The 115343-nt window shown below is 41.4% G+C and carries 115 protein-coding genes and 1 riboswitch (1 of these 116 running past the window's edge); of the genes, 96 read left to right on the plus strand and 19 right to left on the minus strand.

Annotated elements, in window-relative coordinates; translation table 11 throughout:
* The first annotated feature begins 143 nt into the window (after positions 1 to 143).
* Positions 144 to 719, plus strand: coding sequence for a TetR/AcrR family transcriptional regulator (locus tag V7D18_RS00885; RefSeq protein ID WP_426150531.1), 576 nt, complete (start codon positions 144 to 146; stop codon positions 717 to 719).
* 3 nt (positions 720 to 722) lie between these two features.
* On the opposite strand, the gene V7D18_RS00890 is transcribed toward V7D18_RS00885, so the two are convergent.
* A complete protein-coding gene (locus V7D18_RS00890; protein ID WP_426150532.1) occupies positions 723 to 2765 on the minus strand; it encodes a M56 family metallopeptidase in 2043 nt (680 codons plus the stop codon).
* A 2-nt stretch (positions 2766 to 2767) separates the two neighbouring features.
* Entirely contained in the window at positions 2768 to 3130 is a 363-nt protein-coding gene (locus tag V7D18_RS00895) for a BlaI/MecI/CopY family transcriptional regulator (RefSeq protein ID WP_426150534.1), read from the minus strand.
* Positions 3131 to 3695: 565 nt separating this feature from the next.
* Here V7D18_RS00895 and V7D18_RS00900 point away from each other — a divergent pair.
* From V7D18_RS00900 to V7D18_RS00930, 7 genes are all read left to right on the plus strand, one after another.
* Positions 3696 to 4715 (plus strand): PA2928 family protein, encoded by a 1020-nt coding sequence (locus tag V7D18_RS00900; RefSeq protein WP_426150764.1) that lies wholly within the window; start codon positions 3696 to 3698, stop codon positions 4713 to 4715.
* 230 nt (positions 4716 to 4945) lie between these two features.
* Positions 4946 to 5233 carry a zinc ribbon domain-containing protein gene (locus V7D18_RS00905; protein ID WP_426150536.1) on the plus strand — a complete coding sequence of 96 codons (288 nt, stop codon included), beginning with the start codon at positions 4946 to 4948 and terminating at the stop codon, positions 5231 to 5233.
* 14 nt (positions 5234 to 5247) lie between these two features.
* On the plus strand, positions 5248 to 5607 hold the full coding sequence (locus V7D18_RS00910) for a DUF2085 domain-containing protein (protein WP_426150539.1): 360 nt from the start codon (positions 5248 to 5250) through the stop codon (positions 5605 to 5607).
* A 373-nt stretch (positions 5608 to 5980) separates the two neighbouring features.
* Positions 5981 to 6919: a GNAT family N-acetyltransferase gene (locus tag V7D18_RS00915; protein ID WP_426150541.1), complete on the plus strand. Its 939-nt coding sequence runs from the start codon at positions 5981 to 5983 to the stop codon at positions 6917 to 6919.
* Positions 6920 to 6941: 22 nt separating this feature from the next.
* Positions 6942 to 8246 carry an MFS transporter gene (locus V7D18_RS00920; protein ID WP_426150543.1) on the plus strand — a complete coding sequence of 435 codons (1305 nt, stop codon included), beginning with the start codon at positions 6942 to 6944 and terminating at the stop codon, positions 8244 to 8246.
* A gap of 71 nt (positions 8247 to 8317) precedes the next feature.
* Positions 8318 to 9256 (plus strand): transglutaminase-like domain-containing protein, encoded by a 939-nt coding sequence (locus V7D18_RS00925; protein ID WP_426150546.1) that lies wholly within the window; start codon positions 8318 to 8320, stop codon positions 9254 to 9256.
* A gap of 55 nt (positions 9257 to 9311) precedes the next feature.
* A complete protein-coding gene (locus V7D18_RS00930) occupies positions 9312 to 10424 on the plus strand; it encodes a PQQ-dependent sugar dehydrogenase (protein WP_426150548.1) in 1113 nt (370 codons plus the stop codon).
* 13 nt (positions 10425 to 10437) lie between these two features.
* On the opposite strand, the gene V7D18_RS00935 is transcribed toward V7D18_RS00930, so the two are convergent.
* The 5 genes from V7D18_RS00935 to V7D18_RS00955 form a co-directional block, all read right to left on the minus strand.
* Positions 10438 to 10776 (minus strand): phage holin family protein, encoded by a 339-nt coding sequence (locus tag V7D18_RS00935; RefSeq protein ID WP_426150550.1) that lies wholly within the window; start codon positions 10774 to 10776, stop codon positions 10438 to 10440.
* Between the two features lie 21 nt (positions 10777 to 10797).
* Positions 10798 to 11109 (minus strand): hypothetical protein, encoded by a 312-nt coding sequence (locus V7D18_RS00940; protein WP_426150552.1) that lies wholly within the window; start codon positions 11107 to 11109, stop codon positions 10798 to 10800.
* A complete protein-coding gene (locus V7D18_RS00945) occupies positions 11099 to 11542 on the minus strand; it encodes an SHOCT-like domain-containing protein (RefSeq protein WP_426150554.1) in 444 nt (147 codons plus the stop codon). The genes V7D18_RS00940 and V7D18_RS00945 overlap by 11 nt, the downstream gene beginning before the upstream one ends.
* A gap of 60 nt (positions 11543 to 11602) precedes the next feature.
* Positions 11603 to 11992, minus strand: a complete 390-nt coding sequence (locus V7D18_RS00950) for a DUF2089 domain-containing protein (RefSeq protein WP_426150557.1) — start codon at positions 11990 to 11992, stop codon at positions 11603 to 11605.
* 343 nt (positions 11993 to 12335) lie between these two features.
* Positions 12336 to 13208 carry a substrate-binding domain-containing protein gene (locus tag V7D18_RS00955; protein ID WP_426150559.1) on the minus strand — a complete coding sequence of 291 codons (873 nt, stop codon included), beginning with the start codon at positions 13206 to 13208 and terminating at the stop codon, positions 12336 to 12338.
* A gap of 364 nt (positions 13209 to 13572) precedes the next feature.
* Between V7D18_RS00955 and V7D18_RS00960 the strand changes: the two genes are divergently transcribed.
* The 7 genes from V7D18_RS00960 to V7D18_RS00990 all read left to right on the plus strand — a co-directional run bounded on the left by V7D18_RS00960 (position 13573) and on the right by V7D18_RS00990 (position 20798).
* Positions 13573 to 14526, plus strand: coding sequence for a helix-turn-helix transcriptional regulator (locus tag V7D18_RS00960; RefSeq protein ID WP_426150560.1), 954 nt, complete (start codon positions 13573 to 13575; stop codon positions 14524 to 14526).
* A gap of 96 nt (positions 14527 to 14622) precedes the next feature.
* Complete coding sequence (locus V7D18_RS00965; RefSeq protein ID WP_426150562.1) at positions 14623 to 15282, plus strand: dihydrofolate reductase family protein; 660 nt, start codon at positions 14623 to 14625, stop codon at positions 15280 to 15282.
* 148 nt (positions 15283 to 15430) lie between these two features.
* The gene (locus V7D18_RS00970; protein ID WP_426150564.1) at positions 15431 to 16345 is read left to right on the plus strand and encodes an ABC transporter ATP-binding protein; all 915 of its coding nucleotides are present in this window, start codon (positions 15431 to 15433) and stop codon (positions 16343 to 16345) included.
* The gene (locus V7D18_RS00975; protein WP_426150566.1) at positions 16338 to 17087 is read left to right on the plus strand and encodes an ABC transporter permease; all 750 of its coding nucleotides are present in this window, start codon (positions 16338 to 16340) and stop codon (positions 17085 to 17087) included. The genes V7D18_RS00970 and V7D18_RS00975 overlap by 8 nt, the downstream gene beginning before the upstream one ends.
* 172 nt (positions 17088 to 17259) lie before the next feature.
* Entirely contained in the window at positions 17260 to 17421 is a 162-nt protein-coding gene (locus V7D18_RS00980; protein ID WP_170313601.1) for a hypothetical protein, read from the plus strand.
* A 41-nt stretch (positions 17422 to 17462) separates the two neighbouring features.
* A complete protein-coding gene (locus tag V7D18_RS00985) occupies positions 17463 to 18809 on the plus strand; it encodes a DEAD/DEAH box helicase (RefSeq protein ID WP_426150570.1) in 1347 nt (448 codons plus the stop codon).
* Positions 18810 to 18968: 159 nt separating this feature from the next.
* The gene (locus V7D18_RS00990; RefSeq protein ID WP_426150572.1) at positions 18969 to 20798 is read left to right on the plus strand and encodes a collagen-binding domain-containing protein; all 1830 of its coding nucleotides are present in this window, start codon (positions 18969 to 18971) and stop codon (positions 20796 to 20798) included.
* Between the two features lie 85 nt (positions 20799 to 20883).
* Here the strand turns inward: V7D18_RS00990 and rsmH are convergent, their stop codons facing one another.
* Positions 20884 to 21933 (minus strand): 16S rRNA (cytosine(1402)-N(4))-methyltransferase RsmH, encoded by a 1050-nt coding sequence (gene rsmH / locus V7D18_RS00995; RefSeq protein ID WP_426150574.1) that lies wholly within the window; start codon positions 21931 to 21933, stop codon positions 20884 to 20886.
* A gap of 201 nt (positions 21934 to 22134) precedes the next feature.
* Between rsmH and V7D18_RS01000 the strand changes: the two genes are divergently transcribed.
* The 5 genes from V7D18_RS01000 (at position 22135) to V7D18_RS01020 (ending at position 26112) form a co-directional block, all read left to right on the plus strand.
* On the plus strand, positions 22135 to 22662 hold the full coding sequence (locus V7D18_RS01000; protein WP_426150576.1) for a nitroreductase family protein: 528 nt from the start codon (positions 22135 to 22137) through the stop codon (positions 22660 to 22662).
* 134 nt (positions 22663 to 22796) lie between these two features.
* Positions 22797 to 23798: a cobalt transporter CbiM gene (gene cbiM / locus V7D18_RS01005; protein WP_426150578.1), complete on the plus strand. Its 1002-nt coding sequence runs from the start codon at positions 22797 to 22799 to the stop codon at positions 23796 to 23798.
* On the plus strand, positions 23791 to 24615 hold the full coding sequence (locus tag V7D18_RS01010) for an energy-coupling factor transporter transmembrane component T (protein WP_426150581.1): 825 nt from the start codon (positions 23791 to 23793) through the stop codon (positions 24613 to 24615). The genes cbiM and V7D18_RS01010 overlap by 8 nt, the downstream gene beginning before the upstream one ends.
* A gap of 1 nt (position 24616) precedes the next feature.
* Complete coding sequence (locus tag V7D18_RS01015) at positions 24617 to 25366, plus strand: energy-coupling factor ABC transporter ATP-binding protein (RefSeq protein ID WP_426150583.1); 750 nt, start codon at positions 24617 to 24619, stop codon at positions 25364 to 25366.
* Between the two features lie 86 nt (positions 25367 to 25452).
* Positions 25453 to 26112 carry a hypothetical protein gene (locus V7D18_RS01020; RefSeq protein WP_426150585.1) on the plus strand — a complete coding sequence of 220 codons (660 nt, stop codon included), beginning with the start codon at positions 25453 to 25455 and terminating at the stop codon, positions 26110 to 26112.
* An 84-nt stretch (positions 26113 to 26196) separates the two neighbouring features.
* Here V7D18_RS01020 and V7D18_RS01025 read toward each other — a convergent pair whose 3' ends face one another.
* Positions 26197 to 27078 (minus strand): N-acetylmuramidase domain-containing protein, encoded by an 882-nt coding sequence (locus tag V7D18_RS01025; RefSeq protein WP_426150587.1) that lies wholly within the window; start codon positions 27076 to 27078, stop codon positions 26197 to 26199.
* Between the two features lie 243 nt (positions 27079 to 27321).
* Between V7D18_RS01025 and V7D18_RS01030 the strand changes: the two genes are divergently transcribed.
* The 18 genes from V7D18_RS01030 to V7D18_RS01115 all read left to right on the plus strand — a co-directional run bounded on the left by V7D18_RS01030 (position 27322) and on the right by V7D18_RS01115 (position 47517).
* Positions 27322 to 28776: a glycoside hydrolase family 43 protein gene (locus V7D18_RS01030; protein WP_426150589.1), complete on the plus strand. Its 1455-nt coding sequence runs from the start codon at positions 27322 to 27324 to the stop codon at positions 28774 to 28776.
* A 26-nt stretch (positions 28777 to 28802) separates the two neighbouring features.
* Positions 28803 to 31625, plus strand: a complete 2823-nt coding sequence (locus V7D18_RS01035; RefSeq protein ID WP_426150591.1) for a family 43 glycosylhydrolase — start codon at positions 28803 to 28805, stop codon at positions 31623 to 31625.
* A 153-nt stretch (positions 31626 to 31778) separates the two neighbouring features.
* Positions 31779 to 32387: a hypothetical protein gene (locus V7D18_RS01040; RefSeq protein WP_426150593.1), complete on the plus strand. Its 609-nt coding sequence runs from the start codon at positions 31779 to 31781 to the stop codon at positions 32385 to 32387.
* A gap of 6 nt (positions 32388 to 32393) precedes the next feature.
* Positions 32394 to 33101, plus strand: coding sequence for a LytR/AlgR family response regulator transcription factor (locus tag V7D18_RS01045; RefSeq protein WP_426150595.1), 708 nt, complete (start codon positions 32394 to 32396; stop codon positions 33099 to 33101).
* A 12-nt stretch (positions 33102 to 33113) separates the two neighbouring features.
* Entirely contained in the window at positions 33114 to 34436 is a 1323-nt protein-coding gene (locus V7D18_RS01050) for a sensor histidine kinase (protein WP_426150597.1), read from the plus strand.
* Between the two features lie 85 nt (positions 34437 to 34521).
* Positions 34522 to 35493: a CPBP family intramembrane glutamic endopeptidase gene (locus V7D18_RS01055; RefSeq protein WP_426150599.1), complete on the plus strand. Its 972-nt coding sequence runs from the start codon at positions 34522 to 34524 to the stop codon at positions 35491 to 35493.
* 42 nt (positions 35494 to 35535) lie between these two features.
* Positions 35536 to 36501, plus strand: a complete 966-nt coding sequence (locus V7D18_RS01060; protein WP_426150601.1) for a hypothetical protein — start codon at positions 35536 to 35538, stop codon at positions 36499 to 36501.
* 88 nt (positions 36502 to 36589) lie between these two features.
* Positions 36590 to 37018: a MarR family winged helix-turn-helix transcriptional regulator gene (locus V7D18_RS01065; RefSeq protein ID WP_426150603.1), complete on the plus strand. Its 429-nt coding sequence runs from the start codon at positions 36590 to 36592 to the stop codon at positions 37016 to 37018.
* 88 nt (positions 37019 to 37106) lie between these two features.
* Positions 37107 to 38867 carry an ABC transporter ATP-binding protein gene (locus tag V7D18_RS01070; RefSeq protein WP_426150606.1) on the plus strand — a complete coding sequence of 587 codons (1761 nt, stop codon included), beginning with the start codon at positions 37107 to 37109 and terminating at the stop codon, positions 38865 to 38867.
* The gene (locus V7D18_RS01075; RefSeq protein WP_426150608.1) at positions 38864 to 40729 is read left to right on the plus strand and encodes an ABC transporter ATP-binding protein; all 1866 of its coding nucleotides are present in this window, start codon (positions 38864 to 38866) and stop codon (positions 40727 to 40729) included. Before V7D18_RS01070 ends, V7D18_RS01075 begins: the two co-directional genes overlap by 4 nt.
* 31 nt (positions 40730 to 40760) lie before the next feature.
* Positions 40761 to 41120, plus strand: a complete 360-nt coding sequence (locus tag V7D18_RS01080; protein ID WP_426150610.1) for a VOC family protein — start codon at positions 40761 to 40763, stop codon at positions 41118 to 41120.
* A 34-nt stretch (positions 41121 to 41154) separates the two neighbouring features.
* A complete protein-coding gene (locus V7D18_RS01085) occupies positions 41155 to 41904 on the plus strand; it encodes an SDR family oxidoreductase (RefSeq protein ID WP_426150612.1) in 750 nt (249 codons plus the stop codon).
* A gap of 76 nt (positions 41905 to 41980) precedes the next feature.
* On the plus strand, positions 41981 to 42544 hold the full coding sequence (locus V7D18_RS01090; protein ID WP_426150614.1) for a GNAT family N-acetyltransferase: 564 nt from the start codon (positions 41981 to 41983) through the stop codon (positions 42542 to 42544).
* Between the two features lie 82 nt (positions 42545 to 42626).
* On the plus strand, positions 42627 to 43265 hold the full coding sequence (locus V7D18_RS01095) for a DsbA family oxidoreductase (protein ID WP_426150616.1): 639 nt from the start codon (positions 42627 to 42629) through the stop codon (positions 43263 to 43265).
* Between the two features lie 329 nt (positions 43266 to 43594).
* The gene (locus V7D18_RS01100) at positions 43595 to 44659 is read left to right on the plus strand and encodes a siderophore ABC transporter substrate-binding protein (protein ID WP_426150619.1); all 1065 of its coding nucleotides are present in this window, start codon (positions 43595 to 43597) and stop codon (positions 44657 to 44659) included.
* Positions 44660 to 44675: 16 nt separating this feature from the next.
* Positions 44676 to 45686 (plus strand): ABC transporter permease, encoded by a 1011-nt coding sequence (locus V7D18_RS01105; protein WP_426150621.1) that lies wholly within the window; start codon positions 44676 to 44678, stop codon positions 45684 to 45686.
* Positions 45687 to 45703: 17 nt separating this feature from the next.
* On the plus strand, positions 45704 to 46768 hold the full coding sequence (locus tag V7D18_RS01110; protein ID WP_426150623.1) for an iron chelate uptake ABC transporter family permease subunit: 1065 nt from the start codon (positions 45704 to 45706) through the stop codon (positions 46766 to 46768).
* The gene (locus tag V7D18_RS01115) at positions 46765 to 47517 is read left to right on the plus strand and encodes an ABC transporter ATP-binding protein (protein ID WP_426150626.1); all 753 of its coding nucleotides are present in this window, start codon (positions 46765 to 46767) and stop codon (positions 47515 to 47517) included. Before V7D18_RS01110 ends, V7D18_RS01115 begins: the two co-directional genes overlap by 4 nt.
* A gap of 122 nt (positions 47518 to 47639) precedes the next feature.
* Here V7D18_RS01115 and V7D18_RS01120 read toward each other — a convergent pair whose 3' ends face one another.
* Positions 47640 to 48281: a helix-turn-helix transcriptional regulator gene (locus tag V7D18_RS01120; RefSeq protein WP_426150628.1), complete on the minus strand. Its 642-nt coding sequence runs from the start codon at positions 48279 to 48281 to the stop codon at positions 47640 to 47642.
* Positions 48282 to 48468: 187 nt separating this feature from the next.
* On the opposite strand from V7D18_RS01120, the gene V7D18_RS01125 reads away from it, so the two are divergent.
* The 4 genes from V7D18_RS01125 (at position 48469) to V7D18_RS01140 (ending at position 52140) form a co-directional block, all read left to right on the plus strand.
* Positions 48469 to 48849, plus strand: coding sequence for a RidA family protein (locus tag V7D18_RS01125; protein ID WP_426150630.1), 381 nt, complete (start codon positions 48469 to 48471; stop codon positions 48847 to 48849).
* A gap of 48 nt (positions 48850 to 48897) precedes the next feature.
* Complete coding sequence (locus V7D18_RS01130; RefSeq protein WP_426150633.1) at positions 48898 to 50271, plus strand: APC family permease; 1374 nt, start codon at positions 48898 to 48900, stop codon at positions 50269 to 50271.
* An 84-nt stretch (positions 50272 to 50355) separates the two neighbouring features.
* Positions 50356 to 51570 carry a MalY/PatB family protein gene (locus tag V7D18_RS01135; protein WP_426150635.1) on the plus strand — a complete coding sequence of 405 codons (1215 nt, stop codon included), beginning with the start codon at positions 50356 to 50358 and terminating at the stop codon, positions 51568 to 51570.
* Between the two features lie 27 nt (positions 51571 to 51597).
* Complete coding sequence (locus tag V7D18_RS01140) at positions 51598 to 52140, plus strand: peroxiredoxin-like family protein (protein WP_426150637.1); 543 nt, start codon at positions 51598 to 51600, stop codon at positions 52138 to 52140.
* A gap of 44 nt (positions 52141 to 52184) precedes the next feature.
* Here V7D18_RS01140 and V7D18_RS01145 read toward each other — a convergent pair whose 3' ends face one another.
* Complete coding sequence (locus V7D18_RS01145; RefSeq protein WP_426150639.1) at positions 52185 to 52889, minus strand: Crp/Fnr family transcriptional regulator; 705 nt, start codon at positions 52887 to 52889, stop codon at positions 52185 to 52187.
* Between the two features lie 85 nt (positions 52890 to 52974).
* On the opposite strand from V7D18_RS01145, the gene V7D18_RS01150 reads away from it, so the two are divergent.
* The 7 genes from V7D18_RS01150 (at position 52975) to V7D18_RS01180 (ending at position 58319) form a co-directional block, all read left to right on the plus strand.
* A complete protein-coding gene (locus V7D18_RS01150; protein WP_426150641.1) occupies positions 52975 to 53301 on the plus strand; it encodes a cupin domain-containing protein in 327 nt (108 codons plus the stop codon).
* Between the two features lies 1 nt (position 53302).
* The gene (locus V7D18_RS01155; RefSeq protein WP_426150644.1) at positions 53303 to 53785 is read left to right on the plus strand and encodes a permease; all 483 of its coding nucleotides are present in this window, start codon (positions 53303 to 53305) and stop codon (positions 53783 to 53785) included.
* Complete coding sequence (locus V7D18_RS01160) at positions 53782 to 54519, plus strand: permease (RefSeq protein WP_426150646.1); 738 nt, start codon at positions 53782 to 53784, stop codon at positions 54517 to 54519. Before V7D18_RS01155 ends, V7D18_RS01160 begins: the two co-directional genes overlap by 4 nt.
* Positions 54520 to 54681: 162 nt before the next feature.
* Positions 54682 to 55296 (plus strand): hypothetical protein, encoded by a 615-nt coding sequence (locus tag V7D18_RS01165; RefSeq protein ID WP_426150647.1) that lies wholly within the window; start codon positions 54682 to 54684, stop codon positions 55294 to 55296.
* A gap of 18 nt (positions 55297 to 55314) precedes the next feature.
* On the plus strand, positions 55315 to 55848 hold the full coding sequence (locus V7D18_RS01170; protein WP_426150649.1) for a biotin transporter BioY: 534 nt from the start codon (positions 55315 to 55317) through the stop codon (positions 55846 to 55848).
* Between the two features lie 19 nt (positions 55849 to 55867).
* On the plus strand, positions 55868 to 57025 hold the full coding sequence (locus tag V7D18_RS01175) for a thiolase family protein (protein WP_426150651.1): 1158 nt from the start codon (positions 55868 to 55870) through the stop codon (positions 57023 to 57025).
* Positions 57015 to 58319 carry an AMP-binding protein gene (locus V7D18_RS01180; protein ID WP_426150653.1) on the plus strand — a complete coding sequence of 435 codons (1305 nt, stop codon included), beginning with the start codon at positions 57015 to 57017 and terminating at the stop codon, positions 58317 to 58319. The genes V7D18_RS01175 and V7D18_RS01180 overlap by 11 nt, the downstream gene beginning before the upstream one ends.
* Here V7D18_RS01180 and V7D18_RS01185 read toward each other — a convergent pair.
* Entirely contained in the window at positions 58279 to 59211 is a 933-nt protein-coding gene (locus V7D18_RS01185; RefSeq protein ID WP_426150655.1) for a LysR family transcriptional regulator, read from the minus strand. The two genes, V7D18_RS01180 and V7D18_RS01185, sit on opposite strands and share 41 nt — an antisense overlap.
* Positions 59212 to 59339: 128 nt before the next feature.
* Here V7D18_RS01185 and V7D18_RS01190 point away from each other — a divergent pair, with 128 nt between their 5' ends.
* The 4 genes from V7D18_RS01190 (at position 59340) to V7D18_RS01205 (ending at position 62650) form a co-directional block, all read left to right on the plus strand.
* Positions 59340 to 60779 carry an aspartate ammonia-lyase gene (locus tag V7D18_RS01190; RefSeq protein WP_426150658.1) on the plus strand — a complete coding sequence of 480 codons (1440 nt, stop codon included), beginning with the start codon at positions 59340 to 59342 and terminating at the stop codon, positions 60777 to 60779.
* A 312-nt stretch (positions 60780 to 61091) separates the two neighbouring features.
* Positions 61092 to 61697 carry a DUF2087 domain-containing protein gene (locus tag V7D18_RS01195; RefSeq protein WP_426150660.1) on the plus strand — a complete coding sequence of 202 codons (606 nt, stop codon included), beginning with the start codon at positions 61092 to 61094 and terminating at the stop codon, positions 61695 to 61697.
* 42 nt (positions 61698 to 61739) lie between these two features.
* The gene (locus tag V7D18_RS01200) at positions 61740 to 62432 is read left to right on the plus strand and encodes an epoxyqueuosine reductase (RefSeq protein WP_426150662.1); all 693 of its coding nucleotides are present in this window, start codon (positions 61740 to 61742) and stop codon (positions 62430 to 62432) included.
* Positions 62429 to 62650 (plus strand): sulfurtransferase TusA family protein, encoded by a 222-nt coding sequence (locus V7D18_RS01205; protein WP_097003269.1) that lies wholly within the window; start codon positions 62429 to 62431, stop codon positions 62648 to 62650. Before V7D18_RS01200 ends, V7D18_RS01205 begins: the two co-directional genes overlap by 4 nt.
* On the opposite strand, the gene V7D18_RS01210 is transcribed toward V7D18_RS01205, so the two are convergent.
* The gene (locus V7D18_RS01210; RefSeq protein ID WP_426150665.1) at positions 62640 to 63539 is read right to left on the minus strand and encodes a LysR family transcriptional regulator; all 900 of its coding nucleotides are present in this window, start codon (positions 63537 to 63539) and stop codon (positions 62640 to 62642) included. The genes V7D18_RS01205 and V7D18_RS01210 overlap by 11 nt on opposite strands.
* A gap of 221 nt (positions 63540 to 63760) precedes the next feature.
* On the opposite strand from V7D18_RS01210, the gene V7D18_RS01215 reads away from it, so the two are divergent.
* The 9 genes from V7D18_RS01215 (at position 63761) to V7D18_RS01255 (ending at position 71616) form a co-directional block, all read left to right on the plus strand.
* Positions 63761 to 64453 (plus strand): YeeE/YedE thiosulfate transporter family protein, encoded by a 693-nt coding sequence (locus V7D18_RS01215; protein ID WP_426150666.1) that lies wholly within the window; start codon positions 63761 to 63763, stop codon positions 64451 to 64453.
* 27 nt (positions 64454 to 64480) lie between these two features.
* Positions 64481 to 64708 carry a sulfurtransferase TusA family protein gene (locus V7D18_RS01220; protein ID WP_104434092.1) on the plus strand — a complete coding sequence of 76 codons (228 nt, stop codon included), beginning with the start codon at positions 64481 to 64483 and terminating at the stop codon, positions 64706 to 64708.
* 18 nt (positions 64709 to 64726) lie between these two features.
* The gene (locus V7D18_RS01225; RefSeq protein ID WP_426150668.1) at positions 64727 to 65284 is read left to right on the plus strand and encodes a YeeE/YedE thiosulfate transporter family protein; all 558 of its coding nucleotides are present in this window, start codon (positions 64727 to 64729) and stop codon (positions 65282 to 65284) included.
* Between the two features lie 54 nt (positions 65285 to 65338).
* On the plus strand, positions 65339 to 66559 hold the full coding sequence (locus V7D18_RS01230) for an FAD-dependent oxidoreductase (RefSeq protein ID WP_426150671.1): 1221 nt from the start codon (positions 65339 to 65341) through the stop codon (positions 66557 to 66559).
* Between the two features lie 180 nt (positions 66560 to 66739).
* Positions 66740 to 67060, plus strand: coding sequence for a rhodanese-like domain-containing protein (locus V7D18_RS01235; protein ID WP_426150673.1), 321 nt, complete (start codon positions 66740 to 66742; stop codon positions 67058 to 67060).
* A 230-nt stretch (positions 67061 to 67290) separates the two neighbouring features.
* Positions 67291 to 68139, plus strand: a complete 849-nt coding sequence (locus V7D18_RS01240; protein WP_426150675.1) for a MurR/RpiR family transcriptional regulator — start codon at positions 67291 to 67293, stop codon at positions 68137 to 68139.
* A 3-nt stretch (positions 68140 to 68142) separates the two neighbouring features.
* Positions 68143 to 69036, plus strand: coding sequence for an N-acetylmuramic acid 6-phosphate etherase (gene murQ, locus V7D18_RS01245; protein WP_426150677.1), 894 nt, complete (start codon positions 68143 to 68145; stop codon positions 69034 to 69036).
* 70 nt (positions 69037 to 69106) lie between these two features.
* Positions 69107 to 70543, plus strand: coding sequence for a PTS transporter subunit EIIC (locus V7D18_RS01250; protein WP_426150679.1), 1437 nt, complete (start codon positions 69107 to 69109; stop codon positions 70541 to 70543).
* Positions 70543 to 71616, plus strand: a complete 1074-nt coding sequence (locus tag V7D18_RS01255; RefSeq protein WP_426150681.1) for a MupG family TIM beta-alpha barrel fold protein — start codon at positions 70543 to 70545, stop codon at positions 71614 to 71616. Before V7D18_RS01250 ends, V7D18_RS01255 begins: the two co-directional genes overlap by 1 nt.
* A 75-nt stretch (positions 71617 to 71691) precedes the next feature.
* Here the strand turns inward: V7D18_RS01255 and V7D18_RS01260 are convergent, their stop codons facing one another.
* Positions 71692 to 73080 carry a PLP-dependent aminotransferase family protein gene (locus V7D18_RS01260; RefSeq protein ID WP_426150683.1) on the minus strand — a complete coding sequence of 463 codons (1389 nt, stop codon included), beginning with the start codon at positions 73078 to 73080 and terminating at the stop codon, positions 71692 to 71694.
* 121 nt (positions 73081 to 73201) lie between these two features.
* Here V7D18_RS01260 and V7D18_RS01265 point away from each other — a divergent pair, with 121 nt between their 5' ends.
* The 8 genes from V7D18_RS01265 to V7D18_RS01300 all read left to right on the plus strand — a co-directional run bounded on the left by V7D18_RS01265 (position 73202) and on the right by V7D18_RS01300 (position 81452).
* Positions 73202 to 73888: a hypothetical protein gene (locus tag V7D18_RS01265; RefSeq protein ID WP_426150686.1), complete on the plus strand. Its 687-nt coding sequence runs from the start codon at positions 73202 to 73204 to the stop codon at positions 73886 to 73888.
* Positions 73889 to 73995: 107 nt separating this feature from the next.
* Positions 73996 to 74328 (plus strand): rubredoxin-like domain-containing protein, encoded by a 333-nt coding sequence (locus V7D18_RS01270; protein WP_117419922.1) that lies wholly within the window; start codon positions 73996 to 73998, stop codon positions 74326 to 74328.
* Between the two features lie 112 nt (positions 74329 to 74440).
* Positions 74441 to 74544, plus strand: a riboswitch (purine riboswitch).
* A 126-nt stretch (positions 74545 to 74670) separates the two neighbouring features.
* The gene (locus V7D18_RS01275; protein ID WP_426150689.1) at positions 74671 to 76131 is read left to right on the plus strand and encodes a xanthine dehydrogenase small subunit; all 1461 of its coding nucleotides are present in this window, start codon (positions 74671 to 74673) and stop codon (positions 76129 to 76131) included.
* Positions 76121 to 78448, plus strand: a complete 2328-nt coding sequence (gene xdhB, locus V7D18_RS01280) for a xanthine dehydrogenase molybdopterin binding subunit (RefSeq protein ID WP_426150691.1) — start codon at positions 76121 to 76123, stop codon at positions 78446 to 78448. Before V7D18_RS01275 ends, xdhB begins: the two co-directional genes overlap by 11 nt.
* Positions 78449 to 78549: 101 nt before the next feature.
* Positions 78550 to 79887: a PLP-dependent aminotransferase family protein gene (locus tag V7D18_RS01285; RefSeq protein WP_426150693.1), complete on the plus strand. Its 1338-nt coding sequence runs from the start codon at positions 78550 to 78552 to the stop codon at positions 79885 to 79887.
* 105 nt (positions 79888 to 79992) lie between these two features.
* On the plus strand, positions 79993 to 80421 hold the full coding sequence (locus V7D18_RS01290; RefSeq protein ID WP_426150765.1) for a LytTR family DNA-binding domain-containing protein: 429 nt from the start codon (positions 79993 to 79995) through the stop codon (positions 80419 to 80421).
* A gap of 1 nt (position 80422) precedes the next feature.
* Complete coding sequence (locus tag V7D18_RS01295; RefSeq protein ID WP_426150695.1) at positions 80423 to 80845, plus strand: hypothetical protein; 423 nt, start codon at positions 80423 to 80425, stop codon at positions 80843 to 80845.
* Positions 80838 to 81452 (plus strand): methyltransferase family protein, encoded by a 615-nt coding sequence (locus V7D18_RS01300; protein ID WP_426150697.1) that lies wholly within the window; start codon positions 80838 to 80840, stop codon positions 81450 to 81452. The genes V7D18_RS01295 and V7D18_RS01300 overlap by 8 nt, the downstream gene beginning before the upstream one ends.
* Here the strand turns inward: V7D18_RS01300 and V7D18_RS01305 are convergent.
* The gene (locus tag V7D18_RS01305) at positions 81440 to 82252 is read right to left on the minus strand and encodes a LysR family transcriptional regulator (protein WP_426150699.1); all 813 of its coding nucleotides are present in this window, start codon (positions 82250 to 82252) and stop codon (positions 81440 to 81442) included. The genes V7D18_RS01300 and V7D18_RS01305 overlap by 13 nt on opposite strands.
* A gap of 114 nt (positions 82253 to 82366) precedes the next feature.
* Between V7D18_RS01305 and V7D18_RS01310 the strand changes: the two genes are divergently transcribed.
* The 5 genes from V7D18_RS01310 to V7D18_RS01330 all read left to right on the plus strand — a co-directional run bounded on the left by V7D18_RS01310 (position 82367) and on the right by V7D18_RS01330 (position 87593).
* Positions 82367 to 82918 (plus strand): DUF4865 family protein, encoded by a 552-nt coding sequence (locus V7D18_RS01310; RefSeq protein WP_426150701.1) that lies wholly within the window; start codon positions 82367 to 82369, stop codon positions 82916 to 82918.
* Between the two features lie 137 nt (positions 82919 to 83055).
* Complete coding sequence (locus tag V7D18_RS01315) at positions 83056 to 84510, plus strand: histidine kinase N-terminal 7TM domain-containing diguanylate cyclase (RefSeq protein WP_426150703.1); 1455 nt, start codon at positions 83056 to 83058, stop codon at positions 84508 to 84510.
* A 96-nt stretch (positions 84511 to 84606) separates the two neighbouring features.
* Positions 84607 to 85521: an AraC family transcriptional regulator gene (locus tag V7D18_RS01320; protein ID WP_426150706.1), complete on the plus strand. Its 915-nt coding sequence runs from the start codon at positions 84607 to 84609 to the stop codon at positions 85519 to 85521.
* 75 nt (positions 85522 to 85596) lie between these two features.
* A complete protein-coding gene (locus tag V7D18_RS01325) occupies positions 85597 to 86739 on the plus strand; it encodes an aldo/keto reductase (RefSeq protein WP_426150708.1) in 1143 nt (380 codons plus the stop codon).
* Positions 86736 to 87593 carry a metallophosphoesterase family protein gene (locus V7D18_RS01330; RefSeq protein WP_426150710.1) on the plus strand — a complete coding sequence of 286 codons (858 nt, stop codon included), beginning with the start codon at positions 86736 to 86738 and terminating at the stop codon, positions 87591 to 87593. The genes V7D18_RS01325 and V7D18_RS01330 overlap by 4 nt, the downstream gene beginning before the upstream one ends.
* Positions 87594 to 87808: 215 nt before the next feature.
* On the opposite strand, the gene V7D18_RS01335 is transcribed toward V7D18_RS01330, so the two are convergent.
* Positions 87809 to 89947, minus strand: coding sequence for a glycoside hydrolase family 88/105 protein (locus tag V7D18_RS01335; protein ID WP_426150712.1), 2139 nt, complete (start codon positions 89945 to 89947; stop codon positions 87809 to 87811).
* A 302-nt stretch (positions 89948 to 90249) separates the two neighbouring features.
* Between V7D18_RS01335 and hydE the strand changes: the two genes are divergently transcribed.
* Positions 90250 to 91290: a [FeFe] hydrogenase H-cluster radical SAM maturase HydE gene (gene hydE, locus V7D18_RS01340; protein WP_426150714.1), complete on the plus strand. Its 1041-nt coding sequence runs from the start codon at positions 90250 to 90252 to the stop codon at positions 91288 to 91290.
* Between the two features lie 261 nt (positions 91291 to 91551).
* Positions 91552 to 92376: a YitT family protein gene (locus V7D18_RS01345; protein ID WP_426150715.1), complete on the plus strand. Its 825-nt coding sequence runs from the start codon at positions 91552 to 91554 to the stop codon at positions 92374 to 92376.
* 79 nt (positions 92377 to 92455) lie between these two features.
* On the opposite strand, the gene V7D18_RS01350 is transcribed toward V7D18_RS01345, so the two are convergent.
* The gene (locus V7D18_RS01350) at positions 92456 to 93058 is read right to left on the minus strand and encodes a hypothetical protein (RefSeq protein WP_426150717.1); all 603 of its coding nucleotides are present in this window, start codon (positions 93056 to 93058) and stop codon (positions 92456 to 92458) included.
* 277 nt (positions 93059 to 93335) lie between these two features.
* On the opposite strand from V7D18_RS01350, the gene V7D18_RS01355 reads away from it, so the two are divergent.
* The 5 genes from V7D18_RS01355 to V7D18_RS01375 all read left to right on the plus strand — a co-directional run bounded on the left by V7D18_RS01355 (position 93336) and on the right by V7D18_RS01375 (position 99775).
* On the plus strand, positions 93336 to 95243 hold the full coding sequence (locus tag V7D18_RS01355; RefSeq protein WP_426150719.1) for a BglG family transcription antiterminator: 1908 nt from the start codon (positions 93336 to 93338) through the stop codon (positions 95241 to 95243).
* A gap of 86 nt (positions 95244 to 95329) precedes the next feature.
* A complete protein-coding gene (locus tag V7D18_RS01360; protein ID WP_426150721.1) occupies positions 95330 to 96106 on the plus strand; it encodes a MurR/RpiR family transcriptional regulator in 777 nt (258 codons plus the stop codon).
* Between the two features lie 198 nt (positions 96107 to 96304).
* Positions 96305 to 97906, plus strand: a complete 1602-nt coding sequence (locus V7D18_RS01365) for a PTS transporter subunit EIIC (protein ID WP_426150723.1) — start codon at positions 96305 to 96307, stop codon at positions 97904 to 97906.
* A 29-nt stretch (positions 97907 to 97935) separates the two neighbouring features.
* Positions 97936 to 99261, plus strand: coding sequence for a 6-phospho-alpha-glucosidase (locus V7D18_RS01370; protein ID WP_426150725.1), 1326 nt, complete (start codon positions 97936 to 97938; stop codon positions 99259 to 99261).
* Between the two features lie 25 nt (positions 99262 to 99286).
* Complete coding sequence (locus tag V7D18_RS01375; RefSeq protein ID WP_426150727.1) at positions 99287 to 99775, plus strand: PTS sugar transporter subunit IIA; 489 nt, start codon at positions 99287 to 99289, stop codon at positions 99773 to 99775.
* A gap of 265 nt (positions 99776 to 100040) precedes the next feature.
* On the opposite strand, the gene ascB is transcribed toward V7D18_RS01375, so the two are convergent.
* Positions 100041 to 101528: a 6-phospho-beta-glucosidase gene (ascB, locus tag V7D18_RS01380; protein ID WP_426150729.1), complete on the minus strand. Its 1488-nt coding sequence runs from the start codon at positions 101526 to 101528 to the stop codon at positions 100041 to 100043.
* Positions 101529 to 101839: 311 nt separating this feature from the next.
* On the opposite strand from ascB, the gene V7D18_RS01385 reads away from it, so the two are divergent.
* From V7D18_RS01385 to V7D18_RS01450, 14 genes are all read left to right on the plus strand, one after another.
* Positions 101840 to 103150, plus strand: a complete 1311-nt coding sequence (locus V7D18_RS01385) for a PTS sugar transporter subunit IIC (RefSeq protein WP_426150731.1) — start codon at positions 101840 to 101842, stop codon at positions 103148 to 103150.
* Positions 103151 to 103208: 58 nt separating this feature from the next.
* Positions 103209 to 103415: a hypothetical protein gene (locus tag V7D18_RS01390; protein ID WP_426150733.1), complete on the plus strand. Its 207-nt coding sequence runs from the start codon at positions 103209 to 103211 to the stop codon at positions 103413 to 103415.
* Between the two features lie 20 nt (positions 103416 to 103435).
* The gene (locus V7D18_RS01395; protein ID WP_314464273.1) at positions 103436 to 103735 is read left to right on the plus strand and encodes a PTS lactose/cellobiose transporter subunit IIA; all 300 of its coding nucleotides are present in this window, start codon (positions 103436 to 103438) and stop codon (positions 103733 to 103735) included.
* Between the two features lie 32 nt (positions 103736 to 103767).
* Positions 103768 to 104070, plus strand: a complete 303-nt coding sequence (locus V7D18_RS01400; protein ID WP_426150735.1) for a PTS sugar transporter subunit IIB — start codon at positions 103768 to 103770, stop codon at positions 104068 to 104070.
* 27 nt (positions 104071 to 104097) lie between these two features.
* On the plus strand, positions 104098 to 105018 hold the full coding sequence (locus V7D18_RS01405) for an AEC family transporter (protein WP_426150737.1): 921 nt from the start codon (positions 104098 to 104100) through the stop codon (positions 105016 to 105018).
* A gap of 23 nt (positions 105019 to 105041) precedes the next feature.
* A complete protein-coding gene (locus V7D18_RS01410; protein ID WP_426150739.1) occupies positions 105042 to 105968 on the plus strand; it encodes an AEC family transporter in 927 nt (308 codons plus the stop codon).
* Positions 105969 to 105983: 15 nt separating this feature from the next.
* Positions 105984 to 106190: a hypothetical protein gene (locus V7D18_RS01415; protein WP_426150741.1), complete on the plus strand. Its 207-nt coding sequence runs from the start codon at positions 105984 to 105986 to the stop codon at positions 106188 to 106190.
* A 207-nt stretch (positions 106191 to 106397) separates the two neighbouring features.
* Positions 106398 to 107543: a GGDEF domain-containing protein gene (locus V7D18_RS01420; RefSeq protein WP_426150743.1), complete on the plus strand. Its 1146-nt coding sequence runs from the start codon at positions 106398 to 106400 to the stop codon at positions 107541 to 107543.
* 100 nt (positions 107544 to 107643) lie between these two features.
* Positions 107644 to 108219 (plus strand): ArsR/SmtB family transcription factor, encoded by a 576-nt coding sequence (locus tag V7D18_RS01425; protein WP_426150745.1) that lies wholly within the window; start codon positions 107644 to 107646, stop codon positions 108217 to 108219.
* Positions 108212 to 109438: an MFS transporter gene (locus V7D18_RS01430; protein ID WP_426150748.1), complete on the plus strand. Its 1227-nt coding sequence runs from the start codon at positions 108212 to 108214 to the stop codon at positions 109436 to 109438. Before V7D18_RS01425 ends, V7D18_RS01430 begins: the two co-directional genes overlap by 8 nt.
* Before the next feature lie 237 nt (positions 109439 to 109675).
* A complete protein-coding gene (locus tag V7D18_RS01435; RefSeq protein ID WP_426150750.1) occupies positions 109676 to 110851 on the plus strand; it encodes a tyrosine-type recombinase/integrase in 1176 nt (391 codons plus the stop codon).
* Positions 110852 to 111032: 181 nt separating this feature from the next.
* Positions 111033 to 113201: a methyl-accepting chemotaxis protein gene (locus V7D18_RS01440; RefSeq protein ID WP_426150752.1), complete on the plus strand. Its 2169-nt coding sequence runs from the start codon at positions 111033 to 111035 to the stop codon at positions 113199 to 113201.
* A gap of 113 nt (positions 113202 to 113314) precedes the next feature.
* Positions 113315 to 114220 carry a helix-turn-helix transcriptional regulator gene (locus V7D18_RS01445; RefSeq protein WP_426150754.1) on the plus strand — a complete coding sequence of 302 codons (906 nt, stop codon included), beginning with the start codon at positions 113315 to 113317 and terminating at the stop codon, positions 114218 to 114220.
* An 88-nt stretch (positions 114221 to 114308) separates the two neighbouring features.
* On the plus strand, positions 114309 to 114584 hold the full coding sequence (locus V7D18_RS01450; RefSeq protein WP_104434186.1) for a metal-sensing transcriptional repressor: 276 nt from the start codon (positions 114309 to 114311) through the stop codon (positions 114582 to 114584).
* Positions 114585 to 114627: 43 nt separating this feature from the next.
* Here the strand turns inward: V7D18_RS01450 and V7D18_RS01455 are convergent, their stop codons facing one another.
* Positions 114628 to 115343 carry the 3' portion of an effector binding domain-containing protein gene (locus tag V7D18_RS01455; protein ID WP_426150756.1) on the minus strand. The gene runs 160 nt beyond the window's last position, so 716 of the gene's 876 nt are visible here — the last part of the coding sequence; the start codon falls outside the window, past its right edge — the gene reads right to left on this strand; its stop codon occupies positions 114628 to 114630.

A 115343-nucleotide genomic window follows, 5' to 3' on the forward strand; every position in this document is an offset into this window, starting at 1 on the left:
AAATAATTAGATATACGTTGATTAAACACCTAATGTTTATTATAATGAGAGTTAAGGAACCATACAATAATCAATCCCCATGTTCCCTGTCAAGATATCAACACATTCGATACAAAATGCTTATTTACTAAGGAGGTTTTTTAGTGGATAGTACAAAAGAAGACAGACGAGTTAAAAAGACCAAAAAACAGCTTCTCTTAGGGTTAACCGAGTTAATGCAGAAAAAAAAGATCAGGGATATCACTGTTCGGGAATTAACTGATATAGTTGATATCAACCGGGGAACATTCTATCTTCATTATAAAGATATTTACGATATGGTAGATCAAATTGAAGACCAATTATTTACAGAGTTCAATAGTTTGATAAATAAACACACACCTGATGAATTAAAAAATACACCATTTCTTTTACTTAACGATATATTTACTTTTATTTCAAATAATGCAGATACAGTGATTGTTTTAACTGGAAATAATGGCAATATAACTTTTTTTAATAAGGTAAAGAATGCTGTAAGGACCCATAGTATTAATAATTTGACTGAAGTATATAGTATAGATAAAAAACAAATAATCGAGTATTATGCATCATTTCAAATTGCCGCATGCATCGCTTTAGTTGAGGATTGGCTAAAAAAAGGAATGAAGGAATCTCCGGAAGAAATGGCTTTTTTAGCAAAAAAAATGCTCAGGGATGGGATAAATGTACTTAAGTGAAGTTCAATAGCCCTGGTTAATAACCTTCCAATCAGCCTCTTTTGAGTCTCTTGCAACACTGACAGAGCGTTGAGGATTATGGTCTTTTTCATCCCTGCCGGTAAGCACCTTGTAGATAATGATATTGCCTGCCTCATAGTTTCCCTCGATGTCAGGATTTTTATATTGATCATCATCATCGGGCATAAGCTCTATGGACACTATGCCTTCATAATACGGTGCTTCAGTTGTAAAATAATTTCGGACTACCTCCTCGGTATGCCTTAGCTCCCCGGCGGTCAGACTCAGATTGTAATTTGTGTTTTTAACTGACAGTGAATCACCATCTGCATCGGGGGATATAACGTATTTTGTCAGAGTTTTATATAAATCATCGGAAAGAATGCTATACTGCCCAACTTCACCAGATTGCAACACCGCTGTACCGTCCTTTAGGCGATAAGCGTAAAAGTCATGGATCTCCTGGGTTTGGGGAAAGGTCTGGCGAATACGATAGCATTCCTCCAAGGTGGTTATATCAACACCCTCCCATGCCGCAGATTTCACTGCGGCATTCATAATAATTGCACGTGCAAGTGACTGGGTTTCTGAAGAATATTTGAAAAGCACTTCACCATTTTTCCCAAGTTTCATAATAGAATATTCTTCTTCAACTGTCTCTTCGGTTGTTCCTGAACCGATGAAATCAATCAGTTCCTGTAATTTTTCAGGGCTTCTGGCATAGTCACGTACATCTCCGTCTACAGTATGGTCTGCCCATTCCCGGCTATTGGTAAAATCAACTTTTCGGCCTCCATCTGTCAATGTGGCTTGAACTTCATCAGCATTCTCTATTAAAGCAAGTAAGAAAAGTGCATTTGCTCTGAAGGAATTGGCTGCGGATGAGTTTTCCCTATCGTATTCCGCAAGCAATTCTGTTGGAACAGAATATACAATTTCAACCTTATATGGCTGCGATGAAGTTTGTAATTCAAAATGATCATATTGTAAACCCATAGGAACAGGCAGCAATCCAATCAGGTTCCCAACCGCTGAATTATCACCCACATATTTCGTGCGGGCATTCCATAAATCTTCCACCGGGTATGCTGTGTCTGGCATTCCTTTTGGCACCTTCTTTGGACTTGTTGTCAAACCGATAACCACAAAAACAACGGTTATTATTGCCGCTAAAACCACCCAAAACGCAGGCTTTTTATAGTTCAGCACATTTTTAACTCTGCCTTTGGTGTCGCCTTCGCCAAAAGCAAGAGGTGTACCGCCAACAATTTTCCTGCCAGTTGCAAGTGTCAGCAGTGAGGCAGAATAATCCTTCTTCACATCATTACCCAGCCGTTTAATAACTGCTTCATCGCAGCACATCTCAATATCTTTTCCGCTAAGGTAAAATGCAATCCATACAAAAGGGTTAAACCAATGAATGCAAAGAATCAAAAAGCTCAGAAGCTTGACAATATGATCATTTCTTTTGATATGAGTCTGCTCATGAAGCAGGATATAGCTTTGTTCAGTCTTATTTAAATTGGAGGGAAGATAAATCTTTGGGCAAAAAATGCCCATGACAAAGGCCGTTTCTATTTTTGACGAAATAAAGATATTATCCTGACACAGCGTGGCATCCCGCAAGTATTTTTTCAGACGGAACAGCATAACAAGGCTATATACCAGCAACGCTGCAGCACCCAGTAACCAAAGCTGACTACCAATAAATATCAAAGTCTGTAATGGATTCACGCTGGCTTGCAAAGTTGCTGCAGGGAGAATCACATTAACAGAATTATTAATCGCTTCAATACCCGTATCTATTTTTGGTACTTGCATATAGATAATCTCTTGTGAGATTGGGTTTGCCTTTGTGGGTAACAGGCTAAACACGCTCTCAAAAGAAAATGGACAAATCAAACGAAACAGAACCACCGACCACAGCGCATAGGAGAATACCTTTGGCGCTTTTTGCAAAAGCATTCTTACAGCCAATACAAAAGCAATGACAATGCTTGCTGTGAAGCTCATATTTAATATCTGTAAAAATACCCTTTCAAGCATCACTATTCCTCCTTGTATTCATCAATCAGACGCTGTATTTCATCGATTTCTTTAGAATTCAGCTTTTTCCGGCGGGTGAATGCCGCCAAAAATTGTGGGAGTGAGCCAGCAAAAGCATCGGTTAAAAACTGCTCTCCCTGTGCAGCTCCAAACTCATTCCTGGACATCAGTGCAGTGACTGTGCCGTTATTATTTTCAAATATCTTACGCTCACACAGCCGCTTTAACATGGTGTAGGTTGTGGTGCGTTTCCAGGAAAACTCTTTTTCGCATATTTCTGTGAGAGCGCGGGAGGTGACAGGTTCTTTTGCCCAAATAATGTCGGCAAATTTCTGTTCCATCTCACCTAATTTATATTGTTCCATTGGTCAATCCTCCTGTTTAATAGCATTAGACTAAACTTAGTCTAACATGATTAGACAAAGGAGTCAATCTTTATTAAATTGAATGCGGTTTGTCTCATTAGATAATAGTATTACATTTATTTCATAAATTTGTGACTTATGTTATAATTGTAATTGAACATCAGTTTAATTTCCGTCTCAATATTTGATTCATGCAATATAATAGAAAATAATCATCTTTGAAGATATTGGAAATAATTAGATGTTCTAATATGAAATAAGGGAGAAATACAAATTGAATTATTTTTCATCATGGTTTTATAATGAGGATTTCACTCATAATATAGTCTTAACAGTGTTGTATGTCTGGGCTTTATATCAATTATGTTTGTTAACCTATAAGAGCATAAAGAATGCAGCACAAGAAAAAAAACTTTATTATTTTCGCAAATTGTTCCTGCTTTTGTTAATTTATTTTATATTAGGTGAAATTATTTTTTTATTACTTGGGAAACAGTTTTTTCTCAACTGGATTCCCAATGGCTGGTTTATGCAGGATATTACCCTGTATATTATTTACACGGTTATGATTGTCAGCTGTTTATTATTTCTAAGAAAACGTGTAAAGAAGATTTTAAAGAGAGAAAAGAATATAAAAGATACAATTTGGGGCGTTATTTCAATTCTTATCTCGGAATTTCTGATCGGTTCGTTTGTACTGATCACATTTAACGGTGGGTTAAGTAATGTCAGGGTAGAATTGGAATCCCCCACCATATTAGTGGGCGAAGGTAATAATATGTTAGCAATTAATAAGATGAGAATGGTGCTTCCAAACGGGGTAGAACATGGTATTACAACAAACATTGTCAAATTTACACTTGTTGCAGTAGACTTAAAGGATGGGAGTAAGTGCTGGACGCGTTTATCCGGCTGGCAGGAGTATATCATAGGGGAAAGCACCAATGGACTTCTTATTGTAAATAATAAAAAAAAGGTGCTAAACTTTATAAATCCAAAATCAGGTAAAGTAGACATTACAGAAAAAGAATGGGTAGAAAGATTTCCAGAGTTGAAAGACAATTTAAGTTATAATCAAAATGATTATTACCTTGTTTCAAAAGATGAATTATATATATATGCATTAGACGGCAAGTATTATAAAGTGGATATGGTTAATAATTCAGTAACAGAAAGTCCTGATTATAAGAAGATTTTGTCCGAACGGTTTTCTTATTCAAACAACATCAGCGGGCTGTCAAGTGAGGATTTGCAGTGGGTTGCAGAAGCATGTACCACTTATTATTCAGATTTGCTGGATGTGAACATTTTATGGGCAGAGGATAGGAAAACAGCTCTCATTTCCTACCATCAAAAGAGAAATGATGATAAAATAAGTGTTTCTTTGGTTTCGTTGAACGAGCATTCCATAAAATGGACTACGCCAATTGAGTACAATTTTTCTGGCATGATGAATAATTCTATTTCGATATCAAAGGAAGACGATTGGTTTTATATCATTTCTAATGGAAACCTATATAAATTAAGGCAGGAAAACGGAAATATCGAATATGTTTATCAATATCATTGGAATAAATTAAAATAAAGTCTTTCCTGCTCTTTCCATTCCTGCATCTTCATAGTTAAATACATACAAACGGAATCATGCTGGCTGCTATAGAATTAAGCGTAAACATAGAAAAAAATAGTGATTTTGACGTTTTTAAATAAAATTGCAAAACATTATGGAATAATTACATGATATATGATATATTTCATATTATTAGAAGAAATGTAATATGTTTCTAATAAATTAAAAAATGGAGGATACAAAAGATGTATTGTAAAAATTGTGCAAAAGAAATTGATGACAAAGCAGCTGTATGTCCGCATTGCGGAGTTGCTCAGACACCTCAGGAGGTTGATAATGGCGGTTTTGGCTGGGGACTCTTAGGATGCTGTATTCCACTCGTGGGATTAATCCTGTTTCTTGTTTGGAAAGGTACGAAACCAAAGACTGCAAAAGCTGCTGGTTTAGGTGCTTTAATTAGTGTCATTTTAAGCGTTGTGATATATGCATTAATGTTTGGTCTTGGAATTATGGGTGCAGTGGCGGGTTATTAAACCTGGCGGCTTGTATGAGTAGTTTTTTTTACCGATGGCTTCCAATTTTCTTTGGATGCCATTGCAGGGCGGAACGTTCATTTTTTCTGAATGGAAGACAGTTTCCTATTTGTGCACGATGTACCGGTGAATTGGTGGGGATCTTAATTTTAGGAATGACCTATGGTATATATCACCCACAAATTTTATATGCCGTACTAATTTTGATTCCCATGATAATTGATGGTGGAATTCAATTACTAACCACATACGAAAGCACCAACATCAGGAGATTTCTGACGGGTTTGTTTTTTGGGTATGGTCTCTTTTATCTATTTGTAACAAGTATTATCGCTACATATTGGTATGGATATCATTTCGCAAAAATGCTTTGAAACAGAAACTTGGTATAATGTCCTGTATCCATATCAGGGAAAATAAAAAAGGCAGGGACGGATACGAAAACGATAAGGCATGATTTGCTGGGGAGTTATATTTCAGCAAATTATAGACATTACCACATTGTATCAGTGTTCTAACCTGTCTTTTACTCGTTTCTTAAGTTTGTAAACGTTGTCATACCGGACCAATAGATCTTCTGTATTGGTTTTCTGTAAATATTCTTAGTTCTTATTATAAATTCGGTTCCTGTTTAAAATATCCCCCACAGCAACAACATTCATTCCGTTTTAATGAAAGAAAATGGAGCATCTATGATATAATGGTACAAAGAAAAAATATTCGTATAAACTGGAAGGAGAACTGTATATGAGAAAAACAATAGAGGAACCCTCTATTAAGCTGAAAAGCAGTATCAATCGCAAAGATTATGAACTGATTCATAATCTTGAGACACAATGTGCACAAAACGATTCAATCACTCTGAAACTGGAACTTGACTATAAACTCAGTGATGCTGAAAACAGCACGTCTAAAACTGGCATTTCCGATATAAATGAATTCCTGTACTTTGATGGAGGGGAATTAATCGGATACATGGGAATCTGTTGTTTTGGAGGCATGTCACAGCCGTTTGAGATTACCGGAATGGTACACCCCCTTTATCGGCGTCAGGGAATTTTTTCAAAACTGTATGAATTGGTTATGGTGGAATGCAGGAGAAGGAACGCAGGCTGTATTCTTGGTTTGTGTGATAAAAAGTCTGTTTCAGGCCAGAAGTTTTTAGAAAAGGGGGGAGCGGTCTATCAATATTCCGAGTTTGAGATGTATCTGAACGATGAAATTTATGAAGCAATGGAAAAGCAGGCACCCTCTGGCATCACGTTCCGAAAAGCGTCCAATGCAGATGCTTTAGAGATAGCCAGGCAAAACTCAATTTATTTTGGCGACGATCCAGTGGAAGAGAATGAGGATACTTTAAATGGTGATATCCTTCTGCCGGAAGAGGAAGAAAAACGGGGTATGACGATTTATATTGCAGAAAAAGATGACAAGATAATCGGAAAGGTGAACTTACAGATGTCTGAGGGGGGAACCGGAGGAATCTATGGGCTGGGCGTTTTGCCGGAGGAACGCAAAAAAGGATTTGGAAGAGCAGTACTGACTCATGCAGTAGAAAAATTGAAAGATGCAAATGCGGCAAAGATTATGCTTCAGGTTGCGGCCGAAAATGCGACAGCTCTCAGCCTTTACAAATCCTGCGGATTTCAGGAAACGTCAGTTATGGACTATTTTGAGTTAAAGTAAATAACTTTAAATGGAGAATCAAGTGAACATTACACAAAAATTAAAAGTTTTGTGGAAACATCCACTAATTGAATTATTAAAACATAACAGGGGAAATCCAAGAACACTGATTTTGATGGAGCCTCTCTGGGGCATTCCGTATAATCTGATTGCACCTTTTGCTACCCTGTATATGTATACCCAGGGGATAACGGACGTTCAGATCGGGTTGATTCTGTCTGTTTCTATGGTTGTTCAGGTACTTTTTTCCTTCTTCGGAGGAATTATTACCGATAAACTGGGGCGCAAATTCACAACCATGATGGGGGATTTCTTTGGCTGGAGTGTTGCCTGTCTGATATGGGCTGTTTCAGATAACTTCTGGTTCTTTTTAACCGCAGTTTTATTTAACAGCTTTGAGCAGATAAATCAGACGGCTTGGTACTGCCTGCTGATTGAAGATGCTGATTCCAAAGATTTAATAGGAATCTATACCTGGGTGAACATAGGCGGTCTGATTGCAATCTTTTTTGCACCAATTTCAGGATTGTTGATTAATTCCTTCACCGTAGTTCCGGTAGTCCGTGTTTTATATTTTGTTTTTGCTCTCAATATGCTGATTAAGGTGATTGTTACGTTTCGGTATTGTGAGGAAACCCGGCAGGGAAAGATTCGTATGGCTGAAACAAAAGATCACTCTGTTTTAAAGCTGCTGTTTGAATACAAGGATTTAATCCCCAAAGTGCTGATGAATAAAGAGATTATGAAAGTATTGATTGTCTCTGTAATATTACATATAGCAAACCTTGTCAGTACCAGCTTCTTCAGTCTGTATGTAACACAAAGGCTGGGTATAGAAAACCGCTATCTTGCTTTTTTCCCGATTCTGAATGCGGCTGTGATGCTTTTATTTATGATTGGAATACAACATCGTTTGGAATCTGTGAAATTCCGGATACCTATGTGGATCGGCCTGGTGTTATATGCCGCGTGCTCCATTCTACTGATACTGACTCCCTCCCGCAGTATGGTGTTTATTATTATTTATGTCTTTGTCGGAGCGGTAGCCAGTGCCCTTGTAATGCCTCGAAAAGACGCCTTGCTTCAGCTGAATATTAACCCTGGAGAACGGGCTCGCATTAATGCTCTGATTATGTCCTTTACCATTGCATTTGCATCGCCCTTTGGCTATTTTGCCGGTTGGCTGTCAAGCATTGACCGCCGTCTTCCATTTGTATTTACATTTACTATTTATATCATAGCGATTCTTATTGTTGGACGAATCCGTGATCCTGAATTTGCTGATGAAAATGAGGCAGAAGACGGCAGCACTAAAGGATGCAGGTAAGACATTTACGGGCAAAGAATGACAGGAAATCTTTTAAATTACCAGTTATTCTTATACCGGAGGTGGCACAGATGAATGCAGAGATACTAAAACATTACATGGAAACAGGTACATATACTTATGCCGGGAATTACAAAGACTATTATAGAAGCTTGCCGGATGATATAACACAATTAGGCAGTCTGATATGCAACCAGGTGATACACCGGGTTACGTTAAGAGATGGTAATAAAAATGCAAACCACGACTTGATATATGGAGATATGACTCGTTTTCCATGGTACAGGATGCGGTGCGAAGATGATATATTGCTGACTTCTAATGCGATGACGGCTGAACTGCTGCGGCTTGATGAGAAGGGATTTACCTGGCACAGAAGGGTTGAGGATAAAATTGTTGTATGCTGCAGATATGTCTCAGTTCTTATGAGTGCAATTCTTAAAGCAAAAGGAATCCCATGCAGGTCTCGTGCGGGTTTTGCACCATATTTCATAAAAGATGAAAGCTGGGATCACTGGATTAATCAGTATTGGGACTATAAGCGTAAACGTTGGATTACATTTGATGCAGATGCTTTCTTTGATAAAAGCGAGCTTGGATTTGACCAGTATGATATACCTGAAAATAAGTTTGACTGGCCTGCACAAGTGTGGTTACAGATTCGGGATGGCTCTATTGACGGTAAGCGGTTTATTTTTGCAGATGCAGACAGGACGAATTCGTTGAAGGCTGTATTAAGATATTTGTTCTATGATTTTCATGCAATCATGAATAATGAACTGACATTTTCATTCCAGCCATGGTTTTTCGATAACAAATTTGAACAGTTAGGCAGGCAGGATATTCAGGAAATTGATGAATTAGCAAAACTGATGCTTGATGTTGATGGTAACTTTAAGCAATTAGTTTATTTATGGAATACAAAGAAAAAATACCGGATTATCAATAGTCCGCTTGTAGGTGATGGTGATAATGAAACGCTTGCTGAATGTTTAGGGGAGAAGAACTGAAACTTCGCACATATTTCTGTTCCTTTACATATAATGTGAGGAAAATGCGGCAACGATGCCCGTAATAAGTATTAAGGAAGAGGTCATGATTAACCGGTGTTTTATCACATTAAGCCACAAGGATTATATCCGGAATGGTATACTTAACTCTCAGAATTCTTCATTCCAGATTCAGATTATTGCAGAAAACCTCCAGATACCCTGGGCAGTGGATATCAGTGAAGACGGCAGGATGTTCTTTACGGAGCGCAGCGGAAATCTGCGTGTCATAGAAAACGGGATATTAAATCCAATGCCGGTCTATGCATTCAGTCCACCTTTTGTCAGTACCGGAGAGGGCGGGCTTATGGGTCTTGCTTTAGACAGGGATTTTCTTTCAAACGGATACATCTATCTTATGTATACCTATAATGAAAACGGCGAGGTTTACAGCCGTGTGGTACGCATGCGCATTGAGGGAGATACAGCATTTGTGGATGAGATTCTTTTGGACAGAATTCCGGCAGGCCGGTTCCATAACGGCGGAAGGATAAAAATTGGCCCCGACGGTTACCTGTATATAACTGTGGGAGATGCCGGTGACCGGAATCTTGCACAGGATGTAAGCAGTCTGGCAGGTAAAATCCTGCGGATTGGAACAGATGGAAGTATTCCTCCTGATAACCCCTTTCAAGGTTCACCGGTTTATGCTCTGGGACTCAGAAATCCGCAGGGCCTGGCCTGGAATGATAAAGATATACTATATGCCTCGGATCATGGTGAAACAGCTCATGATGAAATTAATATCATACTGCCGGGCGGCAACTATGGCTGGCCTTTGGTTACAGGTGACGAGGAAATGCAGGGATATGATTTTATTAATCCTGTTATACAAAGCGGGGATGATACCTGGGCCCCTGCAGGAATGGTTTTCGTAACCGGTGGTCCCCGGAACGGCCAGCTTATGGTATCCACACTCCGGGGAAGTGTGCTCCTGGCAATCACGTTCGACGAATCAGGGACACAAGTGGTTAATATGGAACGGTTATTGCGGGACGATTACGGACGGTTAAGGGAGGCTTATCAGGCAAAGGACGGTTCCATATATCTTACTACCAGCAACATGGATGGCAGGGGAGTTCCAAATCCTCAGGATGATAAAATCCTCAGGCTGGTACCCCGCATGTAATAACAGCATTACCTTACTTACTTTTATCGGTAAGTATATGCTGTAATATTGCTATAATAAACGCAGCAAGTAAGGAATTCAGGAAACCACCCATATTCACACTGGATACAAGACTGTCTGCTATCATAATGGTCCAGGCATTTACAACAAAGGTAAACAACCCGAAGGTTACCATACTGAAAGGCAGGGTAAGCAGCAGAATGAAAGGTTTTATAAACATGTTAACTATTAATAATACCAGGCCTAAAACAAGCAGGGCAGGAATGCTGTGAATCGTAATCGAATCAATAGCCAAGGATAACAGATAGATTGTTGCAACAATGGATATATATTTTGATAAAAGTTTAGACATAGTACCTCCATAGGATAAGCGTTATCTGATTTTAACGGATACCTTAACATTTTCAACGTCAACATTTACAAGTTCATAAGACTCGCTGCAAACCAGCGAATCCATCAGATTGGTCAACCCTTTCATCAGTGATCTTAATGTATGAACCGGGAAGGAAGAGGAGCTTGTTAACTGCTGCCTGGGCACAAAGAAGCATACCACATCAAACAGGTCCGTTACACAGTCCAGCAGCTCGCCAAAAGCATACAAAGATATGGGTAAATTAAGATAGAAATGCTTATCGCCGCTAATATTCACTTTAACCCATAAGATGCGTAATACCTTAGTCAACATAAACCTTCACCATAATCATCGATTTACTGGCCTCATCCCATGCTTCCACATCCACGATGCTGGGGTCATCCAGGGTGCCGTTGATGATTTCCTCAATTATCTTTGTAAAATCAATATTCGAGATATTGACGCCTTTTGATTCCATATTTCTGCGGGCATCCTCCGGTATAATAGCTGTCATTTTATCAGCAATTTCTCCTATGGTAGTTAACAGCCTTAAGGGAACATTGACACTAACGTTCACAGCTTTATTATCAGATGTTACTCTGACTTTTAAAAATTTATATTTGCGGTTAGCAGCACCTGTGATTGCTGTTGTCTGTTCAGGAACAGATTCATTTGTAACATTTAGTGCATCTAATAACTCCATCCCTTCGGCCGCTGTAATCAGTCCTTTTTCAATCATTTCTAATATTTTTTGTTGTTCACTCATGATAAAACCTCCCTTATATAATATGATGCTTTTTCTGATTTAGATTGATACCACGGCGGCTTATAAATTCTTTAGCTTTTCCGTCGCTTCTTTCGGTGTAATTTCTCCTTTGGATAGTTGATCAAGGATTACGTTCCTGGTATTCACTTTGTCGTTGTTCTCTTTTAAAGTTTCTTTGGCAGAAACCTCATAACCAAGACCTCTGATCACCGAGTCCAGCTTACCGCGGACAGTTGGATAAGAGATACCCAGTTCTTTTTCAACATCCTTGATATTGCCTCTGCATTTGATGAATACTTTTGTAAACTCAAGATCCTCTTCAGGAAGACGGCAAAATTCACAGGGTTGGAAGTCACCTTCAATGGTAGTGGAGCATTTGGGACAGCCTAATTTTGTAATGGAAAGTTTCTCTCCGCAGACAGGGCATTTTCCTGGAGCTTTATATTTCATATACGATTCCCTCTTTCTGTTCTTTCTGTTACAATATACTACCAATATTAAAAGAAGTCAATATATAAATTGATATTATTAATGTGAAAATAAATATATTCAATGTATTAATTGAAATATTTAATTATTGAGAGCGTTTTTTGCAGGGGTATCAGGCTAAATACAACATTCAGAAAAAGCTCCGTTCTTAAAATGAATTATTTTTCTAATTCATTTTAAGAACGGAGCTTTTTATTTCCTGAGACATAAAGTTTATACAATACCAATCCAGATTATGATCACTGATAATACGATTTTTTCTACAGGAGTAATTTTAATTCTCTTATTTCTCAATAATAGTTAATTATGATAATATTGGACTTAGCGTATCTATATTAACTACACTTACTCCAGTATTAATAAATTTCGGACCTGTATCTAATCCCCTTAATGCAGCAACTGTCTGAGCCATACCCAGATAGCCCATTGTAAATGGATTTTGTACCATTACAGCTTTTATTGTATTATCTCTTATCATTTCCTGAATTGTCTCTGTGATATCAAATCCAATACCGATAATATTTATATCATTTTCTCTCAAAGCGTACCCCATCCCTAACGTGGATCCTTCATTCGTTGAAAAAATACCAACAAGATTGGGATTGTCCATTATATATTTTTCCGTTGCCTGTTTTGCTAACTCCGGGACACCATTTGTATATATTGTTTCTAATAATTGATATCTGCCAAACGATTCAAAATAATTGCGAAATCCCATTTCCCGATTTACAGTTGTCCTGTTTTCAGGAGTAACCCCGATGATTCCTATTGAACCAAATGTGACACCAACCCTCTCTAATTCGTAAAACATATTTTCTCCAGCTATCCTGCCAGCTGTATAATTATCTGTAGCTAAGGTTATGACTGCTTCTTCTAACGCTGGTGCATCAACATAAATGATTTTTACACCCTTTTCTTTCGCTGCTTCAACTGCTCTTGAAATCTTTAAAGGATCACTCGCCGCTAACATGATTGCATCTGCTCCTGCTACTACAGTATTATTAAATATTTGAATTTGTCTATTTACATTTCTCGTTAAGGGGGCGTTCCATTTATAGGTAACACCTAACATAGAAGCCATTTCTCTGGCACCATTATCCATAACCATCCAGAATTGATCACTTTTATCCATGGTTATTAAATAAATTTTATAATTCTCATTTACTATATGGTTCATTTCTATAAATCTCCTATATTAATAAATTCGATTAATTCTTAATCAGGCCATCCGCATTTTTAAAATTCGGATTTGTGTAATCAATTCCCGTATCTATAATTCCTATTAATACTACTTGTCTCAGCAGGCTGAAATTTGAAGCACTAATAGTTCTTATTTTATTTATATGTTAAATTAGAAAATAATATGTTATATGGTATAAATCAATCGTTAGTTGTTTTTAATTTCTTTTATTTTTGGAATGCGTTATAATTTAAATATACTTTTATCTTTATATATTTCTATGATTTCCGTTGCTGTAGATAATGTTAAAAGAAATAAATAAGGAAAAATCTAAAACAATTTCGTAAAGGGAGAACAGGTTATGAATCGAATTGACCGAGTGACCGCTATTCTTATACAATTGCAGACAAAAAGGGTTGTTACAGCAAAAGAAATTGCACAGCGCTTTAATATAAGCCTTAGAACCGTATATAGAGATATCAGAACTCTTGAAGCAGCTGGAATACCGATTGGCTCAGAAGCTGGGAAAGGGTATTTTCTGGCAGAGGGCTTTCTTCTTCCTCCGGTAATGTTTACATTAACGGAAGTGGGAGCTTTAATTACAGCGGGTAAATTTTTAGACAGCTATGGGGATGAATCATTCAAAAAGAATTTTGCTTCTGCTATGTATAAAATAAAATCTATTTTGAAATATAGCGATAAAGACTATGCGCAGGAATTGGAGAGCAGTACCAATGTGTATAGTACAAACGGGCCAAAAAACACCTTGGCAGATAACATTATTGCAACCATTCAGACTGCAATCTGTAATAAAAGGATATTATCCATTCAATATCATGCATCAGACAGGAAAGAGCCGGAATTCAGAATGATAGAGCCCGTATCAATGGGGGTTTATGAACAATACTGGTATTTAATAGCCTTTTGCAGGCTTAGAAATGAATATAGAAATTTTCGGGTAGACCGAATCATAAGTATTCATATAGAAGAAGAATTTTACCAAAGCCATACTGATTCCGTAGATCAAATACTAAAGCAGATGCTTTCATATAAAAAACTGCATAAAGTTATTCTTAGAATTGAAAAAGGGAAGACATACAACTCTATTAAAAACAGGTATTTTCCAGGCTTTCTTGAGGAAACTGACCTTGGGAGTAAGATTGAAATAAAATTTCAGACAGATTCTCTTGAGATATTGGGAAAGCAGCTGATTGAATATGAATCAGACATAGAAATCGTAGAACCGGGTGAATTAAAGTGCATAATTCGTAAACATTGGGAACAAATTATGAATCATTGTCGCAGCCTGATTTAAGAAAATCTGTATGTTTTACAACTTTTATTTTTCCTGCTGACAAACAGCTGTCACTGTGGTGTGATATTCTTTTATAAAAAAGGAGAATTCACAAATATGAAACCCAAATTAATCATGCATGCACAAATCAGCCTTGATGGGAGCATTAAAGGTTTTGACAATCCGGAAGTTTACTACCAGGTTGCCAGCGAAATTCAATCAGACGCGGTGCTGTTTGGGTCAAATACTGTATTTACAGCATTTGAGAAATACCCTGTCGAAACAGCGGATGATTTTACAAAAGCTATTATAAGTCCGGATGATCCCAGGCCAATAGGAGTCATACCTGACAGCAGAGGAATCTTAAGAAATCTTCACTGTTTAAGAAATCTGGGATATTTGAAAGAAGTTGTTATTTTAGTATCAACCGCCACTCCAAAGGAATATTTGAAGTATTTAGAGGAAAGACATTATCCATATATTGTGGCAGGGAATGATTATGTAGACTATGAAAATGCCTTTCAGATTTTGTATGAACAATATGGTTGTAAATGCATGCGGACAGACAGTGGTGGTGGATTAACCAGTAAATTATTAGAAAACGGATGGATCGATGAAATCAGTCTTGTGATATCCCCATGTCTTACAGGTAATAAAGAAAAGCCTTTGTTTCAAGATCTTCTGTTATCTGAAAAATTAAATTTGGAACTGCAAGAATCAAAAATTGTTGAGCAAGGCTGCTTACATTTGAGATATGCTGTAAATCATTTCCATTAATACAGGCCAAGTTTAGGCTCTGACACGAAAAGTGTCGGAGCTTTTTCTAATTGTGAGAACAGGTTTCTTGTTTTAATCAATTTTCGATAGATAATAAATTTGTGATTATGCAGAAGGCATGATGCTAGAAAGGAAAGGAAAAACAGATATGGAATATATTATTGAAACAGAAAACCTTACAAAATATTATGGAACATCAATGGTTGTAGACAATGTTAATATTCATGTTCCGAAAGGTAAAATCTATGGTATGCTGGGAAGAAATGGTGCAGGAAAAACTACTATTATGAGCATGCTCTTAAATCTGGTTATACCTTCAGATGGATATATTAAATTATTCAATAAAGAGTATATGTATAATCCTAAAGAAGTTTATCGCAGAATTGGGTCTATTATTGAGACACCAGGATTTTATGAAAACTTAACAGGTAAAGAAAATTTAGAAATTATGGCAAGGCTTAGAGGTCAATATAAAAAAGAATGCGTGCAATCAGCCCTTCTTTCAGTAGGACTTGGGCATGAAGTGCAAAAGACCTTTGGCAGCTACTCTCTTGGTATGAAGCAGCGTCTTGGAATAGCAGCAGCAGTTATGCATGAGCCGGAATTGTTAATTCTGGATGAGCCTGTTAACGGACTTGATCCGGTTGGTATTGCCGTAGTACGTAATTATTTAGAGAAGCTGTGCATGGAAAAAGGCATTACAATTTTAATTTCAAGCCACATTTTAGGTGAAATGGAACAGCTTGCAGACATAATAGGGGTAATGAATGAGGGCAGACTGATAGAGGAGATTACCATGGAACAATTACACAAACGGTGCCGCCAATATATAGAAATCGAAGTATCTGATCCCATAAGAGCAATAAAACTTTTGAAAACCTGCCATCACATTACAGATTTGGTATACGACCAAACTGTTAGAGTATATGATTTTACTCATGACAGCGGTGAAATCAACAAAACGCTTGTGGAGAATGGCCTGTTGGTAAAAAAGATAGATGTGAAAGCAGAAAAACTAGAACATTACTTTTCAGACCTGATTGGAGGTGGCGGCATTGCTTAATCTTATTTACTGTGAATTATTGAAACTAAAGCGTTCAAAAATCCTGATTATCAGCATTATAGGGGTAATGGCAACTCCATGTATGATGTTGGCAGAAACATTACAAACTCATTTTGAGAATCCGGAGCTTGCCGTAACATTAACAAACATCTATAGCGATAGCCTGCTTTATATTATGATTTTAATCAATATGATTATTTATGTGACTATTACTTCTTATCTTTTCAGCAGAGAATATACAGAGAATAGTATAAAAACCATATTGCCGATACCAGTTTCAAGAATGGCTTTTATAACGGGCAAATTTATTGTACTTTATCTTTGGTCCGTAATGCTTACGCTTGTTACATGGATGGGGATCTTAATATTCTCAGGACTTTATCATGCTGTCATAGGCATGGATGGATTCCTTTTTACAGTTATATCTGAATGGCTTTGCAAGTTTCTTATGGGTAATACACTGCTATATTTAACGATTACACCCTTTGCTTTTATAGCCGAAAAAACAAAGGGGATGGTTGCACCAATGATTGCCTCAGCGGTCATTGTTATGGGAAGTGCGGCTATTTTAAATCATGATATAGGGGCGCTATACCCATGGACCGCAACCTGCCTTATTATGGAAGGGAGAATACAAAGTACGGGATATCCAGACTTTCTGGTGTCTGGTATTATCGTTGTTGTATCAGTTGTCGGTTTTTTGATAACATTTCAACATTTTAAAAAGGAGGATATAAAATAGCGAAATTAAGCGGATAAGAAGGTAAACTTGACAAACAGCCGGAATTTCTGTATACTGGCACAATAGATAGGTAACTATTTTCGAACGTTTTTAGAGGCTCTATTCTTGAAGAATAGAGCCTTTACCTTTGGAAGACAATATATGGAATAATAAGTGATTGGAGGAATATAAGATGTCAATGAACGATATAGAAAAAATGAAAAAATTCCTGGAAGAGAAGAAGGCAAAGGGTTCTTTTTTACAGGCCGAAAAGAAGATTGGTTCTGGTAAAGTGGAAAAGAGAAATAAGAATATTGGAATTGAATTTACAAGGACCCATAAAATCTCACAGTAAATGGGGGGAAGTTACACAATAAAGATTTTAAAGGAGAATTCATGCAATTTAAAGATTTAAATATTATGCCTGATATTATTAAGGCATTGGAAAAAGAAAGTTATGAAATACCTACACCGATACAGGAAAAAGCAATACCCGTTATATTGGAAGGCAGAGATTTATTGGGGTGCGCCCAGACAGGGACGGGAAAGACGGCTGCATTTGCAATACCGACCCTTCAGCTTCTAAGCAGTGAAAAGGCACCTCGTACAGCAAAACAGAATATAAGAGCCCTTGTCATAACACCAACCAGAGAACTGGCTCTGCAGATATACGAAAGCTTTAACACTTATGGTCAATTCACCAGTTTAAAAAGCTGCGTGGTCTTTGGTGGAGTATCTCAAAAGCCACAGGAGGAAGAACTGAAACGAGGGGTGGATATCCTGGTAGCAACACCGGGAAGGCTGCTGGCACTTATGGATCAGAAGCTTATAAGTATTGATCACTTAAAAATACTCATCCTGGACGAAGCTGACCGTATGCTGGATATGGGATTTATAAATGATGTTAAAAAGATTATTGCGAAAGCACCTCTTAAAAAACAGACTTTATTTTTCTCGGCTACAATGCCTCCGGATATCGCCAGACTGGCCGATACAATTCTTAAAAATCCTTCGAAAATAGAAATTACTCCGGTATCGTCAACTGTGGATACCATTGACCAGTATCTGTATTATACGGATAAATGCAATAAAAAGGATTTGCTTTTGCACATCCTGGAAGATAAAAATATCGTATCCGTGCTGGTGTTCATACGTACCAAGCATGGAGCCGACCGCCTGATAAAACAATTGGCAAAGAGTAATGTGACCGCCCAGGCAATCCACGGCGATAAATCTCAGGGAGCCCGTCAGCGTGCATTAAGCAGTTTTAAAGATAAAACGCTGCGGATATTACTTGCCACAGATATTGCAGCCAGAGGGATCGACATCGATGAATTAACCCATGTCATAAACTTCGATCTGCCGGATACTCCGGAGACATATGTACACCGGATTGGACGTACAGGCAGGGCAGGGCTTGGCGGAACGGCAATATCCTTTTGTGATTTTGATGAAAAAGAACAGCTTAAGGACATTGAACGATTAATTGGTAAGAAACTAACAGAGGTAAAAGACCACCCGTTTCCATTAAAAAATAACTTCCCGGCGGTAAAAACCACACAGCCCAAAAGAGATACAGGACGTAAAGAGAGAACGAAACCCCAGTTGAGAGAGCCATTACAACCGCTAACGGCAAAAAAGGCTTCAGCCATAAAGAAAAAATATCGAATGACAGCTGATGGAACATTAAAAGAGAAAAAAAGCTATAGTAATTTTTCAACAAAAAGAAAAAGCAGCAGATAAAAAACAGAGGTATCGGGACTAAAATCCTGATACCTCTGTTTGCTGGTCCCATCCTATAGATAATTGATTTAATTGCTGAAATACCGCACAGAACCATTTCCATAGGAATAAAATGAACTGAGAATAAAAATGCAATCGGAGCAGTTTACAGGAGTTTATATGGATGGTAGTAGTTATAGTAGCGCAACAATGGTGAGTGCTGGATTACCCTATGATAATATAAACTGGTATGATATAGAAGGTCAGCCTTTTGGTCCAGCCTCCAGATTTAATGTTATTGTATTTAACGATGCCAATAACATTGTGGACATTGAAGGACCTGTGGCAATAGGCGGAAGCTTTTACAGCCCAAGAGGATTTGGGGCCGGTTTTGCCAGAGACAAAGGCACCAGAGATGCTAATTACTCACCGGATTTAGTCCGATTTCTGGTTGGCGGCAATGTTGCGATGAGCGAACCACTGGTTATTGTCGGCCATACGGTTGTCGGCGGCGGATTCCGTGCTGGTAAGGGAAGTACCTACTTAATTGGAAAAAGTGGAAAGGCGGGTCAGACAGAAGAACTTAAAACTTTATATCAGGCCAATGGCGGCAGCCAGTATTGGACACCATCAGACAAAGGTAATCACTATTTGATTTCCAGCTATGATGTTCCAAGATATATACCTGCAGGCAGGATAAATGCAGATATCCCCAGATTCTTCCGTGATGCAAAGGAGAGCATCGGATACTATAAAAATTGTATTGAAGATTTGACCCCAAATGGAAGTGTTACAGATAATAATTACGAATGGATATTAAGGGGAAATAACCCCGTTCAGAATGTATTTCTGATTGATGTGAGACCAAACGGTCTGATCAACAAAGGAATCCGTGCGGAAGTTCCCGAGGGAAGTACGGTTATTGTAAGGCTGAAAACGGGTCCCAATGCTCACCTGCAATATGGCGTTTATGGGGAAAATAGTAAAGCCAGTCGGACCTTATATGTGTTTGAGGACGCAACTAATATTTATATGGAAAAATCTTCTGATATATGGGGAAGCATACTGGCACCCCAGGCAATGTTCCATGCGCACCCAACAGGCGGTCATGTAAGCGGTAACGCTGCATTGGGATCATTTGCTGTAGATGCTGCCAGCGGCTTTGAATTTCATTATTACCCCTTTGTTGGAGGCGTGATGTGTCAGGCTGTGTCACCAGATGTTTCTGAGACATTGCCGGAAGAGGAGGAACAGCCTGTCGTGTGTCCGGAATGTCCTGCACCGGTACCCTGTCCACCGCCAGTATCCTGCCCGGCTCCAGCACCCTGTCCGACACCACCGCCTTGTCCCCAGCCTGAGCCCTGTCCCGCTTGTCCGGTGCCACCGCCTTGTCCGAAGCCAGAACCGTGTCCCACTTGCCCGGTGTGTCCGAAGCCAGAGCCGTGTCCGGCGTGCCCGGTGTGCCCGAAGCCAGAGCCGTGTCCGGCATGCCCGGTTTGTCCGAAGCCAGAGCCGTGTCCGGCATGTCCGGTGTGTCCGGTGTGTCCGAAACCAGAGCCGTGTCCGGCGTGTCCGAAACCAGAACCCTGTCCCATATGTCCGGTATGCCCGGTGTGCCCGAAACCAGAGCCCTGCCCGGTTTGTCCGGCATGTCCGGTGTGCCCGAAACCAGAGCCTTGCCCGATTTGTCCTGTATGTCCGAAGCCAGTACCATGTCCTGTTTGCCAGGAGTGTCTTATTAAACCAGGCATCATCTCCGGATGCATCTGGGGATGCCGCTGCGGTGATTTTCATGATTGGGAGGTAAAATTATACAAGAGATGTAATGATGTTGAAACATTGCTGTTTTGTGCCAGGATCTGCGGCTGTGGCTGCTTTGAATTTGCAGTTCCTTATGAAGGATGTTATATTCTCAAAGTGAGGTTATCCGAAAACTGCTGGAATACTTTCTGGTGCAAGCCAATCATTACATTGAATAATATCGGAGTAGCCAGTTTTATGATTGATTAATTTATATGTTTTGAAAGCTGCCGCAATCGGGAAATTGATATGCTCAAATACCCAATTGCAGCAGCTTTTTTCTCATTTGTTCATGCTATGATTTTATAGCCCAGCGTAATTTTGCGCATCTGGCACGCCCGTTGGAATTGCATTCTTCTGCGGAAGGTCTGATTGCATCGGGTGCAATTTCTTTATAAACACCGCTGCGATAGAGCTGTTTAAATGATTTTTTCACCAGACGGTCTTCTCCTGAATGAAAGGTAAGAATCGCCACACGTCCCCCTTCAGCCAGAGCAGCAGGAAGCTTTTCCAAAAAGTCATATAATACTTCAAACTCATTATTTACATCGATTCGAAGTGCCTGAAAGCATCGTTGGCATGATTTTTTGATTTCGTTATCTCTGTCTTTTTCCGGAATAAATTTCAGAGTATCTTTGATAATCTGCTGGAGCTGGCTGGTTGTTGTAATTTCTTCGCCTTTTTTTATTGCTGAAACTACCGCACGTGCGATTTCTTCGGAATGGGGCTCGTCCGCATTTTCCAATAACATGCCGCATAGTTCTGTTTGAGAAATAGTTTTTAAACGTTCTGCCGCAGAGATACCTTTTGACGGATTCAGCCGTAAATCGAGCGGCCCCTCCGTCTTAAATGAAAAGCCTCTTTCCGGGTTATCTATCTGCATGGAGGAAACACCTAAATCTGCCAGAATAAAATCAAGGGGACCTGATTCCGAAATAATCTCATCAATATTGGAAAAATTGGTTTGCCTGATTGTCAGGATCTCCGGACCATAACCCAGGTGCTCTAAACGCTCCCGTGTCCTGGGAAGTTCGATGGGATCTACATCTGTCGCATATAAGTGCCCTTTCGAATTGAGACATTTAAGCATCTCTAAAGTATGACCGCCGTAGCCTAATGTCGCATCTAATCCGGTTTGTCCGGGTTGGATCTGTAATATTTCCAAAATTTCTTTTACGCAGATAGAGCGATGCATTCCGGCAGGAGTATTGCCCTTTTGAATTACTTTTGTAACAGTATCAGAATATAATTCCGGATTCAGTTCTTTATATTTATCTTTAAACGCTTTTGGGTGAGTTCCTTTGTATCTGGGGCGACGCTGATGTTTCTGTTCCTGATTATCCATTTTTATTCCACCTCTTTAAATATCCTTTTAATAAATGCATCTGCTTACATGATATCAAATGCATGCCATTATGGCAAATGTATATTAGAATAATAGGACACTGCCCGAAATATAAACATGATCAGGTACAGAGGTAAGATTGTATTTATTCTATTTAGAGATATAATATACTTATTAAATAGAAGTAATCGGAGGGAATTTATGTTATTTGATATTTTAAAGTCGAGAAGAAGTATTAGAAAGTTTCAAAACAGAGAGATTGAACAGGACAAGATTGATAAAATACTTAAAAGTGCTTTGCTTTCACCATCATCCCGTTCCATACGGCCATGGGAGTTCATAACTATTACCAATGGGGAGATAATCAAACAGCTCTCGCTAAGCAAAGGTACAGGTTCTCATTTTTTGGCAGGAGCACCTCTGGCGGTTGCAGTAATCGCGGATCACACGTTAAGTGATGTCTGGATTGAAGATACTTCCATCGCTTCGACAATCATTCAGTTAGCAGCCCAGGATCTGGGACTTGGTTCGTGCTGGATTCAAATAAGGGAAAGATACTATACAGAAGAGGAAACAGCGGGGGATTACATCAGGAAAGTGCTTGGAATACCCGGGCAGTACAGTGTTGAATGTCTGATTGCTATCGGCTATCCTGCTGAGGAAAAGAAACCTTATGAGGAAGATATGCTGCAAAGTCAGAAGTTGCATTTTAACAAATTTTATCATTGACCGGATATTTGAGAACAGAACATTAACTACATAAAAAAACAAAAATAATATCCTCCACCGGGGCTTGCTGATTAATAATTACGTTTTATAATTGTACTTAACAGAAAGTAAAATTATGAAAGGCTGGTAAGAAAATGCATATTCCAGACAATTATTTAAGCCCGTCAACATGTGCTGTTATGGGAGCTGCTATGGTTCCTGTTTGGACAAAGGCAGTCAGGAAGGTGAAAGAAGAGATTCCCAAAGTAAAGATACCCCTGCTCGGTGTAGGGGCGGCGTTTTCATTTCTTCTTATGATGTTTAATGTTCCGCTTCCCGGAGGAACGACAGGCCATGCTGTGGGTGGAACGCTTCTGGCAATTTTAATGGGACCTTATGCTGCCTGCATCAGTGTTACGGTTGCACTTTTTATTCAGGCACTGTTATTTGGCGATGGCGGTGTTCTTGCCTTTGGGGCGAATTGCTTCAATATGGCATTTATCTTACCTTTTTTTGGATATTATATTTATAAACTGATTAAAGATCATGTAAGGTCGGAAAAAGGAGAATACCTGGGCATGATTTTGGGGTCCTATGCCGGGATTAATGTAGCTGCATTATGTGCTGCCATAGAATTTGGAATTCAGCCGCTCTTATTTAAAGATGGTGCAGGGCAGGCACTTTATTGTCCTTACCCCCTTTCTGTCTCCATACCTGCCATGCTGATTCCCCATTTGCTGGTTGCAGGAATTGTGGAAGCAGTTTTTACGGCTGCAATTGTAATTTACATAAAAAAGGTATCTCCGGGTACATTTTATAAGGGTGGCAGGGAGAAAACGAAAGCCATATACGGCCTGGCAGCCGGGCTTATCTGCTTTACGCCCCTTGGTCTTCTGGCGACAGGCACCGCATGGGGAGAGTGGGGAGCAGATGAAATTAAGGAGGTAGTATCAGGGGGGAATGCATTGGGATTTGTTCCTCACGGTATGAAGGAAGGCATTCATTTTAATGCTGCCATGCCGGATTATGCAGTAAGCGGACTTCCCGAAGTAGCAGGATATTTATTATCAGCAGTTGCAGGGGTGGCAATCATGATCATTTTATTTAAGATACTCAGCAATCTGAAAAAAGACAAGGCTGGAAACAACGTTGGATAGTACAGAAAATAAACCGGCGGATCTGCCGGAATGGCTTTTAATAAATGAGAACTATATACCGTTAGCCGATAAGGATACTTTTGTCAACAAAAGTATCCTGTCTGTATTTAAGGTAATTTCAAGAATAAAGAAGCAGGATTCACAAAGGTTAACCAGATCACCAATTCACGTACCCCTTCATGTTTTTGGTACATTTCTTCTTATCATACTGGTTTCACTCACAAGAAGCTTTATCTTTGTTATTATTGTTAATGTCTGGCTGCTGGCGGTTTTAAGTATGACAGATTCAGAACGGATGGTAAGAATTTTAAAGATGAGTACAGGTGTTACCCTGTGCACTGCTGTGATTATGCTGCCGGCATTTATTTCAGGTAATACTTACAGCAGCATCATGATTACCACAAAGGTATTTGCGACAATCACTGCAATGGGCCTGCTTACCCACTCTGCAAAATGGAGTGCGCTTACACAAGCGCTGAAAAAATTTTCTATGCCTGATATTTTTATCTTTATTCTGGATATCACGATAAAATATATTTATTTGCTGGGTGAATTGTCGTTAAACATGTTTTACGCATTAAAGCTTCGGTCTGTTGGGAAAAACCGCAGCAAGTATTCGTCAATGGCAGGTATTGCAGGATCTGTGTTTCTTCAGTCAAAAGAGCTGGCTGAAGAAATGTACCATGCCATGGAATGCAGAGGATTTACAGGAGAGTATCACATTAATAATAAATCAGAGTTAAAATGGCTGGATTATTTTTATATTGGGATAAATATTGGCTTTTTCATTCTGTTTATTTACTTCGGAAGGATGTAAGATGATTGAACTGAACGATATCTGCTTTTCTTATTCGGATATGATTGCATTAAATCACATTAATCTCACCATTAAAGCAGGTGAAGCAATCGCATTAATGGGGGCGAATGGATGTGGTAAGTCAACTCTGTTAAAGCTGATGAATGGAATTATTTCACCGGACAGAGGGAGCTACCGGTTTCATGGAGAAGAAGTTACCCATAAAAAGCTGCAGGATTCAAAATTTTCCAAACTCCTCCATCAAAGAATTGGATTCGTATTTCAGAATTCCGATACACAGCTGTTTTGTTCCAGTGTCTATGATGAAGTGGCTTTCGGCCCAAGACAGATGGGGTATACGGAATCAGAAGTGGAGAGCCGGGTAAATGACTGTCTTGCTATGCTGGGCATACAGGAATTCAGTAACAGAATTCCATATCATTTAAGTGGCGGTGAAAAACGCAAAGTTGCGATCGCATGTGTGATGTCTTTAAATCCCGAGGTTTTGGTGCTTGATGAACCAATGAACGGGCTTGATCCCAAGACACAGAGATGGCTGGTGGATTTTTTAAATAAACTGAACAAAGCAGGAAAGACATTGATTACCTCCACTCATAATCTTGAGCTTGTTCATGAAATATCCGAAAGATCCATTCTCTTTGATGAATCCCATTCAATTGTATCAGACAGGCTGACAGAAGAACTGTTAAAGGATGAAGAACTGTTAAAAAGGGTAAATCTTGTGGACCAGTCCTATCATTACCATGTATGAGAAAACAGCAATATAGAGACTTGATAAGTATTTCGGTTAAATATATAATAAAGTATGAGATTAAATTAGAAATAAGGGGACAGAGCATGAAAAGAAAGGTGATTTTATTTGCAGCAGCAATACTGACATTATGTTTTGCAGCGGGCTGCCAGAAGCCAGAGGCTGAGAACATCCCTAAGGAGACAGAAACCTCCAGCGGGATCGAGATTAATAATGAAGCAGTAAGTGACTCAAAAAGCGGACAGACAGAATCCGCTTCACCCGAGGATGGGGGATCTTCCGGTTTAAATATATCTCTGGACGAAAATCGAATCATACAGGATCAGTCCTTTCAGGCTGAGCTGAGTGACTGGGGAGATGTGAGGTTTGTATCCTATGACCCCGGAGCTGGTTCAGATTTTGAAGACGTCTCCTTTTACCTGGTAAAAGATAATAAGGTGGTTTACTCATTCCCGTATTATGGAGAAAATAATAAAACGGATCAATATGCCGGGCTTTTTGACAGCGTAGAATCTGTGGCATTTCGGGATGTAAATGGCGATAAATTAAAGGATGTAATCGTTATTATTAACTACATGACCGGTGCCGGTCCCCAGGGGATGGAACCCCGCCCCAAAGCCAGGATATTCCTGGCGGAGAATAAGGGCTTTATTCTGGCAAAGGACATGACAGATGATGTAAATGATCATATTGAGGAAAAAGATATGAGTATGGATCATATTTATGAGTATCTGAAAAATAAATAACTGCTGATTGTTTTCTGACTTTCTTTAAACAAGCGCCCCAGGTGTTCAAGGACACTTGGGGCGCTTGTTTATAAATTCAAGGGGTCAGGCATTTGCGTAATCGGCTGCGTTACTCTTGAGCTTAGGACCGTAGGTGGCGCCATCTCCGTTGTAGATTGCTCCCATCTTAGTGAAATCCCGTGACTGGCAGGCTTTTAATAATGAACCATTGCTGTAGTTTGCAATAAAGGTGCAAAACCCTTTCATCTGGTTGTCTTCACTGACGCCAAAGTCATTAAACATAGCCTTTGGTGAGTCATAACCTGTAACCTTAAAATTAAAGCCCATAATCTGGGGAAGTCCCATACTGACGGAATAGTAAGCGTAATATTCATCAATTCCAATTGCCAGATTAAATGCCTCATATTCACTGGACTGCTTCCCTGTGTGTGTCTTGTTCCATTTTCCGTTTTTGTAATAATAATGTACTTTATTCTCAACCTTGAAGGTCTTGGAGGCACTTGGAACATTCTTTAAGAAGATATGGTTTTCAAAACGGATTAACAGCTTTCCGCCGGAAAAACCTGATCCAGAAGATTCGGTGAGGATAAAGCCACCTAACACATCTTCGCCAATTGAGTGTTTTGAAGCGAAGGAAGAGATGATAGATCCAAATTTCTTTTTTAAATTTTTGGCAGCAGTACTGGCGCTGCCGCCAGAGCCTGCTTTATCAAGAGCAGTAAGCGTGGCTTTCCCAGCCTTACCGTCTATGGTGAGACTTTTGGATCTCTGAAAACCTCTTACTGCAGTATCGGTATTATTACCAAATTTACCATCAGGAGTACCGCAGTTGTGTCCTGCCGTATTTAATTTTCCCTGCATGGTCTTTACTCCGGCACTGTATCGAAGCTTGTCATCTATCATATAGTATCCGGTACCTGCAAGTACCTGAGCGTATGTGTATCTAGAGTTATCATAATCTGCCATAATATTATCTCCTTTTTATTTTTTTGTTGAATTTGCAAATTCAATGATAAAAAAGAAAAATCAAGGCATATTTGTAAACTTGAACCGTTTATTAAATGATAGCTGATAAATAAATTATTTTTTGGTTTACAAATCCCTCCTCCTATTCTTTTTATCAGGTAGATTTGCAGATCAACTGTTTCTCCGTCTATGCCGGCTAAGGGGAGCCATTTGAAATTTAAAAATTCCAGGAGGTAATAAGAAATGAATAAAACAATTGCAAAATCAGTAGGTAATTCCAACCCTCTGATCGATCACCACTTAGGAGCAGATCCATTTGCTCTGACTTATAACGGAAGAGTATACATCTATATGTCCAGCGATAATTACGAGTACAATCCAGATGGCTCAATCAAAGAAAATAGTTTTGCTAATTTAAAGAGTGTCTTTGTTATATCTTCAGAAGATATGGTAAACTGGACCGATCATGGTGCTATTCCGGTTGCAGGTGCAAACGGAGCTAACGGAGGACAGGGAATTGCAAAATGGGCAGGCGGTTCCTGGGCACCAGCGGCCGCAGTGAAAAACATCAATGGTAAGGACAAATTTTTCCTTTATTTTGCCAACGGCGGAAACGGTATTGGCGTGCTGACGGCTGACAGCCCAATCGGACCGTGGAGTGATCCCCTGGGCAGAGCGCTGGTAACAGGCAGTACGCCTGGTGTTGCCGGTGTGGTATGGCTCTTCGATCCGGCTGTATTTGTTGACAGTGACGGAACCGGCTATTTATACTGCGGCGGCGGAGTTCCGGGAGGCCAGAATCCGTCACAATCCCAGTGGGCAAATCCAAAGACTGCCAGAGTGCTTCGGCTTGGCCAGGATATGATCAGTATTGTGGGAAGCGCTTCTACCATTGACGCCCCCTTCATGTTTGAAGATTCAGGAATCCATAAGTATAACGGAGTTTATTACTATTCGTACTGCATTAACTTTTCCGGCTCTCATCCAGGAAGTGTCCCTCCCGGAGAAATCGGATATATGACCAGCAATAGTCCTATGGGACCATTTACCTACAAAGGTCATTTCTTAAAAAATCCGGGCAGCTTTTTCGGAGGCGGAGGCAATAACCATCATTGTGTTTTCCAGTTTAAGAACCAGTGGTATGTGGTTTATCATACGCAGACCGTGAGTCTGGCTTTATATGGTTCCGGTAAAGGTTACCGATCTCCTCACATTAACCAGTTGTTCCACAACAGCGACGGAAGTATTCGCGAGGTTGCAGCAAACTACGCAGGGGTAGGCCAGCTTTCCAATTTAAATCCTTATAAGCGGGTTGAGGCAGAAACTATGGGCTGGAACGGCAGAATCTTAACAGAGAAGAGCAATGCTTCCGGAGGACCTGTATACAATCAGAATGTAACAGGAATTCAGAACGGAGACTGGATCGCTGTAGGAAATGCGGATTTTGGTTCCACAGGTGCCAAACGATTTAAGGCCAACGTTGCTTCAACTTCAGGGGGCAGGATCGAAGTACGCCTTGACAATGAAAGCGGAACGCTGGTGGGAACGCTTAATGTACCAAATACCGGCGGAATGCAGAATTGGAGAGAAGTAGAAACAACCATTAATGGAGCCAAAGGTGTACATAAGCTGTTCTTTGCATTTACCGGAAATGGAAGCGGAAACTTATTTAATTTTGACTATTGGCAGTTTTCTTAAACTGACCAGGAAAAAGGAGATTTATTATGGACAATATAATGAATGAAGAAATGAAATCAGCCTGGCAGTCTGATAATGGGAACGGTACCTATACCAATCCGATTTTAAATGCGGATTATCCTGATATTGCAGCTATCCGGGTTGGAAAAGACTTTTATATGGTCAGCTCCACGTTTGTATCCTTTCCCTCCATACCGATTATGCATTCAAGGGATCTGGTAAACTGGGAGATAATCGGATACGTCACAGCAGATTTAAACGGAACGGGAAAATCCTATACTCTGACAAACAGTTTTGAGGATTATGGACATGGATGCTGGGCACCTACCATTGCTTACCGAAATGGTGTTTATTATGTGGGGATTTATCAGGCACAGGGTAAATTTATTCTGTGCACCGCCACCAATCCGGCCGGGCCTTATACGAAAACAGTATTTAACCAGGGATTTCATGACCCGGCGCTGTTTCTTGATGATGACGGAACCGGATATATCATTTCAGAACCAAATGATGTGAAAATCAGTAAGCTCAGCGGGGATTATAGGTCTGTGGTGAACAGCAGAGTATCCACCCGTATTGAAGGAGTCACCGGTAAGTATCTGGTGGAAGGAACCCATGTGATAAAAAAGAACGGATATTATTATATTTTCCGGAACTCCACACCGCCGGAATCCTATACTTATTGTCTTAGGTCCAGAAATATTTATGGTCCATATGAAATGAGAATTCTTTTAAACGGGCCGAGAATACCTGGCGGAAGCCAGATTCATCAGGGAGGTCCGATTGACACCCCAACCGGGGAGTGGTGGTTCTATGTGTTTCAGGATGGAAACGGCCTGGGACGCCGTGATATTCTGGTACCAATGCAGTGGCAGAATGACTGGCCGGTAATTGGTGATCCATCCACGATTAAAAATGTAACAATCGCAGGTAAGAGCTACCCCATGGGTAATGTTCCCATTACATACAGAAAGCCAGATGTGGGGGCTTCTTATCCGGCACAGGCCATTCCTGACAGCGATGATTTTAACTCCGCTGTTCTGGGTGTGCAGTGGCAGTGGAATCATTATCCGGACAACAGCAAATGGTCACTAAGCGAACGGCCTGGATATTTACGGCTTCGGGCAAAACAGGCCAATAACTTATGGAGGGCAACCAATACCCTTACCCAGAGAGTTCAGGGACCTGACTGCCAGGGAACCATTGAGCTGGATACTGCCAATATGGCAGACGGGGATCAGGCAGGACTTTGCCTGTTAAATATTCCCTACGGGTCCATTGGTGTGGTTAAGTCCGCAGGCGTGAAAAAGATTGTGGCAAATATTAATGCGAAAGAAGATGCTCAGGGGGTTATTACCAATGGCCCTGTTCTCCGCGGTAATATTGTTTATTTACGGGCCGATGCAAACCTCCTTACGGATAAGGCAGTCTTTTCCTACAGTACTGATAATATTACATTTACCCAGCTTGGGGGACAGCTTAATATGCCGTTTGACCTTGGTTTCTTCCAGGGAGATAAGTTTGGTATTTATAACTTTAATACAGCTTCTGCCGGCGGATACGTTGATGTCAACTGGTTTCGTTTCACCTCCTCAAAAAGAAAAGCAGCAGGTATGCCGGATGCATCAGTTACGGAAGATATGCTGGAAACAAGCATGGCGGTATCTGCGTCAGGCGGCGATGCAGCCATTAATCTGGCAGCACAAAAGCAGCTGATCCGGGGCTTTGGCGGAATCAATCATCCTGCCTGGATCGGAGATTTAACGGCAGCCCAGAGAGAGACTGCTTTTGGAAACGGAAATAATCAGCTGGGATTCACTGTTTTAAGAATTTATATTGACGAAAATAAGAACAACTGGAGCAGGGAACTGGCGACTGCAAAAAAGGCAAAGGAAAAAGGAGCCATACTGTTTGCCTCTCCATGGAACCCTCCAAGTGATATGACAGAGACATTCACCCGCGATGGTGTAGCAGGGCAGAAGAGGCTGAGATATGATAAGTACGCTGCTTATGCACAGCATCTCAATGATTTCGTTTCTTTTATGAAAAATAATGGGGTGGAGCTGTATGCCATATCCGTTCAGAATGAGCCTGATTATGCACATACCTGGACCTGGTGGACTCCGTCTGAGATGCTCAACTTCATGAAAAATTACGCAGGATCCATCAACTGCAGAGTTATTGCACCGGAGTCATTTTCTTATATGAAAAATATGTCAGATCCTATATTAAATGATTCAAAGGCACTTGCCAATATGGATATTCTGGGAGCACATCTTTATGGTACACCGGAAAGCGGCTTTTCTTATCCTCTTTTCAAACAGAAGGGAGCGAATAAGGAACTTTGGATGACGGAAGTATATTATCCAAACAGCAATAATAATTCCGCAGATTTATGGCCGGAGGCACTTGAGGTATCCTATCATATTCACAATGCCATGGTATTAGGCGATTTCCAGACCTACGTATGGTGGTATATCCGCAGGCAGTACGGTCCGATGAAGGAGGATGGAACGATCAGCAAACGAGGTTATAACATGGCTCATTTCTCCAAATTTGTAAGACCGGGATATGTCAGGGTGGATGCTACCCAGAATCCGGCAAATGGTGTTTATGTTTCCGCATATAAAGGAGATAATAAGGCAGTTATTGTGGCAATCAATAAGAACACATCTGCAGTCAGTCAGAAATTTACATTCCAGAATGGAACGGGAGGCTCGGTATCTTCCTGGATCACAGACGGAAGCAGAAACCTTGCAGCAGGTTCTGGTTACCGCGTATCCGGAAACTCCTTCACAGCTCAGCTTCCGGCCAGAAGTGTAACAACCTTTGTTAGCGGTTTAAGCTGATAAAACGTAATTAAATCAATGAGGCAGGGTGCTTTGACGTTCAGTCAGGGTGCCCTGTTTCAATGTCTTATTTCTTAAGTATTTCGTTTTTTATTTACGGGACCGGAAACTGGTATTATAATACGCTTATATTAAAAAAGAAAGAGGAGAAAGATGAAGAAAGAATTACCCTATTTCAGTATTGGAGATTCCTTTGGGGGAAATCAGGACTGGTTCCGGGATCCGATGATGCATTTAGGCGGCTGCGGGGCTGCAGCTGCATGTGATGTCTGCATTAATCTGGCGTTCCATCACAGCAAAACTCATCTGTATCCATTTGATATCCAAAGTCTTGACAAAGAAGCTTATATCAGATTTTCCAGTACCATGAAGCCGTATCTGAGACCACGTTTCGGGGGGATTGATACGCTGGAAGTGTTTATGGATGGTTTTTACCAGTATTTAGAATATGTGAATGAGCGGGGAATACAGCTGTCAGGCTGTCCTGGTGATACTCCTGCAGAGGAAGCGGTGTGTAAGGTTAAAAATCAGATTGACCAGGGAATTCCCATTCCCTTTCTGCAGCTCCGCCATAAAAATGTGAACTTTAAGGATCTGGTCTGGCATTGGTTTATGCTGGTGGGATATGAAGAATTTGAAAATGAATTTTATGTAAAAATTGCAACCTACGGCGGTTTCAGATGGCTTTCCTTTTATGAGCTTTGGGAGACCGGATATAAACGAAAGGGTGGAATGGTGCTTCTGCGGGAGCCGGAAGAGTAAGGTGATATGGTGAAAGCAGCGATTTGTGATGATGAGGTACATTTCCAGTCGTTTTTACGGGAGAAGCTGGAATCGTACTATGGTATGTCAGAGGTTGAAATAGAAGTATTTTCTTCCGGAATCAGTTTTTTAGAAAAGTTCAGAGAACATCCATATGAATATCAGCTGATTTTTATGGACATTGAAATGCCTGGAATTAATGGAATAGAGACTTCAAGGCTGATCCGGGATATAAATCAGTCTGTTCCGGTAATTTTCTTAACCAGTCACAGGGAATTGGCTGCGGAGGGGTATGAAGTGGATGCGTTCCGTTTCCTGGAAAAGCCGCTTAAGATGGAGAAACTGGTAAAAGCACTGAATGATTATAACAGATTATGGGTACAAAATGGCAGAATCCCTCTGCAGGACGGAGAAAATACCATTCTGGCCAGCTGGACAGATATTCAGTATGTACAAAGTGAAAATGTATATATACATGTTTTTACAGATCAGGCAAGGTATCTGATCCGTAAAAAACTAAGTGATATGGAGATGCAGATGCCAAAGAATTTATTTTTTAAACCTCATAGAAGCTATCTGATCAATCTGGGGTATGTAAGTTCTTTTGACGGCAGGAAAATTATCATGAAAAACAGCCATGAAATACCTGTAAGCAGAGGAAAGAGGGATGAATTAAAAGCATCGGTATTAAATTATTTACGTATATCAGGATAAGACAGGTGAGTTATGTTTGAAAAAGTATATATGATAATGGGGTGCACAGAATTATTACTGTTAATGATATTAATCGGAAAATATATCTATTTTGAACGATTTTTTGGGCATTTGCGTTTATGGTGTGTCTATCTGGTACTCTTCCTTTTATTTGAAATTTTACTCTGCTTTTATGATAAAGAGGGTCTGGTTCAGATTGCGTTGTCTTTTGCGTTTTTTAGTGCACTGATTTTTCTTACAAGAAAGTCTAAAAAAATCAGGGGTCTGTTTATCGTAATACCCATAGCAGGAATGATATTTTCTTTTGTAATCATTCCTGTCTCTCTGCTGTTTCTTTTTTCTGAATCCATGAATTCCATAATTGACCACTCAACTGCATGGCTGTGGATTTATGATGTTATATTCTGGATTGGTTTTTATTTATTTTTCTGGAAAGTGAAAAATCGTCTTGATGAACTGCTCATGAACAGAACTCTTTCTAACTGGGAAAGAACTCTGATTAACATGACCGGTTTTTTCCTTTTCATTTTTACCATGCTTCTCGTATGTGTGGATGATTTTAAAATTACATCCTTTTACGCCAGGTGCTTTGCAGGCTCCGGTATTTTCATCATTGCTTTTTTAGAAGCATCAATCATTGCAATGGTAATACAGGGAAATGGAAAAGTCTATTTTCAGCAGGCCGCTGTTTTAAATGAGCATTATTTAAAAGTCCAGCTGGAGCATTTTAAAACATATCAGGAGACTCAGAGAGAAACAAGAAGAGTGTATCATGACATGAAAAATCATATCAGCTGCCTCCATAATCTGATTCTGCAGGGCAGATATGAGGAAACCGGCAATTATCTGATGGATTTAAATACACAGATACAGAACATAAATAAAGAGCTTTATACCGGGAATGATATTGTTGATGCTATTATAAATGAAAAGCTGTCCAACGCTTTGAAGGATCAGATATCCATATCAATAGATGGAAAACTGGGGTATCTGCCTGTGGATCCCATTGATCTTTGCACCATTTTTTCCAATGCTGCAGACAATGGAATAGAGGCATTAAGGGACAGTCTTATATCGGATAAGATGTTGGAAATCCAGTTTAAGAGACAGGGAGAAATGCAATGGATTATGTTCCGAAATCAGGTGAAGCGCAGAGGACCAGCATTAATATCTGTTACAACAAAAGGGGATTGTATCAATCATGGGTTTGGTCTTGGAAATATAAGAATGGCTGTGGAAAAATATAAAGGACACATGGAGTATCGATTGGAAAATGAGGGGGATCTGCAGTATTTTGTCCTGGAGATTCTTTTATTCGTGCACAACACAACATGACAGAAACATTTCGCAACAAAATTTACTATGGGAAGGGATCCGGAGCTATAATGAAATATGAAATCTGGCAAAGGAGACAAAAGTAATGAGTTATGATTCCCAAACAAACGTAAAACAGTGGAACAAAAAAGAAATCAGAAAGAATACGGGAAAACTGGTCCGGGGTGTGCTTATATATGAACTGATCATGTTTGTTACAATAATCACTGATGTTACTCTTAAGATTATCATATATTCCCGCAACGTTGATTTTAATGTTGATAAGGTTCTTGATAAGGCCGTTAGGAGTGGAACTTCCAGTATTATTTCGGTATTTCTGGGTTTGATTTTTTTATTCGTTTATTTTCGGAAAAGTGACTGCCGGAAGCTGATCTTTTACACTGGAGAAAAAATGACCGGGCTTTCATTTCTGATTCTGCTGACCGTTTTTATGTCCGCGCAGGCTGCTTTCAGTATATTAGGCGGAGGCATGGAACTTGGTTTTAACCAATTTGGTTATAGCATTCTGGGAGAGATTGAAGATGCTTCCAGTAACAGCAGTACAGTATCTATGTTATTGTACGCTTCATTTATTGGTCCTGTTTCAGAAGAAATTATTTTCCGCGGATTTGTTATGAGAGGGTTTGAAAAATACGGAGCGCGCTATGCGGTGGTGATGTCCGCTGTGATCTTTGGGTTATTCCACGGAAATCTGATTCAGAGTATCTTTGCAGGACTGGTTGGTCTGGTACTGGGATATACAGCTATGAAATATTCCATAAAATGGGCTGTTTTGCTACATATTATTAATAATTTTGTATTTGGTGATTTACTTACCCGTCTGCTTTCCGGCATGAATGAATCCCTGCAGTCAATGGTACTTTATGGGATAGAAGGCGCGTTTCTGGCAGGAACAGTGGTTCTGATGCTGATGAAGAAAACGGAGATAAGAGAGAAAATGAAAGGGATAAAGATTGACAGAGGGTTACTGGGAGTGACATTTTCTTCCATATGGCTGCTGATCTTTATTGCCTTTCAATTATTCCAGGGTATATCCGGAATAGAAAAGCTAAATTAAAATTTCATCCGTAAGATGAAGTGTGACTGATATGGAGGTATTATGAATAAAAAACTTTTAATTACTTTAATTACAGTAACATGCCTGACAGCAGGCTGTACAAAAACGGCACCATCGGTCCGCTTACAGGAAACAGAAAACACATCCGCCAGCGCTTCGCAGGAGAATACGATTACAATACAGTCTTCTCAGGAAGGTAACTCCCAGGCTGCTGCAGAGACAGAGAGTAAACCAGATTACAGCCGATACTTAAAAAAGAACTGGATCAGAAGCACAGACACCGATTTTCCTGAAAACGGAGGTTTATCCTTAGTTATTTCCAGTGTTGAGGATGGTAAAATTAAGGGTGACATTTCAGCGGTAGGCAGCGGACCTGCTTATAATATAGACAGATCCGGATTTGAGGGAACAGTAGATGGAAACACGGCACAGTGTGAGCTTGTGGATGATTCCAGAGGAAATAAAGGAACAGTCAGGCTTACATTTAAATCTCCCGGAATTCTTGAAGCTGCAGTTACAATTACTGAGAAATCAGAAGATAACATCATGACGATTCCGGAAGGAACCTTTGAATTTGCTCCGGATAATCTGAAACGTATAGAAGGATTTGAACCCATAGAAGATCAGTCTTTTATGGTGGATCTGGATTCATGGGGGAAAGTGAAGTTTGTTTCAGGAAAATTGACCGCTGGCAGTCATATACCTGCAGTGTTTTATCTGACCGATGAGGATGGAGCTATTTTTTATGAGTTTAATACAGGCTTTCCTTACAACGTAGATGTAGAGGCTGTTTCATTTAAAGATTTAAATAAAGACGGTTTAAAGGATATTATTATAATCGTTTCAGACCAGTACGACGGGGCTTCCGGATTGCCGATTGCAAATGTCTGCTTTCAGCAGGAAGATGGAACCTTTATGACGGATTATGAACTTTGCCAGGAGATCAATGATTCCGGAAACAATAAAGATATTAAAACCGTAACCAATTATGTTATGAATAAAAAATAAAAAATCGCCAACAGGTATTGACAAGATCACTAATAGTGTATATAGTTAACTGTGTTAGCTAAAATAATCAATACAAGAAGGTGAAAAGATGGATTATACAAGCCTGGCCCGTGAATATATGCAGGTAATGCATCATATGCGCGATAAAAATGGGCAGAAGAAGATTCATGACTCCATGCACGGTGAGAATTTTATGCTCTCTTATATCTCCAGGCGTCAGGGCGGTATTATCCCAAGTGAAATCAGCAATGAAATGGGAATTACCTCTGCCAGAATAGCTGCTGCACTTAACAGCCTGGAAGCAAAAGGCCTGATTACCCGGAGGATTGATACGGAGGACCGCAGGAGGATTCTCATTGATTTAACAGAAGCAGGAAGAGAACAGGCTAAAAAGCATTATGAAATGATTATGAATATTACTGTAAACATGCTTCAGTATCTGGGAGAAGAGGATGCCAAGGAGCTGGTCCGGATTATGAAGAAGCTTGCTGACAGGAGTCCGGAAGAGTTTATATAATATGCGGCCGATAAAACGGCTGCATATTTTACCGAAAATATCTAATACTATTAGTATATAACAAAGTTAGTAAAAAGGAGAGGAATACATGATAAAATTACTGAAGCGCTTGAAATTGGCAGAATGGGTACAGGTATTTGCCAGTCTGATTTTTATTGTAGCTCAGGTCTGGCTGGATTTAAAGCTTCCTGACTATATGTCAGAAATTACGAAGTTAACACAGATTCCGGGAAGTGCCATGGCAGATATATGGGCTGCAGGTGCAAAGATGTTAATTTGTGCTTTGGGGAGCCTGGTCTCTGCGACAGCGGTTGGTTTCTTTGCAGCAAGAATTGCAGCTTCTTTTTCGCAAAGAATCAGAAGCCTGTTGTTTTCTAAAGTTGATTCTTTCTCCATGGAAGAAATCAACCGTTTTTCCACAGACAGTTTAATCACACGCTCCACCAATGATATTACCCAGGTGCAGATGCTCATTACCATGGGGCTACAGATGCTTATTAAGGCTCCGATCATGGTGGTATGGGCGATTACAAAAATTGCAGGAAAAGGGTATGAGTGGACAGTGGCAACGGGTGTTGCGGTAGGAATCATGGTGGCTGTTATTGGTACAATTATGATTTTTATTATGCCCAAATTTAAAAAAATGCAGACACTTACGGATAATTTAAACAGGGTTACAAGAGAGAATTTAACCGGTTTACGGGTAGTTAGGGCATACAATGCAGAGCATTACCAGGAAGAGAAGTTTGATCAGGCAAATCTGGAACTGACTGCCACCCAGTTATACACCAACCGGGGGATGGCGATCATGCTTCCCATGATGACTGCGTTAATGAGCGGTTTGTCTCTGGCTATTTACTGGATTGGAGCTAATTTAATTAACGCAGCCCAGGCCATGGACCGCCTGACTATATTTTCCAACATGGTGGTATTTTCTTCTTATGCGGTTCAGGTCATCATGTCCTTCATGATGCTGGTGATGATTTTTATCCTGCTTCCCAGAGCGTCTGTATCTGCAAAACGTATTAATGAGGTACTGGAAACAAAGCCGGCTATTATAGACGGGTATAAAAAAGATGGTAAGACGGATATGCAAGGGACGGTTGAATTTAAAAATGTCAGCTTTCAATATCCGGGAGCTGCAGACTGTGTTCTGGAAAATGTCAGCTTTTCGGCAGGAAGGGGCGAGACAGTAGCTTTCATTGGTTCAACCGGAAGCGGAAAAAGTACGCTGATCAGCCTGATTCCAAGGTTCTATGATGTAACGGAAGGCGAGATTCTGGTGGATGGTGTGAATGTAAAGGACTATACACAGGAAGCGCTGCATAATAAGATCGGATATGTGCCCCAGAAAGCAGTGATGTTCCGCGGAACGGTAAGCAGCAATGTGGCATTTGGTGATAGCGGAAGGAAAAAACCACTGCCGGAAGAAATTGAATCTGCGGTAAAAACTGCGCAGGGCAGTGAATTTGTGGAGAAGATGGAAAATCAATATGAAGCGGAGATTGCACAGGGAGGCACCAATGTGTCAGGAGGACAGAAACAGCGTCTTGCCATCGCCCGGGCGGTCTGCCGAAAACCGGAGATTTATATTTTTGATGACAGCTTTTCTGCACTGGATTATAAAACTGACCGGGTATTAAGATCTGCTCTTAAAAAAGAATCCCGGGGAGCGACCAGTCTGATTGTCGCACAGAGAATCGGTACAATTATGGATGCGGATCAGATTATTGTACTTGATGAAGGAAAGGTAGTTGGAAAGGGGACTCACAGGGAGCTGCTTCAGACCTGCAGTGTATATAAGGAAATTGCAATGTCACAGCTTAGTCAGGAGGAATTAATATCATGAGTGATCAACAAGGAAAGAAAAATTCCAATACAGGTCAGATGCCAGGAGGCCCTATGGGAAAAGGCTCTATGGGGAATGTTACGGAGAAACCAAAAAACTTTAATACTACAATGGCAAAGCTTTTGGCGTATTGCAGACAATATCTGCCTGTTATTATCTTTGCTCTGGCTGCAGCAGCAGCTGGAACCGTTTTACAGATTATCGGACCGGATAAACTGAAAGATTTGACAAATGAGATCATGAAAGGGCTTCCTGCCATGGTCAATGGAGCGCCTGTTTCAGGATCGATTGACATGAGCGCTGTTTTAAGAATCGGCCGGACGCTGGCCGCATTTTACGCCGTTTCTCTTCTTTTAAACTATATACAAAGTCTGGTTATGGCAACTGTCACACAGGTAATATCAAAAAAGATGAGGACTGATATCTCAAAGAAGATGAACCGCCTGCCCTTAAAATATTTTGATTCTGTAAGCTTTGGAGATGTACTAAGCCGTGTAACCAATGATGTGGACGCCATCGGGCAGACATTAAATCAAAGCGTGGGTACCTTGATTACTGCTGTTACAATGCTGTTTGGCTCTTTGATCATGATGTTTTATAACAGCTGGATTCTGGCGTTGACTGCAGTAGGTTCCAGCGTGATTGGGTTCAGTTTCATGATGATTATCATGAGTGGATCACAGAAATATTTTAAACAGCAGCAGACAGAATTAGGTCATATCAATGGTCTGATTGAGGAAGTTTATACAGGACACAATGTTGTAAAGGTTTATAATGGCAGCAGGGAGGCAAAAGACGCTTTTGAAAACAGCAACCGCAGCTTATACCGCAGTGCATGGAAATCACAATTCCTTTCAGGACTGATGATGCCTCTTATGAGTTTTGTCGGAAACTTTGGTTACGTGGTAGTCTGTGCGGTTGGTGCAGCTCTTGCAATGGAAGGAAAAATCACTTTTGGTGTGATTGTGGCATTTATGATGTATATTCGTTTATTTACACAGCCATTATCCCAGATTGCCCAGGCGATGAATAATCTTCAAAGAACTGCGGCAGCAGGTGAACGTGTTTTTGAATTCCTTGATGAAGCGGAACTCGAGAATGAATCTGATAAAAAGAAAGCTTTCATGGATGTAAATGGAGATGTGGAATTTAAAAATGTCAGATTTGGCTACACACCGGATAAGCCGGTAATTAATAATTTTTCTGCAAAAATAAATGCAGGACAGAAGGTGGCAATTGTGGGACCGACGGGAGCGGGAAAGACCACCATGGTCAATCTGCTCATGAGATTTTACGAGACGGATGGAGGAGAAATTCTGATCGACGGGGTACCAGTGGACCAGGTACCAAGAGAGAATGTCCATGCACAGTTTAGCATGGTATTACAGGATACATGGATTTATGAAGGGACTATACGGGAAAATATTATTTACAGCAAACAGGGAGTAACAGACGAAGATGTGATAAATGCCTGCAAAACGGTAGGTCTGCATCATTTTATTATGACATTACCCAAGGGTTATGATACAATATTAAATGATAAGGCCAGTCTTTCAGAGGGGCAGAAGCAGCTGATCACCATTGCAAGGGCGATGATACAAAATGCACCTTTGCTAATTCTTGATGAAGCAACCAGTTCCGTTGATACCCGTACAGAACGTATGGTACAGAAGGCCATGGACCAGCTTACGGAGGGAAGAACTTCCTTTGTAATCGCTCACCGGCTTTCAACCATAAAAAATGCAGATTTAATTCTGGTTATGAAGGATGGTGATATTATTGAAAGCGGAAACCATGAGGAACTGCTTTCGAAGAACGGATTTTATGCACAGCTTTATAACAGTCAGTTTGAGGCAGCTTAGAAAAATATTATAGTAAATATGGAGGCGGAATATGAAGTTTTGCTGGACAACCATACACGTAAAATCTTTAGAGGAATCGATTCGGTTTTACCACAATATTATTGGTCTTGGCATTGTAAGTCAATTTGAAGCAGGACCCGATATGAAAATCGCGATGCTCGGTGAGCCGGGCAATGCGCTCATTGAATTAATCGAACAGAAAGGTATCTCCCAGGAGAGCAAAGGGTTATCAATTGGTTTTGAAGTGCCATCGATTAAAGAAGCAATGGAGCAGATAAAGCAGAATCAGATAGAAATTAAAAGCGGTCCCTTTTCACCATCACCTTCTACCACTTTCTTTTTTGTGAAAGACCCCAATGGTCTGGAAGTACAGATTGTGCAGCATGGATAGAGATATGTGATTGTTTTTGAACAAGGAGAGGACTATGAACAGAGGCGTAGTTGTGACTGGGGGAGCTCACGGAATAGGGAAACAAATTTGTTCTGATTTTATCAATGCAGGAGATCAGGTATGTTTTATTGACACAGATGAAAAAAGATCCCTGGATTTTGTAAATCAGACCCCCGGTTTGTTTTATTATAATGGAGATGTGGCAGATCCGGAAGTCCTGAAAAGTTTCATTGAATTTGCGATTGATAAGCTGAAACGGATTGATGTTCTGGTCAATAACGCCTGCCGGGGAAATAAAGGGATCTTGTCAGGATTAACTTACCAGGAATTTGACTATACCTTATCCATCGGATTAAAGGCACCTTTCGAATTAAGCCGTTTATGCAAGGAAGAATTGAAGAAAAACGGTGGAAGAATTATTAACATTGCTTCTTCCCGTGCATTTCAGTCAGAACCTGATACGGAAGCGTATGCCAGTACGAAAGGCGGGATCGTTGCTTTGACCCATGCGCTGGCCATCTCATTAGGTCCGGAAGTTTTAGTTAACTGTATTGCACCTGGCTGGATTAATGTGACGGAGCAGGAGGAATTCAGCCGGGAAGATGTGGCTGCGATTCCGGCTGGAAAAGTAGGAACGCCAGAGGATATATCCAGGATGGTGACATTTTTATGTGATCAGGATTTTATTACAGGGGAAACCATCACTGTGGATGGCGGAATGAATAAGCGGATGGTCTATCATGGTGACTGGAACTGGCATTTTAGACCTGATTCAAATAGCTGAATAACAAAGGAACCATGACACAGAGTTGTCATGGTACCTTTGTTATTATAGAAGAAAATGAAAGATGAGGTTTAATATGTCTGGTGTTTATGAAAAATGTCCTGTACTGGAAAACGAAAATTATCTGCTGCGATTTGTTGAGTTTGAAGATGTTCCCTTTCTTTTACGTGTTTATAGTGATAAAAAATCCCTTCAGCTTTTTAATAGTGATAACTGCCATGGTGATGATTTTAATTATGATACATTTAATCGTATGGAAAAGGCAGTGAATTACTGGTTTGATGAATATAATAGAAAAAGCTTTGTGCGCTGGTCCGTTATCTCGAAGAAGATGGATGAAGTGATTGGAACCATAGAGGTATTTCAAAGAAGATCCAGTGATTATTTTAATCAATGCGGTTTATTAAGAATGGATTTAAGAAGCGATTATGAAACGGAAAGCTGCATTGAAAATTTGCTATCCATATTAATTGCACCTGTCTATGAATTATTTGAATGTCAGATAATTGCGACAAAAGCGATTTCTCAGGCAAGAGAAAGAAGGAAAGCACTGGAAAAAATGAATTTTCAGCAGACGGATCAGAAACTGGTTGGATATGACGGGACAGAATATGAAGATTATTGGATTCTTTTAAAATAGAAGTACAGGATCCCCTTTGCTTTTTTTCTCATTGTCAGTATAATGAAAGTAAACGCCAAAAAAAGGAAAAGGAGCTGATCGTATGATAATAGAAATTTGGTCCGATTTTGTCTGCCCCTTCTGCTATATGGGCAAAACGAAGTTTGAAATGGCATTAAACAAGTTTGAACATAAAGATGAAGTAGAAGTCGTATATAGAAGTTTTGAACTAAACATGTCAGGCGAATCTGTAAAGGGTAAAGATATTCATCAGGTTATCGCAGATAAGTACCACATCAGCTATGAAGATGCAAGAAACAATAATGATATGATTGTGAAAGCTGCTGCTGAAGTGGGACTGCATTACCGCTTTGATTTATTAAAGCTAAATAGCACAGAATTGGCTCATGAAATAATTCAGTATGCAAAGACAAAGGGAAAAGCGAACGAACTGGTGAACCGTTTTTTTCGGGGGTATTTTGAAGAAGGAATGGACATCGGCGACAGGGAAGCTCTTTTAAAACTGGCAGAAGAGGCTGGTCTTGATATTCCCGACTTAACAATACATCTAAGTGGTGATCAGCTTAAATCAGAGGTGAAAAAGGAAGAAGAAATGGCTGGAAAATTAAATATTAATGCAGTTCCATATTTTTTAATTAATAATTGGTATGCAGTCTCGGGTGCTCAGAATCCTGATACATTTCTTCACGCACTGCAGGAAGCATATGAATCTGAAAAATAATATGATTTACAGCTAATAACAAAACTGCCGTTATATACTGCCATAAATCGGGTATATACGGCAGTTTCGCTATTTAATTTTTACTATACGGGTTGGTATAAAGCTTTGTTCTTGAGGAATTTATAGGATAACAGTTGACAATAATCATATGTTATGGTAAACTTCCGAAATGAGTTAGTTTGAGCTAACTTTTTTAAAAATAATGAGTTAGTCTCCAATAACACTAAGCAAATAATCCGCATTGGATTTTGCGGCGGAAAGGTGATGATGACTTACAAAGATTTAGTTTTCATAGGAATAAAGCAATAATTATACTCAGGAGGATATATATGAAAAAATTTATCTTATCGAAATTAACTGTTTTTACAGCAGTTTTTGCTATAATGCTGACAGGCTGTACAAATTCAAGCACCACCAGCACCACCGGGGCGACTTCACAGGCAAGTGAGCCGGCCGAATCCGCAACAGCCGAATCCACAACAGCTGAGCCCACAGCAGCTGAAGCTAAAACAGTTGAAATTACAGATATTTATGGAACTGTTACTGTTCCTGTAAATCCAAAGAACGTAGTGGCTCTGGATAATAGAACTTTTGAAACTTTATCTGATTGGGGAATTAAATTAGCAGCGGTTCCAAAAGCGGTAATGCCTGCGGATTCACCATATGTCAGTGATGACTCTGTTCAGGACATTGGAAGCCATAATGAGCCGAATCTTGAAATCATAGCAGCAGCAGACCCTGAACTTGTCATTGTCGGACAAAGATTTGCCAGCTATTACGAAGATATTAAAAAACTGGTACCAAATGCAGCCGTTATTAACCTTAATTTTGATGTTTCTGCGGAAGCAGATGCACCTGGTGATAGTCTGGTAAATGGACTTAAGAATTCCACAATTGCATTAGGACAAATTTTTAATAAAAAGGAAGAGGCCGCACAATTAGTAGCTGATTTTGATAAATCTATTGAAGAGGCCAAATCTGCATACAATGGAACAGACACAATTATGAGTGTTGTGGTTTCCGGTGGTGAGATTGGTTTTTCAGCTCCTCGCTCCGGACGTGTATGGGGACCAATGTATGAAATTTTCGGCTGGGTTCCGGCATTAGAAATTGACAATTCTTCATCAGACCACAAAGGTGATGATGTTTCAGTTGAAGCGATTGCACAAAGCAACCCTGATTGGATTTTCGTATTGGACCGGGATGCGGCAGTATCTTCTACAAAGGATGCAGTTCCTGCCCAGGATGTTATCAACAATTCACCTGCTCTTCAAAATACAACTGCCATTACGAAAAAGCAGATAATTTATGCACCAAACGATACTTATACAAACGAATCCATACAAACTTATCTGGAGTTATTTAAAAACCTTGCAAGCTCTTTAGCTAAGTAAAAAGGAAGTATATAAAATGCGGAAGAATACAATAAAAAAAATCACGAGGGCTGAGATTTCTCAGCCCCTGCCTGTTAATAACAATAAAATATGCACAAAGCCTTTTATCATAACAGTCATGATTGTTTTTGTTTTAGGTGTTATATCACTGTTTACCGGAGTTTATGATATACGGGGACAGGCGGATGGAATGGATATGTTTTTTATCACCCGCGTTCCGAGAACGGCGTCACTCATGCTTACCGGTGCGGCAATGTCAATGTCAGGACTGGTAACACAGCTTATTACACAGAATCGTTTAGTTGAACCCACCACGACAGGAACTATTGAATGGGCAGGTCTTGGACTTATTTTTGTCTATTTGGTATTTCCGGCACCAACTTTAGTGCTGAGAATGACTGGTTCAATTATTTTTTCTTTTATAGGCACTATGATTTTCTTTCTGTTTTTGAGAAGAGTAAAACTCCGTTCATCTTTAATTGTCCCGATTATAGGAATGATGCTGGGAGCAGTTATTTCTGCAGTTTCTACTTTTATCGGACTTGTCTTTCAAATGACTCAAAATATTGAAGCCTGGTTTGTAGGCTCATTTGCACCGGTGCAAATTGGACGATATGAATTCTTATGGCTGATTGTCGCAGTCAATATTATTATTTTTATCTATGCTGACAGACTTACTTTGGCGGGTTTGGGAGAAGATGTGGCAACAAGCCTAGGAGTAAATTATAATAAGACCGTTATTCTGGGCACTGGTCTTATTTCAATTGCAGTCGGAATTGTTGCGGCTGTAATCGGAAACTTACCTTTTTTGGGTTTAATTGTACCCAACATCGTTTCAATGTATAGAGGAGATGATCTTAAGAGCAACCTGCCCTGGGTATGTGTGGCAGGAATGGGCGTTATTACTCTTTGTGACATCATTTCCCGTATCATTATAATGCCGTTTGAAGTCCCTGTATCATTGATACTTGGAACTGTGGGAGCGGTTATATTTATTGTTATATTGTTGAAACAAAGAAAGTTATGATGAAAAGGAAGCGAAAGATGAGTGGATTTATATACAGTAATAAGGATAATGCCGGAACGGATAACAGCATTAACAGAGAAAACAGATCGGCCAGAGCCTTTCGGTCTGAGAAAGAAGAGCGGCGTTATTGGATTTTGCTGATCATGCTGATTGTTTTGGGCGCGCTTGCTTCTTACGGACTTTTGGTTTATAAAAATCCTGTTCCAGTAGATTCTCCTTCTTTTATCCCGATTGTCAGAAGGAGGATGGCAGCACTTTGTGCGATGATCATTTCTGCAGTTTGCCAGAGCCTGGCTACCGTTGCGTTCCAGTCCAGTACGAATAACAGGATTATAACTCCATCGCTTTTGGGGTTTGAAGCGCTTTACGGGGTGATACATACCAGTACAATGTTTTTTTTCGGCGCTGGTGTATTTATAAAATTCAGTGGTATCGGATCATTTTTATTTCAGGTTGCCGTTATGGTCCTGATGTGTTTGATACTATATGGCTGGCTGCTTTCTGGAAAGTACGGAAATTTGCAGCTTATGCTTTTGGTCGGGGTTATTATTGGAACAGGGCTGAGGTCTGTTTCATCTTTTATGAGAAGACTTTTAGCACCGTCTGAGTTTGATATTTTACAGGCAAGATTGTTTGGTTCTGTTAATAATGCGGATGCCGAATACTTTCCTGTTGCGATTCCAATTGTAATATTTACCGCGCTGCTGATCCTTGCCTATTCTAAAAAACTAAATGTTTTATCACTTGGAAAGAGCGCCAGTACATCCCTGGGAGTTAACCATCAATCTGGCACAATATATACTCTTGTATTGGTTTCTGTACTGATGTCAATTTCAACGTCTCTGGTTGGACCTCTTACTTTCTTCGGATTTTTAGTTGCGGTTTTGACTTATCAGGCAGCACCGACTTATGATCACAGATATATTTTTCCAATGGCTCTCGCCATAGGATTTCTGATCCTGACAGGATCATATTTTTTCATGTATCATGTATTTCGGGCTCAGGGAGTCGTTTCCGTTATTATAGAAATGTTTGGAGGAATAACATTCCTGATTGTAATGTTAAGAAAGGGAACTTTATGATAAATATTATCAACGCCAAAAAGCTGTACACCGATGAGGTGAAGATTGGACCTTTAGATATTCAAATACCGAAAGCCGGTTTTACATCTTTGATCGGCCCCAATGGTGCGGGAAAATCTACGGCACTTATGATGATAGGCCGACTTTTAAATATGGACGAAGGTCAGATAAAGGTAGCAAATATGGATGTTTCTGAAGCAAAATCAGAAGATCTGGCTAAGATTTTGACTATTTTAAGACAAGAAAATCATTTTGTTACGAGACTAACTGTCAGGCAGCTGGCTGGATTTGGCCGGTTTCCTTATTCCAAAGGCAGATTAACAAAAGAGGATGAGTTGATTATTTCCAAATATATTGACTTTTTAGATCTGGCTGATTTGGAAAACAGATACCTGGATGAACTTTCCGGAGGTCAGAGGCAGAGGGCATATGTAGCAATGGTTCTATGCCAGGAGACTGAATATGTACTTTTAGATGAGCCGTTAAACAATCTTGATGTTGCTCGTTCTGTCCAGATGATGAAGCATTTAAGGAAGGCGGCCAATGAGTTTGGAAGAACAATCCTGACTGTTATGCATGATATAAATTTTGCAGCCAGATATTCTGATCGGATTTGTGCTATGAAAGATGGCCAAATTGCCGCTTTTGGAACAGTGGAGGACATTATGAACGCAGAACTTTTGACTGATATTTTTGAGACAAAAATAAACATCATTGATGGTCCTTATGGACCAATAGCGGTTTATTAATTATTGGAGAAAGGTGGAGCTTTGGCACTGTAAAATAAAACTGTCATTATAATCGGATTTATTCCTATTTTAACGGCAGTTTTATTTTTAATATGTTTTTTAAACATGCAGTACATAAAACATTAGCTGTGGTTTAAATACCGGTAGACGGTAGGTTCAGAGACGAAAAGCTGTCTTGCGATTTCAGAGACGGCCCCTTTCATATTCAGGATTCCCTTTTCATTCAGCTGATGAACAATATTGATCTTTTCCTGGCGGGACATGCGCTGGGGTGACACTCCTGCGTCTTTTACAGCCTGGGATACAAGGGTGGAAAGCATCTCTTCGACAGGGGTGCTTAAATCTTCCTGTATATCCTTTCTTCCTTCTGACAAATTATAATGTTTTTTCAAATTAGACAATGCCAGGTCTAATTCATGAATGGCCGTTGTATTCCGGTTAACGCATAACAGACCGATCAGCCTGTCTTCATTTTTAATAAAATAGGTGTTGGAAATAAAATTCTTACTTTTGCTTACACCATGATAATTAGTAAGATAATCCTGCGTTTTGAAAATCTGGTCCTTGGTGATCTGGTTGGCCAGGTCAGTCATGGGAGAACCGATTCCCCGTCCGGAGTGGTGTCCGTTGGCAACCGCAATCACCGTTCCGCTGTCTGATTTTGAAACATCATGAAGCAAAACTTCACAACCAGGACCGCACAGACTGGATAAAAAAGAGACCATTGGTTTATACATTTCTAATAATTCTTTATCTGTCATCATTGTTCACATTCCTCTCATACTCCATTTTTATTATAACATTTTTTTAAAAAGTATCAATTGTAATACATAAAAATATATAAAATTTTTGTCACTTTGATAAAAATATTGTCAAATTTTTGGAAGTGTGATATGATAAAAAAACAATCAAAAAGATAAAAAAATTATTATAAAAGAGAGGGTGATTTTATTGCAGAAAAAAGTACTATGTACAAACAGCGCTCCAGCTGCCATTGGACCTTATTCTCAGGCGATTATGGCAGAGGGAATGATCTATGTTTCGGGACAGCTTCCTATTGATCCGTCTACCGGATCTTTTGCCGGAGATGATATTAAAGAGCAGACCAGGCAGTCTTTGGATAATATCCGGGCAGTTTTAGAATCTGCTGGTGCCGGCATGGATCAAGTGGTGAAAACCACTGTATTTTTAAAGGATATTGAGGAATTTACAGAAATGAATGAGGTTTACGCACAATATTTTACCGGTGCCTGTCCTGCCAGGGCGGCCTTCCAGGTTGGAAGTCTTCCAAAGAATGCGCGGGTAGAAATTGAAGCAATTGCGGTATTGTAACAGGTACGGAAGCTGAATGGGGAGAACACCATAGAGGAGGTAAACATAATGGAAGAGCATGGGAAAAAGCTCGGTATGTTAAATATTTTCGGTCTTGGTTTGGGAGGGGCAATAGGTTCAGGCATATTTGTTTTACTTGGGTTTGGAATTGCTTATACAGGCAGATCAATTGTTCTGGTATGCGTAGGCGGTTGTCTGTTTATGCTACTGGCTTATATGTATAATGTAATCATGAGCTCTATGTTTGTATTTAAAGGGGGAGATTACAGCCAGAAGGCACTGTTGTTTAATCCAACAATGACTGGTTTTTCAGCAACTATGGCTCTTGTTAACAGCATGGCAATGTCAAGCTATGCACTTGGTATGGTTAACTATATTTCAGCGGTATTTCCCCGGGTGGAGCCTTATACACGTCCGGCGGCAGTACTTATCATGACTCTCTTTTTTGCCAGCACCCTGCGTGGTTCCCGCTTTATTACGCTGCTGGAAAATGCAATGACAGTAATACTGATTGGAGCAATTGCAATCTTTGTAATTTTTGGTATGCCTCAGGTAAGGCCAGACTATTTTTCCAATGCAGACGGAGGTTTTTTCCATGGCGGTTTTGCTGGGTTCGTCAGTGCAATCGCAATTATGGGCTGGGCTTGCCAGGGAACCACTATGGCACCTGTATCGATGGTTGCTGTTACTGAAAAACCAAAAAAGACAATTCCCCTTGCAATTCTCTGGATTACCCTTGCTTTAGCTGTAATATATGGTGTAATGAGTATTGTGGCTGCTGGTGTTTTACCGTATGAGCAGGTTGCGGGAGCAAACCTGGGAGCAACTGCTAAGGTGATATTCCCCAATAGCATTTATATTATGTTCATTTTAGGCGGCGGTGTATTTGCCATTGCCACCAGTCTGTTAGGTGGTATTGCAATGTTCCGTTATCCGCTGATGAAGATTGCAGAAGACGGATGGCTTCCTCCTGTATTTAAAAAGACAACTAAAAACGGTTTTCCGTGGGTGATTCAGCTTGCCTTCTATTTACTCAGCGTAATGCCGATCCTGCTTGGATTCAGTCTTGATTCCATAATATCTCTTGTAATGATTCCATCCATGGTGATGAATGTGTATCTCAATATGGCATGTATTACGCTGCCGAAAAAATATCCCGACCAGTGGAAAAAATGTGCACTTCGTATGCCCATTCCGGTGTATAATGTTATTTGTGTTCTCTCCGCAGCGTGTGCAGGAGTTGTAGCTTTTAACTTATTTAAAGATTTAAAAGGTAAGGATATCATTGCATCCATCATTATTCTTGCTGTTTGCGCTGGGTTCTCGTTACTTCGTATCCATACCGGTGCAGTGAAGAAGGAGTTTCTGGAGGAAAATAAAAAGGCTATTATCGTTCAGGCACTTGCAGATGATGAGGCGTAAAGATAATAAAATGTATACAAAATGTCTGCCGTTACTAAGGTTTTTCCGTTCTTACGGCGGATTAAGATGAAGGAGGATATTGCTATGAAATACGATTTTACATCAATTATGGACCGCAGAGGCAAAGACGCCATTGCTGTGGATGGTCTTGGTACCTTACCAGGTTTTGCTCCGGATCTTCCAAAGGCTGGCTATGATACGATTCCAATGTGGGTTGCAGATATGAATTTCCCAACAGTCCCATCAATCTGCGAAGCGATTGTGGAACGTGTACAGCACCCGGCATTCGGTTATTTCAGCCCTTCAGAGGAGTATTACAATGCCATAATCCGGTGGCAGGAGGAACGAAACGGAGTGACAGGCCTGACAAAGGAGTGCATCGGATATGAAAATGGTGTTCTTGGCGGAGTCATTTCTGTGTTGAATGCGTTTTCAGCTCCCGGCGATGCAGTATTGCTTCATTCTCCTACTTATATCGGTTTTACCATGAGCCTGGAAAACAATGGACGCAAAATTATACATAGTCCATTAAAGCAGGATGAGAACGGTGTATGGCGTATGGACTATGAGGATATGGATAAAAAAATAAAGGCTCATAAGATTCATACCGCTATTTTCTGCAATCCTCACAATCCATGCGGACGTGTATGGGAAAAGTGGGAGATTGAAAAAGCGATGGAAGTCTATAAGAATAATGATTGTATCGTTATTTCTGACGAAATCTGGTCCGATCTTATTTTAGACGGAAATAAACATATTCCGGTGCAGTCTGTCAGTGAGGATGCACGTAAGCGGACAGTAGCTTTGTATGCACCCAGCAAAACCTTCAACCTGGCAGGACTGATCGGTTCCTACCATATTATTTATGACCCGTATTTAAGGGACCGTGTCCGTGCCCAGAGCAGCAAATCTCATTATAATGACATGAATGTGCTGAGTATGCATGCCCTGATCGGCGCATATAAACCGGAAGGTGCAAAGTGGGTGGACCAGCTGTGCGAGGTGCTCACTAATAATGTCAATTATGCTTATGACTATATCACACAGCATTTTAATGGTGTGAAGCTTTCCAAACCACAGGGTACCTATATGCTGTTTATGGATTGTACGGATTGGTGTAAAGAGAATGGAAAAACCATTGATGAACTGGAAAAGAGCGGCTGGGATGTAGGCGTTGCATGGCAGGATGGACGCATGTTCCACGGACCATGCTCAATAAGGCTTAATCTGGCTCTTCCTTTCAGCAGAGTTGAGGAAGCGATGAAGCGCCTTGATCAGTATGTTTTTAATGCAAAATAAATTCTCAGATAAAACGAGGTGCACAATATGGGAAAAATTAATGTAAATGACAAGATGCGGGACTTTACCTTTGATACACCTTTTCGTAAAAATGTCCGGCTCAGTGAGGCAGCAGGAGGAAAAAAACTGGCTCTTGTATTTCTTCGCTATTATGGGTGTACGCTGTGCCAGTACGACCTTTCCCAGTATGCCCGGAATTATGAAAAAATCACGGCAGCAGGAGGCGAATTACTGGTGGTTCTGCAGAGCGATCCGGATTTATTGAGGGAAGATATGGGAAAAGAAGATATGTTCCCGTTTGAAATCGTCTGTGATCCCAAAGAAGAGCTCTACCGGGAGTTTGAAATCCTTCCCGCAGCCAGTAAAAAAGATCTGGCTGGACTGAAGACTATGGTGAAAGTGGGGAAAGCCATGGCAGCAGGCTTCTCTCATGGAAGGTACGAGGGGGAAGAACTGCAGCTGCCGGCGGCATTCATTCTATCACCAGACTTTACAGTCCAATACGCTCATTATGCAAAAGTGATAGATGATGTTCTGGATGCAGACCAGATTGCGGAAATGATGAAATAATGAAATAATTGTTTAATAAAAGAACCGCTGCAAAAGTGGTTCTTTTATTTTACTTTAGAGTGGTCCCTGCTCATAATTATTCCGGTATCCTTTATTGTAATTGTTCCTGCATTATATTCCAACAATCCGTCTGACCTCATTTTCTGAAGTTCTCTGCTTAAGGAAGATCGCTGTATTCCCAGTCTCTCCGCCAATTCCTTCTTTGATATGTTAAGCCTGATCACGTAAGATTTTTGTAAATAATACTGATATCCCAGGTATTCCACAATCCGCTGTCTGATTGTCTTCATGGATATGGCATCAATTTTTTCTGTAAGCATCAGGGATTTATCCGCAATCTCTGTCATAAGTCCGCTCATAAACCGGTCATTGGAATGACAGAGTTCCAGGATCAGTTCTTTGTAGATATGAAGTATCACAGATCTGCTTTCTGAAACTATTGTCATGGGGTAGACATGTTTGCTTGAGAAAAGAAGATTAACACCCAAAATATCAGCACCGGAGAAGACGGTGATTTTTAATATATTACCTGAGGAGTCAATTTTCTGGACGGATACTTCTCCCTCAAGCACAATATCCATGGCGGAGCAGACTTCATTCTGAAGATGAATGACCTGGCCTTTTGTATAGGTATTGATTGCATAGCGGGCATTTTTAAACAGCTGTATAAACTGCTCCTCTTTAAAATCTTTAAATAAATCAAGGTTTAAAAGCAAAGTTGAATACTTTTCTATATTTATTTTTCTCACGCTCCTGATTAGTTACCATGGTAACTTTATTATTTGTCATTCTAAAGTATACTATGTTAAAACTAAAATTGAAAGGAGCATTTTTATGCTTGAAAAAATTTATGATTTCTCAATCCTTGACACAAAGAATATTGAAAAACTGGTGGATGATGACAACCTTCAGCTGAATCATATGATTCTGCCAAATGGGGAGCGGCTTCCGGAGCATTATTCAAACTCCAATGTCTACATGATTATAGTAAGGGGCATCATGTCTCTGGAACTGGATCAGCAGGGGGTGCACAAATATCATGCCGGGCAGATTATCGCAATTCCATATCATGCAAAGATGAATGTTGTAAACTTCGATGATGAGATTCTGGAATTTTTTGTGGTGAAGGCTCCCAACCCGGCAAAATACGGGAGGGAATAACATGGACATTTTTACAGCCTTATTCTGGATTGTTACGCTGGTGTGGTTTTTTGTTTCAATTGCCAAAGACAGAAAGAAAACGTTTGGTGCACTTAAAATGTCAGGCGGAATGATGAAGGGTATGGCAGGTGAAATACTGGCAATCTTATTTTTGATCGGTTTAATCATGACCTTTGTTCCCCAGGATACAGTCAGACATTTTATGGGAAAATCCAATCTTCTGATTTCTACAATTATTTTTGCATTGATTGGCTGTATTACATTGATTCCGGCTTTTGTGGCATTCCCGCTGGCAGGATCTCTCCTGGATGCGGGAGCAAATCTGGTTCCTGTGGTTGCATTTCTCACCACCCTGACAATGGTGGGGATCGTGACTTTTCCCTTGGAAAAGAGAGAGTTTGGATTAAAATTTACCTTACTTAGAAATTCTCTCAGCTTTGTTTTTGCAATCCTGATTGCGGTTATTATGGGGGTGATTTTATGATTAAAATAAAACAGGCAGTAAATAATAACCGGCTTTTGGCATTGGTAATTCTGATTTATTCTGTATTGGCGGTTTTAAGTCCTGATAAAGCAGCACAGGCACTGAAAAGCAGTTTATATTACGTGAAGGAAATGCTGATGATAATGCCTGTCATTCTTGTGCTGACTTCACTGATTACTGCGTGGGTTCCCAGAAAAACCATAGAAAACAGCTTTGGCAGAGGGGCAGGAGTGAAAGGATCCATTCTTTCATTTCTCCTGGGCAGCTTTTCCGCCGGGCCCATATATGCTGCGTTTCCTGTTTGTAAAACTCTTTTGGAAAAAGGGGCGGGCATTTCTAATATTGTAATAATATTAAGCACCTGGGCTGTTATTAAAGTTCCCATGCTTGTTAATGAAGCTAAATTTTTAAGCGTTAGATTTATGATAATACGCTGGATTTTAACCACTGCGTCCATATTTATAATGGGTTTTATTATGTCCAGACTGATAAAGGCAGATGATATTCCGGTGGGGTATTCCAATGAGAATCTGAAAAGCAAGGGGTTATCCGTGAACTCCGGATGCTGTATGGGGTGTGGATTATGCACAAGAATTGCACCGGATAATTTTGGTATGGAGTCAAAGAAGGCAGCTATCCTTCTGCCGGTGAGTAATGAGACTCAGCAGCTGCGCGTTTTAGAAGCGGTGGAAAAATGTCCGGCTAAAGCAATCAGTTTAAATTTTAAGGAATAATTATTTTATTGCCGGGGGAAATCCCCGGTTTTTTGTTGTTTCTGTGTGCTTATGATGTTATTATTGATAAAATAATTGTTAACCAATTTTTGAAAAGTGGTTTACAATCGGAGAAAATTTCATTATACTACTTAAAGATAAAAATTTACAGGAGACCTGTGTATGACAGAAATAGAGATGCTGCTTATTAAGCTGGAGAGAGCATTATCAGAGTTTCAGGGATTTGATGGCTGGCTGATTGGTAAATGCAATTTAAATATCACGAACCGGCTGGAGATAGAAGAAAAAGACAAAGCGGAATTGTTTAAGGCCAGCCTTTTAAAAAGGAATAACATGCTGGCAGTCTTTCAGGTTTATGGAAATCAGGGAAAGCTGGAGGGCAGAATTGAACTAACTCTGATAAAGCCTGTTTTAACAAAAAAATACATAAATAAGGGATCCAAAGATAAAACAGGGAAGAGATATGGAACTCTTATTTTTTCCCCAGAACAGGTCAGCCGGTTTCTCGATTCCGTATCGGACACTAATCCCATACATACAGGTAATGATCCGATTATTCCGGGTTTTATGATTATAAATCAGGTTGTGGGACAGGCAGAAGAGATCATTCATAAAAAGACCGGGGATAGCTTTAAGACGGAGGTAAAATTCCTGTCTCCCATGAGAACCGGCCAACAGGCAGAACTCTGGATGGAGGGCATTGATCCAGACGGTTTTAGAATATGTGGCTTTTTAAAAGAATCGGAAATATTTAACTTAAAGATAAATAAGGAATAATTAACGGAGGAAAAAAACATGAATCAAAGAAAGACTACCCAGGAAATGACCGTGATGGGTCTGATGGTGGCGTTGCTCAGCGCATCATCTTATATTATCATACCGCTTCCATTTTCATCAGCAAGTATAACGGCTCAGACAATTGTGGTGAACCTGATCGGATTGGTTTTAAGGCCATTTCAAGTGCTGCTGGTTTTTGTGGCATGGATTCTGGCAGGGCTTGTGGGTCTCCCTGTATTTTCAGGAGGTATGGGAGGTGCTGCAAAGCTGTTTGGACCTACGGGCGGTTATATTTTTGGATATTTAGTGGCAGCTGTTATCATTTCAATGTTTTGCAGGAAAGTCAGGAGCAGCCATATACAAACCCTGTTTCTTATATTAGCCGGAATTCCCATTATTTATCTGATGGGGGCTGTATGGATGAAAATCATCACAGGACAGCCCTGGCTGGCAATCATGATACAGGCTGTTCTTCCGTTTATACCGCTTGATATAGTAAAATGCCTTGCGGCGGCGGCACTGGCAAAGGCTTTGCGCCCGGTAATCCGGTAAACCAGGGAAGGTGATCTGCGTGGAGAGAGTTTGTATTTTAGGGGGAATCAGAAGCTTTATCGGAGTCAAAGACGGAATGTATAAGCATGTACCCGGAGAGATTCTGGGAGCGGAGGTGCTAAAAGAACTTCTTAAACGTATTCGGCTGGAAGTACGGGAAATAGATCTGGTGATTGGAGGCAATGCGGTAGGCGGAGGAGGAAATATCACAAGGCTTGCAGCCCTGGAGGCCGGAATTCCGGAGACAGTCCCGGCAGTCACAGTGGATTTACAGTGTGGTTCCGCATTGGAAAGCATAACGATGGCGGCGGCTATGATAGAAAGCGGAGCGGCCAGTGTAGTAGTGGCTGGAGGATTTGAAAGTTCTTCTACGCAGCCCCTCAGGCTTTGGAACCCAAACCATCCGGATTTTGTGGAAAATAAGTCCTATACAGTGGCTAAATTCATACCAGGCATGCAGGGAGAGACGGTTATGCTGGAGGGAGCGGAATTGACTGCGCTGGAAGAAGGGATAAAAAAAGAAGAAATGGATGCCTGGATTTTGCGGAGCCATAAAAGAGCAGCGCAGGCGGCAGAGAAAGGTCTTTTGTCTGATGTGGTTATATCTGTGAAAGGAAGCGGGAGAGATGAGGGGATAAGGGCTGGTATGAATCAGAAATTGATTGACAGGCTTCCCTTTATTCTTCCAGGAGGAACGGTGATTACGGCCGCCAATGCATGCCTGATGAATGATGGAGCAGCTTTTCTGGTTCTTTGTTCAAAGAGTTATGCAAAAAAAGCAGGGCTGCAGCCAAAGGCATATTTTCGGAAAGGGGTTTCAGTGGGAGGAAATCCACTGAAAAGTCCGGAAACAGCGGTTCTTGCCGCCAGAAAGCTGTTAACGGCTGCGGGACTTGATTACCGTAATATTGATGCTTATGAAGTCAATGAGGCGTTTGCAGTCATTGATGCACTTTTTCTAAAACAGTTTTCGGGAATTGAAGACAGATATAATATATATGGAGGCGCTCTGGCATATGGGCATCCTTACGGAGCTTCGGGGGCAATCCTGCTCATTCATCTCATGAAAGCTATGGAAAATAATAGAGGAAGATATGGAATCTGTTCCGTTGCAGCTGCAGGAGGGATCGGCAGCGCTGTTCTGATTGAAAGAGGAGATGAGGGGAATGGAAAATAAAGATAAAAAGGATTATCTGGAACTGATCAGGCAGATACCTGCTGATCGTACTGCCCTGATTATTAACGGATGCCGGTATACCTTTGGAATTCTTGCGGATCAGGCTGAAAAGCTGAGATTTAAAGAAGGACTTACATGGGGAGAGGCAAAAACAATCCGGGTGATACAGACTTCAGATATTGAGGAACAGCTGATTACTTTTCTGGCCTTAAGCGGTACACAGGCAGTTCCGTTGATCGTACCGGCAGATGTGAAAATAAAAGAAACACTGTTTCAGTCAGAAGTTCCGAAGGAAGCCTGTATGGCGGTCATGACCTCCGGAACTACAGGAGAAAATAAGCTGTTATTTCGTACACTGGAAAGCTGGCTAGGGTACTTTCATATCCAGAATGAGATATTCGGTATGGGAGACAAAAGCAGGATCTTTATGCATGGAAGCCTGGCGTTTACGGGTAATTTAAATCTATATCTGGCACAGCTGACAGCAGGAGGAAGTATTGTTGCATCCAATACGTTTGACCCCAGGAAGTGGATGAAAGAGATAGAGGACTGGAAGGCAGATACGGTTTATCTGATTCCGGCAAAGCTGCGCCTGCTGAAGAAGGCATACGATCGGAAAGCATGGGCGAACAGCTGGGTAAGGAACATAATCAGCGGTTCCCAGAGCCTTGGCAAACGTGAGGCAAAAGAGTTAAAACAGGTTTTCAAAAATGCCTCAGTCATTCTTTACTATGGCGCCAGCGAATTGAATTATATCACCTATGTGAAAGATTTCCAGATGGGAGAAGACAAGACTTTAGTCGGGAGTCCGTTTCCCGAGGTGCAGCTTCATGTTGAGAACGGTGAAATCCGGGTGAGTACAAGGTATGGAGTGATTGGAACAAAGGAGGAGGAGTGGATTGGAGACTGCGGTCATATTGACCAGAACGGTCTGCTCTGTTTTGACGGAAGAAAAGATGGAATATGCAATGTAAACGGGCGTAAGGTGATGTCCGCTAAAATAGAAAATGAACTGGCAGGCTGCCCGGGTGTAGCAGAAGCTGCAGTGAAGACTTTGAATAGGGGAGGGCAGGATATGCTGGCAGCATGGATTGTACCGGAGGAACAGGGAAAAACGGATATGCTGCAGGTTCGAAAATATCTTAAGACCTCCCTGTGTGAATGGGAAATTCCGAAAGCCTTTTTTTTCGTGGAAGAGCTTCCGAAAAGTGAAAGTGGAAAGATATTAAAAAGGAATTTAAAGGTTCCACCAGTTAAGAAATCAATTTCAAAAATTCAGACATGGCAAATGTAATATACCGGTTCTTCTTGCAGAAGAAACAGATATTACGTTTGCTTTTTTCTTCGTCAAGCTTATAATAGACCATGTCTTTCAGCGCTGGTGATTTGCATAAAAGAGTATCGCTGACAAAACAGATTCCCATCCCGGAGCAGGCAATGTGATATGCGGTAGACTGCTGATCCAGTTCAAACAGGATATCAGGCTTAAAACCATTTGTTTTACATAAATGAATTCCCCTTTGCATGGTGTCATTGTTTGGTTTCAGCATTATGAATGGATAATCCTTAAATGCCAAAAGCGGTACTACAGGTACATGGGGGTCCTGACAGGCATTTAGCCGGATCTGTTCCAGAGTAACCTGATATTCCTGAAGATCTTTGTTAACCTCGTATTTTTGTGGAACTGCGATCATTAAATGCTCTTCTCTGTATAAAAACGAATCAAACTTGGATTCGCACAGGGTGCTGTTATCTACGATAAAATCCAGTGAACCCAGCAAAAGCTGGGATTCAAGATTGCTGGTATTGTCTTCGATGATCGTTACGTTGATTCCCGGATACTGCTGGTGCAGACCTGAAATCAGAGGGGGGATGACATAAGAAGTAAATAAATTGCTGCCTCCGATGGTCAGTGTTCCGGTCTGTAAGTTCCTGGCATCATCGAGATAATTATGAAAGTCCTGTTCAATGGCCATGATTGATTCTGCTGCCTGTATGTATTTGAGTCCGCACTCGGTCAGCCCGACAGGTGTTGTGCTTCGGTCAAAAATCGGCATGCCGATTTTATTTTCGATTCTTTTTATAGTGGAACTTAAAGAGGGCTGTGAAATATAGAGATTGTTAGCTGCCTTCGAGAAGCTCTTTTCTTTATAGACCTCATAAACGTATTCTTTGCCGGAAAACATAGCTGCCTCCATATAAATGTAAAGTTATGATAATTATAAATTAATTGATATTTGATTATAGTATAAATGTTTTATATACTTATTTCAAGAATCAGATATCAAACATTTGTAAAAAGTGAGGGAATCCTATGAAAAAAAGGATGGATGATAAAGAGGAAGGGTATCGTTTGGAAAAAGATATCATTGGAGAGCTGAAGGTTTCCAGCAATGCCTATTATGGTATACAATCCTTAAGAGCAAAAGAAAATTTCAATATTACCGGGTTGAGAATGCATCCGGAGATTATTAAGAATCTGGTTTCTATTAAAAAAGCTGCTGCGATTGTAAATTTTGAAGCTGGCTTACTGGATGAAACCATTTCTATGGCGATTGTCCAGGCATGCGATGAATTGCTGAAAGGAAAGTTTCTGGAATATTTTATCGTGGATCCCATACAGGGTGGAGCAGGAACTTCCCTGAATATGAATGCCAATGAAGTAATCGCAAACAGAGCAATAGAGATCATGGGTGGAGAAAAAGGGGATTACAGTCTCATTAATCCCAATGATCATGTTAACTGCGGACAATCAACCAATGACGTAATTCCCACAGCAGGCAAAATGACCTGTTATGTTCTTTTAAAGAAAGCATTAAAACAACTGGAACGTCTTCATGAAGCATTTGAGGAAAAGTCAAAGGAATTTGATCATGTAATTAAGATGGGAAGAACCCAGCTGCAGGATGCGGTACCCATTCGTCTGGGGCAGGAATTCCACGCGTATGCAACTGCTGTCAGAAGGGATATACTCCGTATAGAAAAAGTGCTTGAAGAAATAAGATATGTAAACTTAGGCGGCACTGCCATAGGAACCGGAATTAATGCGGATGAACAGTATATGAAACGGATTGTCCCAAAGCTGAAAGAGTTATCCGGCATTGATGTAATACAGTCTTCCGATCTTTTTGATGCAACCCAGAGTCTGGATTCCTTTGTGGCTGTTTCCGGAACGGTTAAAGCCTGCGCTGTCACCCTCTCTAAAATAGCCAGTGACTTACGGCTGATGTCATCAGGACCAAGAACCGGATTTGGAGAAATAAATCTTCCGGCAAGGCAGAATGGATCGTCCATTATGCCAGGTAAGGTAAATCCGGTAATTCCTGAGGTGGTCAATCAGGTGGCTTTTCATATTATTGGGAATGACCTGACCATAACGTTAGCTGCTGAAGCGGGGCAGTTAGAGTTAAATGCCTTTGAACCCATTGTATTTTATTCTCTGTTTCAATCCATTGATACATTGACCTATGCAGTACAGACATTTGTGGATCACTGCATAACCGGTATCACTGCAAATGAAGAGAGATGCCGACAATTAGTAGAAAACAGTGTGGGAGTCATTACCGCTTTATGTCCTCACATCGGTTACAGAAATTCGGCAGAGATTGCAAAAGAGGCCATTCGGACAGGCAGACCGGTAAGAGAGCTGATAATAAAAAAAGGAATACTGTCTCCGGCAGACGTAAATATAGTGCTGGATCCCATGAATATGACGAAACCGGGGATTGCGGAGAAAAAGCTGTTAAGAAAATAGAATAAAGATTTCCAGCCATTGCAAGGAAAGCCTCTGCAGTGGCTTTTTTATAATAGATATGTGATCTTTATTATATAAACAAAATAAGAAAAAGACTATAAATATGTAGACACAAAATAATAATGGTGTTATTATACTACTTATATAAAGAATGAAGGAGATGATACTATTTTTTGGGACGCATCAAAGGATGAACTAAAGAACGGGTATATCAAAGAGGGAGAAACATATACCTGTGTTTTCTGCGGGGAAAACTTTCTGGAAGGCCGGATCTATGAAAAGGCCGGACTTTTCTATGACGCAGAAAGATCAATGAAAGAGCATATAAAAGAAAAACATGAATCCGTACTTGCATATGTTCTGAATATGAGCTGCGCCAATACAGGAATTACCCAGGCACAGCAGAAGGTGCTTCAGCTTATTGCACAGGGGATGTCGGATAAGGAGGTGGCTTTTGCATTAGGCGTTGCAGATTCAACCATTCGAAATCATAAGTACAAATTAAGGGAAAAAGAAAAGCAGGCAAAAGTTTTTCTGGCCATGATGGAACTGCTGTCTGAACAGACACAAAAGCAAATCAGCCGACTGGAAGGAAGTGTGCTGCATGATGCACACAGTTCGGCTACCATGGTGGATGACCGCTATAATATCACGGATAAAGAAATTGAAAGCATCAGAAAAGCCTATTTTGATGACAAGGGCGGTTTAAAAAGCATACCTGCCAGAGAGAAGAAAAAGCTGGCTGTATTAAGCGAAATCGTAAAGAATTTTGCTCCTGGTAAACAATATGAGGAGAAGGAGTTAAACCGTATTTTAAAAAGAATTTATGAGGATAATGCCGCCATTCGAAGAGCGCTTATTGAATACGGATTTATGGACCGTACAAACGATGGAACTCTTTATTGGGTCAAAGAATAAGATGGGCAAGTCATAAATCCGGATAAGACGAGGTAGTTTGATATGAAGGAAAAAATTCGTAACGCAGTTCTTCAGTCAGGCGCGGATGTGTGTGGATTTGCGGGCACAGAAGGCTTTAATCAGGCACCAGATGGCTTTCAACCCTGCAGCATTTTTCCTGATTGTAAAAGCGTTATTGTATTTGGAATAGCTTTACCACGCGGGCTATATGAGGTTGATTCCCGTTTTGTTTATTCTCATTATAACAGTCTGGCCTGTCCGCAGGCTGACCTTATCGCGTTACAGACTGCAAAGCTGATTGAAGATACGTTTGAAGCCCGCGCAGTTCCTCTTCCATGTGATTCTCCCTATGAATACTGGGATGAGGAGAAGCTGGAAGGGCGCGGTCTTATATCCATGAAGCATGCGGCATGCCTGGCAGGTCTTGGTACGATGGGAAAGAATACGCTGCTTCTGAATAAAGATTTTGGAAACCGTCTGGTTGTGGGCTGCGTTCTCACAGATCTGGAAACAGAACCAGATGAACCGGCTGTTTCCATCTGCCCGGACAGCTGCAGGCTGTGCATAGAGAACTGCCCCCAGGGGTCCATTAAGGAAGGGTTCGTGGAGCAGAAACCATGCAGACAATACAGCTATGGAAAAACAAAGCGGGGTTTTGAAACAGTAGAATGCAATCGGTGCAGAACTGTCTGCCCCATGCGTTTCGGAGTGAAAAGAGGAAAGGGAAAAGTATGAAAAAAATAGACTGTCTGGGCGAGATCTGCCCGGTTCCTGTAATGAAACTGCAGGCAGTTATGGATTCCATACAAAAAGGAGAAGACTATCTGTTGGTTACGGATCACAGCTGCACCATATCCAATCTGGAATCCTTTTGTAAAGCCAATAAACTGAATTACCAATTGGATGAGGTGATGAACGGCGTATGGGAAATCACCATTACTGCTAGCAGATAGTGTCCTTTAATATTTTTTCAATATATTTTATGAGCTTTGCCGATTCAGGAGAAGCAGGAACATCATTGGAACGTTTAATGGAGTAATAATCATTCTCAAACTCCAGCCCGGGACAGTCAATGATGCAAAGCTGCTTATGGTAAAGCTCTTTTTTTATTGCCATATAGGGCAGAAAGGCAAGCCCGAAGCCATTGATCGCTGACAGCTTAATGGATTCTGTGGATTCCAGTGTGTAAAGAATATGAAGTCTGCTGATCTGAATTCCGCTTTTTATTAAAGATCTGTCTATGAGCTGCCTGGTTTTCTGATTTTTGTCAAGCATCAGCAGAGGATAATGATAAAGTTCCTCAGATGATAGCCGGGCCGGAACCTGCATCTTTTCTCCTGCGACCAGACAGAACCTGTCCGTAAATACTTTTTTGGAAGAAAGATTTTTATCCTTTGGCCTGCCGATGATGATCCCCATATCTGCCTGACCCTTTGTTATTTTTTCCTCAATATTCTGGCTGGTCATGACCTCCGTATGAAGGGTATATTGGGGATAATTGTTCTTTACATGATAGAGGGTACAGGGCAGGGCGTAGGAATAGACGCAGGGATTGGCTATTATATGTATGGTTTTGTTCTGATTTTGAGAGTTAGAGATGTCTAAAAACATTCGGTCATAAGAAGATGTAATTTCCATGGCGTGACTGTATACGATTTTCCCCGTATCGGTAGGTATGACCCCGTTATAATTGCGTTCAAAGAGCCGGGCACCGATTTCCAGTTCCATGACCCGCAGCTGCTGGCTTAATGCGGACTGGCTGATGCTCATCAGTTCCGCAGCCTTCGATATGCTGCCCGTTTCCACTATTTTAATAAACATCTTCAGATTTTGAACATTCATAAGAATCTCCCCTCGTAAAACTGCTAACTGTTAAAATTCCGTACAGTTCCCCTTGGGCAATTATAGCAAATATAAGGTATTATGACTAGTGAAAAGATTTGTTTGGGTATAAGGATATCTTATACCATATCAAAATCTTGATTAACAGCTTTAAATTTATTATGATATAATCTTACTGTAAAGATCGTTATATAATTATCAATGTAGAAGGGAGGATTCAAGTGTCAGAGACTAATTCAAGTACCGAAACAGGTACACAAAGAGTGCGTAAGACAAGAAAGCCCAAAAAGAGTCAGATTCCATTTGCTATACTACTTACTGCACTGATCATTGCTTTTGGATTCTATTTGGGGCAGGGGAGCAATAAGCTTCCGGTTTACTGGATATTTGGTATCGCATTTGGTTATATTCTGCAGCGTTCCAGATTCTGTTTTACAGCAGCGTTCCGTGATCCCTGCATTACAGGGAGCACATCAGTAACAAGAGCTGTCCTGGTAGCCGTCGCTGTATCAAGCGTGGGTTTTGTTGCAATCAAGTATGCCAGTGCCATGGGAGGCGGAGATTCCAATTTAAACATGGCGGGGGTATCCCCCATCGGGCTGCCGTTGATCATCGGGGCCGTTTTATTTGGAATCGGTATGGTAATTGCAGGAGGCTGTGCTTCCGGAACATTAATGCGTGTAGGAGAGGGCTTCCTCATGCAGATGCTGTCACTGGTATTTTTTATTGCAGGTTCCGTCTGGGGTGCTCATGACATGGGATTCTGGGGTAAATTAAATGCCAATGCTCCAAAGGTATTTTTACCTGACGTATTTGGCTGGTTTGGAGCAATTGTCGTTCAGGGACTGATTATTGTATTGCTCTACATAGCTGCTGTAAAATGGCAGCAGAAAAAGATGGGAAGTATTGAATAAATTATATAATTTAAAGGAGATAAAAAAATGGCTGAATTTACACTGGATTGTTTAGGCGAGGCTTGTCCTGTACCGTTAATGAAAACTGAGAAAAAGATGAGTGAGTTATCGGTAGGTGATGTGCTGGTGGTTTCCATTGACCACAGCTGTGCAATGAAGAATGTTCCTGAATGGGCAAGAAAACAGGGACACAATGTTGAAATTGAAGAAGTAGATGACGGAGAATGGGAAATCGTTATTGAGAAAGCAAAATAATAACCGCTTTGAAAGTAGGTGAATGAATTGAAAGAGTTTTTTATTAAACTGGGTGATCATCCGATTTACAAAAAACTGTTAAAGGAACCTTTAACCTATGTGGCGGGAGCTGTTTTACTTTCCGTTTTCCAGATTGCTCATTTCACAGTATTCGGAAAAGGCTGGGGAGTGACAAGTACATTTGCTGTCTGGGGAACCTGGGTTTATAACGCACTTGGCGGAGATGCAGGCAGCTGGGCCTATTATGCATCGGAAAAGATGCAGCAGGAGCTTCATACCGGCTTTCTGGCAGACGGCGGTTCCATCCGCAATCTGGGTATCATCTTCGGAGCATTGGCAGCTACCTTATTTGCATCACAGTTTAAAATAAAGAAGATTAAAACCCTGCGCCAGGTAGTGGCAGCTATCCTGGGCGGTCTGTTTATGGGTTACGGAGCAAGACTTGCAAACGGCTGTAATATCGGAGCTTTGTTTACCGCAATTGCCTCCTTCTCCTTATCCGGCTGGGTATTTGGAGCGTTCCTTTTAGTGGGAGCATTCATCGGAAGCAAATTACTGGCAAAGTATTTTATGTAATGACTGGAGCAATCAGAAATGATTGCTCCAATCGTTTAGAAAGGATTATATACCATGGAAAAGAAAACAATACAGTATGATGTGGTCATCATCGGCGGCGGCGCAGCCGGTTTAACTGCAGGTATCTATTGCGGCAGGGCAAAATTAAAGACGCTGATTATTGAAAAGACTCTGGTGGGAGGACTTGCAACTTATACCAATGAGATTGAAAATTACCCTGGTTTTCCAGAGGGAGCCACCGGTCTTGGGCTGATGGATTTATTTCATAAACAGGCCAAAAAGTTTGGAGTCGAATTTAAATTAACCGATGTAAGAAGCGTATCTCTTGAGGGAGATGTAAAAAAGGTGGAAACGTTCCGCAACATCTTTGAGGCAAAGGCAGTGATCATCGGAAGCGGCGGAAAGCCCCGTCTGACCGGTGCAAAGAACGAGGAACTGTATCTTTATGATAAAGGAATCTCTTTCTGCGCTACCTGTGATGCAGCAGCCAACACCGGTAAAACGGTTATGGTAATCGGCAGCGGAGATGCAGCAATCGAAGAGGGAATGTTTTTAACAAAATTTGCTGATAAGGTAATTGTTTCCGTTATGCATGAGAACGGAAAGATGGACTGCAATGAAATTGCAAAGGCACAGGCACTTGCAAATCCCAAGATGGAATTTATGTGGAATACGGTTGTGGACAGCTTCGAGGGTGAAGAAAGACTCAGCACGGTTGTCTTAAAAAATGTAAAGACGGAAGAAAAGATTCCGGTTACCGTTGACAGCTGCTTTCTGTTCATCGGCTATCTGCCCAATACCGAGATATTCCAGGGAATGCTGGATATGAACCGGGGCGGTTATTTAATTACCAATGAGCGGATGGAAACTAATATACCCGGAGTTTATGCAGTGGGTGATGTACGTGATAAATTCTTAAAACAGGTTGCAACAGCAGTAGGCGACGGAGCTGTGGCAGGTTACGGAGCAGAAAAATACCTTTCAGAGTGTGAAATATTTGAACAGCAGATCATGAATGAAGGGAACCCATCCCTGGTTTATATCTATAATGCAGTTGATGCACATTCCAGAGAGCTTTTATCTGTATTCAAGGAATTTGAGCAGAATCACAGCGGCATGCGGGTATCCTGCATTGATACCTATAAATCAGATGGACTTGCAAAACGCCTTGGTGTTCAAAACGGTCCCTGCGCAGTCTGGATTAAGGATTGTAAGATACAGGAGAAGATTGACGGTGATATAACTAAGGAACGAATCGAAAGCATTTGTAAATAATAAATAAGAAAACAGGATCCCCGGGCGGGTACACATGGAAATTTATGATCATGTGTGCCTGCCTGGGGTTTTTATTGCCATTTTGGACTGTATATGTGATTTAGTCACGGATAATAATAATATAGAATTTATAATAAAATAAGATTATTAAATGACAGGAAACATAAGAGGAGAAAAAATATGTTTGAATTTTTAAAAAGAAATACAGGAAAAGTAATTCATGTAAATGATTTAGACCCACTCATTGGCAGCATTGAGTTAATAGATATCCGGGAGCCCTATGAATTTAAAAGCCAAACCATGAGAACAGCGAAAAATATTCCCATGGGCAATTTACTAAATAACCCGGAAAAATATTTAATGAAGGACAAGACCTATTATCTCATGTGCCAGTCCGGTGCAAGAAGCAGACGAACCTGCGGTGCTCTTCTGAAAAAAGGATTTGATGTGGTGAATGTGGCGGGCGGAATGGGCTCCTACGTTGGTACAAAGAGAAAATAAAATAGTCAGTCCCGGTTCCATGATCAGGGTATCCCTAATGGAACCGGGACTTTTTTTGCCTGTCTCAAGAAAAATCCCTTCTTTTAATCCCCCGGAAAACATCATATAATGAAAATAAGTTTCATAGTTTTTAACACATATTGAAACTATAATACAAACCCGCTAGAATGAGTTCAATACAACTGTGAAGCACAGTGAACCCCTTCTGGCTTTTTAGAGAGGAACAGAGAATGAAAGGTCTACTTGTAAGAATCGATGATTATGTTCAAAATGCCGGAGAGGCTGAAAAACAACTCATAAGCAGGCTTCAGAGAAATCCGGAATCTGTGTTAAGAAAGACCATTAAGGAGATTGCGAAAGAAACCTATACATCTCCTGCCACCATTGTCAGACTGTGTAAAAAGCTGGGGTGTAAAGGTTATAAGGATTTTCAGAGTACTCTGGCCTATGAAGTGGCTTTGTTTCGGGAGAGCCGCGATATTGCGTTTCAGAAGATCACCCAGAAGGATACTGTGGAGGATATTATTTATAAGGTAACAAAGAAAAATATTGAATCACTGGAAACCACGAGAAAGCTTCTCGAGCCTAAGATAATAACAGAGTGTGTAAAACTTTTGGAAACCAGCAGGACAGTCTCCCTGTTCGGACTTGGAACCTCTCTTCTTGTGGCGAGGGACTTATATTTAAAGCTTCTCAGAGCTGATGTGATCTGCAGTTTATGTGATGACTGGCATGCCCAGTTTTTAACAGCCAGGAATTTACGGGATGGTGATGTGGCAATTGTGATCAGCTATTCCGGTCTTACGGAAGAAATGCTTCAGTGCGCCAAAGAGGCTAAGGCTAATGGTGCAAAGGTGATTGCCATAACGAGAGCGGTTGAGTCAAAGCTTGCGGCGGAAGCGGATTTCGTTCTGCCTGTGGCTGCAACGGAGCTCATTCACAGAAGTGGGGCCATGTCTTCCAGGATCTCACAGTTAAATGTGGTAGATGTGTTGTTTACCGCTTATGTAAACCGCAATTACGAGTTCTGCATGAATCAGTTCGGCAGAACCCATATACAGAAAGACGGAGGAACTTAAAAGATGATTGATTTATCAAAACTGACAACTGAGTCAAGAAATCCGGATACCATGAGTCTGGATGAGATGACCCCTATAGAAATCGCCCGGATCATGAACCGGGAGGATGAAACTGTGATAAAGGCAATAGAGGAAGTCATTCCCCAGATCGCCCAGGCCATCGGGTGGGCAGCCGAAAGCCTGAAAGCAGGCGGCAGAATCATCTATGTGGGCGCAGGTACTTCGGGAAGGCTTGGAGTACTTGATGCTGTAGAATGCCCGCCCACCTTCGGCGTGCCGCCCCAGATGGTTGTGGGACTGATTGCAGGAGGGGAAAAGGCCTTTGTGGAAGCGGTGGAAGGTGCGGAAGACAGCGAGACTCTGTGCGAGGAGGAATTAAAGTCCATAGGTTTGTTAAAAGAAGATATCGTAATCGGTCTGGCTGCATCCGGCAGAACGCCCTATGTGATTTTCGGACTCCGTTATGCACGTTCCATTGGCTGTAAAACTGTCGCCATTTCATGCAACAGGGATTCCGCCATCGGAAAGGAAGCAATGCTTGCCATCGAACCAGTTACAGGACCGGAGGTACTTACCGGCTCTACCAGACTGAAGGCAGGTACTGCGCAGAAAATGGTTTTAAACATGATATCAACCGGCAGCATGATCGGAATCGGAAAGGTCTATCAGAATTTAATGGTAGATGTCAGACAGAGCAATGAAAAGCTTGTGGTGAGATCACAGAATATCGTAATGACAGCAACGGGCTGTGAAAGAGAGGAAGCAAAAGCGGTACTGGAACAGGCAGACGGCCATGTGAAAACAGCCGTGATTATGATTTTATCGGACTGTAATGCGAAAGAAGCAAGAGAAAAGCTGTTAAAAGCAGGCGGGAATGTCCGTCAGGCTTTGAAATAGATTAAGAAAGGGGGTTTTGGTCTGCCAGTTAAGCCGAAACTATGAAATAATAATTAAAAGGAGGAGAACAATGGATTACAAGCAAGTCAGTGAAGAACTGTTATCACTGTTGGGAGGGAAAACCAACATCACATCCAATGCTGCCTGTATGACCAGGCTTCGCATCGGAGTGAAGGATTTATCAAAAGTGGACTTAGAACAGTTAAAAAGGGTGGAAGGTGTACTCGGGATAGTGGAAAGCAATACCCTTCAGATTGTCTTTGGTCCTGGCAAGGTAAACAAGGTGTTAGATGAATTTTATAAGCTTACCGGGCTGCCCAAAGGGCAGGCAGATGATGGGGAAAAGGGCGGGGATATACAGACAGTCACAAGAGAAAACAAAGAACTGCAGAAGGCAAAATATGATAAGCCTGTCCAGAGATTTTTAAAGAAAATCGCTAATATTTTCGTGGCACTGCTTCCTGGAATTATTGCAGCAGGTTTAATTAACGGTATCTGCAATGTTATCAATGTTTCCACTCACGGAGCACTGGCGGGAGTCTGGTGGTTCGCCTGTATCAGGACCATGGGCTGGGCTTTGTTTGCATACCTTCCTATTCTGGTCGGCTATAATGCAGCAAGGGAATTCGGCGGATCAGGTGCACTGGGAGCCATTGCAGGCGCTATGTCCATAGCCAATGCAGGTATGCCTCTTCTCGCAACGATTAATGAAAAGCAGATACTGCTGCCGATTACCAATGCTCCGTTTAACCCCGCTTCCGGAGGTCTTTTAGCAGCATTAATTGCTGGTATGTTTTTTGCAGAACTGGAGAAGCGGATCAGAAAGCACATGCCGGATTTAATTGACACCTTTATCAGCCCTCTTCTGGTGCTCATTATCGGTGGAATTGTAGCATTGTTAGTCATTCAGCCCCTTGGAGCAGGTCTGACCAAGGTCATCTTTGCAGTATTAAGCTTTGCATACGAAAAAATGGGGGTTGTAGGCGGCTATATTCTGTCTGCAGGCTTCCTGCCTCTGGTAGCAGTTGGACTGCATCAGGCACTGACGCCGATTCATGCCATGTTAAATGACCCCGCAGGTGCCACAGGCGGCATTAATTATCTGCTTCCAATCTTAATGATGGCAGGCGGCGGCCAGGTGGGAGCCGGTATTGCTCTTTATGTGAAAACAAAAAATAAAAAATTAAAAAGATACATAAGAGATTCCATTCCTGTAGGAATTCTTGGAATCGGAGAGCCAATGATGTACGCAGTTACCCTGCCTCTTGGCAGATCATTCCTTACTGCCTGTATCGGCAGCGGCTTTGGAGGAGCGCTGGCAGCACTTCTTCATCTGGGAACTGTTTCCCAGGGTGTTTCCGGTCTGTTCGGGCTTCTGATTGTAAAGCCAGGCCAGCAGCTGTCATTTATACTGGCTATGCTGGTTGCCTACGCAGGCGGATTTTTAGTCACTTACTTTTTTGGCGTAGATGAAAACAGAATCAATGAGGTATACGGAGAAGAATAATGAAAACCGGAATTTCCATCTATTTCTCCAGTGGTATGGAGAAGAATGAGTCACTGATTAAAAAGGCAGTAAAAAACGGAGTCACCTATGCATTTACATCTCTCCACATACCGGAAGAGACAGGAGTGGATTACAGTAAGAGCATCAGGCAGCTTTTAAACTGCTGCAGGGAAGAAAATTTAAACCTGATCGCAGATGTGGGACCAGAGACCTATGAAAAGCTTGGTGTTGGCAGCATGGAAGAGTTAAAGTCTCTGGGAATCACCCATGTGAGGCTGGATTATGGCTTTTCCCCCAGGGAAGTGGTTGAAATCTCCAAACATTTTTTTGTAGTTTTCAATGCTTCCACCATTATGGAGGAGGAGCTCTTGGAATGGAAACGGTATGGGGCAGATTTTACTAAATTTGCCGCCTGTCATAATTTTTATCCCAAGCAGTTCACCGCTTTGTCCTTAAAACAGGTGAAGGAAATCAATAATCGGTTAAAATATCTGGGTTTTACCACCATGGCATTTGTACCGGGCAGCTTAACGCTCAGGGGTCCGCTTTTTGAAGGTCTGCCTACAGTAGAAGAACACAGGAAACGCCGGGCTGAGGTGGCTTTCAACATGATGGAGCTTTCCATGGGCGGAGAATGCGATGTGGTGCTGATTGGAGATGTGGACATTAAAGAGAAGGATTGGGATGCGGTAAAATGCATCAGTCAGGGCTATGTGGAGCTGGAAGCTGACTTATTCCCAGGCTATGAATTTGTAAGAGATCAGATTCATCATGACAGACCCGATTCCAGCGAATATATTTTCCGCTCCCAGGAATCCAGATTATATAAACAGGATATTGAAGCGGAAGAGAATTCTTCAAAGACAATGGCTGGGGAAAGCGGGATGCTTTTCAGAAAAGCAGGAATCATCTGCATATCCAATAAAAAATATTTAAGGTATATGGGAGAGCTTGAAATTGCCCGTGTGGATCTTCCAATGGATGAACGTCTGAATGTAATCGGGCAGATTAATGAAAAGGATCTAAAATTTCTAACTTACGTTCAGAAAGGTTTTGGAGTGAAGCTGATCTAAAGGTAAGAATGTAAAATAAAAACCAGCCAGGAGAAAAAGGTGTTTCAAGCCTTTTATCTTCCGGCTGTTTTTTTGTTAAATCCTGGCGTCGATCAATGATTTCAGTGCCTCTATGCCATCCTGAATCTCTTTTTCGTTCAGATGGCCGTAGCCCAATAAAAGTTTATCCATATGACAAGTTTCATCGCTGCAGTACTGGGATATGGTCTGTATTTGAATACCGTTCTTTCTGCAGTCCCAAACAAAATCCTTTCCAAATTCCATTCCCGGAAATTCAAGAGCCACATGAAGTCCGGATTCATCGCCCCAGGCGCTGATCTGGTTGCCAAACGCCTCCCTTGCGGCTGCCAGAAGGGCTTTACGCTTCTTTGCATACACTCTGCGCATATGCTGGACGTGATGGTCCATTTTCCTGCTTTTTAAAAATTCCGTAAGAGCGATCTGCTCCAATACGGGATTTTGAACATCCAGATAGTTACGGTAATGCTTCCATTTTTTCTGCAGCACTTTTGGAAGCACGGCAAATCCAATTCTCAGGGCGGGAAATAAAGTTTTGCTAAAGGTTCCCACATAGATAACTCTGGAAGGATCCATAGAATAAAGAGGGGTTACCGGTGAACCGCTGTAACGGTATTCGCTGTCATAATCATCCTCAATAATATAGTAATCCTTTTCTGCTGCCAGACGAATCAGTGATGCACGTCTCACAGCAGGCAGAATACCGCCCAGGGGAAACTGATGGGATGGGGTAACATATACGGCTGATAAATCCATCTTTCTGATCCACGATTCATCAGCTCCCTGCCGGTCTGCAGGCATGAAGAACAGGGGATAATCCCGGTCATTTATGACGGTGCGGATGCCTGGATGAGAAGGATTTTCCAAAGCAAAGGGCCGTTCTTTCTTATATAGAATATCCACCAGTAAATAGAATGCCTGGGTAGCTCCTGAGGTAATAAATATATCTTCCGGATTTACCTCCATGCTTCTGCTGCGCATCAGCCATCTGGAAATCTCTACGCATAAAGGTTCATATCCTTTTGGACCGCTGTATTCTAACTGGTGTGCAGGAAGACTGTTTAATGCTCTGTGAACCATCTGGCTCCATGAAGACCACGGGAAAAGTGACAGATCCGGCTGCCCCGTTTTGAAATTCCAATGTATCACCGGCTGCTCTTTTCCTGAATCCTGGGTGATTCCTGCGTTTCCCGGCATAATATGCAGTCCTTCAGTTACCCTGGAGGGAGCGCCCTGCCGGCTGACAATAAACCCTTCTGTCAGCAGCATGTCATAGGCTTCACATACAGTATTGCGGGAGGTTCCCAGCCCTTTTGCAAGTTCCCTGGTGGAGGGCAGTGGTTCGCCTGGAAGTATCTCTCCTGCGAGAATACGTTTTCGAAGGGAGAGAAAAATCTGGCGGGCCAGACTGATTTCACTGTTGGTGCGCAATTCAATTCCCCACATACTCTCTCCTTTCACTGGTCCATTGAAAATAAGTCTTAACTGGCTCTTACTAAAGCCAGTTCATTACGGTATCATTATAGCAAATATTTGATGTATTGCAATGCTGTGAGAAAGGACTGAAATGAAAAATATGATTATATTTGAAAAAGACATAGAAAAAGTTTATCCAGGTATCAATATGGGGATTCTCATTGTAAGGGGAATTTCGGAAAGAGCGGATTGTAAAAAAGAAGATGAAGCCACATTTTTGAAGGAACTGAAGAAGAAATATGAGGGGTTTACAAGAAAAGAGTTAAAGGAACAGAGTCCTGTTGATGCCTATGCAGCCTATTACAAAAAGTTTGGACAAAGTTATCACCTTCTGGCACAGCTTGATTCCATGTTAAAAGGGAAAAAAATATGCGATTCAAAGTCACCTCTCCTTCAGTCCATGTTTTTTAATGAGCTGGAGAGTATGCTGCTGACTGCCGGTCATGATTTAAACAAGCTGAAACCACCTCTCCGGTTGAATCTGGCAGCAGGAAATGAAGCTTACCAGTCTATATCCGGAAGAGATGTAACCGCTGCAGCAGGTGATATAATATTGAGTGACAGCGCCAGGGTGTTTTCCAGTATTTTGAAAGGACCCGACTATAATACAAGGATAACATCGGATACAAGCGATGTTCTGTTTATAATCTATGCACCTCCGGGAATCGGTACCCCTAAAGTCAGGACAGCGCTGAAAAATCTGGAAAAGAGAATCCGGGCATTTGCGCCGGATTGTAAAACGGAAATTCTTCAGGTTCTGGATGCCCAAACTTGTTAATAAATGGTGAATTTATCTGGCAGCGGTTGACAAATGATATTATATGGGTGATACTAATAGTAATCTTCAAGTATTGATAAAAATAATTCAATTAGGAGGTATGTTATATGAAATTATTCAGATGTACTGTATGCGGTTATGTTTATGAAGGGGAGACCGCTCCGGAAGTTTGCCCCAAATGTAAAGTGGGAGCAGAGAAGTTTGAAGAACTCAGCGAGGAAGATGCTGAAAAAATATACCGTTCTGACCGTACCAATGCCATTCACATGGAGATTATCACATTAGCAGAGAAGATGATCGCATTATGCAAGGAAGGAATTGAGGATAACCTTGATCCCAAATGCGTATCCGCATTTACACAGGCGAAGGATGAAGCATGGACTATTAAACAGAGATCCAAGACAGAGCTTGCAGGTCATATGAAATTAGGAAAATATTAGATAACAGACTGAGCTTAGTATATGCTGGTATTAAAATCCTGTAGATGTTGATAAAAATTTATTGACTATCTTGCATAATCCGGTATAATTATTTGTAAAGATACAAAGAAGTATTTGAATATGGACTGCTTCTTGTATAAGCTCATTAATATGGTTTGAGCGTCTCGACCAGGCAACCTTAAATTGCCCCAGGCTACATGAGCACAGACTGAACTGCCGCTTCAACAGAAGCAGTTGTTCTGGTGTGTGTTTCGTGTGCCTGGGGCTTATTTTTATCCAAAAGCCCGAAGAAATGCATGCAGACCAGCGGGAAAACAGGAATGTAAAGGAGTAAGGAAAGGTATGAAGAAAACGATTCGCTTCTTTCTGAATGGAAAATTGAAAGAAATTTCAGTCAATGGGGAAACAACAGTTTTGGAGCTTCTTCGCAGCCGGTTCCAGTTAAACGGAATTAAGGAAGGCTGCGGAGAGGGGGACTGCGGAGCCTGCACGGTAGTGATTGGGGAGGTAAGAGAGGGAAAGGTACATTATAAGTCAGCCGCAGGCTGTTTATACCTGGCAGCAAAGCTGGAGGGGAAGCATCTCATAACCATAGAAGGGCTTGCGCAAAAGGAAAAACTCCACCCGATACAGGAAGCAGTTTTAAATGCACATGCGACGCAGTGCGGATTTTGTACACCTGGTGTGATTCTGTCTATACTGGCTCTCTATCTGGAGAGGCCAAACCCTGGAAAAGAAGAATTCCGCAGATATTTAGAGGGAAATCTCTGCCGGTGTACGGGATATGCAGCGATTCGGAAAGTACCGGAATACTTAGAGGATTTAACCATTGATTCAGGAAATATACGTCCCTTTTATCTGGATCAGACCGAAGAAAAGCAGCTGGCTTTCGTCCATGAGGATATTTTTATTGATGATGGCGTAAATGCCTATTATTCCCCTGTTTCAGAGGAAAATCTGGAAGCCTTTATAAAAGATAACGGGGAACTTGTCTCCGGGAAGAACCTGCGGTTCTTAAATGGCGGAAGCGATGTTGTGGTAGGAATCAAGAAAAGAAACCAGCATTACAGGCTCCTTGTGGATATCAGCAGAATTTCATCTCTGCAGAAAATTTCATATGGGGAAAGTCACGAGCTGATTATTGGAGGCGGAGTTACCTTGTCTGCCATTATTGATACGGTAAAGCAATTATTTCCCCAGTTTTCTGATGCGGTCTCAGGCATGTGCTCCGAGCAGATAAGGTCCTCCGCCACGCTGGCAGGCAACCTTGTTAACGCCTCTCCGGTAGCAGATACAGTTCCTCTTTTAATGGCGATGAATGCAGTATTAACTATAAGAGGATGTGAAGGAACGAGGAGAGTCCCTGTCAGGGAGTTTTATCATGGCTATAAACAGACGGAAAATAAATCAGATGAATGGGTTGCTTCTATTTCTATTCCTCTGGGAGAGTATGATTTTATCCACTTTGAAAAAGTCAGCAAAAGAAAAGAAGTGGATATTTCCGCAGTTAATTCCGCCATTGCCTTAAAGACTTCAGATGGAGTTATTAAAAAGGCGTCCATTGCCTGCGGAGGAGTAGGTCCCACAACACTATTCATGCCGGAAACCTCTCATTATTTGGAGGGAAAGAGTATGACAGAAGAAACCTTTTTGGGAGCTTATGAGATAATTGGCAGAGAGGCAGCTCCGATTGGTGATGTGAGAGGCAGTGCAGACTACCGGAAAGCTGTGATGCAGAATCTTTTAATGAAACATTATCTGGCTTATGAAAGCAGTCAGGAGGCAGATGGTCATGAAGAATGAACAGATGGAAAAAAACAGCCAGTGGGGGCAGGCAGGAACTTCACCGCTTCATGTAAGCGGACGTGATCACGTAATGGGGCGCTCCCAGTTTATTGATGATATACCAAAACCCGGAAATCTGTTATTTGTAAAAGTTATGGTCAGTCCGGCAGCCAGCGGACGGATCAAAAAGCTGGATACTCAAAAGGCCAGTGAGATGCCGGGGGTGGCTGCTGTCCTGACTGCAGAGGATATTCCGGGAGAGAATCAGATCGGCGGAATTATCAGGGATGAGGTTTGTCTCGCTCAGGGGCATGTGCAGTTTGTAGGTGAACCTGTGGCAATCATCGCCGCGGAAAGCATGAAGGAAGCAGAGGCAGCTATGGAACAGATCCTCCTGGAGGTGGAGGAAGAAACTCCTGTGCTCACTGTAAGGGAAGCTGTCAGAAGAGAACAGTATGTAGGACCTGTGCGGAAAATAGAACACGGAGATGTAGAGGCCGTTTTTGCTGACTGCCCTTATTATATGGAAGGTGTGATCAGAAATGATGGCCAGGAACATTTTTATCTGGAAACACAGAGCACCCTTGCTGTCCCGGAAGATAACGGCGGAATTACCCTGTATTCCTCTTCCCAGAATCCCAACGAGATTCAGAAGATGGCAGCAGGTGTCTTAGGGCTGTTTCAGAATATGGTTACGGTAGATATTAAAAGACTGGGCGGAGGATTTGGAGGGAAGGAATCCCAGGCAACTTCCTGGGCCTGTCTTGCCGCTCTGGCAGCATATCATACCGGCCGTCCTGCGCTGGTCCATCTGACCAGAGATGAAGATATGCTTTCAACTGGCAAGCGCCACGCATTTGAAAGCGATTACCGGGCAGCGTTTGATAAAGAAGGAAAGATTCTTGCTTATTCCGTAGAGCTTAATTCCAACTGCGGGGCTGTTGCGGATGTGAGCACCTCCGTTTTAGAAAGAGCCATGCTTCATGCAGAGAACAGTTACCACATTGAAAATATCAGAATTATTGGAAGACCCTGCAAGACAAACTTACACCCGGCTACCGCATTCCGGGGGTTTGGCGGCCCTCAGGGAATATTCGCAATTGAAAGTGTAATTGAGAGAATTTCGTATACTCTTGGACTGGACCCATATGATGTGAGAATGAAGAACATGTACCGGAAGGGGGATATGGCCCCGTACGGGCAGGAAATTCATCATGGTGAGGACATTGGGAGAATATTTGAGAAACTGAGAACAGACAGCCGGTGGGATGAACGGAAAAAAGAGATTGCCGTGTTCAATCAGAATAACCGGTATAGGAAAAAGGGGCTTGGGATCACCCCAGTCAAGTTTGGAATTTCCTTTACTGCCGCCCATTTAAATCAGGGAAGTGCTTTAATTCACGTATATGTTGACGGTTCTGTTTCTGTGACCCACGGAGCAATCGAGATGGGGCAGGAGGTTAATACAAAGATTGCCCAGATCGCTGCAACCACTCTGGGAGTACCCATTGGATCAATCAGGATCGAAAGCAATAACACCAAACGGGTTGCCAACACCTCAGCGACCGCGGCATCCTCCGGCTGTGATTTAAACGGGCATGCGGTGGAGAATGCTGCTCTTAAGATTTTGGGAAGGCTGAAGGAACTGGTCTTAAAGCTATATCCGGGAGATGATGCGGTGTTTGAAAATGGTTTTGTATATCCGGTGCATGAGGGGAAGACAGATTATGAAAATCCGCTTATTACGTTTAAAGAGCTGGTCCAGAAGGCGTATTTCGAGAGAGTTGATTTATGCGACCATGGATTTTATGCCACTCCGGGCATTTATTTTGACAGAGACAAAGGAGAGGGCAATCCATTCCTGTACTATGTTTTCGGGGCTGCAGTTGCTGAGGTGACAGTGGATTTACTTACCGGCCGGACCACCCTTGATTCCGCCCATATCCTTCATGACTGCGCAAGCAGTATTAATCCCATGGTGGATATCGGACAGATTCAGGGAGCCTTTATTCAGGGTGTGGGCTGGGTAACAACGGAAGAACTGGTGTATCAGGAGAAGGGAAGGCTACTCAGCAGTTCACCGGCTACCTATAAGATTCCAACGATTGGTGATATTCCGGAGGAATTTCATATCGAACTGATGGAAGGCTGCATCAATGAACTGGGAATCAAACGGTCTAAAGCTATTGGAGAACCACCCTTTATCTATGGAGAATCCGTATTTTTTGCAATCACAGATGCGCTCTGCTCTCTGGGAAGCTATCCGGAAGAATTAAGCATACCGGCAACTCCGGAGAAAATCTGGAGGGAGATAAACCGGAACAAAAAGCAGTGAATGGAGTAATGATACTGAGCGGGAGAAAAGCATTTTATCAGCTTTTCTCCTGCTCTTTTAAAAAAAATTCAACTGTACTATTAAAGTAGAAAGCTGGGCAGATGAAGAAATCGGAAGAAGTAAAAAAATATATTGAGAATCTGATTGAAGAAGGAAAATTAAAAAACGGCAGCAGGCTTCCAAGCTGCAGAGAAACGGCGGCGGTGCTGGCGATCAATAAGATCACGGTAAACCGTGCGTACAGGGAACTTGAGGAGGAACATAAGGTTTATTCCATTCAAAGAGGTGGATTTTATCTGGCAGATTTTGATCTGGAGTCAGAACAGGAGAAGACCATCGTGGACTTCACAGTAGTAAAACCGGATAAAAGGCTTCTGCCCTACCGGGAGTTTACTCATGTCATGAATAAATCCACAGAGTTATATAAAACAAGTGCTTATGATTATGAGGAACCAAAGGGACTTATGAGCTTAAGAAATGTTCTTGCCAAATATCTGATGACTGGCGGAATTTATACCAGCCCGGAACAGATTCTGGTGACGAACGGAGCCCAGCAGGCGATTGGTCTTGCCCTTCAGTGTATCTTTCCGGACCGGAAGGGGAAGCTTCTGGTAGAAATACCAACTTACAGCCTGGCAATAAAGCAGGCACAGATGATGGGAATTACGATGATCGGAATTGAACGCACAAGTACAGGGTATGACTTTAAAAAACTGGAAAAGCTGCTTAAAGAGGAAGAGATACGCGCTTTTTATTTTATTCCCAGACATCATAATCCAACGGGATACAGTCTGAGCGAAAAGGATAAGAAAAAAGCTGCAGATCTTTTTAACACTCATTCCATTCTTTTGATTGAAGATGATTATCTGGCAGATTTAGGTTCGGGTAAGAATGCCATGCCAGTTCACTACTATGGAGACAAGGAAAAAGTGATATATATCCGGAGCTTTTCTAAGACTTTTATGCCCGGACTGCGGATTGGGGTTGGTGTATTCCCCAAATTTATGGCTGATGTAGCAGCAGAAAGGAAGCGGCTTACTGATTTAAACACGTCTAAACCATTTCAATATGCGCTGGAGCTTTTTATTGAAACCGGTATGTATGAAAAGCATGTTCGTAAAGTCAGAAAGATTTATTCTGAGAAAATGAAAAAAGCGTCAGCAATTTATAATTCTCTGAAGTCTGAGGATATGAACTGGCACATTCCGGATAACGGAATTTTTATATGGGTGGTTGATAATAGGGAGATAAATAGTTCTATACTGGAAAGTAACTTAAAAGAGCAAGGTATCATAGTTAAGAATGCGGAAGATTGCTTTCTTCCAGGTAATATAATTGAGAATGGTAACAGAAGGTGCTACCGGCTGTGTCTGTCAGGGATTAAAGGTGAGAATCTGGAACGGCTGTCAGAGGTAATAAAAGCATTTCAGCAAGCATGAATATGGCATTATAAACGAAATCAGGGGTATTTAAGGCATATTTACTTGAGTGAACAAAAGAAAATCTTTATATTTATGGTGTCAGGAGGTGTTTCTTTGAAGTTAATGCTGCAGCACAGAAGAGAGTTAGAGGAAACAGAGATAGAAATAAAATATCCAAACATGACAGAAAGAATTACAAAGCTGATTCAGCACATCAGACAATATGATTTCATGCTGGAAGGATTTAAGGAAGAAAAGGTTTATCAGATTCCCTTGGAACAGGTCTGTTATATTGAAACAATAGACAGGAAAACATTTATCTATTCAGACAGGAATGTTTACGAGACAAGAAAGACCATACAGGTAATAGAAAAAGAACTGGAAGGGACGACCATTGTCCGGATCTCCAAATCACTGCTTTTAAATATTACAGCCATTCATAATGTAAAACCCTATCCGAATCACCGGATCATGGTAGAACTCATGAATGGTGAGCATCTTCTTGTTTCAAGAAAATACATAACAGACTTAAAAGAAAAGATAAGGAGATAGTATGGCGCAAAAGGTATTAAAAACATATATTCCTGCAATTTCAATGTGTTTTACCGTTATTATACTGCTGGCAGGAATCATAAATTTAGTTACAGAGGAAAGGCAGAACTTTTTTATCACGTTTGCTTTTGAAGTAGCGGGATATTTAATTCTTACCTGTATTTTGGAGGAACTGACAGGCAGGTTTGATTATAAGACATATCTTGGCCATTTCCTGACTGAAACAGTGTTTCTGTATCCCATTACCATGTTCTTTGCTGTGAGATTTAAATGGATTGGTATCAATACAATTTCTATTGTATTATGCTCTGCTGTATATTTTTTTGTTATGGCTGCAAATCATCTTTATTTTTATTATATGGAAAAAAGCAATGCAGAAGAAATGAATCAATTATTGGAAGCGTGGAGAGATAAAAATGTTTGATACTTCGAAATTTCCTGATTCAACATTATTTTATATGTTTCATTTGGCTTTACTGCTTATGATAGCAGCAGAAGTGTTTATAGTTTTTTATACACATTCAAAAGACAGAGGTACGGAAAAAATTAATAAACGGGACAAAGGTACCAAATGGCTGCTGATAATTAACTTTTATGTTTGTATTTATTTGAGTTTTTTTATGGTTGGTCATAATGGCTGGGATTATATTCTCAATACAAAATTGCCGGCGGTGGTTATCTATCCTGGAGTGGCATTTATGCTGGCGGGAATTATGATCCGATTATGGGCGGTACTTACTTTAAAGAGATCGTTTACATTATCTGTGCAGACATCGAAAGAGCAGCATCTTATTACAGCCGGGATCTATGGAAAAATAAGAAATCCGGCATATACAGGCAGCCTATGCAGTCTGATTGGTACAGCGCTTGGACTCAGGGGTATGATTGCACTGGCTATTGTATTTATTTTTTCCATAGTAAGTTATTCTGCCAGAATCTTCGTTGAAGAAGAGGCGTTAAGGAAGCATTTTGGAAAAGAATTTACTGATTATGAGAAGCGTACCTATAGGTTAATCCCTTATATGTGGTAGTCGGGTTCCTCAAATAGTTCTTTTAACATATCAGCATCCGTCTTTCTTCTGCAGTATCCATACACAGGAAGAATGACAGGTGAAAGAAATGGCAGAGCCTTTAACCGTTTCTCTTCTTTTATTAATTTTTCCGGCAGCAGAGCGATTGTCCTGGTGGATGACAGCAGTGAGATCATTAGGTCCAGTGTGTCCACCTCGATCAGAGATAACTCACTTTTTTCCTGACTCAGTACCTGCAGGGTTAAATGGCGAAGGGGGCATAACTTATCCCTGCTGACAAAGACAGGTAAAACCTCTTCCGGAAGAATATTCAGGCTGGAGGATGCAGTCCATAAAAGGGGCTCCGATTTTTGAATCTGAAAAATTCCTGTTTCCGGAGTCTGCACCATATGAGTGATAATAATATCATATATCTGACTGTTAAAGTTACGGTTCAATTTTTTTACAGCATCAGTATGCATGGTAAAATGGCAGTTTTTTTCAAATAACCAGGGGAAGTACAGACGGGAAAGAAGCTGTGTGGAACCAATGCGGATTTCCGGGTTTTCTACCTGAAATTCCTGGTACAAACTCTTAAGTGTTTTTTCTGCCCTACTGGCATATTTGCAGAAACGTTCCCCGTCAGGAAGAATTTCCAGCCCGGATCTGGTGCGGAGAAAAAAAGTACCATGAAATTCCTTCTCAAGCTTCATAAGGCGGGTGGATACATTGGACTGGGTATAGTGAAGGAGTTCTGCAGTTTTAGTTATGGATCTGTTCCTGTATAATTCCATAAAGATAGTTATATCATTTAATTCCATACCAATCCTCCTTCTATATATCATTATGAATGATATTTAAATTCATCACTGATTATTATACTATTATTAAATGATAATGTAAAATGAAGTTATAAAAACATTTTGGAGGGATATATGATGATAGGAATGCAGTATGTAATAACACTTCCAGGCGATTACGATATGGATATTATCAGGAAGCGGGTGGCGGAAAACGGGAATAAGACAGATGGCTTTCCAGGTTTGAAATATAAATGCTATCTGATACGTGAAAAAGGGATTGGCGGTTTTGAACAGGCATATGCACCTCTTTATTTATGGTCTCAGGAAGAGGGCATGAATCATTTCCTGTTTGGCGGGTATTATGATCAGATCATAAGATCTTTTGGATGGCAGCATGTTAATATTGGCATACCGTTGTTTACTGATTTTAATGATCAGTTTATGAACTCCCGCTATGTGATTGAAATAACAGGCAGCATATCCCCGGAATTGTCTTTAAGTAAAGTTCCGGAGAGAATCAGACTGATGGCAGATGAGGAAAAGGGGATTACAGGGCAGGTATGCATATATAATCCTGATAAATGGAGATATAGCTTGTTTTCATTTTTGAAAGACCGCCCTCAAATTACAAAAGACAGTAGAGTCTATCAGATACTTCACATTTCAAAGGGATTGGATGATTAAAAAAGAATGTCAAAAACACTCCGCCTAAAATGAGCAGTGCGTTTTTGACATTTTTTCTTTTCGTTATTCCTGCTGGGAGGTCATTGACATTTGTCTGCTGATTCTCTAAAATAACAAGCGGGAGAGGAGTTTTACATATGAATAATGTTTCACTGAGCGTATTGCTGATCATCTCTTCTGCACTGATCGGTAATTTTGTTATTTATGGTCTGGCCAGAAGAAGAACTCCGGGTGTTTACTATTTTTGCCTTTTAATGACGGCTATGATTTTCCATTCCGTAGGGTATGCATTTGAGCTGCTGTCTGATACAGCAGATACTATGTATATCTGGATTAAGGTTGAATATATTGGAGCGTCATTTTATCCTTTTTTAATTATGATGTTCTCCAGGGAATATACAGAAGAAAAAAGCTTTGCAAACAGATTTGTGGTGACCCTTGTCCTGATGGTTAATGTCATTACGTTAATTCTTGTATATACGAATAACCATCATTTTCTATATTACTCTTCCATAGGCGTGGATTATTCACCTGGATTTCCCATTTTGGCTCTTCAAAAGGGAATTTGGTATCAGATTCAGGTGTTTTTTCTCTGCTTTTCCATTTTATACAGCATAACGGTTCTGATGATAAAAATGAAAAGAACCAGTGGCAATTACAGAAATAAAGTGTTGTTTCTTCTGCTGGGTGTGACTGCACCTGTAGTCACAATGTTACTTTATCTGCTGGGTATGGGACCTGTTTATCTGGATATGACCCCATTTTCCTACTTTATCATGAGCATTTCCATTACCATAGGTCTTTTCAGATATGACATGCTGGTTCTTAATCCAATCACTTACGAAATGATATTCCAAAGCATCAATGAAGCAGTTCTTGTAATTGACAGTAATGATATGCTGGTCGGATTTAACAATGTATCCAAAGAATTTTTCCCGTCTCTTTCAAAAATGAAAATCGGACAGTCGTATGAGCTTATTGAAGAACTAAAGGATCATAATCTGGATTCAGTAAATCCGGTTTATGATATTTGCGGCAGGAAATACAGCTTTAAGGCAATTACAATGAAATCCCACAGAGTCCGTATTTACGTGGCAAACGATATCACAGAATCAGAAAATGCAAAAAAACAGCTGGAGATTCTGGCTACTATGGATTCTCTGACAGGACTTTATAACCGAAGATATTTTATGGAGCAGGTGGAGCGCTTTGGTCTGGACGGGGTGTTCGTAATCATTGACCTTGATCATTTTAAAGTGATTAATGATACCTTCGGACACTTTGAGGGAGACCGGGTTTTAAGTGATTTCGGCAGATTGATTCAGCATACCTTTCATGACCATTTATCCTGCCGGTACGGAGGGGAAGAGTTTGCTGTATTTCTGGCAGACACCGGCCTTGGAGAGGCTTATAAACGGGTGGAGTCTTTAAGAGAGAAAAACAGCAGGGGGATTCAGACATGTAAGGTAACGTTTTCAGCAGGACTGGCAGAATATGAGATTGGGTCAGAGACAGTTTCTGATGCACTTATACGGGCAGATCAAAAGCTCTATGAAGCGAAGGAGAGAGGAAGGGACAGAATTTGTTTTTAAAGTTTTTCGATTATCTGTCAGACAAAATGCTGCAATCGGTAACAGGAAAAAATCTTTTTAAGATCTTATAATGGTTTGTGAAAGGAGAGACGAATAATGGAATGGGTGAAACTTTTACAAACTTCGATTGATTATATGGAGGACCATCTTCTGGAGAAGATCAGCTATGAGGATGCGGCAAGAGCGGTTCATATGTCCAGCTATAATTTTCACAGAACCTTTAGTCTCATGGCGGGCATGACAGCCAGTGAATACATAAGGAACCGCAGGCTGTCTCTGGCGGGACAGGAGCTTCAGATGACTGATATGAAGGTGATCGATGCAGCATATAAATACGGTTATGAAACCCCAGAAAGCTTTACAAAAGCATTTTCCAGATTTCACGGAGTAACCCCAAAAGCCGCAAAATTAAGGGGAACCCGGCTTTCATTATTCAATGCACTTGTTATAAAAATCACATTGGAAGGCGGGAAAGCGATGGATTACAGGATTGTGGAAACAGGAAATAAGAGATATGCTGCAAAAGTGAAAGCATTTAAAAATGAAATTATAAATGACAATGGAAATCATGAGATTCCTGATTTCTGGACGCAGTGCAGGAAGGATAAGATCTTTGATGAACTTTATTCTCTGAGGCCGGAGGGGAAAAGAGACTTATACGGGCTGTGCAGTCCAACCAGAGAAGATGAGGAAACCTTTGATTACGGTATTGGGGTTGTCATTGATGAGGAGACTGAAATTGACAAAGTACAGGACTTAATTAATCAGGGATTTTGCATCTGGGAAACAGGACCTGCAACGTATGCGGTTTTTTCCTGCTATGGTGAGGATGGAAGCTGCATCGGTGAGATGTGGAGCAGATTCTTCAAAGAATTTCTTCCACAGTCCGGTTACGGACATACGGATGAGACGGATTTTGAGATTTATTTTGAGAAAAGCGCCCCCGGATTGTTCTGTGAACTCTGGATACCTGTAACGGTACAGAAGGGCGATTCGATTCTATTCCGGTGATCTGGATAAAACCTGGTAGATATGCTATACTTCAAATAACTATTGGGTATATGCAACAATACTTGGAGGGGTAAGATGAGGTATCGAAAACTGGGAAATACGGGATTAATGGTCAGCGAAATCGGCCTGGGGGCTGAATGGCTGGAACGGCGGGATTTAGAAGAAGTGAAGGAAGTAGTCAGGCTTTGCTGGGAACAGGGAGTCAATATTTTAGACTGCTGGATGTCAGAACCCAATGTCAGAACCAATCTGGGAGAGGCAATTAAGGGCTGCAGAGATCAATGGATCATACAGGGTCATTTAGGCGCCACATGGCAGAATGGGCAGTATGTCAGAACCCGGGATATGGAAAAGGTAAAGGAAGCATTTGAAGATCTTCTGGAACGTTTCCAGACTGATTACATGGATCTTGGGATGATCCATTTTGTTGATGAATCCGCCGAGTTTTTCCGGATTATGAATGGAGAGTTCATCAATTACGTGAGAGAGCTGAAAGAAAACGGAGTCATCCGCCATATCGGGATGAGCACTCACAATCCAGCGGTTGCGAAACTGGCTGCTTTAAGCGGGGAGATTGAGATGATTCTTTTCAGCTTAAACCCTGCATTTGATCTGCTTCCTGCAACAGAGGATATGAATGAATTGTTTCAAAAGGACTATCAGGAAGATTTAAATGGTATCGCTCCGGAGCGGGCTGAACTTTATCAGCTTTGTGAAAGGGAAGGCGTTGGTATTACTGTAATGAAGGGATATGGAGGAGGAAGGCTGTTTTCTGCGGAAAATTCTCCGTTTGGAGTGGCTCTTACTCCGGTGCAGTGCATTCATTATGCGCTGACCCGCCCCGCAGTCGCTTCGGTAATGGTCGGATTAAGTACTCCAAAAGAGGTAAAAGAGGCTCTTGCCTATGAGACCGCCACAGAACAGGAAAAAGATTATGCCAGTGTACTTGCCAGTGCACCCCGTCATGCATATTCCGGTCAGTGTACTTATTGCGGTCACTGCGCTCCCTGTCCTGCCCACATCGATATCGCCATGGTTAATAAGCTGTATGATCTGGCTGCCATGCAGGAAGAAGTGCCGGCTACAGTACGTGCCCATTATGAGAATCTTTCATCCAATGCCTCCGACTGTATCGGTTGCAAAGCATGTGAAACACGGTGTCCATTTGGGGTTTTGGTCGTTGAAAGAATGGAGAAAGCCAGGGTATTGCTGGGATGAAAATCGGGGTATTTGCCGATATTCACAGTAATTATCATGGGTTTCGTGCATGTTATGATGAGGCAGTAAAAAGAGGGGTGAATCAGTTCCTGTTTCTGGGAGACTATGTCAGTGACTGCGCATATCCTGAGAAAACAATGGAGCTTTTGTACCAGATAAGAGACCGGTTTCCCTGTCACTTCATAAGGGGGAACCGGGAAGATTATTTATTAAATCATCAGAAGGGGGCAGAAGATGGCTGGACCACTCCATCTTCTGCCACTGGAGGTCTTTTATATACTTATGAACATCTTACAAAAGAGGATCTGACGTTTTTTGAAAGTATGGAGATATCCGGAAGAATGCAGATTGACGGTTATCCTGATTTTTATTATTGCCATGGAACTTTGGAAAATACAAAAGGTGTATTTCATCTGGGAAGTGAAAAAGCAAAGGAAGTGCTTGATAATCTGGATGCAGACCTTATCATCTGCGGACATACTCATAAGCAGGGGATCTTTCGATACAAAGGGAAAACCCATGTCAATGCGGGATCAGTGGGGGTTCCATGGGATTATGACGGAGATGCGCAGTTTTGTATTCTTCATGGAGATAATGGAACGTGGGAGGCTGAGCTGATTCATATAGATTACGATAAATCACTGGCGATAAAAGAACTATATGAAAGTCATCTAAACGAAAAGGCCAGAATCTGGACGAAGCTGGTGGAGAAAACCCTGTTTACGGGAAAGGATTACTCAAGACTCTGTCTGACAGCCGCAATTGAAAAATGGGAGAAAAACGGGGGAAACGGTACCTGGTCCATGCTTCCTGATAAGTACTGGGAAGAAGCGGCAAATGAATTTGGTTTATGAATTGCATATGAAAATAAAAAAGATATCTTCGGCGGCATAATTGCAGTTGAAGATATCTTTTTTATTATAATGTTTAATCCATAAGTTCATTATTTACATGTTAGGAGCTGAAAAAAGGAAAAATTATCAGTGAAGGTGTTGATGCTGTTTATCAATATTTAATAGGGAAAGACAATATTTGAAAAAGAGCGCTCCAAAAGGAACGCCCCATTTGATTAACAGGTAGCAGGATTTTGCAGGAATTCATCCAGCAGTAGTTTTTCCACACCCGCCAGCACTGCAATACCGATTCCATGAGGATCGTTAAAGCGCCAGCCCAGCTGACGGTAATAGGATCTGCTGTAAGAACAGTCAGACCCGCGGCATACGCCGTATAGGTCGCCCTTCCGGTTAATCACTGTTTTTTTCATACCAGTCCAGGCCCTGGTTATGGAAGCCATACACCGGATGCGGAGATCTTCTGTAATGATGCCCAGCCTGATTCCTCTGGAAAAAGCGCAGATGAACATGGAGGTTGAAGAAGCCTCTTCATATGTGGAGGGATCATCTAGTATCTGATGCCACATTCCTGTTTTATCCTGTACCTGTAATATGCCTTCTGTCATCTCAAGGAAAAAGGAAGTGACAGCATCGTAATCCGGATGTTCTTCTGGCAGGGTAAGAAGAAGTTCGGAGAGGGCGAGAACCACCCAGCCGTTTCCTCTGCTCCAGGGAATCCGGTTCATCTTTCCATAAGTTAAATCAATGATATGGGACATCAGATTTTTATCATTCATAAAAAAGTACTGTTTAAAAAGTTTTGCCTGACGGCACGCATCATCTAAATATGCATGGTTATCACTGAGCTTATAGTACCTGCATAAAAACGGTATGCTCATATACATATCATCAATCCACATGGTATTGTTGTTTCTGGAAAATACCATGTCTTTTTCTCTTCGCTGACGGTTTCTCATGAAATCAGCAATCACATCAGCAAGTTTTTTTGCCTCTTTGGCAGGGCGGTCTTTGTATGCTTCTAACAGGAAGGAGCCAAAAGATCCGCAGTCATCCAGTTCACTTAGCCAGCACAGCTGCGTATTTACTCCTGGATAGCCAAAAACGGATTTGTCGTATACGGAATAATCATACACAGCAGCTGTCATACGGGCATATTCCAGGACGTATTCCTGCCAGTCAGCGCGGTTGAAATACCGGCTGGCAGTTAACAGACCATATAAGGTAACTCCGCAGGGGTAAGTCCATTTTCCGTACAATTCCTCTTCTGCAAACATCCTCACAAACGAATCCGGCTGATCTGCCTTCCAAAAGCACGTACCGTTTATGCCCTCGTAAACCTTTTCCATAGACAAAAGATCGGAGACAGGCGGGATGTCTTTCCCAAACATGCCGGCATAAAGCCACTGTCCCTCATATCCTTTTATGCCTGCAGATAAGGAAACAGCCTTGCCATCAGCCTCTAACCGGAAATCAAATCCAGACTCTTCACCCGTGTGCTTCTGGCACAGAATCAGGAGGCTGTGGGTTCCGCCCTGAAGCATAATCTCTGATTCCCAGGCACCGTTCTGCCATTCCCCGCTTAAATTTCCGTCAATAAAGAGTCTGACCTTTGTATCGCTGCGGCCTGCAACATGGATCGTTTTTGCCTCATCAAGGAAAAAACCGCTTTTTAAAACGGCCGTTCCCTCACTGGAGGAGCCAAATATCCTGGTAATGGGGCAGCAGGACTGTGCTTTATCATACTTGACACGGGGAAACCAGGTCATACCATCATAGCAGCCGGAAAGAATGGACTTCAGACACTCAGAGTCCCACTTCACCGGTTCGCTGTAAACAAAGCCTGCCTGTCCGTTCCGTTCGGGTATGGGTGAAAGAAAATGAGGCGGTTCCCATTGCGGTTTTGCATTCCGAAGAGTAAATCCAAAGCCGATTTCTGTCTTTTCCGTTACCAGAACGAAGCGGTTGATACCTGCTAAAAGGGTGATGGAGAAAAAAGCAGAGGTTTTAAAACTCTCGTCTCCGGGCTGAGAATGGAATACCTCTTCTCCGTTTACATAACATATAACAGGTCCCTGACAGCGGACCTCAAAGCGGGAAGGTGTCTGCTCATGGCTGTAAAGGTCACCTGCCCCATAGCAGATATCTCCAATTTGCGCCTGAGGAAAGCGGCGTTCAAAGTCAAATAAATACCACCCCTTTGTGTCACATAAAATGCCGGAGGTAAAATCCAGCCGGTACTGATAAGGCACCTGGGGATTTTCTCCGATGAAGCGGTTGGCAAGCAGCGCAATTACTTCCCTGTCTCTGTCACCATAAACGGCGTAAGCACTGTCTTCCTGATTAAAATATTTCATAACTGGTCTCCTTAAGTATTAGTTTGAGAGTGATAGGAGCCGAAATGGAAAAGATCATTGTGAAAACCAACAAAAAAACCTTCCATTTATGATATAATTGTAGCGAATGTATGGTTTTTAGTCAAGAAGGTAAAACACACTTCCCCTGAGCTCAGGAAAATGATAGTATAAACATACCAATACACTATGAATTTACATGGTACTGCCAGAAAATTCATTTATGCAGTTAAGGGGAAACATGTTAAAATAATTACATGAGGCAAGGATATGCGTAGCCGTTTCAGGAGAAGGAGCAGAGGTATATGAGAGAACTGATCGATAAATTATATAAGAATCATAACCTGGAAAAGGAAGAATTCATATTTTTAATAAAAAATTTTGATAAAGATACCAGCGAGTATCTTTTTTCCCTGGCTCAGTCAACCAGCCAGGAACATTTTCAAAAGGAAGTTTATATCAGAGGATTGATTGAGTTTACCAATTACTGCAAAAATGACTGTTATTACTGCGGAATCAGACGAAGCAATCTAAATGCCAGCCGTTACCGCCTGAGCAAAGAGGAGATCCTTTCCTGCTGTCAGAATGGTTATGAGCTGGGCTTTCGGACCTTTGTACTGCAGGGAGGAGAAGATCCGGCATTTACCGATGAAATTATGACAGATATTATAAAAGAGATCAGAGAAGGATATCCGGATTGCGCCATTACTCTCTCCATCGGGGAAAAAAGCTATGAGCAGTATCTGGCCTATTATGGGGCTGGTGCAAACCGTTTCCTTCTTCGCCATGAGACCGCTAATGAAGAGCATTATAAAAAGCTTCACCCTGATTCTCTTTCCCTGGAAAACAGAAAAGAATGCTTAAGAAATTTAAAAAAGATTGGCTATCAGGTGGGAACCGGCTTTATGGTGGGTTCTCCATACCAGACCCCTGAGTGTCTGGCAGAGGATCTGCAGTTTATTAAAGAGCTGTCTCCCCAGATGGTGGGAATCGGACCCTTTATTCCCCACAAGGACACACCATTTAAGGATTTTCCAGCCGGCAGCATGGATTTAACCCTGTTTCTTATAGGAATGCTCAGGCTTATGCTTCCCAATGCCTTAATTCCGGCCACAACTGCGCTGGGAACCGTAGATCCCAAGGGCAGAGAAAAAGGAATTTTATCCGGCTCCAATGTTTTAATGCCCAATTTATCTCCCATCGGTGTGAGAAAAAAATATGAGCTTTATGACAACAAAATCTGTACTGGAGAAGAGGCAGCGGAGTGTAATGTCTGCTTAAGAAACCGGGTTTCTTCGATTGGTTATAATGTGGTAGAAAAAAGAGGAGACTTTGTAGAGATTTAACAAACTTTTTCCCGGCAGAGTTGATTTTCTGGACTTATATCACCATAGCATTTCGATGTTTTGATACATTGATACTCGTTTGTCAGATGTATTCGGAAAATATAGTAGTACACAGGCTAAAATAGAGAAAATAGTCAAAAAATTAACAAATTAATGTTGTTGCTTAAGAGGATTGAAATCTATATAATAGGTGTCGGTGAAATAGCATTAAAACAAACCGCAAAAACTATGAAATCACCTACTGGAATGAGGAGAGCAACAATGAAGAAAAAGCTATTTTGGATAGCAATAGGCCAGTTCATCTCTGCATGTGCATATTGCCAGATTTTGAACGCCAACAATTTAGTCGCTACCGGACTTGGGGGACTGGCTACGGTATTTAACCGCCTGACCGGTGCAGATGTACAGCTGCTTTTAATTATTATGGCATTGCCTATTTTCATCTGGGCATTTTTCAGCTATAGCAAAAAACAGATCTTTTATGCTGCATTCAGCTATTTTATGTTTACCTTTTACGTGGGAATCGTGACCCGGATTCTGCCCCAGCTTCACACAGATCCTATCGCGGCAGCCATCAGCGGCGGCGTTGTGGGCGGAATTGCCGGCGGTATTATTATGAAGCAGAGGGTTGCAAACGGACCGGAATCCATTGTGGCATTGTATCTGAAAGAAAAGAAGGGTTTGTCAATCGGGTCCTACTATTTAATTATTAATACGGTAGTTATTTTCTCTTCTATTATTTATGGAAACATGACGATGATCATTTATTCTCTGATCTGTACGTTTGTACAGAGTGTGGTAACTGATAAGCTGATCATTGGATTTGAGAAATATTATAATGTTAATATCATGTCAGATCAGTATTTAGAGATCACACAGTTTATCCGCAACGATTTAAACAGGGGCGCCACCTTTATTCAGGGAATGGATACCTCCAATGTAAAAAAGAAAATGCTGATTCAGGCAGTGGTAAATCAACAGGAGTTAATTGCAATCAAAGATTTTGTAAAGTCCTTTCATGATGACAGCTTTATCTGCGCAAGCATAAGCAACAACATCATAGGCAGGGGATTTGATGTAGAATAAATATTATATAAAATGAGATCTGCCGGTAATTTCTTCGTTTCCTATGTTGAAACGAATTTAAAAATTGCCGGCAGATTTTTTAACTGGATAACAGTTCAATAACAAATGCAGTAGTCTGTGGAGGGATGCTGGCAGTCTGAAAACTGGCATGTTTAATGCGTACCATTTTCCCAGGTTTTAAATCAACGTCAGTCAGTGGGGTCCCGTCCTCATCCATGATTTGAGTAGCACTTGTAATAACAAAGCGCATCTGGTCGTTTTCGTCGTTGGGGTTGCCGGTATAGACAAAATGGTTATCTGTATCAACCCAGACAATCCGGTCTGTGGTTATGCGGTATGAGGTGGTGTCAACCATGGCAATTACCCGATAGGCGTTTGACTGGGGCGGAATGCTTCTTGTCATCACACTGGAAAATGTCGCATTGACATAGGTTCCTTTTGTAATGCTACATAAGCTGATCATTTCTCCGAATTGATCAATCAGAATAGTTTCCCAGCCGATATTTAATTGAATCAATTCAATATTTAACATATCATTCTCACCTGGATCTGCATAAGAGATGATAAGATATCCCGTCCTGCTGTTGGAAGTATACATTTCTTCCACAAGGGCATTCTGTACCTCCATAATGCTTCCGTCCCCTGTAATCATTCCTCTTGCGTCCTCGTTTTCTCCGTTCATAAATACTCCCATGTCAAAAAGTTTCTATTTCATTATATGCGTACAGCACCAATTATTTCATTTGTTTGTTCAATGTTGTACGGAACTGCAAAAAAAGCAGACATTACCACTTTGAAAATGGAAAAAAGATTCATTCAGTTAAGATGAAATTTATGTTACTATGTAAATGTGCATAAAAAAATATAGATAATTTCTTTGAAAAGATAAAAAACACACAAATATAGTTTGCTCATAAAATGTGAACAATACCGGCAGTGATTGACAGGAGTGAAGAAAAATGGACAGGCGAATGAAGCAGATCTTGGATATTTTATCAGACAGAGATTACTATACAGCAGAAATGCTTGCAGAACAGATCCATGCGGGGACAAAAACGGTCCGTAATCTTTTGAAGGAGATCAATCAGGAGATAGAGCCCCATGGCGCTGGTATCCTGTCAAAATACGGAGTGGGCTATTTTCTAAGTATTCAGGACAGTGAAAAATATGAGGCATACTGCCGCAAGAATTATGCCCACGGTTCGGAGGAATACTTACCTTCTACTTCAGAGGAGCGGATCCAGTATTTGCTGGAGTATTTAATTAACAGCGGGTCCTATGTAAAACTGGAGGAATTAAGCGAAAGCCTGTATATTTCCAAACGTACGCTGACGGAAGATCTTAAGGAAGTGGAACAGTTTTTAAAAAAATTTAATATCCGTGTTGTACGCAAGCCCAACTATGGAATCCGCCTGGAAGGGAAAGAATTTGATACCAGACTCTGCATTGCATCATTTTCCGGTAAGAGGCTTCATAAGGGAAACGAAAGCATGGACGAGATTGCTGCCATCGTATCCATGGTTTTAAAGGAGAATGATTTTATGATTACAGGGGCGGCGTATCAGAATCTGGTAGTCCATCTTTATATTGCCATCAGCAGGATCATGGAATGCCACTATGTTCCCATGCCGGAAGGGCTTCTTGATAATCCGGAAGAGCGGTTTGAGTATCACATAGCAAAAACAATAGCAGCAAAGCTGGAAGAGCGGCTTCATATCAGTTTTCCTGAAAATGAAGTCGTCTACATCGCCATTCATCTGGCCGGGAAAAAGATGTTTTTGCAGGAAGAGAGTATAGGAGAAAATGTAATTATTACCCAGGAGATCAGTGATCTGGTGACTGCCATGCTGGAACGGGTATATGATCTGTTTAAATTCGATTTTCGAAGTGATTTAGAACTGAGAATGATTTTAAGCCAGCATCTGGTTCCGTTAAGTGTCCGGATCCGGTTTGATATGGATATGAAAAATCCTATGCTGCGTGATGTAAAGGAAAAATTCTGCCTGTCCTATACCATGGCATGTAATGCGGTCACAGTGCTCAACGAACATTTTAAGGTCTCCTTGTCTGAGGATGAGGTGGCTTACTTTGCTTTCGCCTTTGCACTGGCCCTGGAACGGAAGAAAACAGAGATTAAGAAGAAAAATATTATTCTGGTCTGTTCATCCGGGAGGGGAAGTGCCCAGCTATTGCAGTATAAATATAAGAATTCCTTTAAGGATTATATCGATGAGATTATTGCCTGTGACGTTGGCAGCTTATATAAGATGGATTTTTCCAGATATGACTATATCTTTACCACGGTTCCCATCACGGTTTCTGTTCCGCTGCCCATTCTGGAAGTGGAATATTTTCTTGGTGACGAGGACATTGTAAATGTTAAGAAAGTTCTTTGTGCCCAGAAATCGTTTTCTGTTTGCAATTATTATGAACGGGAGCTGTTTCTCCCACACTTAAAGTTCCGCACCAAATGTGAGGTGCTTCGCTTTATGTGTCAGTTTGTCATTGAAAAGAAGAACCTGCCGGAGGAATTTTATGAATCCGTGCTGCAGCGGGAGAGGTTGGCAAAAACAGCCTTTGGCAATCAGGTGGCAATGCCTCATGCCTATAAAGCCATGAGCAGTGAAACCTTTGTCTGCGTGGGAATTCTTGACGAACCGGTGGAGTGGGGAGATCAGAAGATCCGGGCTGTTTTTCTGGTATGTATTGCGGATAAGGACCATACCAGCGCAGAGCTGCAGCACTTTTACCAGCTGACTGCCTCTTTTCTGTTAAGTCAGAGGCAGATACAGGAATTGGTGAAGAAACAGGATTATGATGCTTTTATTAAGGCTATGACTCTGATGGAAGAGGATTATCCCCGTTAAGTCTGTCTGCCAATCTCTGGAACTGTTTGCTTTAATAGGAAAAATCGTATATATTATATACAAAAAGCAGGAAAGAGGAACGGTAAATGGCAGGAATTGTGGATATAAGCAAACTGACAGAGGGAAAGAATCTTACGGAAATTGAAGACACCGTACTTCGTTATATGATCTCCCATATGGATTCCATGCTTAAAATGGGAGTGCGGGGGGTGGCGAAAGAGAATTTTACCTCCACTTCTACAATTATGCGTTTGACGAAGAAACTGGGTTATAACGGATTCGTGGATATGTACTACAAGCTGCTGCCTCTTGTGGAGCAGGCGCAGGATCATGTAAGCACAGACTTGCAGTTTATTAATAGCTTTTGTTCCAATTCCATTTTAAAGTATAATTCATATGAGGACATTAAGGAATTTGCCAGGCGGCTTTGCCAGCTAAAGTCTGGATATGTGTTTTTATATGCAACTGGGTTTTCTGCCATACCCTTGGAATATTTAACGAAAAAACTGCTGGTGCTTGGAATAAAATGTATTTATTCCAATGGTATGGATTCCATCGGAGTCTTTGAAAACAATCTTGAACATATGGAAATGCTGGTTGTGGTTTCCCGATCAGGAGAAACCAGATGGGTGGCAGACCGGGTAAAGACAGCAGCAGAGAATGGGATATACACCGTTTCTTTTACCAATGAAGCGAAGAACCGGGTCAGCTCAATGACAGATATGCAGTTTCGCATTGAAGACAGCAATAAGCTGGATGACAGAAACATGATGGCGAATACTTTTTTCCCCAATGTGATCATGCTGATGGAACTTCTTATTTATGAGTATCATAAGGTACTCCAGAATATGGATGAAAAATAATAAAAAGATCAAGGTCCTGGTGACCGCTTTTAAGGCGGGAACCAGGATTTCTTTCGTTACATGTTACAGACTTGGAACACAGGTTTCTATTGCAGGTTAAAGTATATACAAGGATTCCTCGCGCAGATATAATACAGGTATGAATTTCACGTGGAATTAAGAAACAAAATAGTATCATTTAAATTGGAGGAAATGTGAATGAAGGATAAAGTAATGAATCAGCTCCAGCATTTTTCAAAAGCAATGTTCATACCAGTTTTGATTCTGCCTATAGCAGGTATTTTAATTGCGGTGGGAAACCTCTTTACCAATGCAAAGCTTTTAGAGATTCTGCCCGTACTGAATAATCCGGTAACAAAAGGATTCGGCACCATACTGTCAGGTTCCCTGGTAGCAATCTTAAACAACCTTGGCTTGATTTTCTGTGTTGGACTTGGGGCAGGTCTGGCAAATAAGAAGAAATCTGAAGCCGCATTTACAGCGCTTCTGGGATTTCTGGTGTTTATCAACGCCATGAACAAATTTATGAACCTGACAGGAATACTTTACACCGGAGATTCCTTACGAGGAACCGGTCAGGCCATGGTGCTGGGTGTACAGATCCTGGATATGGGAGTGTTTTTAGGTATTATTCTAGGTATCATTACTGCCATGGTTCACAATAAATACTGTGATATTGAGTTTCAGAATGCCTTTCAGATTTACGGAGGTTCACGGTTTGTATTTATTGTTCTGATTCCCGTTGTGGTTCTTATGTCAGTGGTCCTTACCTTTGTCTGGCCATTCGTACAGATGGGAATAACCGGTCTGGGCGCATTTATTAATCATTCAGGAAACTTCGGAATTTTCATATACGGAGCGCTGGAACGTCTGCTCATTCCGACCGGACTGCATCATCTGGTTTATACACCGTTTTTATACACTTCTCTGGGAGGTACAGAGACTATCGGAGGTCAGGTTTTTGAAGGAGCCAGAAATATCTATTATGCGGAAATGGCCGACCCGTCTATCGCAGTATTATCTCCAAGCGTCATCTGGGACGCCAGAGGAATATCCAAAATGTTTGGCTTAATTGGTGCATGTCTTGCCATGTACCATACTGCCAGACCAGAAAACCGGAATAAGATTAAGGCAATTTTAATACCTGCCGCTTTTACTTCTTTTATAGCAGGTGTGACAGAGCCGATTGAATTCTCTTTTATGTTTGTTGCACCTGTACTGTTTGCTGTGCATGCAGCATTAAGCGGACTGAGTATGGTGGTTTTAAATCTTCTTCAGGTCCGGGCTATCGGCCCGAATGGTTTTATCGATTTTCTGCTTTATAATGTGCCTCTTGGAATTCATAAGACAGGCTGGCCCATGTACATTCTGACAGGTCTTGGCTTTTTCGTTATTTATTATGTGGTATTCCGTCTGTTAATTCAGAAACTGAATTTAAATACTCTGGGTCGGGAAACGGAAGGTTTGGAAATGAAGCTTCATACAAAGGCCGAATACAAAGAAAAGGCGGCTGCTGAAAAAAGTAAAAAAGATAAAGCGGTTAAAGAAGATGTGGATGGTTTTAGAATCGTCGAAGCCCTTGGGGGTTCAAAAAACATAGAAAAGGTAGATAATTGTTATACCCGCCTCCGCCTGATCCTTTCTAATCCTGAGTTGGTGCAGGAAGAAGTACTTAAGCACGATACAGCAGCCAGTGCAGTGGTTAAAAAAGGAAACAATGTACAGGTTGTATACGGTTTGCAAATCAGTGCTGTAAGAAAAGCGGTTGACGAGGCGCTGGGGAAAAATGAGAATTTCTGAGAAGAAGGAATTAAAGGAGGAGAAACAGGATGAAAAAGTTTTCTATAGTAATTGCCGGAGGCGGAAGCACCTACACACCAGGCATCGTCATGATGCTCCTGGACAATTTAAATCGGTTTCCGCTCCGTTCCCTGAAACTGTATGACAATGACGGTGAACGCCAGGAGACCATAGCAAAAGCACTGGAGATCCTGATGAAGGAAAATGCACCGGATGTGGAGTTTGGATACACAACTGATCCGCAAGTGGCATTTACCGATGTGGATTTCTGCATGGCTCATATCCGGGTGGGAAAGTATGCCATGAGAGAGCTGGATGAAAAAATTCCTATGAGATACCGTGTGGTAGGACAGGAAACCTGCGGCCCTGGTGGTATCGCCTACGGGATGAGAAGTATTGGCGGAATGATGGAACTGATTGACTTTATGGAAACCTATTCTCCAGACTGCTGGATGCTAAACTATTCTAATCCGGCTTCTATTGTAGCGGAGGCCTGTCGGGTTTTAAAACCTCAATCAAAAGTCATTAATATCTGCGATATGCCGGTTGGCACCAAGCGCCGTATGGGTTATATTGTAGGAAAAGATCCAAAAGATATGGTAGTGAAATATTTCGGCTTAAACCATTTTGGCTGGTGGACCAGCGTAAAGGATGAAAATGGAACTGATTTAATGCCTCAGCTTTTGGAGTATGTATCCCAAAACGGGTATCTAACAGACCGGGCAGTGGAGACTCAGCATATGGACGAAAGCTGGCAGCAAACCCATAGAAAAGCGGCAGATTTATTAAAACTGACCCCGCAGTTTCTTCCTAATACTTATCTGAAATATTATCTGTACCCGGATTATGTGGTTGATCATACCAATCCGGACCATACCAGAGCGAATGAAGTAATGGAAGGAAGAGAAAAAGAAGTGTTTGGGGCAGCCAGAGCAATTGTTCAGGCGGGAACAGCCAAAGGAGGAGGATTTACCATTGACAACCACGCTTCCTTTATTGTTGACCTGGCATGCGCCATTGCATTTAATACTCATGAGCAGATGCTCTGCATTGTGGAAAATAAAGGTGCGATTTGCAATTTTGATTCTACTGCCATGGTAGAAGTCCCCTGTCTGGTTGGAAGTGATGGTCCGGAACCCTTATGTCAGGGGGATATTCCCACTTTTGCAAAGGGAATGATGGAGGAACAGCTGGCATCAGAACGCCTGGTAGTGGAAGCATGGATAGAGGGAAGCTACTTAAAGTTATGGCAGGCTTTGACTCTATCAAAGACGGTGCCAAGTGCAGCGGTAGCCAAAAAGATTCTGGATGACTTTATAGAAGTTAACCGGGAGTACTGGCCCTTGTTAAAATAAAACAGATACGAAGGGGAGTTCTTATATGTTTGAAAAATTATTCAGAGGAAGAAAAGCAGAGGAGGGAGGAAGAATTCTGGCGGTACAAAACGGGAAAGTAGTGCCTTTGGAGGAAGTACCGGATCCGGTGTTTTCTCAGAAAGTGCTTGGTGAGGGGGCAGCCATTTACCCGGAAGATGGAAAAATTTATAGCCCGGTTACAGGGATAATAGACAGCGTAATGGACACGGGACATGCTTTGGCCATTATGGCAAAGGATGGAGCCCAGATTCTCATCCATGTGGGTCTGAATACGGTGGAACTTCAGGGTGAAGGCTTTGTGACACACGTAACAGCTGGTCAAAAGGTATATGCAGGTGATCTTCTTTTGGAGGTTGATTTAGAACTTTTAAAGTCCAAAGGACTTTCTGCAATTACACCGGTTTTGTTGCTCAATAAAGATTCTTTTCAGGAAGTCATTCCATTTATCGGAGTGGCGAAAGCAGGGGAGACGGTCATGGTTCAATACCGTTGACAAAAAATACAGGGAGTGCCTGGAACTAAATCCTTAAGCACTCCCTTTTTGATACCTTGGAATTTTTCATAGATATCCACCGAGCTTCCCGTTTTTTCTTGCTTTCCATGGTATAATCTCTGGTTACAGGATGATTTTGGAACACAAAACCGGACGTCACTTAACTTACAAATTACAGCCTCGAAGTCCCATAAAACAATTGCGATATAATAATAGGGCAGCCCTAAAAACAGAGCTGCCCCTTTATACCATTTATTGTTCTTAATTAAAACTCTTGATCTGAATACAGACTGAGTCCATTCGTCTCAATGACTTCCTTATACCAGTAAAAAGATTTCTTCTTCATCCGATTATAAGTCCCATTACCGTAATCATCGCAGTCCACATAGATATAACCGTAACGCTTTGACATCTGCTTGGTGGATTCCGAAACCAGATCGATACAGCCCCAGGAAGTATAACCGAGACAATCCACCCCGTCCTCCTCAATGGCATCTAAAATAGCCTTCATATGCTCCCTTAAGTAATCAATCCGGTACTGATCATCAATGGTCCCGTCTTCTTCCACCACATCTGCAGCCCCAAGTCCGTTCTCTACGATAAACAGGGGCTTGCGGTATCGGTCATAGAGATCCACCATGGAAATGCGAAGTCCTGTAGGATCAATCTGCCATCCCCAGTCAGAAGCCTTTAAGTAAGGATTTTTAATGGCATTTATAGTATTGCCTGCCGTAACATTTAAATTGGAGGTATCCTCAGCTGCACAGGAAGAATTATAATAGGAGAAGGAAACAAAATCCACAGGATAGGATTTCATGATTTCATCATCCCCCGCTTCTTTGCGTATGTTGATCCCATTATTTTTAAAACGCGATAGTAAGTAAGCCGGATATTCTCCAAATACCTGGGTATCACTATAGCAGTAGGTTCCCCGCATGGTCTGCTGGGCTTTTAATACATCTTCCGGCTTGCAGGTATAGGGATAGTAGGTCAGCTTTGTCAGCATGCACCCAACGAGAGAGCCGGGAATAATCTCATGACAGATTCTGGTTGCATAGGCAGATGCCACAAACTGGTGGTGCATTGCCTGAAAGATTACCTCTTCGAAGTTCTGGCCCGGGAAACGGTCTTCGATTAAGCCGCCAGTCGTATAGGGATGACGGATCATGGAGTCCACTTCATTAAAGGTCAGCCAGTATTTTACCTTATCCTTATACCGGGTGCAGATGGTTTCCACGTATCTTGTGAAAAAGCCGATGACCTCTCTGGAGTACCAGCCCTTATAATTTAATACCAGATTTAAAGGGGGTTCATAGTGAGACATGGTCACAAGAGGTTCGATCCCGTATTTATGAAGCTCGTCAAACACATCGTCATAGAATTTCAGCCCTTCTTCATTGGGCATTTCTTCATCCCCATTTGGGAAAATGCGGGACCAGGCAATGGACAGGCGGTAGACTTTAAAGCCCATTTCTGCAAAAAGCCTGATGTCTTCTTTGTAATGGTGATAAAAATCCGATCCATGACGTTTGGGATAATATACCTCATCATCGGTAGCAAGAGCAGCTTCAATATCTTTTGTGGTAACTGCGTTGTGAGCCTTATAATTGGTCACGTCTGTATCAAAATGTGCTCTGGCGCAGTCTGATACGGAAATTCCTTTTCCGCCTTCTTTCCATCCGCCCTCAACCTGGTTGGCAGCAGTTGCACCGCCCCAGAGAAAGCCTTCCGGAAATGTCTGTTTGTGATTCATTTGATTCCCTCCCTCTTCCTTAGCTGTTTTATATATTTCATGCCATCATTATAACAGAGCGCAAAATCAATATCCAAGAACACTTTTTCCAAATTGGTGGTGGTGTATGCTTCTTTTGGAGAGAAGAAGAAAATGCCATTATGAAAATGGAAAAACTGAACATGGAGTTTAAAAGATAAGTATGATAACATGTCAATACGCATAAGAAAACCAGAGAAAAGATGAATAAAGTGGGGAAGATGCACAAATTTTTGGGAATGCGAAACGTTTTAATGTAAATACCGTTTTATACGGTGGAGATGGAGGAAAAGATGAAAGACAAATTAATGAACGGCATGCTGTCTGCAGCAGGGGCAATGCAGACACAAAGACATCTGGCAGCAATTAAGAACGCATTTATGAGCCTTCTGCCAATTATCATTATCGGCTCATTCTGTACACTGTTTTCCAATGTTATCTGCAACACGACACCAGGATTTTTCAGTCTTGCAAACATTCCGGGTTTAAGCTTCCTTGGAAAATTAAATCCCATGTTTACAGCAGCCAATTACGGAACCATGAATTTTATCGCCATCGGCTGCGTGATCTTAATTGCCATGGAACTGGGGGAACACTATGGAATTACCGATAAGGCACTTCCGGTTGTGGCACTGGGAGCCTATATTTCACTTTGTGCCTTTACTGCAAGCGGAAAGGCAGCTGATGGAACTGAAGTGGTAGTCACCAATGTCCTTTCAAGAGTCTATACCAATGCACAGGGGCTGTTTGTAGGAATGTTTGCTTCCATAGCTGCTACGGAAATTTATTGCCGGCTGGTAAAGAGCGGAAAACTGGAAATTCATATGCCTGAAGGAGTACCTTCAAACGTAGCAAGATCTTTTACGATCCTGTTCCCGTCCCTGATTACTGTGGTCATAATTTCAGCTGTGGGAATGGTATTTGAAATGGCTACAGGCATGACACTGTTTAATGCCATTACCGCGTTCATTCAGAAGCCGCTGTCCAATATCTTAACAAGCTTCCCGGGATATATTACCCTTATTTTTATCACCACTGTTTTATGGACTTTTGGTATTCACGGAACCCAGGTGACAAAGGCGGTATACGAACCTATTCTTCTGGCTGCTTTTGCAGAAAATGAGGCTGCATATGCTGCAGGAACGGCGATTCCAAATATTATTAACACCCCCTTTATGTCCTGTTTTTCAACCGTTACCGGAGCAGGAATCACCGGAGGACTGATCATCGCCATTATGTTGTTTTCAAAGCGTGAAGACTATAGGGCAATTGCGAAGCTGGCTCTTCCCTGTGCTCTTTTTAACATCAATGAACCGCTCACCTTTGGTCTTCCGATCGTAATGAATCCGGTGCTGGCCATTCCGTTTATGATATCACCCGCAGTATCCGCTACCTTTGCGTATGCCATGACAAAGATCGGTTTCTGTGCAAGGATGGTGGTAAATGCACCGTGGACCACACCTCCGGGACTTATGGCGTTTCTTTGTTCCGGCGGAAATATAGGGGCAGCAGTAACTCAGATTATCTGTATCCTCCTTGCATTTATTGTATATATCCCGTTTGTTCTGATAGCAAACAAACAGCAGATTGTGACAGAAGAATAACAGTTTCAAACAGAATGAGGCGATTATGAGTCTGACAAAATAGAGGAGGAATTGAAACATGAAGGAAAAGCATGAGCTTCAGGTAACAGACGTATTCTCAAAAGCAAGAATTATTACTTATCTGTGGATTATATTATGTCCGCCTTACGGACTTTTCCGGGTATGGAGTCCTTCGTCTGAATTCCGCAGACCGGAAAAATGGGTATGGACCATGATTGTGATCTGCACCCTGTTTACATTTGTGAAACTCATAATCGCTGGTTAGGAGAGAGAGGCAGCATAGTGATGGATATTGAAATGATTGTTATGAAACTTGTAGTAAACGGAGGGAATGCCAGAAGTACTGCAATTGAGGCCCTTCGTGCGGCGAAGGCCGGTGACTTTAAGAAGGCAGATGAACTCATGGAGGAGGCAGACACCACACTTAAGGAAGCTCACGAGATACAGACAGAGATGATCCAGAATGAATTAAACGGCAATAAAGTGGAGGTCGGACTTCTGATGGTTCATGCCCAGGATCATTTGATGAATGCCATGACGGTCATGGATTTATGCAAAGAAATGATTGATATTTTAAGAAAATAAGTTAAAATATTCAAAGAAGGGAAGTTGTAACTATGAGAAATATTGTATTATTTTGTGCCGCAGGCATGTCAACGAGCCTCTTAGTAAATAAGATGAGAGAAGCAGCTGCAAAAGAAAATTACGAATGCCAGATCAATGCTTATGCTCTGGCAAGTGCAAGAGAAAAAGGACCGGATGCGGATATTATTCTCTTAGGGCCCCAGGTCCGCTTTGGCAAGGCAAAGGTGGAAAAAGAATGTCCTGGAAAAATCGTTGAATGCATTGATATGCAGGCTTATGGAACCATGAATGGAGCCAAGGTAATTGCCCAGGTAAAAAAGACACTTGGAGATTAATTTAAAACAACAGGGGAAACTGGGAGAATGCAGACAGTATTATTAAAAGCGGGGAGCTTTGTTCTGGTAATCGCAGCAGGGTATTTATTAAAGAAAACAGGTTTATTTAAACCAGGTGAAAACAGGACGATCATGAAGCTCATCATGAATGTTACGCTTCCCGCAGCGGTGATTACCAGCTTTTCCGGTTATGAAAGGAATTTCACCCTTATTTCTGTGTTTTTCCTTGGTTTTCTCTTAAACATTATAATGGTGTCCATCGGATATTTTTCTGCAAAATCGAAAGACAGAGGTGACCGGGCATTTAATATGATCAACTATTCCGGTTATAATATCGGGACGTTTGCAATGCCTTATTTACAGAGCTTTCTGGGTAATTCGGGAATTATTACTGCCTGCCTGTTTGATTCAGGAAATGCAGTGATGTGTACAGGAGTTACCTATGCGGCGGCATCTGCAGTTGCAGGAAAAAGTGACGGGCAGGGAGTGAAGGGTATATTAAAAAAACTCGTCTCCTCCGTACCTTTTGATGTTTATCTAATTATGATGATTCTGTACATGGGTGATATTCATTTTCCAAGTCAGGTATTTACCATCACAGGGGTATTTGGCAGCGGAAATGCGTTCCTGGCAATGTTTATGATCGGCGGAGCCCTGGAATTTTGTACGGATAAAAAGAAACTGAAATCCATTCTTAAGGTTCTGATTGTGCGATATGGGACTGCAGGCTGTCTGGCAGCAGCTCTTTATTATTTACTGCCGTTCTCTCAGGAGATTAAAATAATTTTAGTAATTATCGTCTTTGCGCCAATCTCTTCTATGGGGGTTATCAATACAGAGCGGATAAAAGGAGATACAGAACGTGCCGGCATGATTAATTCCATGTCCATACTCATCAGCCTTGCAGTAATGACAGGACTTGTGTGTGTGTGGAAGCTTGGAAAGTAAGCGGCATCGTGCAGAGGTGAAACATGGATCTTGCTTATATTACAGCAACTAAAATAATTGAGATGTTTATCATTCTGATAATAGGTGCAGGTGCCTATAAAACAGGAATTGCGGATGCCGGTACAGGCAGCAGGCTGACGTCTGTTCTGCTTAAGATCATTTCTCCCTGTGTGATCCTTTTGTCCTATCAGATTGACTTTGACAGAGAACGGTTGTATGGGCTGGCAATTACTGCTCTGCTGTCTTTTGCAAGTTTCTTCATTGCAATTGCAGTTTCTAAAATTGCAGTTCCTGAGAAAACCAGTTCTGATCTGGCAGTAGAGCGGATGTCGATAGTTTATTCCAATTGTGGTTTCATAGGGATTCCTCTTATAGACGGAATTCTGGGGGCAGAAGGCGTGTTTTATATGACGGCCTATCTGACTGTATTTAATATATTTGTCTGGTCTCACGGAATTATGCTGATGAGCGGGAAATCGGAAAGCATAAAAAAGACAGTAAGAAGTCTGATCAACCCATCCAATGCAGCGATCCTGACAGGAATAATTCTGTTTCTGACAGGAGTTAAAATACCTGAAATAATACGTGAACCGGTTGCTTTAATCGGTGGCATGAATACTCCCGCTGCCATGCTGGTTTCCGGCATTAACCTGGCTCAAAGTGACTTCCTGGGGGGATTAAAGAACAAAAGAACCTATATTGTCAGTATATCCAGGCTCATTGTGGTTCCGGCCCTGACCCTGCTCATATTACTGGCAGCAGGAGCGGGCAGAAGTATATCGGTGACCATTTTAACAGCTGCAGCCTGTCCGAGCGGAGCCATGGGTACCATGTTCGCTCTCCAGTATAAAAAGAACAGTCAGTATGCATCAAATCTTTTAACCATTACGACAGCGCTGTCTCTAATTACCATACCCGTTATTATGGCGGCAGCCAGTGGAATTTTATAATAAAAGGGGATAATAATGATTATTGTTAATGCACCATTGAAACAGGAGACGTTTCAAAAATTTGCAGAGGATGAAGGACTTGTTTTTATAAAAAAGTCAGGCATGAAGCTTTTTTTCGAAAATCCGGAGGGAGAGGATGGAAAAAAGGCAGAAGCATTAAAAAAGAAGCTGAAGGGGGAGAAAGAACTGGCAGCAATCTATTTTTCAGTTCAGGCCCAATAACCAGAGTATGAAAACCGTACTTCATTTATATCCGTAATCCGGTATAAATGAAGTGCGTTTTTTTTGTTCCTATGCTATACTGATTTTTGTTTCAAACCGGGTTCGCGTTATAATTTGTTCACTGTGTGAAAAACCAGGAATATTCTAGGATAAGAAGGAAATTTTATGCTTCAGTAAAAATAGGATGGACAGGAGGTGGCTTCCAATATGGTACCTGATGATATCCGAAATATAGAAATAGAGAAACAATATCAGACCATAGATTATGACTGGCTGAGACTGCATTATAAGACCACTGTGGGCATTGTTGTTTTTGCACTGGTCATGGAATGCCTTATGAGTCTGGTTTTTGCGCGGTCTGGTCTTATTCACACAACTATGGAACGATACGTATTAAAATATATTATAATTCCTTCCGGTATTAATCTTTCCTGTATTCTGGCTGAAACTCTGGTTATGAAATCAGGTCAGTTTTCCCAGAAGCTGAAAATTTACAGCGTATCTCTGATGCTGGTTTTAATCTCTTTTGTCCTGTTTACTGTTCACAGCGGTTTTACTGCCACCTATTATATTTTTCCAGGTGCGATTATGATGACAATCATATACGCAGATCAGAGGCTGACCGGTATTACAGCCTTGTTTTGCCTCGGTTCAGCTGCATTTTCCGAAATACTGATTAAATGGGATTCAGATAAGATTGGAATTTTTGACAGCAGCTTAAGTATGGGAAACTTTCTTGTTTCCATGGTGATACTAATTGCCTTTTCCGCTGCGAGCATGGTGGTAATCCGGTTTGAGCAGAAAAAGAATGCTGCCAGCATCAGGACGGATCAGGAGAGACATCAGTTAAAGCAGAGCATACAGGTAGATGAGCTGACCGGAATATATAACCGTAAGGCTCTTGATGAGGCCATGGCTGTCATGGAGGTCCAAAGACCCTGTGAAGATCATGTTCTGGCCGTTGTGGATATTGACAATTTTAAAAGTATTAATGACCGGTTTGGACATTATATGGGAGACAGGTGTTTGATCGAGTTTGCCAGGGTATTGATGGAACACTCCTGTGACTATACACCATATCGTTATGGCGGAGATGAATTCTGTCTTCTGTTTCACAATATGACAATGGAGGCGGCTGTTCTGGTATGCGAGGAGATCAGACAACTGACTGAAAAGATCAGGATTGAGGAAGAACGAGAGATCCGCTTTACTGCCAGCTTCGGACTGTCCGCGTATTCCAGTCAGCTTGATGCAGCGCGGCTTTTTGTTCTGTCTGATTACGCGTTATATGATGCAAAGAGAGTCCGCAATTCCGTCAGAGTCTATGAAAAGGGGATGAAGATCGCAGATTGAATGCGGGATAACTCCCCTCTGTTTTTTATCTTGACATTACACAATATGTAATGTTACAATAAATGTAATGATAAGAAAGAAAAGATTAGGAGCAGCAGATATGAATAAAATTAAGCTATCTACCAAAAAGGAACTGGAAATTTATATGAACCCGGTGAGACAGAATCTCCTCCGGATACTGGAACGCTCCAAGCTGCCCATGACCCCAAAGCAGCTTTCACAAAAACTGGATATTTCCCCATCAAGTGTTCAGCATCACATTAAAAAGCTTGAGTCTCTAGGTGTCATTACACTGGACCATACGGAGGTTATTAACGGAATCACTGCAAGATATTATTGCCCTGCCTATGTCAATGTTCAGATCGGTCTGGATCATCCGGACGATAACCAGATGCAGAAAGAGATTCTTGTTCAGGAACAGATTGCAAGAACCTATGAAGGCTTTTTAACACAGAAGAAAAAATTTATAGAGAAACTTCACGATGGGGATTCAGAACCAAGGTGGGATTTGGGGGATATTATGACTGGAGTGGCTCATTTGTCGCCTGGAGAGGGCGAAGAATTATTAAAGCTGATCCTGGATTTTATGGATGCGCATGCTGTTCCGTCCAGGGAGAAGTCTCCGTGGGAATATGCCTTTATTTTTTATAATGCCGGGGAGGATCTTTATGAATAGGATAAAACAGCTGATTATTTTTCTCAATTACGCTTCCCTGGGAATTCTCCTGCCGGTCCTGAACTTAATTCTACTTAACAGGGGCGCAGGTCTTAAGACACTCCCTCTTTTAATAGCCGGTTATTCAGCAACAGTTCTGTGTTTAGAGCTGCCAAGCGGAATATGTGCGGATTTGCATGGCCGGAAAACTGTCTTTCTTATATCAGGAGTCTGCCAGCTGTTATCGGTTGGCCTGCTCTTTTTTGCAGAGAACTGGATCTGGTTATTATGCTGTATTGTGCTGAACGGAGTCAGCAGGGCCTTTTCTTCCGGAAGCTTAGATGCCTTAATTATAGATCAGGCTTTGCAGGAAAAGGGAGAGAACAGTCTGCCTGATATAACAGCCCGCCTTGCCATCATGGAGGAGGCTGGACTGGCAGTGGGGTGTATTCTTGGCGGTTTTCTTTCCGGCTTAGGGGATTCCTATAACGCAAATATTCTGCTTCGCGGTATCCTGACTGCGGTAACAATGGGACTTTGTATATTTGGGATAAGGGAAGACCGGATATGCGGCAGCAAAACAGAGCGGCCTCCTCTTGCCCATCATATAAAGAAAGGATTCCGTGCAGTTTTTACAAAGCCGGATTTTCCATTTATCCTGGCAGGGATGATGTTTACCGGATTTTTCATAACTCCCATTGAGACATACTGGCAGCCTGCCTATCTTAAATTGTCAGATTTATCACAGGGAACCTGGATGCTGGGAATACTGTCCTTTGTTGGATTTTTTCTGGCAGCAGCAGGAAATTCTTTCTGCAGAAGACTGTTATTAAAATTTCCCGGAAGACAATGGCGCATCTACTGCATCAGCCGCGTTTTCCTTGGCAGTGCGCTGCTCATTCTGGCACTATGGAATTCTGTCTGGATCTTTGTCATGGCATACGGGGGCATTTACCTGCTTCTCGGAACCGGCAGTGTAGCTGAAAATACTTTGATTAACCAGTATACGCCAGGGCCTTTAAGAGCCAGTGTTCTTTCACTGGGATCATTTCTCTTACAGACCGGTTCCGTGTGCGGCTCTGTTTTTAGCAGCCTTTTTGTGGAACAGATTGACATAGCCGGACTCTGGCTTACTTCAGGAGGAGTTATGATTGTATATACCATTCTGATCACAGCACTTGTGACAGCAAAAAAAAGGGAAATTAAACAGTATGATATTGAATCATTTGAAAACTCCTGATATAAATAGAGGTAGAGGCAATGATAAGAAGCTGTTTTTGCGGATTTCCGGAATAACCAGGTTCTCATGCCAGTAAGAGGAACCGGAATCAGTAAATGGCGACCCAGAGCTATCCTGGATCGTCATTTTTTGGTGGAAAGTAAAACCTGGTTCTTAACAATATCTGGAAATAATTGGATTAATTTCCAAGGTTTAAACCGTCATATAATAAAATATTATAAGCAAAGGAGTTTTACCATGCCAAGAAGAGGAGAAAATATTTATAAACGCAAAGATGGAAGATGGGAAGGAAGAACTTTAAAACAGACCGGTAAGTATCAGTATTTCTATTCCAAAAGCTATAAAGGCGTTAAGGAAAAGATGAAGAATTACAAGGAAAGCCAGGGAAATCCCAGAGAAAAGAAGTCGGGAGAGGTCAGGCAGGGAGCTGTGCTTTTTGAAAACTGGCTGCTTGATGTTTCCATGAGAGTGAAGCCGTCAACCTATGAAAGCTATTACCGGTGCATGAATAAGTATGTCATTCCGTTTTTTGAGAAGGAAAAAGATCAGAGAATTACAACTGGTTCTGTCTCAGGTTTTGTTAAGGAAATGTATGAAAATGAGGAACTTGCAGATTCTTCCAAAAAGAAAAATCTTACCATCTTTAAAATTGCAGTGAAAGAAATACTAAAGGGTTCGGCAGATTGCTTTGCTGTTATGGATTTAATAAAGTATCCGAAGCCGGATGATAAAGAGGTAGAGGTTTTCTCCATGAAAGAACAGCGTCAGATTGAGCAGACAGCATTTCATTGCAGCGACAGACGGGCTATGGGAATTTTACTCTGTTTTTATACCGGCATCCGCCTGGGAGAGTTATGCGCATTAAAATGGGGGGATATTGATATGGAAACAGGGACTTTATCTATATGCAGAACCGTTTCGCGTATCCGGCATTTTGAAGAGGAAGAGCATAAAACGGCACTGTTTGTAGGAGCACCGAAAAGCCGTAAATCCATGAGAAAGATTCCCCTTCCCCAATTTTTACTGAATATGCCGGTGCTGGCAGCATTTAAAGACAGAAACCAGGAGAATTATATTTTTACCGGAACCGACGTTCCTTTTGATCCCAGGTGCTTCCAGAAACTGTATAAACGGCTGTTAAAGGAAGCTTGTGTGAAGGACCGGAAGTTTCATGCAATCCGCCATACGTTTGCTACCCGGGCACTGGAGCTGGGAGTCGATATTAAGACCATCAGCGAGCTGCTGGGACATTCCAGTGTATCCATTACCTTAAATGTTTACGCCCATTCTCTGATGGAACAAAAAAAGGCTGCAATCGAAAAATTTAATGATATGTATCAGCTGAATGCGGATCTAAGCGGAACATTTATAAATAATGATTATGAAATTATGGAAGATTCTTATGCCGGATAGGAAGGAGCTTACATACTTTTTGATATTCAATTACAAAATAAGTGAACATTCCCCATATTTCTGTCATAATTGACAAATATCTACAGGATGTTATATAATATTGATTAATTAAATGTAGTAAAAATTTTACAATAAGGCAATATATTTCCAGATTGCAAATGACGAGTAGGAGGATATGACTGTGGCGGGAAGGATTAAGGTATTTCAGAGAGTCATAAAAAAATCAGAAGAGGGATCTGATCAGGCGGGGAAGAAAAAATCCATCAAGGGGAGATTGTTATTTGGAATTATTGCTATGTGTGCTGCAATTTCTGTCCTTTTTGGACTATTTAATGGCTATTTGTTTTATCGGGACGCAAAAAAAAGTACTGAAATGAGGCTCATGGAATCAGCCGAGGCTTATAGTCAGTCCGTTAAAAATGCCATCGATATTTACAGGATAAAGATTGAAGCTATCGCACAATACACCTCCATAACAAACCAGAACAAGAGTGCGGAAGACCGGAAAGAGGCCATGGATAAGCTGGCAAAGGATTACGGGTTTCTGGAGGTTACAACGGCTGATGTCAACGGAAAAGCGGCAAATGGGACAGATATGAGCCAAATGGAGTTTTTTAACCGGGCAATTAAAGGGGAAACTTATATTTCAACTACCATGCAGAGTAAGGAACTGGGCAAAACAGTTCTGGTAATTGCCGCTAAGATAAATAACGGGCAGTATAACGGGGTTGTAACAGGAACTCTGGATGCAGATGTATTCAGCAGCATGATTGACGGAGTTTCCATGGGAAAATCCGGCTATGGATTTATTGTGGATAAAGACGGAAAGGTAATCGCCCACAAAGACAGACAGACTGTGACAAATGAGACGAATTATATTGAGATGGGAAAAAGCGAAAAGAATTTTGCAGCTACTTCCGCTAATATTCAGGACATGATCGCAGGGAATACTGCAATCAGATCATCTCGTTTAAACGGCAAGACTCTGATTATGGGATACACACCAGTTACCAATACTGACGGCTGGTCTATTGGAATTGTAGCAGAGAAGTCTGAAATGATGGCTGGTTTCTATCAGTCACTTGCCATAACAATATTCCTGGCGGCTCTGATGATTCTGGTATCCTTACATATGGCATTCAGGATAGCAGGACCTATCGTTAAACCCATTGTTAAACTGGTAGAACGCATTAAAGCGCTTGATGAGGGTGATCTGCATTCTGAAGTACCACAGATCAATACGGGAGATGAACTTGAATCTCTTTCCAGATCATTCACCGGAACGGTCAATACGCTGAATAATTATATCAACGAGATATCCACGGTATTAAGCGGTCTGGAAAAGGGCGATTGTACTGTAGTGGCAACCCAGGATTATAAAGGTGATTTTGTACAGATCAAAGATTCTCTAAACGGAATTACATATAACTTAAATTCGGTATTTACCAAGATAAAGGAATCTTCAGACAGAGTGGCAGACGGGTCAAAGCAGATTTCCGATGCTTCCCAGGCTCTTGCGTCAGGTGCTGCCGAGCAGGCTGCGACCGTTGAGGAATTAAGTGCCTCAGTAAGCAGTGTATCAAACCGTGCTCAGCAGAATGCGGATAATGTTCAGAAAGCGACGGGTTATGTAAGACAGGCTGTAAGCGGAATGGATGAGGGCAATGCCTATATGGAAAAGCTGGATCATTCCATGAAGGAAATCGGACAGGCTTCTGAAAAGATCTCAAGCATTACCAAGGTAATAGAGGATATTGCATTCCAGACCAATATACTGGCATTAAATGCAGCGGTGGAATCAGCCAGGGCCGGAGAAGCCGGCAAGGGATTTGCCGTAGTTGCCGATGAAGTACGTAATCTTGCCGGTAAATCTGCCGAGGCGGCCAAGCAGACCGCAGAGCTGATCGGTCATTCGGTTCAGACTGTGTCAGAAGGAGTAAAGATCGCCTATGAAACAACCCGGATATTGAAATCAGCTGCCGAAAAATCCGGGCAGGTGGAACATACCATTCAGGAGATTGCAGCGGCTTCTAATGAACAGGTGGAGGCGATTGAGCAGATTAATCAGGGACTGAACCAGGTATCATCAGTAGTTCAGACGAATGCGGCCACAGCAGAAGAAAGTTCTGCCTCCAGCGAAGAACTGGATGCCCAGGCTCAGATATTAAAACAGGAGGTTGAGCAATTCAGACTTCAGGGGGAATACATCCCTGCAGGCCTGGAGAGTGCACGCTATGAGGCTGCAGCCACAGTTCAGGAACCGGAATATAATGATACAGAGGAATATACGGCGCCGATACAGGATGATATAACCCCGGTAACGTATATACATGATTCAGCAAAATATTAAATCTGTCAGAGGCTTTCGCAAAATGGGGTAATCATTTTGAGAAAGCCTCTGTTTTTGGTATTTTGCGATAGGTGAGTTCATGATATAATAGCAAAAAAAGGGGGGACTATGAGGTGAAGATTGACAGGCTGATTGGTATGATATCCATATTACTGCAAAAAGAAAAGGTGACTGCACCTTATCTGGCAGAGAAGTTTGAGGTATCCAGAAGAACGATAAACCGTGATGTGGAGAACTTATGCAAGGCTGGAATACCGATTGTCACCGAGCAGGGGAAAAATGGGGGAATCTCCATAGCAGAAGGCTATAAGGTAGATAAGACGTTATTTACTTCAACGGAAATACAGGCAATTCTTTCCGGATTAAAAAGCCTGGACAGCGTGTCAGGAAGCAACCGGTATCAGCTTCTGATGGATAAGTTTTCCTGTTGCAGCAATGAGTACGTAGAAGCAGGCGGTCCGGTTGTCATTAATTTAAGCTCATGGTATGGGTCCTCCCTTCCTCCTAAATTTGAGCTGATAAAAGATGCGATAGAGAGAAAAAAGAGGATTGAATTTCATTATTACGGTCCGGCAGGAGAAAATACACGGATAATAGAACCCTGTTTGCTGATATTTGAATGGTCTTCCTGGTATGTCTGGGGATATTGTCTGCTGAGAGATGATTTCCGTATGTTTAAGCTGAACCGGATGACACAGATACAATGCACCAATGAAGAATCTGGAGAAAGGGACATTCCCCCATACCGAATGGACCCCGGTGATGTTCAATGGACCAATGAAGTAAATATCACAGCAGAATTTGATAAAACCATGAAATGGCGTCTCATAGAAGAATTCGGCATTGACAGCTTTCAAGAGAGTCCGGACGGAAAGCTGACGATGAGGATTGAATGGTCGGATAAGGCGTCTTTGTTTTGCTGGCTGCTTGGGTTCAGGGATTGTGTGAAGATTATTGAGCCAGTGGAATACCAGACGGATTTTTTAGAACTTCTTGAACGGATTAAAGCCCTTTATTGATAAATATTAATAAGTTGAACCATATTGACAATGCGGGTGGAATCAATCATAATATACAGATACCCCTTATGGTATCCGGAGGTGCAGAATGAAACAGTGTATGGATGCCGATAATCTTCATCGGCGTCTAAAAAAGATCATCGGCCAGGTTCAGGCAATTGACCGTATGGTGGACGAAGATGTTCCCTGTGAAGATGTACTTGCTCAGATCAATGCAGCAAAATCAGCGCTGCACCGGGTTGGACAGGTGGTTCTGGAGGGACATATTAATCATTGTGTCAGAGATGGGATTGAGCATGGAGATGCAGATAAGACCATTGAGAGTTTCACAAAGGCGGTGGAACGTTTCGCCAATATGACATGACTCGAATGTAAAAGCAGGGCAGCCGGTAAAGTCGGCGGTCCTGTTATTTCTTTTCTACAGCAACCCATATTTCACAGGTATAGCCTGGATTCTTTACATCAGCGGAAGGATAGGCTTCAAAGTCGGTGCCGCCGCAGGGCTGATAGTCGCTGGCAGGAAAAAATTCACTGTAAATTTGCTGATACAATCTGGTAAATGCTTCCGGCATTGAACCGGTGCATGGAAACACAGCGTAAGTATGGGCTGGAACTTCCCATACAATCAAATCTTTTTTAATAGCTGGAATGCCATTATAATAGACACCAATGGCATAGGGACAGTTGGAATCAGGGGCATCCTTACCGAAACCCGCCCCTGCAATGCTTCCACCGAATATATTAGCTTCAGAAATGTATCCGGACAGCTCCTCGATTGTTCCATCCATGCGGCACTGCTGCCAGAAATCAGATATTCTGGCAGAGGTCAGTTCCTTTTTACCGGATACCCGCAGAGGTCTGCCAATCATTTGAAAGCCTTCCTTCTTCTCAATTCTGTAATCCGTCACATTGGCACCTGCCAGTATCAGTTTTACAGAAAGGCGGGAAAAAGATTTTAAACCGGCTCCGTTTCGCGCCTGAGAAGGAGATACGCCATGAAAACGTGTAAAAGCACGGCTGAAGCTTTCCTGAGTGTCGTAGCCATATTTTACAGCGATATCCAGAATCCGGGTGTTTGTCGCCGCCAGCTCCAAGCCTGCAAGAGTAAGTCTGCGCATACGGA

Origin of the sequence: Lacrimispora sp. 38-1 (genome assembly GCF_049890855.1) — a bacterium.
Classification (GTDB): Bacteria; Bacillota; Clostridia; order Lachnospirales; family Lachnospiraceae; genus Lacrimispora.

Excerpts from the sequence above, each read along its gene's own strand:
- V7D18_RS01050 (WP_426150597.1), top strand. The coding sequence starts at position 33,114 with ATGTTTGAAAAAGTATATATGATAATGGGGTGCACAGAATTATTACTG.
- V7D18_RS01330 (WP_426150710.1), top strand. The coding sequence starts at position 86,736 with ATGAAAATCGGGGTATTTGCCGATATTCACAGTAATTATCATGGGTTT.
- V7D18_RS01025 (WP_426150587.1), bottom strand. The coding sequence starts at position 27,078 with ATGGCAGATTATGATAACTCTAGATACACATACGCTCAGGTACTTGCA.
- V7D18_RS01375 (WP_426150727.1), top strand. The coding sequence starts at position 99,287 with ATGTTTGAAAAATTATTCAGAGGAAGAAAAGCAGAGGAGGGAGGAAGA.
- V7D18_RS01370 (WP_426150725.1), top strand. The coding sequence starts at position 97,936 with ATGAAAAAGTTTTCTATAGTAATTGCCGGAGGCGGAAGCACCTACACA.
- V7D18_RS01180 (WP_426150653.1), top strand. The coding sequence starts at position 57,015 with ATGGAAAATAAAGATAAAAAGGATTATCTGGAACTGATCAGGCAGATA.
- V7D18_RS01030 (WP_426150589.1), top strand. The coding sequence starts at position 27,322 with ATGAATAAAACAATTGCAAAATCAGTAGGTAATTCCAACCCTCTGATC.
- V7D18_RS00950 (WP_426150557.1), bottom strand. The coding sequence starts at position 11,992 with ATGAAATATAAAGCTCCAGGAAAATGCCCTGTCTGCGGAGAGAAACTT.
- xdhB (WP_426150691.1), top strand. The coding sequence starts at position 76,121 with ATGAAGAATGAACAGATGGAAAAAAACAGCCAGTGGGGGCAGGCAGGA.
- V7D18_RS00905 (WP_426150536.1), top strand. The coding sequence starts at position 4,946 with ATGTATTGTAAAAATTGTGCAAAAGAAATTGATGACAAAGCAGCTGTA.
- V7D18_RS01365 (WP_426150723.1), top strand. The coding sequence starts at position 96,305 with ATGAAGGATAAAGTAATGAATCAGCTCCAGCATTTTTCAAAAGCAATG.
- V7D18_RS01090 (WP_426150614.1), top strand. The coding sequence starts at position 41,981 with ATGTCTGGTGTTTATGAAAAATGTCCTGTACTGGAAAACGAAAATTAT.
- V7D18_RS00890 (WP_426150532.1), bottom strand. The coding sequence starts at position 2,765 with ATGCTTGAAAGGGTATTTTTACAGATATTAAATATGAGCTTCACAGCA.
- V7D18_RS01425 (WP_426150745.1), top strand. The coding sequence starts at position 107,644 with ATGAATAAAATTAAGCTATCTACCAAAAAGGAACTGGAAATTTATATG.
- V7D18_RS00925 (WP_426150546.1), top strand. The coding sequence starts at position 8,318 with ATGAATGCAGAGATACTAAAACATTACATGGAAACAGGTACATATACT.
- V7D18_RS01395 (WP_314464273.1), top strand. The coding sequence starts at position 103,436 with ATGGATATTGAAATGATTGTTATGAAACTTGTAGTAAACGGAGGGAAT.
- V7D18_RS01130 (WP_426150633.1), top strand. The coding sequence starts at position 48,898 with ATGGAAGAGCATGGGAAAAAGCTCGGTATGTTAAATATTTTCGGTCTT.
- V7D18_RS01040 (WP_426150593.1), top strand. The coding sequence starts at position 31,779 with ATGAAGAAAGAATTACCCTATTTCAGTATTGGAGATTCCTTTGGGGGA.
- V7D18_RS01210 (WP_426150665.1), bottom strand. The coding sequence starts at position 63,539 with ATGAATGTTCAAAATCTGAAGATGTTTATTAAAATAGTGGAAACGGGC.
- V7D18_RS00915 (WP_426150541.1), top strand. The coding sequence starts at position 5,981 with ATGAGAAAAACAATAGAGGAACCCTCTATTAAGCTGAAAAGCAGTATC.
- V7D18_RS01310 (WP_426150701.1), top strand. The coding sequence starts at position 82,367 with ATGATGATAGGAATGCAGTATGTAATAACACTTCCAGGCGATTACGAT.
- V7D18_RS01240 (WP_426150675.1), top strand. The coding sequence starts at position 67,291 with ATGAAAGGTCTACTTGTAAGAATCGATGATTATGTTCAAAATGCCGGA.
- V7D18_RS00990 (WP_426150572.1), top strand. The coding sequence starts at position 18,969 with ATGGATGGTAGTAGTTATAGTAGCGCAACAATGGTGAGTGCTGGATTA.
- V7D18_RS01350 (WP_426150717.1), bottom strand. The coding sequence starts at position 93,058 with ATGAACGGAGAAAACGAGGACGCAAGAGGAATGATTACAGGGGACGGA.
- hydE (WP_426150714.1), top strand. The coding sequence starts at position 90,250 with ATGAGAGAACTGATCGATAAATTATATAAGAATCATAACCTGGAAAAG.
- cbiM (WP_426150578.1), top strand. The coding sequence starts at position 22,797 with ATGCATATTCCAGACAATTATTTAAGCCCGTCAACATGTGCTGTTATG.
- V7D18_RS01000 (WP_426150576.1), top strand. The coding sequence starts at position 22,135 with ATGTTATTTGATATTTTAAAGTCGAGAAGAAGTATTAGAAAGTTTCAA.
- V7D18_RS01140 (WP_426150637.1), top strand. The coding sequence starts at position 51,598 with ATGGGAAAAATTAATGTAAATGACAAGATGCGGGACTTTACCTTTGAT.
- rsmH (WP_426150574.1), bottom strand. The coding sequence starts at position 21,933 with ATGGATAATCAGGAACAGAAACATCAGCGTCGCCCCAGATACAAAGGA.
- V7D18_RS01065 (WP_426150603.1), top strand. The coding sequence starts at position 36,590 with ATGGATTATACAAGCCTGGCCCGTGAATATATGCAGGTAATGCATCAT.
- V7D18_RS01235 (WP_426150673.1), top strand. The coding sequence starts at position 66,740 with ATGTTTGAATTTTTAAAAAGAAATACAGGAAAAGTAATTCATGTAAAT.
- V7D18_RS01270 (WP_117419922.1), top strand. The coding sequence starts at position 73,996 with ATGAAATTATTCAGATGTACTGTATGCGGTTATGTTTATGAAGGGGAG.
- V7D18_RS01060 (WP_426150601.1), top strand. The coding sequence starts at position 35,536 with ATGAATAAAAAACTTTTAATTACTTTAATTACAGTAACATGCCTGACA.
- V7D18_RS01355 (WP_426150719.1), top strand. The coding sequence starts at position 93,336 with ATGGACAGGCGAATGAAGCAGATCTTGGATATTTTATCAGACAGAGAT.
- V7D18_RS01220 (WP_104434092.1), top strand. The coding sequence starts at position 64,481 with ATGGCTGAATTTACACTGGATTGTTTAGGCGAGGCTTGTCCTGTACCG.
- V7D18_RS01070 (WP_426150606.1), top strand. The coding sequence starts at position 37,107 with ATGATAAAATTACTGAAGCGCTTGAAATTGGCAGAATGGGTACAGGTA.
- V7D18_RS01420 (WP_426150743.1), top strand. The coding sequence starts at position 106,398 with ATGGTACCTGATGATATCCGAAATATAGAAATAGAGAAACAATATCAG.
- V7D18_RS00900 (WP_426150764.1), top strand. The coding sequence starts at position 3,696 with ATGATTGTCAGCTGTTTATTATTTCTAAGAAAACGTGTAAAGAAGATT.
- V7D18_RS00930 (WP_426150548.1), top strand. The coding sequence starts at position 9,312 with ATGCCCGTAATAAGTATTAAGGAAGAGGTCATGATTAACCGGTGTTTT.
- V7D18_RS01265 (WP_426150686.1), top strand. The coding sequence starts at position 73,202 with ATGAAAAATATGATTATATTTGAAAAAGACATAGAAAAAGTTTATCCA.
- V7D18_RS01320 (WP_426150706.1), top strand. The coding sequence starts at position 84,607 with ATGGAATGGGTGAAACTTTTACAAACTTCGATTGATTATATGGAGGAC.
- V7D18_RS01315 (WP_426150703.1), top strand. The coding sequence starts at position 83,056 with ATGAATAATGTTTCACTGAGCGTATTGCTGATCATCTCTTCTGCACTG.
- V7D18_RS00910 (WP_426150539.1), top strand. The coding sequence starts at position 5,248 with ATGAGTAGTTTTTTTTACCGATGGCTTCCAATTTTCTTTGGATGCCAT.
- V7D18_RS01185 (WP_426150655.1), bottom strand. The coding sequence starts at position 59,211 with ATGTTTTCCGGCAAAGAATACGTTTATGAGGTCTATAAAGAAAAGAGC.
- V7D18_RS01075 (WP_426150608.1), top strand. The coding sequence starts at position 38,864 with ATGAGTGATCAACAAGGAAAGAAAAATTCCAATACAGGTCAGATGCCA.
- V7D18_RS01300 (WP_426150697.1), top strand. The coding sequence starts at position 80,838 with ATGTTTGATACTTCGAAATTTCCTGATTCAACATTATTTTATATGTTT.
- V7D18_RS01080 (WP_426150610.1), top strand. The coding sequence starts at position 40,761 with ATGAAGTTTTGCTGGACAACCATACACGTAAAATCTTTAGAGGAATCG.
- V7D18_RS01435 (WP_426150750.1), top strand. The coding sequence starts at position 109,676 with ATGCCAAGAAGAGGAGAAAATATTTATAAACGCAAAGATGGAAGATGG.
- V7D18_RS01100 (WP_426150619.1), top strand. The coding sequence starts at position 43,595 with ATGAAAAAATTTATCTTATCGAAATTAACTGTTTTTACAGCAGTTTTT.
- V7D18_RS01275 (WP_426150689.1), top strand. The coding sequence starts at position 74,671 with ATGAAGAAAACGATTCGCTTCTTTCTGAATGGAAAATTGAAAGAAATT.
- V7D18_RS01430 (WP_426150748.1), top strand. The coding sequence starts at position 108,212 with ATGAATAGGATAAAACAGCTGATTATTTTTCTCAATTACGCTTCCCTG.
- V7D18_RS01230 (WP_426150671.1), top strand. The coding sequence starts at position 65,339 with ATGGAAAAGAAAACAATACAGTATGATGTGGTCATCATCGGCGGCGGC.
- V7D18_RS01170 (WP_426150649.1), top strand. The coding sequence starts at position 55,315 with ATGAATCAAAGAAAGACTACCCAGGAAATGACCGTGATGGGTCTGATG.
- V7D18_RS01255 (WP_426150681.1), top strand. The coding sequence starts at position 70,543 with ATGAAAACCGGAATTTCCATCTATTTCTCCAGTGGTATGGAGAAGAAT.
- V7D18_RS01020 (WP_426150585.1), top strand. The coding sequence starts at position 25,453 with ATGAAAAGAAAGGTGATTTTATTTGCAGCAGCAATACTGACATTATGT.
- V7D18_RS01120 (WP_426150628.1), bottom strand. The coding sequence starts at position 48,281 with ATGATGACAGATAAAGAATTATTAGAAATGTATAAACCAATGGTCTCT.
- V7D18_RS01295 (WP_426150695.1), top strand. The coding sequence starts at position 80,423 with ATGGCGCAAAAGGTATTAAAAACATATATTCCTGCAATTTCAATGTGT.
- V7D18_RS01160 (WP_426150646.1), top strand. The coding sequence starts at position 53,782 with ATGATTAAAATAAAACAGGCAGTAAATAATAACCGGCTTTTGGCATTG.
- V7D18_RS01405 (WP_426150737.1), top strand. The coding sequence starts at position 104,098 with ATGCAGACAGTATTATTAAAAGCGGGGAGCTTTGTTCTGGTAATCGCA.
- V7D18_RS01115 (WP_426150626.1), top strand. The coding sequence starts at position 46,765 with ATGATAAATATTATCAACGCCAAAAAGCTGTACACCGATGAGGTGAAG.
- V7D18_RS00955 (WP_426150559.1), bottom strand. The coding sequence starts at position 13,208 with ATGAACCATATAGTAAATGAGAATTATAAAATTTATTTAATAACCATG.
- ascB (WP_426150729.1), bottom strand. The coding sequence starts at position 101,528 with ATGAATCACAAACAGACATTTCCGGAAGGCTTTCTCTGGGGCGGTGCA.
- V7D18_RS00940 (WP_426150552.1), bottom strand. The coding sequence starts at position 11,109 with ATGTTGACTAAGGTATTACGCATCTTATGGGTTAAAGTGAATATTAGC.
- V7D18_RS01200 (WP_426150662.1), top strand. The coding sequence starts at position 61,740 with ATGAAGGAAAAAATTCGTAACGCAGTTCTTCAGTCAGGCGCGGATGTG.
- V7D18_RS01150 (WP_426150641.1), top strand. The coding sequence starts at position 52,975 with ATGCTTGAAAAAATTTATGATTTCTCAATCCTTGACACAAAGAATATT.
- V7D18_RS01035 (WP_426150591.1), top strand. The coding sequence starts at position 28,803 with ATGGACAATATAATGAATGAAGAAATGAAATCAGCCTGGCAGTCTGAT.
- V7D18_RS01450 (WP_104434186.1), top strand. The coding sequence starts at position 114,309 with ATGAAACAGTGTATGGATGCCGATAATCTTCATCGGCGTCTAAAAAAG.
- V7D18_RS00980 (WP_170313601.1), top strand. The coding sequence starts at position 17,260 with ATGTCAATGAACGATATAGAAAAAATGAAAAAATTCCTGGAAGAGAAG.
- V7D18_RS00895 (WP_426150534.1), bottom strand. The coding sequence starts at position 3,130 with ATGGAACAATATAAATTAGGTGAGATGGAACAGAAATTTGCCGACATT.
- V7D18_RS01335 (WP_426150712.1), bottom strand. The coding sequence starts at position 89,947 with ATGAAATATTTTAATCAGGAAGACAGTGCTTACGCCGTTTATGGTGAC.
- V7D18_RS00945 (WP_426150554.1), bottom strand. The coding sequence starts at position 11,542 with ATGAGTGAACAACAAAAAATATTAGAAATGATTGAAAAAGGACTGATT.
- V7D18_RS01290 (WP_426150765.1), top strand. The coding sequence starts at position 79,993 with ATGCTGCAGCACAGAAGAGAGTTAGAGGAAACAGAGATAGAAATAAAA.
- V7D18_RS01400 (WP_426150735.1), top strand. The coding sequence starts at position 103,768 with ATGAGAAATATTGTATTATTTTGTGCCGCAGGCATGTCAACGAGCCTC.
- V7D18_RS01285 (WP_426150693.1), top strand. The coding sequence starts at position 78,550 with ATGAAGAAATCGGAAGAAGTAAAAAAATATATTGAGAATCTGATTGAA.
- V7D18_RS00935 (WP_426150550.1), bottom strand. The coding sequence starts at position 10,776 with ATGTCTAAACTTTTATCAAAATATATATCCATTGTTGCAACAATCTAT.
- V7D18_RS01250 (WP_426150679.1), top strand. The coding sequence starts at position 69,107 with ATGGATTACAAGCAAGTCAGTGAAGAACTGTTATCACTGTTGGGAGGG.
- V7D18_RS01205 (WP_097003269.1), top strand. The coding sequence starts at position 62,429 with ATGAAAAAAATAGACTGTCTGGGCGAGATCTGCCCGGTTCCTGTAATG.
- V7D18_RS00970 (WP_426150564.1), top strand. The coding sequence starts at position 15,431 with ATGGAATATATTATTGAAACAGAAAACCTTACAAAATATTATGGAACA.
- V7D18_RS01305 (WP_426150699.1), bottom strand. The coding sequence starts at position 82,252 with ATGGAATTAAATGATATAACTATCTTTATGGAATTATACAGGAACAGA.
- V7D18_RS01105 (WP_426150621.1), top strand. The coding sequence starts at position 44,676 with ATGCGGAAGAATACAATAAAAAAAATCACGAGGGCTGAGATTTCTCAG.
- V7D18_RS01385 (WP_426150731.1), top strand. The coding sequence starts at position 101,840 with ATGAAAGACAAATTAATGAACGGCATGCTGTCTGCAGCAGGGGCAATG.
- V7D18_RS01190 (WP_426150658.1), top strand. The coding sequence starts at position 59,340 with ATGAAAAAAAGGATGGATGATAAAGAGGAAGGGTATCGTTTGGAAAAA.
- V7D18_RS01415 (WP_426150741.1), top strand. The coding sequence starts at position 105,984 with ATGATTATTGTTAATGCACCATTGAAACAGGAGACGTTTCAAAAATTT.
- V7D18_RS01165 (WP_426150647.1), top strand. The coding sequence starts at position 54,682 with ATGACAGAAATAGAGATGCTGCTTATTAAGCTGGAGAGAGCATTATCA.
- V7D18_RS01195 (WP_426150660.1), top strand. The coding sequence starts at position 61,092 with ATGAAAGAGCATATAAAAGAAAAACATGAATCCGTACTTGCATATGTT.
- V7D18_RS00960 (WP_426150560.1), top strand. The coding sequence starts at position 13,573 with ATGAATCGAATTGACCGAGTGACCGCTATTCTTATACAATTGCAGACA.
- V7D18_RS01045 (WP_426150595.1), top strand. The coding sequence starts at position 32,394 with ATGGTGAAAGCAGCGATTTGTGATGATGAGGTACATTTCCAGTCGTTT.
- V7D18_RS01135 (WP_426150635.1), top strand. The coding sequence starts at position 50,356 with ATGAAATACGATTTTACATCAATTATGGACCGCAGAGGCAAAGACGCC.
- V7D18_RS01095 (WP_426150616.1), top strand. The coding sequence starts at position 42,627 with ATGATAATAGAAATTTGGTCCGATTTTGTCTGCCCCTTCTGCTATATG.
- V7D18_RS00985 (WP_426150570.1), top strand. The coding sequence starts at position 17,463 with ATGCAATTTAAAGATTTAAATATTATGCCTGATATTATTAAGGCATTG.
- V7D18_RS01055 (WP_426150599.1), top strand. The coding sequence starts at position 34,522 with ATGAGTTATGATTCCCAAACAAACGTAAAACAGTGGAACAAAAAAGAA.
- V7D18_RS00965 (WP_426150562.1), top strand. The coding sequence starts at position 14,623 with ATGAAACCCAAATTAATCATGCATGCACAAATCAGCCTTGATGGGAGC.
- V7D18_RS01085 (WP_426150612.1), top strand. The coding sequence starts at position 41,155 with ATGAACAGAGGCGTAGTTGTGACTGGGGGAGCTCACGGAATAGGGAAA.
- V7D18_RS01390 (WP_426150733.1), top strand. The coding sequence starts at position 103,209 with ATGAAGGAAAAGCATGAGCTTCAGGTAACAGACGTATTCTCAAAAGCA.
- V7D18_RS01360 (WP_426150721.1), top strand. The coding sequence starts at position 95,330 with ATGGCAGGAATTGTGGATATAAGCAAACTGACAGAGGGAAAGAATCTT.
- V7D18_RS01260 (WP_426150683.1), bottom strand. The coding sequence starts at position 73,080 with ATGTGGGGAATTGAATTGCGCACCAACAGTGAAATCAGTCTGGCCCGC.
- V7D18_RS01155 (WP_426150644.1), top strand. The coding sequence starts at position 53,303 with ATGGACATTTTTACAGCCTTATTCTGGATTGTTACGCTGGTGTGGTTT.
- V7D18_RS01325 (WP_426150708.1), top strand. The coding sequence starts at position 85,597 with ATGAGGTATCGAAAACTGGGAAATACGGGATTAATGGTCAGCGAAATC.
- V7D18_RS01110 (WP_426150623.1), top strand. The coding sequence starts at position 45,704 with ATGAGTGGATTTATATACAGTAATAAGGATAATGCCGGAACGGATAAC.
- V7D18_RS01410 (WP_426150739.1), top strand. The coding sequence starts at position 105,042 with ATGGATCTTGCTTATATTACAGCAACTAAAATAATTGAGATGTTTATC.
- V7D18_RS01015 (WP_426150583.1), top strand. The coding sequence starts at position 24,617 with ATGATTGAACTGAACGATATCTGCTTTTCTTATTCGGATATGATTGCA.
- V7D18_RS01345 (WP_426150715.1), top strand. The coding sequence starts at position 91,552 with ATGAAGAAAAAGCTATTTTGGATAGCAATAGGCCAGTTCATCTCTGCA.
- murQ (WP_426150677.1), top strand. The coding sequence starts at position 68,143 with ATGATTGATTTATCAAAACTGACAACTGAGTCAAGAAATCCGGATACC.